Source organism: Streptomyces sp. NPDC091209 (genome assembly GCF_044757755.1).
Lineage (GTDB): Bacteria > Actinomycetota > Actinomycetes > Streptomycetales > Streptomycetaceae > Streptomyces.
The window spans coordinates 396970-511391 of record NZ_JBIVVR010000007.1 but is presented as its reverse complement, the minus strand read 5'-3'; the positions used below and the strand labels follow the sequence as shown (position 1 = coordinate 511391).

Below are 114422 nucleotides of genomic sequence, written 5' to 3'. Positions count from 1 at the left end.
GCGGCGGGGCCTCGGAACGGCGCGGCGGGTGTCGGCGCCCGGCATGCTCAGCAGCTCGGCGAGCCGTTCCTCCTCCGCCAGGGCCTCCGCCGTGTGCCGCTCCGCTTCGTAGGACCGCTCCGCGGCCGTCGCCGCGTCGGCCGCGCGGGCCGCCGTCAGTTCGGCGCGGGACTCGGCGGACGCCGCCTCCCGTGCCTGGTCGGCGGCGCGCCGTGAGGCCTCGCGGGCGATGTCCCAGGCGGCGACGGCCGTCTTCTCGGCGTCGCTGGCGGCGAGGGCGGCACGGGCCGGGTCGGCGTCGGGGGCGCTGTCGTCGAGCCAGCCGGCCCGGACCGCCTCGGCGGTCTCCTGCTCGACCTCGGCCAGCCGCTGACGCAGATGACCGACCTCGCTGCGGGCGCGCTGCGCGGCGGTGGCGGCGGCCGTCGCGTCGGCGTGTGCCGTCTCGCCGACCTCCTGGAGTCCTGCGGACCGCTCCTCCTCCTCGTTGGCGAGGGACTCGGCGCCCTCGGCGGCCCGGTGCAGGGCGCGGACGAGGTCGACGGCGGCCCGGGCGCGGGCGGCGAGCGCGGGAGCGGCGTCCCGTTCGGCCTCGCGGATCGCGTCGGCGACGCGGGTGGAGCGGTCGGCGGCGGCACGGTGGCGCAGCACGGCCTCGGCGGCCTGCCAGGCGGCGTGCAGGGTGCGCGCGTCGGCGAGCTCGCGCTTCTGCGCGGCCGCCGACTTCTCCGCGCCGGCGAGGGCCAGCGAGGCGTGGCGGTAGGCGAGTTCGGCGGCGATCAGCGCGCTGCGCTCGCGGGCGCCCTCGGCGTGGGTGACGGCGTACGCGGCGGCGGTCACGCGCTGGGCGAGCTCACCGGCGCGCACGCGTTCGCGTACGCCCCGCGCGGACAGCCGGCGTGCCAGTGTCCTCGTCCGCCGCTCGGCGCTCGTGTGGATGTCGCGCGCGCGGGACCGTGTCCCGGCGGCGTCGACGATCCGGCCGAGCAGGTCCACGGAACCGGCGGTGAAGTCGCGCTCGGCGATGAGTTCGGCGCGGCGCCCCAGCTTGTTGCCGAAGCCGCCGACCAGGTCGGCGAGCCCGTCGGTGTCGCGGGTGTCGGTGACCGCGCGCAGCAGGAGATCGGTGAAGTCGGAGTCCTTCTTGACCGCGAAGAGACCGGCGGCCTCACCCTCGTCGGCGTTCATCTCCCGCTGGTAGCGGAAGAGTTCGGGGTCGAGGCCCAGGTCGCCGAGGTGTTCGTTCCAGCGGTCGTGGATCTCCTCCCAGTGCACCTCCAGGTGCGGGTAGGCCTTGCCCGCCTCGGTGATCGCGTCGCGGAAGCCCTTCATGGTGCGCCGCCGCCCCTGCGCCCCGGAGGCACCCTCGACCGGCGGCCGTACCGCGGTGGCCTCGGCGACGGGCAGGTTGTCCAGGCTGAGGCCCGGTCCCGGCCGGAACGAGTACCAGGCTTCGGCGAACTTCCGCGGGTCGTTGGAGACCTGCCGTCCACGCCACTCGCTCGCCTTGCCGACCACCACGCACTCACCGGTCAGTGTGTGCTGCCACTCCAGCGCGACGTGTCCGCAGTCGTCGGCGAGCAGGAACTTGCGCAGCACGCCGGAGCTGGCGCCGCCCAGGGTGTTGCGGTGGCCGGGGAGCATGACCGAGAAGATCAGCTTGAGCAGGACCGACTTGCCGCCGCCGTTCTCCAGGAAGAGCACGCCGGCGGGCGCGGGCCGGCGCGGCGGGCCGACGGGCTCCTCCTCGAAGAACTCCGCCTGGGTGGGCGCGGGGTCGGGCACGGGCTCGCCGACTCCGCGCAGGTCCAGCACGGTGTCGGCGTAGCGCGCACCGGCGGGCCCGATGGAGTAGAGGCGGACCCGGGACAGCTCGTACATGGCGGCGGACTCTCGTAGTCGTGTGGGGAGGTGAGGTCGTGGGGGGCCTGGTGACGGCCGGCGGACGTCAGGAGTGGAAGGGCAGTCCGGCTCCGGCCGCCAGCTCCAGATCGTCGGTGTCCTCGGCGGGCAGCAGCGTCGCCGTGCCGTCGGTCACCGGGACGATGCCCAGCTCCAGCAGTTCGGCCATGGCCGCGCTGCCCGCCATGTCACGGACCTGGAGCTGATAACGGGCCGTCGTCCGGTACGTCCCGCCGGAGTCGTCGCCGGTGCGCTGGAGGAAACCGGACTCGGTGAGGAAGGCGACGGCCTTGGCGATGATGCCCGTCGTCGAGCCGGCCAGTCTTCTCGCGTCCTTGGTGGCCCCGGTGGAGCTGCGCCGCGCCCAGATCCGCCAGGCCGCCTCCAGGCCGGGGGCGTCGGTCGCCGGGTCGGTGTTCTCGCCGGTCTCCTCGGCCCGCTCCTCCAGGCGCCGGCAGGCCTGTCGTACGAACGCGTCGACACCGTTGACCGAGACGCGCCCGATGTAGCCGTCGTCCGCGAGGTCCTCGGGGCGGGGGAAGGCCATGGCGGCCACGGCGAGGTGGGCGAGTCCGTGCAGGAACCGGTCGCCGGAGTCGGTCGAGGCGCGTCGCGCGTAGTCGCCCATGCGGACGGCGAAGACGGAGTCCTCGGCGGCGGTCACCGCCATCCCCGCGCGCGGGGACACCTCGAGGACGACCAGTCCGAGGCCGGCGGCGACCGCGTCGGCGAGCCGCGCGAACGGCGGGTCCTCGCGGTAGCGGCGCAGCAGCTCGGCGTATTCCTGGTCGCGCGCGGGCTGGAGCTTGGGCTGCAGGCCGAAGGCGACGAGCCGCGCCGCGTCGGCGGCGTCGGCAGGGGTGACGGGGGCGTTCGCCGGTGCGGCGGTGGCCTCCGGTTCGCTCCACTCGACGTGCTCGGTCACGGCTGGGACTCCTTGTGCGGAAGTACGGGGTTCGGACGTCCGAGGTTACGGACGCGGGTGTGGTCGGGTGCCCCGTGCGGGGTTCGCGGGCCGGTGGGGTGCGGCCTCCTCCCGAGCGGGCGGCCGCCGGGGCCGGACGCGGGGGTCCGGGGCGATCTGCGCCGCCCGGGCTCTCGTGGCGGACGGTTCATGCCCGGTCCGCCTTCATCCCGGCCGCGTCGAGCAGGGCCATGCCGACGATCAGATCGGCGCCGCCGAATTCCGGATCGTCCAGCTCGGTCCCGTCGTCCACGGCGAACAGCAGGCGCTCCTCGCCCTGCCGGTAGGCGGTGCCGACCGGCGGACTCGCGGCGTGCACGGCCAGCAGAGCCACCAGGTAGGGCAGCTCGGGATCGCGGCGGCGGGCCTCCGCGAGCAGCCCGGACAGCCGGCGCGGCGCGTCGGGGGGCAGATTCAGCAGTTCCTTGGCGGAGGCGAGCTGTTCGGCGCTGAACCGGCTGTCGTCCGGTGTCGCGATCAGGTCGGGCTCGGGCATCTCCGCCCCGAGGTGCTCGCGCTCCAGCGGCGGCGTCAGCAGGATGTCGACGAGGTCCCCGACGCGTACGGCGACGGGTGTGCGCAGGCCCGTCCCGCGCGCGAAGAAGGCGTCGGTGACGCGCAGCGCCCGCTCCACCGGCAGGGGCAGCACCGGCGCGACCAGATGGCCGTAGAGGTCGATCCCCGAGGTCGTCATGGGGGTACCGAAGGCCTGCCGGTCCTGCTCGGCGCGGAACAGCGGACCGGCCTCCAGGAGGCGGGACTGGAGCTGGGTGTGGCGGCGGATGCAGTCCTTGACTATGTCGACGAGCTCGGCGGCGCGCCGCTTCTGCTCGGGGTCCTCGGACTCGTCCCGGGCCTTGCGGATGTTGGTGAGGATCGCGTTCTCGTGGCGGTACCGGTCGGCGACGTGGTCCAGGGCCTCGGCGATCATGTCGGGCACGGCCTGGAGCCAGTCGACGGCCCGGACGTTGCGCCGGGTCGCGTCGAGGGCCTTGCGCAGCGTCTCCGCGTACTGCACGGTCCGGTAGCGCGCCTGCTCGGCGGCGAGCTGCGCGTCGGCCAGCCGGCCGCGGCTGATCAGGACCTCCAGCTTGACCTCGGCGGCGATCTGGGCGCTGGTGACGTCGGTGTCGAGGGCGCCGACGAGGACGTTGACGGCCTCGTCGGTCGTACGGAGGTAGACGCTGCCCCCGTAGCCCGGCACTTCCTCGATCAGCTTGAAGTCGTAGTCGCGGCGCACATAGGTGCCGTCGGGGGCGAAGGTGCCGTACACCGCCCGGAAACCCCGGTCGACGCTGCCGACGTTGATCAGGTTCTCCAGGACCCAGCGGGCCACGCGCTCGTGCTCGGCGACCGGGCGCCCGGGAGCCTGGGCGGCGATGCGCGGGATGAGCCTGGCCACTATCTGGTCGTGGTCGGCGCCTGTGTCGAAGTCCATGTTCAGTGTGACGAGATCGATGGCGGCGAGGGCGACCTCGGCCATGCCGTACACCGTGTACTCACCCGCGAGGTTCGCCTTGCGCACGTCCAGGTCGTGCAGCGGCGCGGTGCACGCGAGCGCGCGCAGCCGCCGTGCCAGGCCCTCGTCGGCGGCCGGGCCCGGCGCCGGGCGCGGCCCCGCGCTGAGCTGGTACGGAACGCTGTCCGTCGATGCAGGCGAAGTCACGGTGCACAGACTAGGTCCTCGGTCCGACAACGGTCGAAACGGCGCAGAAGCGACCGCGCTCCCCGCCCCGGCGACGAACCCGCCTCCCCGACCGGCCCCGCGCCCGTCCCCCAGCCCCCGCGAACCACCCCCGCCCAGCCGGTCCGCCCCCTGCCCCGGGCCCGCCGCGGCTGGGGCCCGGCCGCGGCGGACACCCGGCCAGAGAGCCCCGGGCACGGGGCCGGGCACGGCATGGCCGTGTCCCGCCGTCGAAGTCGAAGTCCCACCGCGCCGGCCGATCCCTCGGCACCCGACCCGCACCCGACCTGCGCCCGGCCCGGCAGCCCGCCCGGCCCGACCGGCCACTCGCACGCCGACCCGCATGACCGACGCCACACACGACCCCGCCCACCGGAAGCCGATCCGCCCCAGGCCCGACCACGACTCGGCTCGTCCCGCCGGGCAGAGCGCTCCCCGCGCCGGGACCCACCCCGGCTGATCCCGTAGCACGCAGCGCGGACCGGACGGGCGTCGTGTCAGCCGGTGCCCTGGGCCCCGTCGGCCACGCGGCGCGCGTAGACCTCGACGAGGCCCTTGCGGGAGTCGTCGAGGTAGCCCGCGAGGAGGCGCTCCGCGCCGTCGCGGTCGCCGGCCCGGAGGGTCTGGAGGATCTCGTGGTTGCGCACGAGGTAGGGCTCGTAGAGCCGCTGGGGGTCGTCCACCATGTGGAAGGCGAGACGCAGCTCCGCGAAGACGCTGCGCATCACCTCGTCGGTACGGGCGCTGCCGGCGAGCGCGACCAGCTCGCGGTGGAAGTGGATGTTGGCGGTCGACACTCCTTTCCAGTCACCTTCGCGGGCCGCCCGCTGCCCGTCGGAGACGGCCCTCGCGATCCCCTCCACGGCGTACGGCGGACTGCCGAGCCCGCGGACCACGGCGCACTCCACGAGGGACCGCGTGCGGTAGATGTCCTCTACGTCCTCGACGGTGAGGACGCGCACGAAGACCCCTCGATTGAGTTCGTGCACCAGCAGCCGCTCGTGCGTGAGCAGCCGGAACGCCTCCCGCAGCGTGTTCCGCGAGACACCGAGCGCGCCGCCGATGCTGTCCTCCGACAGCCGCGTCCCGGGCGGGAAGAAGCCCTCGGCGATCCGGCTCCTGAGGATGTCCGAGACCCGCTCGGCGGTGCTGGTGCGTCCCAACAGGGCGCGATCGTCGGCCAGTTCCGTCAGCTCTGCCATGCCCGGAATTCAACCGCAGATACAGGAACGAAACAACACGGGTATTGAGGGATCGTTCAACGATCCTCTACCTTGTCGGTCGAGGCGCTCCTGAAGCGTCCACGGCTTCCGCACGGCACGCACGGCACGGTTCAGTCCTCACGCACGCTCCGTCCCTCACTGCGAGGTGCCCATGAGCACGACCCCTCCCTCCCAGGCCCTGACCGCCGGCACGCCACCCGTCCCGGGTGAACCCACCGATCAGGAAGGCGCGTTCGGCTGGCTGCGCGCACTCGGCCCGCGGGGCCGGCGCGCCTTCGGCGGCGCGTTCGGCGGCTACGGCCTCGACTCGTACGACTACTTCACCCTGCCGCTGAGCATGGTCGCCCTCGCCGCGTACTTCGGCCTCGACAGCGGCCAGACCGGTCTGTTCACCACCGTCACCCTGGTCGTCTCCGCGGTCGGCGGCGCCGTCGCCGGTGTGGTCGCGGACCGGATCGGACGCGTGAAGGCCCTGATGATCACCGTGATCACCTACGCGGTGTTCACCGTGGCCTGCGGTTTCGCACCGAACTACGAGACGCTGCTGGTGTTCCGCGCGCTCCAGGGCCTCGGTTTCGGCGGCGAGTGGGCGGTCGGCGCGGTCCTGGTCGCCGAGTACGCGAGCCCCCGCAACCGGGGGCGTACCCTCGGCGCGGTCCAGAGCGCCTGGGCCGTCGGCTGGGGCCTGGCGGTGGTCGTCTACACGCTGGTCTTCCAGTACCTCGACGACGACATCGCCTGGCGTGTGATGTTCTGGACCGGCGCCCTGCCCGCGCTGCTCGTGGTCTGGGTCCGGCGCCAGGTGCAGGACGCCCCCGAGCCGGCCGCGGTCCGCGAGAAGAGCGCGGACAAGGGCTCGTTCACCGCGATCTTCCGGCCCGGCACGGCCGAGGTCCCGGGCCTGCTGCGCACCACGTTCTTCGCGGTCCTGCTCTCCACCGGTGTCCAGGGCGGCTACTACACGCTGGCCACCTGGGTTCCCACCTATCTGAAGACGGAGCGCGGACTGTCCGTCGTCGGCACCGGCGGCTATCTGGCGCTGCTCATCTCCGGAGCCTTCCTCGGCTACCTGACGGGCGGTCTCCTCACCGACAGACTGGGCCGCAAGCGCAACATCCTGCTCTTCGCGGTCCTCTCCGCGGCCTGCGTCCTCACGTACGCGAACATCCCGGCCGGCGCCAACACCCTTCTCCTGGTGCTCGGTTTCCCACTCGGCTTCTGCATGTCGGCGATCTTCAGCGGCTTCGGCTCGTTCCTCAGCGAGCTGTACCCGGCGGCGGTGCGGGGCACGGGACAGGGCTTCGCGTACAACACGGGGCGTGCCGTCGGCGCGGCCTTCCCCACGACGGTCGGCTTCCTGGCCGACAGCTGGGGCGTGGGCGGCGCGCTGGTCTTCGGCGCGATCGGCTACGCCCTCGCCGCCCTCGCCCTGCTCGGACTCCCCGAGACGCGTGGCGAGGAGCTCCGGTGAACGACACCGTCCAGGTCCGGCCGCCGGCCCTCACGGGGGACCGCTCGGCGGGCCTGCCGAAACCCCTCGGCCACGCGCACGCGTGGACCCCCGGGAGGGCCCGCCGCCGGTTCCGCTCGGGGCTGTCGGTTCCCACCGCCGGAATCGCCGCGGGACACGCGCAGGCGAACCTCATCTCGGTGCCCGCCGACTGGGCGTACGAGATGCTGCTGTTCTGCCAGCGCAACCCGAAGCCGTGTCCCGTCCTCGACGTCACCGACGCCGGTTCCTGGACCACTCCGCTCGCCGCGGGAGCGGACCTGCGCACCGACCTGCCGGGCTACCGGGTCTGGGAGCACGGCGCGCTGGTCGCCGAGCCCACGGACGTCGTCGCGTACTGGCGGTCCGACCTGGTGTCCTTCCTGATCGGGTGCAGCTTCACCTTCGAGTGGGCGCTGACCTCGGCGGGCGTCCCGATGCGCCACATCGAGCAGGGCCGCAACGTCTCGATGTACGTGACGGCCCGTCAGTGCCGCCCGGCGGGGCGGCTGCACGGCCCCATGGTCGTGTCGATGCGTCCGGTGCCGCCCGAGCACCTGAGCGCGGCGATCCGGGAGAGCAGTCTGCTGCCCGCCGTGCACGGCAGTCCGGTGCACTGCGGTGATCCGTCGGGTCTTGGCATCGAGGATCTCTCGCGCCCCGACTTCGGCGATCCGGTGATCGCGGCTCCGGACGACATCCCGGTGTTCTGGGCGTGCGGAGTGACGCCCCAGGCGGCCGTGATGGCGTCCCGGCCGCCGTTCGCGATCACCCACGCACCTGGACAGATGTTCCTCACGGACACCCGTGACGAGCAGTACCGAGTGGCCTGAAGAGGCCGGAGAAGGAGACACGGCGGCTCATGACCCCTATCGATCTCAACGCCGACCTCGGCGAGGGCTTCGGCCGCTGGCGGCTGACCGACGACGAAGGGCTGCTGTCCGTGGTGACCAGCGCCAATGTGGCCTGTGGTTTCCACGCCGGGGACGCGGTCACCATGCGGCGGGTGTGTGAGCTGGCGGCGGAGCGGGGCGTGCGGATCGGCGCCCAGGTCTCCTACCGCGACCTGGCGGGCTTCGGGCGGCGCGCGATGGACGTGCCGCCCGGCGAGCTGGCGGCCGAGGTGGCCTACCAGATCGGCGCCCTGGAGGTCTTCGCGCGCGCGGCCGGCTCGCGGGTGGCGTACGTGAAGCCGCACGGCGCGCTCTACAACCGCGTCGTGCACGACGAGGAGCAGGCGGCGGCGGTCGTCGACGGTGTCGTGCTCGCGGGCGCCGACCTTCCCGTGCTCGGTCTGCCGTCCTCGCGCTTCCTGAAGATCGCCGAGCGGGCCGGACTGCCCGTCGTCACCGAGGCGTTCGCGGACCGCGCGTACACCGAGGAGGGCACTCTGGTACCGCGCACCCAGGAAGGCGCGGTGATCACGGAGGCCGACGCCGTCGTGGAACGTTCGCTGGGCCTGGCCCGCTTCGGGGCGGTCACCTCCCTGTCCGGGGAGCGCGTTCCGGTCCGCGCGCGCTCCCTGTGCCTGCACGGGGACACACCGGGCGCGGTCGAACTGGCCCGCCGGGTGCGCGCCCGGCTGGCGTCCTCCGGCGTGCGCGTGGAGGCGTTCGCATGAGGACCCGGCCCGCCGGCGGCGGTACGGCCCCGGTGCCCGTCGACGACAGTGCGGACCCGGTGTCTCTCGGCGACAGTACGGCCCCAATGTCTCTCGGCGACGGCATGAAGGTCCTGCCCGTCGGCGACCGGGCGCTGCTCGTCGAGGTCTCCTCGGGGGAAGCGGCCCAGGCCCTGCACGCCGAGTTGGTGCGGCGCCGCGCGGAGGGCTCGCTGTCCGTGCGGGAGATCGTCCCGGCGGCCCGCACGGTGCTTCTCGACGGTCTGGACGACCCCGCGCGGCTCGCGGAACGGCTGCCCGGCTGGGAGATCCCCCGGCCGGACGCGCGCGCGGACGACGCCGTCGAGATCCCGGTACGGTACGACGGTCCCGATCTGGCGGATGTGGCGGCCCTCTGGGGGGTGGGGGTGCGCGACGTGCCGGAAATCCACGCGGCGGCCGAATTCCGCGTCGCCTTCTGCGGGTTCGCTCCCGGCTTCGGCTACCTCACGGGACTGCCCGCGCGGTACGACGTGCCGCGACGGGCGACCCCGCGTACGGCGGTGCCCGCGGGGTCCGTCGCCCTCGCGGGCCCGTACACGGGTGTGTACCCGCGCAGTTCGCCGGGCGGCTGGCAGTTGATCGGCACGACGGAGACGGTGCTGTGGGACCACGCGCGCGTACCGGCCGCACTGCTGGCACCCGGCGCGCGGGTCCGCTTCGTACCGGTGGGGCGCACATGAGCGACCGGGCCTTCGCGGTGGTGCGGGCCGGGGCCCTGACCACCGTCCAGGACCAGGGGCGGCCGGGTCACGCGCATCTCGGCGTACCGCGCTCCGGGGCTCTCGACACGCCCGCGGCGGCGCTGGCGAACCGGCTGGTCGCCAACCCCGACGGGGCCGCCGTGCTGGAGACGACACTCAACGGCTGTTCCCTGCGCCCCCGTTCGGCGGTCGTGGTGGCGGTCACCGGTGCGCCCTGCCCGGTGACGGTGGACGGCCGCCCCGCCGCCTGGGGAGCTCCCGTGCGGGTGCCCGGCGGGGCGCTGCTGGACGTCGGTTCCGCGCGCGCGGGGCTGCGCAGTTATGTGGCGGTCTCCGGTGGCGTGGCGGTCGACCCGGTGCTCGGCAGCCGCTCGACCGACCTTCTCTCGGGGCTCGGTCCGCCGCCTCTCACGGACGGCGCGGTGCTCCCCCTGGGGAACCCCGGCGCCCTCCACGCGCGCGTGGACGTCGTTCCGCACCGCGCCCCGCCCGCCGAACTGGTCCTGCGGGTGACCCTCGGCCCACGGGACGACTGGTTCACGGAACCTGCCGTACGGACGTTCACGACCCGCTCCTACCGGGTCTCGGCGGCGAGCAACCGCATCGGCCTGCGCACGGAAGGGCCCTCCCTGGAGAGGGCCGTCTCCGGCGAACTCCCCAGTGAGGGCATGGTGCTGGGCGCCGTCCAGGTGCCGCCCGACGGCACCCCGGTCGTCTTCCTCGCCGATCATCCGACCACCGGCGGGTACCCGGTGATCGCGGTCGTGCGTCCCGGCGACCTCCCGGCGGCCGCTCAGGCGGTCCCGGGAACCCCGGTGCGCTTCGTGGCCGTACTCCGCCGCTGAGCCCGCCGGAGGTCCGTACGCCTGCGGGCGGGACGCCGGGTCCGCGCACACCCGGCGTCTCCCGCGCGCTTCGGCCCACCCCTCATGCCACGTCCGGCCGTTCGGACACGGACAGGGCCGCCAGGGCGGACGCGACGGCGTGCGAGGCGCTCAGGTCGAGCCGGGCGCTGGTGCCCCGGGCCCGGTGGCGCACCTCGGACGCGGCCAGGGTGAGCAGCTGCGGCAGCAGGTCCGTGCAGCGCCGGGCCACCCAACCCGTTCCCGCCGTAGCCAGCCACAGCAGGCTCGCCGAGCGCGTCGGCGCGGGGAATTCGGGCTCGCCCGAGGGAGTGGTCCCGGTGGCGACGCCCTCCTCGGTGAGCAGAGCGTGGAAGCGCAGGGCGAGCTGACGGTGCCCCAGCTCCCCCGGGTGCAGCCGGTCGGCGCTCCACACGGCGCGGTCCTTCAGCCACTCCTCCTCGGCGGCGTGCAGATGCATCGCGTCATACCGCTTCGAGAGCGCGTGCACGACCGCGTTGACCGCGTGCTGACGCCGGGCCAGCGGGCGGGCCAGGGCTCCGGGCAGCCCGAGCATCGAGCCGGGGTCCGGGAGACAGGCGGTCATCACGACCGTGTCCCGCGCGCGGAACGCCGCGTACACCTTGTCGAGCCGTTCGGCCACCGAGTGGATGTCGAAGGTGTACCGCAGGGTGTCGTTGACGCCGATCACGACGGAGACGATGTCGGGCTCCAGGGCGAGCGCCGCCGGGGTCTGCCGTTCGAGCACGTCCCGTGTCTGCGCCCCGCTGACCGCGAGGTTGGTGAACCGCACGGGCGCGTCCGCCGGGGCGAGCCCCGGGGCGAGCAGTTCGGCCCACCCCCGCCACCGGTCCCCCACCGGGTCGCCCACGCCTTCCGTGAGCGAGTCACCGAGGGCGACGAACCGAACCGGTCTCATGCCACGCCCTCCTGGAGGCGCGGCCGGGTCCCGGCCACCGCGTCGTGCGCGGCGAGGAAGCCCGTCACCGCGGCGTCCCAGCCGAAGCACTCGGCACGCGCGCGTGCGGCCTCCCTGCGCTCGCTCTCGGTGCGGCCGAGCAGCAGTCGAACCGCGTCCGCGAAGGAGTCACCGCTGTCGGCCGCGGTGGCTCCGGCGGAGCCGACGATCTCCGGCAGTGCGGAGAGCGAGCTGGCCACCACGGGGGTGCCGCAGGCCATCGCCTCCAGCGCGGCGAGCCCGAAGGTCTCCGCGGGCCCGGGCGCCAGGCACACGTCCGCGGAGGCCTGGAGCGATCCGAGCAGGGTGCGGTCGGCGACGTGCCCGAGGAACGTGACGGGCAGCCTCCGCTCCCTGGCCCGCTGTTCGAGCCGGGCCCTGAGCGGTCCGTCCCCGGCGATCACGAGCACGGCCCGCTCGCCGCGCCGCAGCAGCGCCTCCAGCGCGTCGAGTGCCGTACCGGGACGCTTCTCGACCGAGAGGCGGGAGCACATCACGAGCAGGACCTGGTCCGCGCGCGCGTGGCGGGCACGCAGTGCCGGGTCCCGCAGCTCGGGGTGCCGGCTCACCAGGTCGACGCCCAGGGGGGCGCGTACGACGTTGCGGGCGCCGATGCGCACGAACTCGCGCTCGGCGAACTCCGTGGTGCACACCACCCGCGAGTAGGTGTGCGCGGTACGGACGTTGAGGGCGTCGGCGGTCCGCCGGGCCATCCCCTCGGACAGTCCCCAGGTCCGCAGCACCCCGTCGGCGGTCTCGTGGGAGACCATCACCGCGGGCACCCGGGCGCGCCGCGCCCAGACTCCGGTCCAGCGCAGGGTGGTGCGGTCGGAGACCTCGAGGCGGTCGGGGGCGAGCGACTCCAGGAGCCGGGCCACCCGCCGCTTGTCCGTGAGGACGCGATAGCCGCCGGTCCCGGGCAGCAGCGGGCCTGGCAGCGTGATCACCCGCCCCTGCTCGGTGTCGCGGTCGCTCCAGCGCTCTCCCGGTATGACGAGCACCGGTTCGTGGCCGGCCGCCAGATAACCGGCGCCCAGCTCCCGCAGCGCGGTGCGCAGGCCCCCGGAGGAGGGGGCGACGAAGTTGGCCAGCCGTACGATGCGCAGACTCATGCCGCCACCAGCTTCCGTGCGGAGAGCACATCCTCGTAGTGGCCTATGAGCTGGTCGCCCACGGCGGCCCAGGTGCGGCCCTCGACCATGGCGTGCCCGGCGGCGCCGTAGGCCGCCCGCAGCGCGGGATCGGCGGCCAGTGTGCGCACCGCGTCCCGTACGGCGTCGGCGTCGCGGGGCGGGACCAGCAGCCCGGTGCGCCCGTGGTCGACCAGGTCGAGCGGTCCGCCGGCGGCGGGCGCGACCACGGGAACCCCGCTGGCCATGGCCTCCTGCACGGTCTGGCAGAAGGTCTCGAAGGGGCCGGTGTGCGCGAAGACGTCCAGCGAGGCGAAGATCCGGGCGAGTTCGTCGCCGGTGCGCCGGCCGAGGAAGACCGCGCCGGGGAGCGCGCCGCGCAGGGTGGCCTCGCTGGGTCCGTCGCCGACCACGACGACGCGGACGCCCTCCATCTCACAGACCCCGGAGAGCAGTTCGACGTGCTTCTCGGGGGCGAGCCGGCCGACGTACCCGACGATCAGCTCGCCGTTCGGCGCCAGTTCGCGGCGCAGGGCCTCGTCCCGGTGGTCGGGGCGGAAGCGGATGGTGTCGACACCGCGCGCCCAGAGCCGTACCCGGGGCACGCCGTGCGTCTCCAGGTCGTGCAGGGCCGCGCTGGACGGGGCGAGTGTCCGGTCGGCCGCGGCGTGCACGGAACGGATGCGCCGCCAGGCGGTGGCCTCGCCCGCGCTGATGTACGTACGGGCGTATCCGGCGAGGTCGGTCTGGTAGACGGCCACGGCGGGGATGCCGAGCCGGGAGGCGGCCGCCATGCCGCGGACGCCGAGGATGAAGGGGCTGGCCAGGTGGACCATGTCGGCACGGTGTTCGGTGATGGCCGCGGCGACGCGTCGGCTGGGGAGGGCGACGCGGACCTGGGGATAGCCCGGGAGCGGAATGGACGGCACCCGGACGACCGGGCACGGCGCGAGAGCGTCGGGCCCGCTCCTGGTGAATGCGCCGCCCTGTTCGGGGGAGGCCGAGAGCTTGGGGGAGGTGGCCGGGGCGACGACAAGAGGAGCGTGACCGCGATCGACGAGGTGCCGGGCGGTCTGGAGCGCGCAGTGGGCCACGCCGTTCACATCGGGGGGAAAGGATTCGGTCACGATGACGACTCGCATACGGGTGTTCTCGCCGCACTGGACGTGGCCGCGTCAACGTGGATCTATGCGAACGATGAACGTCCCGTGAGCGTTGCGCACCGCACCCGTCCAGGTCAGTCCCCGTCCACACGTTTCTGACTCCCGGGTCACCGAACGTTCATACGGCCGGCATGTCGGGCCCGATCCTGCTCCGCACCGCTGTCTGGACTTCGGCCTCCTCGGCCGGATCCGCCGCCAGCCGGCGGAGCTGATCCACTACGCGCGCGTCACCGGTCTCGGCGTGCCGGGCGGCGATCTCGCGGGTGGTCTCCTCGCAGTCCCACAGGCACTCGACGGCGAAGCCGGCGGGGAAGGAGGGATCGGTGACGGCCAGGGCGCCGGCAGCGCGCTGACGCAGATGCGAGGACGCGGTCTCCCGGTAGATGTGCCGCAGCACGGGGGCGGCGCAGGCGATGCCGAGCCGTCCGGTGCCGTCGACGAGGGTCCACAGGGTCGGCGCGTCGGGGCCCTCGCCCCGTACCGCCTCGCGCAGCGCGGCCAGGACGAGATCGCGGTCCTGTACGCCGCCCCGGCAGGCGAGCATGCGGCCGGCGGCGGCGCCGAGGGCGTCGGGCCGGTGCGCCCAGCCGCGCGCCCGGTCGACGGCGGCGACGCCGCGCATCCGTTCGAAGGCGTCGACGGCGGCCTCGGCGACGGTCGTCGAGGCCGCCGCGACGGCCGCTTCGATCAGGTCGAGGGCGTCCGGATCGTCGCCGTCGGCCAGATAGCGCAGGGCTGTGCAGCGGGCGCCCTCGGTGCCGTTGCGCGCGGCCTCGACGATCTCGGGACGGTCGTCGGGCCCGGCGACCGCGGTCAGACAGCGGGCCGCCGGGACGTACAGCGCGGCTCCGCGGTCCAGGCCCTGCTGGGCCCACTCGAAGACGGCGCTCACGCTCCACCCGGGACGGGGCCCGGACGGTCGCATCTGGCGCTGCCAGCGGTCGAAGGACCCGGCTTCCTGGGCGGCACGGACGCGGGTGGCGACGGACGCGCGGGAATCGTCGGCCCACAGCCGCCACGGCCGTGGCTCGAAAGCGTCGCGCACGACGGCGGCGAGGGCGGCCTCGCCCTCCGGATCGGCCGGGAACCGGGCGAGCACGGGGGCGGCGAGGGCGCGCAGGCCCGCGTCGTCGTCGCGCAGGGCCAACTCGTCGAGGGCCCAGGCCCAGTTGGAACCGAGGGCCGCGTACCTGCGCAGCAGCGCGAGCGCGTCCCGCCTGCCGTAGGAGGCGAGGTGTCCGAGAACGGCGAGGGCGAGCCCCGTGCGTGACTCGCAGTCGTCGAGGACGTCCTCGGCGTCGAAGAGGTGCCGCTCGATCTCGTCGAGCTCACCGCTCAGATCGAGATAGAGACGGGCGTAGTACAGGGAGCGGTTCTCCACCTGCCAGTCGTGGCGGGGGTCCCTCAGAACACAGTGGTTCAGTGCCGCGAGCGCTTCGGCCCGCGGTGCGGTGAGCGCGTGCAGCGTGCCGTCGCCGCGGCCCCTCTGGAGCAGGCCGAGCAGGGTTCCGCTGGGCGCTATGACCGGATCGAACATGGGAAACAGCCTCACATCAAGCGTCGACGCAACCGGGATCCTGCATTACCTGGCCGCGTGACAACACGTCGGGGCGCCCGCCGTCTCTTGCTTGCTGTAGACCATCTTCCTCTGCCTCTCGTCGGTGGCCCATGCGGGCCGCGTCACGGCCCGCGCGGTGCGGCAACTTCTGCCCAGCCATCGCGTCCGTGAATCACGTCGACATGATGACTCGGCGGTTCTTCCTGCCGCGACCGTATTTCCGGCGGCCCCGTTCCGCCTCCCATTTTTCTTGCTTCTCGCCTGGTCAGAGCGTTCGGGCTAGGAGGTGCCGAACAATTCGAGCAGGTCCGTCTTGACGAACATGCGCGCCGTGTCGACGGCCGAGGGGGTGCCCGCGGCCGGATCGGCGCCGGCGGCCAGGAGGACCCGGATGACGGCCTCCTCGCCCTTGAAGACGGCTCCGGCGAGAGGGGTCTGGCCCCGGTCGTTGACGCGGTCGGCCTCCGCGCCGCGCTCCAGCAGGGCGCGGACCGCCTCCGCGTGACCGTGGTAGGCGGCGAGCATCACGAGCGAGTCGCCGCGGTCGTTGGTGAGGTCGGCCGGAACACCCGCGTCGACATACGCGACGAGTGTCCCCGTCTCGCCGCGTCGCGCCAGATCGAAGATCTTGGTCGCGAGCTCCACGACCTCGGGGTCGGGGGCTTCGCTCATCGGCCGGACCGCCTCTCACTGCAACCGTTCGGGTGAATCGACAGGGTACTGGCTCCGGCGGCACATGACAGGCATCGGCCGCGGCAAAGATCACAAAGGGCGCATCGGACGCAACGGACCAGCTCAGGCGGGTCAAGACAGCTCCACCGCGCGGGTGAAATCAGCGCTATTTCACCCAGTTGCACCTTTTATCGTATGGATACATGCTGTGATCCTGGAACAACTCATGGTGACCGTCCCCACGAACCAGGAGAGCTCAAATGATTCTGTCCATGTCAGGCGTCGTCCTTCTCGGCATCATCGTCTTCCTCTTCTTCAAGAAGGACGGGCTGAAGGCGTCGCACGCGATGGTGGCCGCGCTCTTCGGCTTCTACCTCGCGAGCACGGCCATCGCACCGAGCATCAAGGCCGGCGGGGAGAGCCTGGCCGGCCTCCTCGGCGGGATCAAGTTCTGACGACATCCCCCACCTCGTACGCACCTTCAGGAGACAGCAGTGGCTCGGCGCCCTCTCCCCCGCATCCTCAGCAACGGCAGCGCACAGATCGCCAGGAGCCGGGAGCTGGCCCGGACGGCAGCCGACAGCGCCACCGACGTCCTCCATCCACTGATCACGGTCACCCGTGGACTGCGCCGGCTGGCAGCGGCCGGACGGCGCAAGTGGGCCGCCACCCCCAAGGACCGGCGCGGGCCGCTGCTGTTCCTGGTGGCCTCGGTCATCCTGATCGTGGCCCTGGTGCCGTACGGACCGCTGCTCGCCGTCATCACCCTGATGGCGGCGGCGGCATGGACCGGTCGCGAGCGCACCCCACCGCCCGCGACCGGACCCGACGAGGCACAGACCGGACGGCTGCAGTCCCTCTACGAGGCGCTCGTCCCGTACTTCTCCACGGCCGACGACCCCGCTCCCCTGTACGCCCACGGCGGCGACTGGGAGAAGGCCTTCGCGTCGTACGAGTTCGACGACGACGGCCGGATCTGCCATCTGCTCATCCACTACCCGGCGTACTTCACCGATGGTGAGCCGGACTCCCGCGCCCGTATCGAACAGCTCCTGCACGCCAAGTCGGGCCGCGGCCGTGAGTACCACTTCGACTGGGACGAGGAGGGCAACGAACTCACCGTCACGGTCCTCCCGCCCCTGCCGACCGACATCGCCGCCCAGCGCTTCGTGACCGCGCCCGGCGAGACGGTCCTCGGCTTCACCGATCCGGCCGACGTCCAGCGCACGCTCCCCCTCACCCACGGAGAGGAACGGCGCGACGTCCCGCCGGTCGTCTGGCGCACCGGCGGCCGTTCCACCGAGCCGCACCTGCTGATCACGGGCGAACCGGGCACCGGCACGACCACCCTCCTGCGCTCCATCGCGCTGCAGTCCCTCCAGTACGGCGATGTCGTCATCGTCGACGGGGGCGGCACCGGGGAGTACGCGTGCCTGACCGGGCGGGACGGCGTACTGGCCGTCGAGTGCGCGGTGGCCGGGGCGCTCGGCAGTCTGGAGTGGGCGGCGCACGAGACGGAGCGGCGGCTGATCGCCGCGAACCGGGCCCGTCAGGCGGGACACCCCGCCCCCGACGACATCAAGAACCCGCTGTGGATCCTGCTGGACCGGCCGAGCGCGCTCGGCCATCTGGCCGCCGCGGACGGACGCAAGGACCCGCAGACGCTGCTCCAGATTCCGCTGCGGCACGGCCGTGCGGCGGGCGTCACGGTCGTGATCGCGGAGCACTTCGAGAACCTCGACTTCCTCAGCGACGCGGTACGCCAGCACACCCGCGCGCGCGTGGTGCTCGGCGCCGCCTCGGCCACCCAGCTCGAATCGATCCTGGGCGCGCCCCCGCACACCACCCCGACCCGCGACGTCCCGCCCGGCCGCGGCTACGCCCGGCTGGGCGCGGGGCCCGTCCTGCGCCTCCAGGTCCCGGCCACACCGGACCCCTACGACGACGCGACGAGCGAGACCCACCGTCGTGCGGTGCTCGACCTCCTCCCGGAGCGGACCACGCCCGGAGACGAGGAACAGGTGCCGGTGCCCGCGGAGGCCGCCGGAGTCGCGGTGGCTGAGGGGTAGGACACCCCCCGCCTTCGCGCGGACGGTGGTGCGGGCCGGCAACCCAGGTGGGTTTCCGGCCCGCACCGCTGTCCGTACGGGGCCCGGCCCTCCGCCGTCCGTACGGCGACCGACCCCCGGCGTCCGCGCGGCGTCCGGACCTCCGCCGTCCGTACGGCGACCGACCCTCCGCCGTCCGTACGGCGACCGACCCCCGGCGTCCGTACGGCGTCCGAGCCTCCGGCGTCCGCGTGGCGTCCGGACCTCCGCCGTCCGTACGGCGCCCGGCCCTCCGCCGTCCGCGCGGCGCCCGGACCCCCGGCGTCCGCGCGGCGCCCGGACCCCCGGCGTCCGCGCGGCGCCCGGACCCCCGGCGTCCGCGCGGCGTCCGGACCCCCGCCGTCCGTACGGCGCCCGGACCCCCGGCGTGCGTCCCACGCCGGTTCCCGCGCCTGTGCGCCCGGGTCTCTGGCGCCGTCCGGCTACGCCACGAACGTGCGCGGACCCTCGTCCCCGCCGGTCGCGCCCGTCTCCACCAGCCGAGCGGCCGCGGCCAGCCGTGCCGCCGCCTCGTCCGCGACCGCGCCGCCCACGGTGAACGGCAGCCGCACGTACCCCTCGAAGGCGCCGTCCACCCCGAAGCGGGGCCCCGAGGGCACCCGCACACCCACACGTTCGCCGACCTCGGCCAGCCGCGACCCGGACAGACCGCCCGTGCGCACCCACAGGGTGAGGCCGCCGCGTGGCACCGAGAACTCCCACCGGGGCAGTTCCCTGCGCACGGCCGCGACGAGGGCGTCACGGTTCTCGCGGGCCTGGTCGCGCCGGATGTCGACCGCCTGCTCCCAGCCCCCCGTGCTGAGCAGCCAGTTCACGGCGAGCTGTTCCAGCACCGGTGTGCCGAGGTCGGCGTACGCGCGCGCGGCGACCAGGCTGCGGATGACGTCCGGCGCGGCCCGCACCCAGCCGATCCGCATGCCCGCCCAGAAGGCCTTGCTCGCCGAGCCCACCGTGATCACGGTCGAGCCGGCCGGGTCGAAGCCGCACACGGGACGCGGCATCTCCAGACCGTCGTCGAGGTGCAGCTCGCTCATCGTCTCGTCGACCACGAGAACCGTGCCCGCCGAGCGCGCCGCGTCCACGAGCCCGCGCCGCTGGTCCTCGCCGGCGAGTGCTCCGGTGGGGTTGTGGAAGTCGGCGACGACGTACGCGAGGCGGGGAGCCGCGTCGCGCAGGACCTGGCGCCAGCGGTCCATGTCCCAGCCGGCGAGCCCCTCGGCCATGGCCACGGGCACCAGCCGGGCACCGGCCTCGCGCATCAGCTGGAGGATGTTGGCGTAGGAGGGCGACTCGACGGCGATGCGCTCGCCGCGGCCCGCGAAGAGATGGCAGATCGCGTCGATCGCGCCCATCGCTCCGGTGGTCACCATGATCTGCTCGGGCATGGTCGGGATACCGCGCGCCGTGTACCGCTCGGCGAGCATCGCGCGGAGCGCGGGCAGCCCGGCCGGATAGTCGCCGTGCGTGTGCGCGTACGGCGGCAGTTCCTCCAGGGCGCCCTGGACACTGCGGGTCAGCCACGGCTCGGGCGCCGGCAGCGCGGCACAGCCGAGGTCGATCATCGAACCGAGGGTCTCGGGAGGCAGCGGTTCCAGACCGCGCGCGGGCAGCGGATTCCCGGCGGGGACCGCGGTCCAGCTGCCCGCTCCGCGGCGCGACTCCAGGAAGCCCTCCGCGCGCAGCGCCTCGTAGGCCGCGGCCACGGTCGTACGGCTGACGGACAGGGCCAGCGCCAGTTCCCGCTCGGCGGGCAGCCGCGCTGCGACCGGCACCCGCCCTTCGAGCACGAGCAGCCGCACGCCGTCGGCGAGCGCGCGGTACGCGGGCGGACGCCGGGTCCCCGGGCCCGCGGGCCGCTCCTGCTGGGAGTTGAGGAGCCGGGCGAGCTGCGCGGCCCCTACCGCCGAAGTCCACTGCGCCATGATTCCAGTCCACCTTCCCCGAATTGGCCATGGATGAAGCAAGTTCCCCCGCCACAGAGTGTCATGTGCCAGGCCACTACCACCACTGGGGGACATCTCATGGCCACACGCTCCGAGTCCGCACCTGCCGAGGATCCCGGACGCGGGCGGCTTCCCCGCCGCCTCGTCCAGCTCTACGCGGGCCTGGCCCTGTACGGCGCGAGTTCGGCGCTCCTGGTGGAAGCGGGGCTCGGGCTGGAGCCGTGGAACGTGCTGCACCAGGGCCTCGCCGAGCTGACCGGCCTGACGATCGGCGTGGTGTCGATCATCGTGGGCGCGGCGGTGCTGCTCCTCTGGATCCCGCTGCGCCAGCGGCCGGGCCTCGGCACCGTCTCCAACGTCTTCGTGGTGGGCCTCGCCATGGACGGCACGCTCGCGCTGGTCCCGGACGTCCACGCCCTGGCCGTACGGATCCCGCTGATGGTGGCGGGGATCGTGCTGAACGGCGTGGCGACGGGCCTGTACATCTCCGCCCGCTTCGGCCCGGGCCCCCGCGACGGTCTGATGACCGGACTGAACCGCCGCACGGGCCGCTCGGTCCGTCTGGTGCGGACCGTTCTCGAAGTGGCCGTGGTCGCGACCGGTTTCGCGCTCGGCGGCACGGTCGGCGTGGGCACGGTGCTGTACGCCGCCGCCATCGGCCCCCTCGCCCAGCTCTTCCTGCGCGTGTTCGCCGCCCGTCCGGCACCGGTCGGCAGCGCCGTTGTCGCCACAGGTCAACCGGAGCGCGCCATACTGCCCGGGTGAGCACGCGTACTCGTCACCCGTACCTCGACCACCCCGGCCCGATCCCCTTCGCGCACCGCGGCGGGTCGGCGGACGGTCTGGAGAACACCCTGACCCAGTTCCGGCGGGCGGTGAACGCCGGATACCGCTACATCGAGACCGATGTGCACGCCACCGCGGACGGCAGGCTGGCCGCCTTCCACGACGCGACCCTCGACCGGGTCACGGACGGGGCGGGCCGGATCGCGGACCTCCCGTGGGCCGACGTGCGCCAAGCGCGCGTGGCGGGCAAGGAGCCGGTCCCGCTCTTCGAGGAACTCCTCGAAGAGCTCCCCGAGGTCCGCTGGAACGTCGACGTCAAGGCCGAACCCGCGCTCGTCCCGCTGCTCGACCTGATCGGCCGCACCGACGCCTGGGACCGTGTGTGCGTCGGTTCGTTCTCCGAGGCGCGCGTGACCCGTGCCCAGCATCTGGCCGGGCCGCGTCTGGCGACCTCGTTCGGCACGCGAGGGGTGCTCAACCTGCGGCTGCGCTCGTGGGGCGTACCGGCCGCGGTGCGCCGCTCCGCCATCGCGGCCCAGGTGCCCGAGACGCAGTCGGGCGTCCCGGTGGTCGACCGTCGCTTCGTACGGGCCGCCCACGCGCGCGGGCTCCAGGTGCACGTGTGGACCGTGAACGAATCGGAACGCATGCACCGGCTCCTGGACCTGGGAGTCGATGGCATCATGACCGATCACATCGACACGCTGCGCAAGGTCCTGGAAGACCGGGGCACCTGGTTCTGAGCCTCCTCGCGCGGTCCTTCACGGAAAGGCGAGGGCACGGGTGAGCACGGACACCGTGCGGGCGGGGGCGGCCGAGGAGGCCGTCGAGCGCCGGCGAGAACAACACGGCTGGTACTTCTACGACTGGGCCTGCTCCGTCTATTCGACGAGCGTCCTGACCGTGTTCCTCGGCCCCTATCTGACAGCGGTGGCCAAGCACGCGGCGGACGCGGACGGGTTCGTCCATCCGCTGGGAGTACCGGTCCGCGCCGGCTCCTTCTTCGCGTACGCGGTCTCCGCGTCGGTCATCCTGTCGATCTTCGTGATGCCGATGGCGGGCGCCGCCGCAGACCGTACGGGCCGCAAGAAGCCGCTGCTCGCGGCGGCGGCCTATCTGGGCGCCGCCGCCACCACGGGCATGTTCTTCCTGGACGGCGACCGCTATCTGCTGGGCGGACTGCTGCTGATCGTCGCGAACGCCTCGCTGGCCGTGTCGATGGTCCTGTACAACTCCTACCTGCCGCAGATCGCCCCGCCCGACGAGCGCGACGCGGTCTCCTCCCGGGGCTGGGCCTTCGGGTACGCGGCGGGCTCGCTGGTCCTGGTCGCGAACCTGATCCTGTTCACGGCCCACGACAGTTTCGGCGTCTCCGAGTCGACGGCCGTGCGGATCTGTCTGGCCTCGGCGGGTGTCTGGTGGGGCGCGTTCACCCTCGTACCGCTGGCGCGACTGCGCGACCGCCCCACACCCTCCGCCGGACGGACGTCCGGCAACGGATGGCGTCAGCTCGCGGCCACGGTGCGCGACATGCGCGGCCAGCCGCTCACGCTCTCCTTCCTGCTCGCCTACCTCATCTACAACGACGGCATCCAGACGGTCATCTCGCAGGCCTCCGTCTACGGCTCCGAGGAGCTGGGCCTCAGCCAGTCGACCCTGATCGTGGCCGTACTCCTGGTCCAGGTGCTCGCGGTCGGGGGCGCACTGGGCATGGGCCGGCTGGCCCGCACGTACGGCGCGAAACGCACCATCCTCGGCTCGCTCGTCGCCTGGACGTTCACCCTCGCCGCCGGATACTTCCTGCCCGCGGGCGCGCCCGTGTGGTTCTTCGTCCTCGCGTCGGGCATCGGACTGGTCCTGGGCGGCAGCCAGGCGCTGTCGCGCTCCCTGTTCTCGCACCTCGTGCCGAGCGGCAAGGAGGCCGAGTACTTCTCGGCGTACGAGATGAGCGACCGCGGAATGAGCTGGCTGGGCCCGCTGCTGTTCGGGTTGACCTACCAGCTGACGGGAAGTTATAGGGACGCGATCATCTCGCTCGTGGCCTTCTTCGCCATCGGCTTCGTCCTGCTCGCGCGGGTCCCGGTGCGGCAGGCGGTGCGCGACGCGGGCAATCCCGTACCCGACAGGATTTAGCGTCGGGAGCCAAAGAGCGGTAGTGTACGCGTTTGGCCTGCCTGGCGTACCGTTACTGCGCGTCAATGATACTGAAGCGTTGGGTGACATCTGATGCCAGATGTGACAAAGCGGGCGACGGTGGGTACAACAAGGGGCGGCTACGACGGCGACGCATGACCCACAACGGGAATCTTTACCGCCGACCGGACGTTGACCGGATGACGACGACAGCGACACCTGTCCTGTGGGCGACAAGCCCGGGAGGCACGATTCATGAGTGAGCGAGCTCTTCGCGGCACGCGCCTTGTAGTGACCAGCTACGAGACGGACCGCGGCATCGACCTGGCCCCGCGCCAGGCGGTGGAGTACGCATGCGAGAAGGGACATCGTTTTGAGATGCCCTTCTCGGTGGAGGCCGAAATTCCGGCGGAGTGGGAGTGCAAGGTCTGCGGGGCCCAGGCACTTCTCGTGGACGGCGACGGCCCTGAGGAAAAGAAGGCCAAGCCCGCGCGTACGCACTGGGACATGCTGATGGAGCGGCGCACTCGCGAGGAGCTCGAAGAGGTCCTCGAGGAGCGCCTGGCGGTCCTGCGCTCCGGCGCGATGAACATCGCGGTGCATCCGCGGGACAGCCGCAAGTCCGCCTGACCCCTGCGGGGGTCGAGCGGCATACACCGCACGACGAGACCGCGGGCACCGTACGCCAGGTACGGGGCCCGCGGTCTCGTGCGTTCCGGTGCATCCGCGTTCCGGTGAATGCGGGAGCGCAGTTTCCCGTACGCCACCGGAGTCCCGTTTCTCCTACGCCGGCCGGGCCCCTTCGCCGCCAGCGGTTCGGCGACTGGGCGACTCGGCGGCAAGCGGTTCGGCGTGGCGGGGTGCGGAAGGGGGTTCAGCGGGACGCGAAAGGTCCGGCGGAACCGGTGCTCGTACGTGGACCGGTGGCCCCGGTGTCCGGGGCCGCCGGGGCCGCCGCGATGGCTAGCCGTTCAGGGGCGGATAGTGGCCGCCGGGCTCGCGCGGCTCCTCGTCCCTGATGACCTCGCCCTGGACCACCTTGCCGTCGGGGCGGTGGATACGGGCCTGCTGGTAGGCGTCGCCGACCGTACCGGGCGCGGCCAGTCGCATCTTGCGCTCGAAGGCGCGCTGCCCGTAGCGGCTGAGGCCCTTCTGGACCGGCGGGACGAGCAGGAGCAGGCCGATCGCGTCGGAGATCAGACCCGGGATCATCAGGAGCAGGCCACCGAGCATCGTCAGGCCGTTGCCCCGGCCGTCCTCGCTCGTGGGCGTGACACCGCTCTGCGCCTGCTGCAGCGTCTGGCTGAGGTTCCGGAAGGCGCGGCGGCCGGCCCGCTTGATGACCACGGCGCCGAGCACGAACCCGGCGAGCAGCAGCAGGAACACCGTGAAGCCGCTCGTGGCCCGCGCGACGAGTGTCAGCAGCCAGATCTCCAGCACCAGCCACACCGCGACACCGAGCGGCAGGAAGGTGCGCAGCCGCGAGCGCCGCGGGCGGGCGGGGTGAGTGGGGGTCGGAACGCCTGTCGTCATGCTCCCAGTGTGCCTGGGCGCGCCTCAGTACGGGATAAGCGGATGATCAATCCCTGCCGCCGTCGCCCGGGGGGCCGGACGACGCGACCGCTCGCCCCGCCAGAGGCTGCTTCCCCGCCCGGACGAGGCTTCCCGGCCCGGGGGGGGCGGGCGGGGCTGTGCCGCCGGACCAATGGACGGCTCCGGGCCCCGCGCGGGCGACAGGACGGGCCTGTGAACCGCTCAGGGCGCCGGACGGCGAGCCGGTCCGGCGCCGGGCACCAGGAACCGCCCGTGAGCCGGGCCCGGTGTCAGGACTGCTTGCGACGGGCCGTGATCTTGCCGACCCGCTCGCTCACACCCCACGTGGTGACGCGCCACAGCGCCTCCACGAGGATGTCGCGGCTCATCTTGGAGTCGCCCAGCTCGCGTTCGACGAAGGTGATCGGGACCTCGACGACGTGGTAGCCGGCCTTCACCGCGCGGCGGGCCAGGTCGACCTGGAAGCAGTAGCCCTGGGAGGCGACCTCACCGAGGCCGAGACCTTCGAGGGTCTCGCGGCGGAAGGCCCGGTAGCCGCCCGTCACGTCCCGGATCGGCACGTCGAGCAGGACGCGGGAGTAGAGGCTGCCGCCGCGCGAGATGAACTCGCGGGACTTGGGCCAGTTCACCACCCGGCCGCCCGGTACCCAGCGCGAGCCGAGCACGAGGTCGGCGCCCTTGAGCGCGGTCAGCAGGCGGGGAAGTTCCTCCGGCTGGTGCGAGCCGTCGGCGTCCATCTCGACGAGCACGCCGTAGCCGTGCTCCAGACCCCAGCGGAACCCCGCGAGGTAGGCGGCGCCGAGCCCTTCCTTGCCCTTGCGGTGCAAGACCTGGACGTTCTCGTCCTCGGCCGCCAGCTCGTCGGCGAGCTTGCCCGTGCCGTCGGGGCTGTTGTCGTCCGCCACCAGAACGTGCGCCTCGGGCACGGCGGATCGCACCCGGCCGACGATCTTCTTGATGTTCTCCGCCTCGTTATAGGTCGGAATGATCACCAAGGCCGTACCGAGCGGGCCGAACTGCCTCCCCTGGGCTTTCGCCGCGAGGGTCCCGTCGCCGTCGTTCACTGCTGCCCCTTCGTGTCCATACGCAGGGGTCCACCATAGTGCGCCCACCCTGCGCCGCTGCGTCGCAGGGTGCTTACGGGGGTGTCGATTCGCCAAGAGACGGGTAAGAGCGGACGCGCCGAGGCGGACATCGCGTCCTGCGGATCGGGGCCCGGCGCCCTTCGGGCCGACCAGGGACCCGCTGGCTGCGGGTCGACCGAAAGCCGTTGTCTACTGAACGTCCGGGCCCCACCCGGGTCGCACCTGCCGACTTGTCGGAACGTTCCCTCGCCTCGCGGCGCCGGCGCTGGGCCTGGCTCCCAGTGGCGGTGCGCCGGTGCGGCACACCACCCCTGACCCAGCGGCGCTGCGAGGCCGCGCGGAAGTTCCCCGGTCGGCCGTCCGGTGGTGGACCCGGCCGAACCTACCCGCCCCCTGCGGCTGGCTGTCAACACCGGCTTGATCTGCGCCTATTCCGACAAAGCCCTGGTCAGCGCCGAGGACGCGCAGGTCGAGCAACGGGGTGCCGGGCCCTGAAGGCGACCCCGGCAGCCCGGGACATCACTCGTTAGGCCGTACGAATACCGTCCGGCCGCCGACCACGGTGCGCAGGCAGACGGGCAGGTCGTTGCCCGGGGTCAGGTCGGGCAGTCCGGGGGTGCCGGAGCGGGGGTCGGTGGACCAGCGCGCGACCCGGTCGTCGGGCGCCTGCACGACGAGGTGGCCGGTGCGCCACACGGCGTAGTCCGCGGGCGCGCCCGGCACCAGGATGCCCGCGTCGTCCCGTCCGACGGCCCGCCAGCCGCCCCGCGTATGGGCCGTGAAGGCGGCGCGCACGGACACCCGGTGCTCGGGCGTCCGGTGGAAGGCGGCGGCCCGCACGGTGCCCCACGGGTCGAGCGGGGTGACGGGGCTGTCGGAGCCGAACGCCAGCGGCACTCCGGCGCGCAGCAGGGCCGCGAACGGGTTGAGCGTACGGGCCCGCCCGGCGCCCAGCCGCTGGGCGTACATGCCGTCCTCGCCGCCCCACAGGGCGTCGAAGGCGGGCTGTACGGAGGCGGTGAGGCCGAACTCGGCGAAGCCCGCGACGGTCTCCGGGGTGAGCATCTCGGCGTGCTCGACGCGGTGCCGGGCGGCGCGCACGCGGGCCAGGCCGACCTTCTCGGCGGCGGCGCGGACGCCCTCGACCACGGAGGCCACCGCGGCGTCCCCGATGGCGTGGAAGCCCGCCTGGAGGCCCGCCTCGGTGCAGGCGACCACATGCGCGGCGACGGCGTCGGCGTCGAGGTGGACGACGCCGGTGTGATCGGCGTCGAGGTACGGCTCGTGCAGGCAGGCGGTGTGCGAGCCGAGGGAGCCGTCGACGAAGAGGTCGCCGGCCGCGCCGAGGGCGCCGAGGGCGAGGGCCTTCTCGACATCACGGTCGGCCCAGTAGCCGACGACCCTCGGTCCGGGCTCCTCGGCGGCGAGCCGCAGCAGGCCGGTGAAGTCGTCCTCGGAGGAGATCTCGGGGCCCGCGCACTCGTGCACGGAGCCGATGCCGAGCGAGGCGGCGTGGGCGAGCGCGGCCCGCTGGGCGGCGGTGCGCTGCTCGCCGCCGATCGCGCCGAGGGCAGCGGCGCGCACGGCGTGGTGGGCGTCGCGGGTCAGCGGGCCGTCGGGCGCGTACCCGGCCCGCTCGGTGACGCCGGGAACCAGGTCCAGCAGGGCACTGGTGGCCACCGCGGAGTGCACGTCGATGCGGGAGAGGTAGAGCGGGCGTCCGCCGGTCGCCCGATCGAGTTCGGCGCGGGCCGGGGGGCGGCCGCCGGGCCAGCGGGCCGCGTCCCAGCCGTGGCCGAGCAGGACCCGGTCGGCGGGACGGGCGGCGGCGAAATCACGTACGAGGGCGAGGGCCGCGTCCAGGGACGGCGCGTCGGACAGGTCGAGGCCGGTGAGCGCGAGCCCGGTGGCGGTCGTGTGCACATGTGCGTCGGTGAACGCCGGGGTGACCAGGGCCCCTTCGAGGTCCACGACCTCGTCGACCCCGTCGGCGAAGGCGTCGGCGGCTCCTTCCGAGCCGACCCAGGCCACTTGGCCCCGTTCCACGACCATGGCGGTGGCGAAGGGGTCGGCGGGGCTGTGGACTTCTCCACCGCGCAGCAGCACGGTGTCCGACGGGGCGGTGCTCTCACTCATGGGGACAGTCTCGCCTCTCCCGTCGGCCGCCCGCCGCCCGGGTGGGCACGGCGCGGCCGAGCGGGCGAATCCCCCGGCCGTCCGGCCGAACCCGCGAGCCGCCCGGACGGTCCCGCGAGTTCGCGCGGCGGGGCTGTTCGGCTGCGCGGGCAAATACCAGGGATCGCGCGGTGGGCCTGTGCGACCGCCCTCACCGACCGGGACCGCGGCGCGAGCGCGGCCGGTCTCATCGGCGGCACCGGAGGTTCCCCCGACACCGCCCGCACGGCCTGCCTCGCCGCGCCGACGGACCTGCGCGGTCACCGGAACAGGCCCCTGCAGCCGCCGTCGCGGGCGTGCCGGCGTCATCACACGGACAGGCCTGCGTGATCGCGGACCGCCCGGGCTCGCCGAGCGCCGCTCGGAGGGTCCGTGTGTGCCCCGCGCAGCTTGTCCTGGCTCGCGCGGACAGGTTCCGTGCCGTCGGCGGACGACAGTGCTCGGTCGCGCGGGCCGGCCTGCCCGGCCGTTCCGACGCCTGTGCCCCGGCGGCCTGGACCTGGCGCCCGGCCCGACGGGCAGCCGGGCCGGGCGGTCAGATGCGGGGCGGGCGGGATTCGTAGGGTGTCGACAGCACGACCGTGGTCCGCGTCGACACGCCCGCGAGCGCTCGCAACCGCCCGAGGAGTTCCTCGAGTTCGTGCGGGGTGGAGACACGCACCTTGAGAATGTAGTTCTCGTCGCCCGCGACACTGTGGCAGGCCTCGATCTCCGGGACGCCCGCCAGGCGTTCGGCGATGTCGTCGGGGGCGCTGGGGTCGAACGGTTTCACCGAGATGAAGGCGGTCAGGGGCAGCCCGATGGCCTCGGGGTCCACGACCGCGGCATAGCCCCGGATGACCCCGCGCTGTTCCAGCCGGCGCACCCGCTGGTGCACGGCGGACGTGGACAGGCCCGTGGCCTTGCCCAGGTCGGTGTAACTCATCCGCCCGTCTGCGACGAGCAGCTGCACGATCTGTCGGTCCAGCTCCTCCATGGCGCAAGAACCTACAGGGCCGTTGATCCCCTGGGATACCTCAGCGGTGCAGGTCATACCCGCTTTGTGATGTGGCTTAGAGTCTGTCGCGCGCCACCCGGCGGAGAAATTCCACCGGGCCAGGCACCTGCGGGCGGCATGTGACGAACGACACATGGATGCAACCGGGTCCGTGATGTTCACGTGATTACCGCAGAGACGGGACGGGAAGTGCTTGCTGTGGTCGAGGTCGCAGCGCCTTGTCGGCCCACCCGAGGGGGAGAATCCCATGCAGAGTCTTAAGCGCCCTGGTCGTACCGCACCCAGGCGGCAGCAGGCCGTTCTCGAGTCCGAGCCGGAGGGTGTCGAATCCGACGCCCTGGACGGCGACGAGTTCGACGCGTACGACACCTTCGAGATGTACCGGGTGATCTGCCCGGACTGCGCGCAGCCGATCGCGCTGCTGGCGGACGAGGAGATCCTGCCGGAGCACGCGCTGTGCGCCTCCCCGTGGAACCCGTTCGGGCTCACGGTCTGCTCGGGCACCGGCCGCACGGCCGACGACGCACGGCCCGCGGACGAGACCGCGGAACTCCAGGAGCAGGACACGGCCCTGCTGTTGACGCTCCCTCAGGGCCTCGACTGGCGGACGCAGCCGTTCTCCCACGTGGGCGGGCCGGGCTCGCGCCCCCTGCGCGTTCCCGAGATGCGGCGCGCCGCCTGACCGGTCGCTGCGCCCAGCGAGCGACGCCCGGTTCATCCCCGTAGCTGCCCTGCACCATGGCCGGCAGACCGCCGTGGTGCAGGACCAGTGTGTCCGGGGCCGGGTCCGGGGGAACCCGGCCACCTCACCGAAGTACGCCTGGCGGTAGGCGAGGCGCGGCGTGACGATCGCGCTGCCGCAGGACGGCGTACGGCGGCCGTCGGGCGCGTCAAATCTCCCGGAAGCCCGGGCAGTTGACGTCGTCCGGAGGGGCACGCCCCCCGACGGCGGATGTGGCGGTACGTCAGATGCGGGGCGCGGGCCGGACAACGCGCTCTCGCGCCGATCCCGCAGGGGTCCCGTCGCGAACGCACGCCCGATTCCGCGGGCGGGTGACCTGCCCGCCCGCCCGAGCGTTGCCCCGGTATGAGCCCCACACCTGCCGCGACCGGGCGCCGGCGCCGGATCATCGTCCCGGCTCCGGCGGAATCGGTTCTCTGGGCACCCCCGCCACCGCCACCCCCGCCGGTCCAGGATCCGCCCATCTACCGCGCCCTGATGCGCACCTGGGCCGACCGCGGCCGTGCGCTGCCGGGGCACCACGACCCCGAGTGGGTACGTCTCGCGGCTCCCTCGGTGATGTACGGGTACGGGCAGTTCGGCGCGCTCACGGAACCGCGGGGGGAGCCACGCTTCGTCCCGGCCCGGGAACCGCGCGGCGAGGGGCGGTTCGCCGCGTCCCGGGATCCGCGCAACGAGTTCGGCGTGAGTGCCGACCCCGGGGGCGAGTTCGGCGCGCGCCGGGACCCGCGCGCCGACCTCAGCGCGCCTCGGGACCCACGAGGTGGCGCGCGATGACCATGCGCTGGATCTGATTGGTGCCCTCGACGATCTGGAGCACCTTCGCCTCGCGCAGGTACCGCTCGGCCGGGAAGTCGGCGGTGTACCCGTACCCGCCCAGGACCTGGACGGCGTCCGTGGTGACCTTCATCGCGCCGTCCGTGCACAGCAGCTTCGCCATGGCCGCCTGCCGGGAGAAAGGCCGGCCGACGTCGCGCAGCCGTGCCGCGGCCAGGCAGAGCGCGCGGCCGGCCTCGATCCGGGTGGCCATGTCGGCGAGCATGAAGCGCAGCCCCTGGAAGTCCGCGATCCGCCGCCCGAACTGGCGCCGCCCGGTGGCGTACCCGACAGCCTCGTCCAGCGCGGCCTGGGCCACACCGGTCGCGCAGGCCGCGATCCCGAGACGCCCGGAGTCGAGCGCCGACAGGGCGATCGCGAAGCCCTGGCCCTCGTCGCCCAGGCGCCGGCCGTCGGCGACCCGCACCCCGTCGAAGTGGACCTGGGCGGTCGGTGAACCCTTCATGCCCATCTTCCGCTCGGGCGGCGAAGCGCTCAGCCCCTCGGCGTCACCGGGCACCAGGAAGGCCGTGATGCCGCGCGAGCCCTCGCCGCCGGTGCGCGCGAACACGGTGTAGAAGTCGGCCACTCCGCCGTGCGTGGTCCACGCCTTGGTGCCGGTGATCACCCAGTCGTCCCCCTGCCGCACCGCCTTCGTCCGCAGCGAGGCGGCGTCGGAGCCCGAGGCCGGCTCGGAGAGGCAGTACGCGCCCAGGAGGCCGCCGCCGAGCATCGCGGGCAGTCGCCCGGCCCGCTGCTCCTCGGTGCCGTAGTTCGCGAGGGCGTGGCAGGCCAGGGTGTGGACACTGACGCCGAGGCCCACGGTGAGGCGGACCATCGCGAGCTCTTCGAGGACCTGGAGGTAGACCTCGTACGGCTGGCCACCGCCACCGAGGCCGGAGTCGTACGGCAGTCCGAGCAGTCCGGACTCCGAGAGCAGGCGGAAGACCTCGCGCGGAAAGTGCCCGGCGTCCTCCTCCTCGGCCGCCGTGGGGGCGATCTCGCGCCGTGCGATGTCGCGGACGAGCGCGATCAGATCCCGGGCCTCGTCCGTGGGCAGTTGACGGTCCACCGGCTGCGGGGCGCGATCGGGCACGGCGACGCTCCTCCCTGTTCGGGCACATCGGCGAAGCGGCACCCGGGTGGGGTGGCGCCGCCGGGTCTCACCTGGCCCCGCCGATGCTCCCGGTCCGGATCACGGAAGCCGCCGACCGACGGCCGTGGCGCCGCGAGTATGCCCGAACGGAGGCACACTCCCACCGGACGACGACCATCTGTCGGCGGGGCGGAGCGTTGGTCCGAACCATTGACAGAGTGGTCTAGTCCTCATACTGTTCCCTCAGTTGTCCCGCCGGGCGGCGGGCGGAGCCGCGTAGGAGGGGTCGAGTTCCTCGACGGCGCGCATCGTGCCTCCGAGCATCTTCACCAGCAGTTCGCGCATCGTGTCGCGCGGCAGCGCCGGGTGACCGATCCAGTCGAGGGTGGCCCCCTCCACACTGTGCAGCCAGCCGAGCAGGGCCATGCGTGGCAGCGGCCCTATCCTGCCCCTGCCGTACGCCCCTTCGGCGATGGTCGCGACGATGGCGTCGCGCACACCCTCGCGTATCGCCTGCACTTCGGTGTCGAAACCCACGCCACCGGTGATGATCGTCCGGTAGGCGGCCTGATTGTGCTCGGCATAGCGGAGATAGCCGTCGATCGTGCGCTGGACCCGCTCCACCGGAGGCAGTTCCAGACCGTCGGCGGCCCGGGAGACCAGATCCGCGACCGAGTCCTCGACGATGGCGAGGTAGTAGCCACGCTTGGACTTGAAGTAGTAGTAGATCAGCCCCTTGGCCACATGCGCCTGCCGTGCGATGTCATCCATCGACAGTGCGTCGTACGACGTGTCGGCGAACAACTTCCGCCCGATGGCGATGAGTTCGGCGCGGCGCGCCAGTGAGCGGTCGGTGCCACGCGCCCGCGGGCGGTCGACGTCACGCTGTTGACTCTTATTCAATTTCGGCCCTGGTCTCCAACTGCCGGCGGAACATGCGCAGTATGACAGAACCATGTCGGCCGCTCATTCGGGCGCGATAGGCAGCCCGGTCGTTCCGGTCACCGGGGACGGACGGCGGCGGCCTTCCGCCGGGTGGCGGGCTCCTGATGGACCACCGGGGATCCCGGGGGGCGCATCGCGCGTCCCGGGCGGACGGCCGCGGGTCCTCCGCGGAGTGCCGCGGCTTTCCCGCCGGGCGCGGGGGCCCGGGCGCCCTGCCGTTTCAGAGCAGACCGAGCTGGGTCACCAGCATCGCCACGACCACCACGAAGGTCCAGCCCAGGACGTTTTCGAGGATCTTCGGGCCGTCGTCCTCGGGACCGCCGGTACGGGCGCCGAGGCGGGGGGCGGTGGCGGAGCTCGCGGTCATGGCATCTCGCTGACGTAGTGGTGCGGTGGCGTCCCCCGCCTTCCGTCGGCTCCCCACCGACCCGACCACCTTGCCACCGGAGCCGCTTTCACCGGTAGAGACCTGGGTCACGTCCGCGCCTCGACCGGCCTCGGATCCCGCTGGATTCCACTCGGCGGGCACCGCGTGTGGGTCTCGTCACACGTCGGCGGGCGACCGGCCGACCGGCCCCCGATGAGCGCGTTCCGGACGGGCGGGCGGCCCCCACCGCTCGGGGGCCGCCTCTCGGATCACCGGATGCCCACCGCCGCGAGTGCCTTGCGCTGCCGCGCCGAGGGATGCGCCGGGAAGTACAGGTAGCAGACCCCGCCGGTTCCGGAGACGACCTTCCCGGAGGCGTTGTAGCGCTTGGTCCGCAGCCAGATGTTCTCCCACTCGGAGCGCTTGTAGACCCGGCGCACCGCGTCGTCGCCGGGCGACGCCGGGTCGTTGGCGATCACGTCGCCGTCCGCGGTGAACCCTATGATCGTCATGAGGTGCCCCGAGGTGCCGTAACCCGCGCCCGTCAGCTCGGTCTTGAGGAACGACTGGGACGTTATGGCCGGGATGCCCGCGGCGATCAGCGTCTCCAGGTCGGTGAGCGAGCCGAGCCGGGTCACCACGCCCTGGAGGTCCTTGTAGGTCGAGGCGTAGGCGGCGTTGAAGGGCCAGTTGCCGCAGCCCGTGTACTGGTAGTCATAGGTGGAGCGGGCCGCGAGACACACCTGCGGGTCGGTGTACGCCGGGTCGACCCAGGCGAGCTGCTCCGCGGTGGGCCTGCGTCCCCAGTACTCGATGATCATCTGCGAGGACGTGGGGCTGCACCAGGCCTCGCCGCCGTTGTCGTACTCGGGGTACTGGCCGGCGTGGATCTCCTGCGAGTAGCGCGGAACCTTCAACTCCTGGGCGAGACCCGGGGTCGAGGCCGGGACGGTGAACCGGTCCGGGATGTCGGAGCCCATCGCGCCGAGCCGCCACACGGTGGGCGTGATCCTGGCGCCCGGGGTGCGGTAGAGGGTCAGGCGCAGCCGGTACGAGACGAGGCGCAGGCCGGAAGCGGCGTCGTCGATGGAGAAGGTGTCCGTCCAGATCGTGCTGCGGCCGTCGGTCTGGTCGTCCACGGAGGTGCGCCTGATGTCCTGGTCGCCGGAGGCCCAGCGGCCCATCACGTACCAGGGGGTGTCCGTGCCGTCGGAGTACGTTCCGGTCAGCTCGACCTGGAGCCAGGTGCCGGCCGGGGTGTGCGCGTTCCAGGAGGCGACGGCCTCCGTGGCGGGGACGGCGAGCCGGTGGACCGGCGAGGTCCAGGTCGCGTACTCCCAGGTGGCGGTCCTGCCGGTGTGCGGGTCGGTGTAGTCGGTGGTGCCGGCCGGTGCGGTGATCACCAGGCCGGGGCGCGCGCCCCGCACGGCCCGTGTGCCGTGCGCGCCGCCGGAGCGCCAGTCGCTGTACGAGGTCCAGGCGCGGTTGTCGACAAGTCCGCCGGGCGCCCTGGTCCGGCGGGCCGGGGCGGCGGCGGCCGACGTGCCCGCGGCCCCCACCGCCGCCGCGGCGACCGCGGCTGCCAGGACGATTCTGCGGGACGGCTGTTCGGCTCTGCTCATGGGTGGAGAACCCCCAGGTGTCCGGAACGGGCGGGCCCAATGCTCGGTTGTGCGCCAACTATGGACGCCCCGGGCCGACTTCTGCCAGCACTTCGGCCTGTGCCACGCCCACCAATATTGGTCGGGACCACTGGCATGACCTGGGACACCTCGGCCCCGGCGGGTGCCGGGGCCGAGGCGCACGGATGATCCGGGCTCAGGCGGACGGATGATCAGATGAGGTCCATGGCGGCGACCTCGTCGGGGCGGCCGTAGCTGACGGGCCCCTGGAAACGGCGGCGTGCGGTGGCGAACCACCACACCGTCGCGACGACCAGAACCACGGCCAGCGCGATCGCGGCATAGTTGAAGTTGTCCCCGGTGATCGGGGAGAACTGGGGCAGCATGAAGAGCACGCTGCTGGCGAGGATCCAGACCACGGCCACCCAGCCGACGGGCTTGCTCCAGCGGCCCAGGTTCCAGGGACCGGGCTGGAACTCGTCGCCGAGCCGCAGCCGCAGGAAGATCGGCACGGCGTAGGCCAGGAAGAGTCCGACGACGTTGACGCTGACGATGGCGGTGAACGCGGTGTGCGACCACCAGGCCGGCAGGACGAGGGCCAGGGAGCAGGCGACGGCCAGCCAGACGGCCTTGACGGGCGTACGGGTGCGCGGCGAGACGGAGTGCCACCAGCGGGAGCCGGGCATCGCGCCGTCCCGGGAGAAGGCGAAGATCTGCCGGGTGTTGCTGGTCAGGTTGGCCAGCCCGCAGAAGAGCATGGACCCGATCACGATGAGCAGAATGAACTTCGCCATGCCCATGCCAAGCCCGTCGATGAGAATCTGGACGGGCGGCGCCGAGGACTGGGCGACGCGGTCATAATCATGAATGCTGTACACCAGGGCAAGCATCAGGATGAGCCCGGTGATCGCCGAATAGCCGATCGAACGGGTGATCCCCTTCGGTGCGTTGACCGTGGCCCGCACCGTCTCCTCGGACATGTGGAAGCTGCCGTCGAAGCCGGTGAAGGTCCAGCTGGTGACGAGCAGACCGAGCATCCCTCCGTAAATCCCGTTCGTGAAACCGGTGTTGTTCGCGAAATGCGTGACGAACGAGGCCGACTGGTGATCGTCGGGCATCACGATGAGTGTGCTCACGATCACTACGAGCCCGATCAGCAGCCACCACACGGAGATCCGGTTGAGCAGGGCGACCAATTGGACGGTGTAGGTATTGGCCAACCCCTGGAGCACGATGATCAGCGCCGTGATCAGGACCGTCTGCTCGGCGGTCGGCTGGTACGAGTGCCACTGCAGGGCGACGAACGCCTGGATGAAGGTGGCGGCCGCGTATCCGGTGGCGGCCGTGCCGCCCACCTGACCCACGAAATTCAGCCACCCCGTGTACCAGGACCAGGCACCCTTGTGGCGCTTGGCGAGCTTGCCGGCGGAGAAATAGAGCGCCCCGCTGGTCGGATAGGCGGAGGCGACCTCCGCCATCGCGGCGCCGATGAAGAGCACCATCACGGAGACGCCGATCCAGCCGAACACGAGAACGCGCGGCCCGCCGGCATTCATGCCGAATCCGAAGGAGGAGAAAATACCCGAAATGATGTTGATGATGGTGAAGGAGATCGCGAAATTGTCGAACGCCTGGAATCGGCGGGTGAGTTTTCGCGGATATCCCATCGCGTGAAGCGTCGCGTCGTCGTCGAAGGCGACGGAATCCTTTCCGGCGCCGGTTCTCTGGCGTGGGGGCGATATCCGTTCTGACACAACTGACCTTTCTGTCGGGGTGGTTCAGGACGTCGGGGAGGGGGACGGGCGGTCAGCCGGCCCCCGGCACGGGGAGCCCGCAGGCGCGGCGGGCGCGGGAGAGCTGCTCCTCGGGTTCTCCGAACACGCTCCACGGCATGCGGCAGGCGTAGGGCCCCATGGCCATCAGGACCGCGCGCGCCTCGAACTCGCGCTGCGCCATGAACAGCGCGTGTGCCAGATACGCCAGGTCGAGCACGGGCGTGAAGCGGTATCCGGACGCCTCCGGCAGCCAGTTCTGGTAGATCGCGAGCGCCGTGGAACGCCACTGCGGCTGCTCCCAGGTGCGGTCGACCAGCAGTTGCGTGGGGTTGTAGCTCTCCACCAGGGCCACCAGCGGCAGCAGCCGCAGCGACGAGGAGGCGGGGGCGCGCTGGCTCAGGAAGGCGGCGACGTCCCAGGCGGCGTTCACGGAACCGCCGTAGCGCGTGAAGAAGAAGGCCAGGAACCGGTGATGACCCTCACGGTTCCACGGGTCGAGGCGGAGGATGTGCGAGAACAGCCGCCAGGGGCCGGGCGGCTGGGTCAGCAGCCCCTGCGGCGCGGGGTCACGCAGGTCGTGCAGCCGGGCCATGGACAGCCGGGCGACCCAGGGTGTGGGATCGGCCCGGTCCATCACCGCGGCCCGGTCGCAGGCCGTCAGCGCTATGCGTTCCAGGGCCTCGGCCCGGTCGTCCTTGGCGTCGGCCGCGCGTAACGCCCGTAGCACGGCCACGCGGGCCCACATCAGCGCGGCCTCGGGGGTCTGCTCCTCGGCCAGCCAGCGTTCGGCGAGGTCGGAGTCGGCGGCCTCGGAGGCGAGGACCAGGGAGCGGTGGGCCCGTAATCCGAAGTCGGCGCGGGTCTCCGACAGGGCTTCGTCGGCGCTCAGATAGCGGCCGGCCCGGACATCCGTGCAGACGCTCGCGAGTCTGCGGTCGTCGGCCGCCGGATGCCACACATACTGCCCCTCGAATAAGCCCGCGGCCATCTTCCCCTGTCCATCCCCATACGATGTCTCGCCGTTGCGCAACAGGAACCCTACTCAGCAACCCGGAGTACCGGAACGCCCTATCTGAAATACCTGGTTCCGCGGGGTCGGGAACTTTTGGAGCGGGCCCTCAAACTTCTTGAGGATTGTTCAATGAATGGTTCAATGCGGCACTACCCTGAACCCATGGATCCGCTGTCGACGGCGCCTCGATAGAATGTTCCCCAGGACTATGCCCACCTCGCACCTCACCCCGGGAAGCCCCATTCACGACCTCGTCGCGCGGCTGCGTCGACTGCCGCCCTCCTGCGGCCCCGTCCGGCTGATCGGCGTGGACGGCCACGCGGGTTCCGGGAAGACCACGTTCACCGGGGAGTTGGCGACGGCCCTGGGCGGCGCACCCGTACTGCACCTCGACGACATCGCCACCCACGAGGAGCTGTTCGACTGGACCGGGCGCCTGCTGGACCGGGTGATCGAGCCGTTCGGGCGCGGCGAGACGGCACGCTACGCCCCGTACGACTGGACCGCCCGGGAGTTCGGACCGGTCCGCGAGCTGCCGGCCGCGCCCGTGGTCCTGCTGGAGGGCGTCGGCGCGGGACGCCGCGCGCTGCGCCCGCGGCTCGCGCGACTCCTGTGGATGGAGTTGCCGCACGAGGAGGCCTGGGCGCGGGGGCGGCGACGGGACGGTGAGGCGCAGAGCGGCTTCTGGGCCGCGTGGGTCCGCGCAGAGCGCCGGCACTTCGCCGAGGACCCCACGCGACCCTTCGCGGACCAAGTGGTGCGGCAGTGCCCTGAGGGATACGAGGTGCTGCCGGGGCCCGTTGAGACGTCTGGACCGGACCATTTCCTCACTCACCGTGATGGACCACCCGCAGCGTGCTGAACTTGTGAAGACCCACTCCGGGGAAGTTGCCTCAGTCCCTCAACTCTGCTTGACCAGGGGGCCGTACAGGTCTTACGTTCTGAAGGAGCGGCCTTCGGGAGCCGCCCCGCAGTCGCGAAGCCCCCGGTTGTTCCCCCGTGATCGGGGGCTTCGTTCTGCCCAGACCCTCTCTTTCCGGACGCCGCCCGGCGTGATTCGCTCACCCTGGGTCACCGATGTGAGTGCGCCCCATCTGCTCCCACCTCGTGGAACGGGGTGTGCGGCACCCTTCGGCAGGCCCATGAACCGCAGGTACGATGCCTCTCGGCGCGACCTTCGGACGGCCGCACTGCCGCACCGCTTCAACTCCCGTCCGCGGCACAGTCGTTCGACCAGAGCTGCCGACGGGCACCGGCCCGGCGGCAAGGGGGGTGTCCTGATCCGCGAGGCACTCCCCGACCATCGGGGGCACGGTTTGTGGGGGACGTGATGGACTTCGGCACGCAGGGCCCCGAGGCCCCGGCCGACCTCGCCTGGCTGCGGGGTGTGGACGCTTACACGATGGGCGCCTACCCGCAGGCGGAGGAGGAGTTCCGCGCCGCGGTCCGGATGGACCCCGGAATGGCGGACGGCTGGCTCGGACTGCACGCGCTACGGGTGGACACGACGACCGCGCTGCTGCGGATGTTCCGGCACCGGGACCGCTTCGGCGAACAGCGCTCCCGCCACCGGCGCACCCTCAACTCCTGGTACTGGCTGGGCTGGTGGGTTCAGCCGGTGCTGGAGAGCCCGCGCGACCTGCTGCTCGCGCACGCCTCGCACTGGCTCGACGGACGTCATGTCCCCGAGCTGGACCGGGCGTTGGCCGGCCTGCCGCCGGTCGACGCGGACCACCAGGTGCGGTTCCTGCACGCGTGCCGCGCCTATCTGGTCAAGGACTGGGAGCAGTTGGTCCGGCACACCGATCCGCTGATCAACGATCCCATGCTCGGCATAGAGGCCGGACTGTTCGGTGGCATGGCGCGGGTCCGGCTGGAGATGTACGGGCAGGCCGAGCCGCTGCTGTCGTCCGCGCTGATGCGCTGCCGCAGCGAGCAGCCGCAGCGCAAGGAGCTGCGGTACTGGCTGGCCCGCGCCCACGAGGGCACCGGACGGTCCGCCGCGGCGCTGCCCCTGTACCGGGCGGTGCACCGGGTCGACCCCTCCTTCATGGACACCTCGGCGCGGCTCGCGGCCATCTCCGAGGGGGACGGGTACGACGACGCCGCCGCCGATCTCGCGGCGATCACGCTGTCCGGGATCGGACAGGACGTACTGGAGAGCCCGGACGGCATGGATCCGCTGTTCGGCTCCGAGGGGCGCGACCTGCGGCTCCCGGAGCCCGATCCGTCGCCGCCCGGTGGACTGCCGGCCCAGACCGACGGTTTCCGGGAGAAGGCGATGGTGCCGGTGCAGCCGATGCCCGCGGGACCGACGGACCCCGCCTTACTGGAGGAGGCGCTCGCCGAACTGGAGCGCATGGTGGGCCTGGAGCCCGTGAAGCGACAGGTCAAGGCGTTGTCGGCACAGCTGAACATGGCCAGGCTGCGCACCGGGCAGGGCCTCCCGGTGCAGCCGCCGAAACGGCACTTCGTCTTCTCCGGCCCCTCCGGCACCGGCAAGACCACGGTGGCCCGCATTCTCGGCCGGGTCTTCTACGCGCTCGGGCTGCTCGGCGGCGACCATCTGGTCGAGGCCCAGCGAGCCGACCTGGTCGGCGAGTATCTCGGCCAGACCGCAGTGAAGGCCAACGAGCTGATCGACTCGGCGATCGGCGGGGTCCTGTTCGTGGACGAGGCGTACTCGCTGTCCAACTCCGGCTACGGCAAGGGCGACGCGTACGGCGACGAAGCCCTTCAGGTCCTGCTGAAGCGGGCCGAGGACAACCGCGACCACCTGGTCGTCATCCTCGCCGGATACCCCGAGGGCATGGACCGCCTGCTCGCCGCGAACCCCGGCCTCTCCTCCCGCTTCACCAGCCGCGTGGACTTCCCCTCGTACCGCCCCCTCGAACTGACCTCCATCGGTGAGGTGCTGGCCGCCGAGAACGGCGACATCTGGGACGAGGAGGCGCTGGACGAGCTCCGTTCGATCGCCGGGCACGTGGTCGACCAGGGCTGGATCGACGAACTCGGCAACGGCCGCTTCCTGCGCACCCTGTACGAGAAGAGCTGCGCGTACCGGGATCTGCGGCTGTCGGGATACCCCGGCACTCCGTCGCGCGACGACCTCTCCACCTTGCGGCTGCCCGACCTCATGCAGGCCTACGGGGAAGTCCTGTCGGGACGCGGCCCGCAGGATCCGTCGGCGATGTGAGAAGGCCCCGGTCCCGCCGGAGCCGTACGACCGCCACGGGGTCGCACGGCCGCCGGGAAACCGGGGCCCACGCTCAAGGTCAGCTCGCCAGCGCCTCCTCGGGGGCCTGGCTGGGGCGCGGCTCCGCGACCCGTACCGGCGCGACGTTGCGGTGCGCCGGGTCCCGTACCTCGCCGACCAGCAGCTCCAGTACGTCCTCAAGGGTCACGAGGCCGAGAACCTTGCCGGAGGCGTCGGCGACCTGGGCCAGGTGGGTGGCCGCGCGGCGCATCACGGTCAGGGCGTCGTCCAGGGGGAGTTCGGACCGCAGGGTGGTCATCGGGCGCCACATCTGCTGCGGGACCGCACGCTCGGACTCCTCCAGGTCGAGGACGTCCTTCACATGGAGATAGCAGCCCATGAAGGCGCCGTTCTCCGCGACCACCGGGAACCGGGAGTACCCGGTGCGCGCGGTGAGCGCGACGACCTGGCCCGGGGTGACCGAGGGGTCCACGGTGACCAGTGAGCCGCTGTCGAGCAGGACGTCGGTGACCGGGCGGGAGCCGAGCTCCAGGGCGTCCTCGAGGCGCTCCTGTTCCTCGGGGTCGAGAAGACCCGCCTGTCCGGAGTCCTCGACCAGCCGGTTGAGCTGTTCGCTCGTGAAGACGGCCTCGACCTCGTCCTTCGGCTCGACCCGGAACAGCCTGAGGATCAGCGCCGCGCAGGCGCCGAGGCCCACCGTGACCGGCCGGCACACCCGGGCGAAGGCGACCAGTCCGGGGCTGAGCCACAGGGCCGTCTTCTCGGGCGCGGCCATCGCCAGGTTCTTCGGGACCATCTCGCCGATGACGAGGTGGAAGAAGACGACGAAGGCGAGCGCGATCACGTAGCCGAGGGGGTGGATCACCGAGTCCGGCAGCCGGACCGCCGCGAAGAGCGGCTCCAGCAGACGGGCGACGGTGGGCTCGGCGACGGCGCCGAGCGTCAGGGAGCACATGGTGATGCCGAACTGGGCCGCCGCCATCATCTGCGGAAGGCGCTCCAGGCCGTACAGGACCTGCCGGGAGCGCGCGGTGCCCAGCGGTTCGATCTGGCTGCGCCGTACGGACACGAGAGCGAACTCGGCGCCGACGAAGAAGCCGTTGGCGAGCACCAGCAGGCCCGCGAACAGGAGTTGGAGCGTGCTCATCGGACGGCCTCCGGTGCGAGCGCGGTCCGCACCAGGCGGACCCGTTCGGCGCGGTAGTGCCCGACCTGTCGCACGACGAGGCGCCAGCCCGGGAGCTCGGCCTTGTCACCGGGGGCCGGGATCCTGCCGAGCAGGTCGGCGACGAGGCCCGCCACGGTCTCGTACGGCCCCTCGGGCACGTCGAGGCCTATGCGCTGCAGGATGTCCACCCGGCAACTGCCGTCGGCGTCCCAGGCGGGCCTGCCGTCCTCGGGAGGAGCGGCCGCGAGCTCGGGCGGTTCGCCCAGCACGTCGTCGTGCTCGTCGCGGACCTCGCCGACGAGTTCCTCGACGATGTCCTCCAGGGTGACCACGCCGGCCGTGCCGCCGTACTCGTCGACGACGACGGCGATCGGCTGTTCATTGCGCAGCCGCTCCAGGAGCGGCTGCACGGGCAGCGTCTCCGGGACGAGCAGCGGGACCTGGGCGATCCGGCCGACGGGGGTGCGCAGCCGGTCGCGCGAGGGGATCGCGAGGGCGTCCTTGAGGTGCACCATGCCGACGATCTCGTCGATCCGCTCCCGGTAGACCGGGAAGCGGGACAGGCCGGTGGCACGGGTGAGGTTGACGACGTCCTCGGCGGTGGCCGACGACTGGAGGGCGCTGACCTTCACCCGCGGCGTCATGACGTGCTGCGCGGTGAGGTCGGCCAGCGACATGGTGCGGACGAAGAGGTCCGCGGTGTCCTGTTCCAGGGCGCCCGCGCGGGCCGAGTGGCGCGCGAGGGAGACGAGTTCGCCGGGGGTGCGGGCGGAGGCCAGCTCCTCGGCGGGCTCCACGCCCAGGGCGCGGACGAGCCGGTTGGCGACCGTGTTGAGCGCGGCGATCACCGGGCGGAAGAGACGGGAGAAGACGTGCTGCGGACCGGCGACGAAGCGGGCCACCTGGAGCGGCTTGGACACCGCCCAGTTCTTGGGCACGAGTTCGCCGATCACCATCTGCACGGCCGAGGCCAGCAGCATGCCGGTCACCACGGCGGCGCCGGACACCGCGCCCTCGGGCAGTCCGACCGCCCTGAACGGGCCGTCCAGCAGCCGGGCGAGGGCGGGTTCGGCGAGCATGCCGACCACGAGCGAGGTGATGGTGATGCCGAGCTGGGTGCCGGAGAGCTGGAAGGACAGCTCCTTGAGCGAGTCGACGACCGTGGCGGCGCGCTTGTCGCCGTCGGCGGCGGCCTTCTCGGCGTCGGGGCGCTCGACGGTGACGAGGCCGAACTCCGCGGCCACGAAGAAGCCGTTGGCGAGAATCAGCAGGAACGCCGCGCCAAGGAGCAACAGGGGGATGGTCATGCCGCCGCCTCGCTATGTCGGAAGGGGGCGGCGCAGGTACTACAGGACGATCCGTCCATCGCTGGAGGGAGTCACTCCTCGGGTAGCAGGGGGCCTCTGAGGGCCGGAGCACATCGGAGGCGGAGGCGCGATGAAAACGCCTCCGCCAACAGATTAATCAAGACATGGGCTCTCAGGGCAGAGTGGAGGGCCGAGAGTCAGCCCTGATGTTCGCCGCGGTGCCCGTCGGGCTCGCGGATGCCGCGGGCCGAGGCGAGGGCGCGCAGGGTGCGGGCGTCCTCGATGGCGCGCTGTTTGGCGATGCCCGGCTGGATGCCGAGGGCCGGCAGGCTGGTGCCGTCGCTGAGGTCGAGGAACACCCAGGGATCGCCGGGACGCAGGTTGACCTGCACGATCTCCGCCCAGTCCAGGTGCCGACGGCTCGCGATGTTGACGACGGTGACACCGCTCTCGTCGGCGACGACCTTGGGCCGGGAGAGCAGGACGAGCACGCCGAACAGGAGCGCCGCGGTGAAGATGAAGCTGAGCTTCTCCCCCGGGCCGAGTTGCTCCAGAAGCATCGCGACCGTGGTGATGACCACAAGGATCGAGGCGCCAGCGGTGAGCAGCACGGCCCGGGTGCGGGCCGGGCGGAAGGTTACGGGAAGAGAGGGAAGGTCCGACATGTCCGTGGGTCCCGTCAGAGCCGGCAGGCGTGGATGGCCGTGGTGAGGATGGCCCGCGCGCCGAGCGCGTACAGGTCGTCCATGATCCGCTGGGCCTCCTTGGAGGGGACCATGGCGCGGACGGCGACCCAGCCCTCGTTGTGCAGCGGCGAGATGGTCGGCGACTCCAGGCCGGGAGTGAGCGCGACGGCCTTCTCCAGGTGCTCGGCGCGGCAGTCGTAGTCCATCATCACGTACGTCCGGGCGACCAGGACGCCCTGGAGCCGGCGCAGGAACTGCTGCACCTTGGGCTCGGCGTCCTCGGTGCGGTCGGCTCCGACACGGCGGATGACGATCGCCTCGGACTTCATGATGGGGTCGCCGAAGATCTCCAGGCCGGCGTTGCGCAGCGAGGTGCCGGTCTCGACGACGTCCGCGATGACCTCGGCGACGCCGAGTTCGATGGCGGTCTCGACGGCGCCGTCGAGGTGCACGACGGAGGCGTCGATGCCGTGGTCGGCGAGGTGCTTGGCGACGATGCCCTCGTAGGAGGTGGCGACCGTCGTGCCGTTCAGGTCCGCGATGCCGTTCGCGGTGCCCGGCTTGGCGGCGAAGCGGAAGGTGGAGCGGGCGAAGCCGAGCGGGAGGATCTCCTCGGCGTTGGCCCCGGAGTCGATCAGGAGGTCGCGGCCGGTGATGCCGATGTCGAGGCGGCCGGAGGAGACGTAGATCGCGATGTCACGGGGGCGGAGGTAGAAGAACTCGACCTCGTTGTTCGGGTCGACGATCCGCAGCTCCTTGGACTCCCGGCGCTGCTGGTAGCCGGCCTCATGCAGCATGTCCGCCGCAGGTCCTGAGAGGGAACCCTTGTTCGGGACGGCGATGCGCAGCATGAGGTCGGCTTCCTTTGCTCGATGTTGTTCAGGAGGTGGCTGGGACAGGCGGACGTGCTCGGTGGGGGCGGTGCGGAGACCGGCCCCTACAGATGCGCGTACACGTCGTCGAGGGAGATCCCGCGCGCGACCATCATCACCTGGACGTGGTAGAGCAGCTGCGAGATTTCCTCGGCGGCGGCGTCCTTGCTTTCGTACTCGGCGGCCATCCAGACCTCTGCGGCCTCTTCGACGACCTTCTTGCCGATGGCATGAACGCCCTTGCCGACCAGCTCGGCGGTGCGCGAAGTGGTGGGATCGCCCGTGGCGGCCTTGTGCTGGAGCTCGGTGAAGAGCTCCTCGAACGTCTTATTGGACATGGTGGTCCTCAGCCTACGCGCTCGATGCCGTACCTCAGTGCCAGGGTTCGGATACTGAGCGGAGGGTGGCCGCCGTCGCCACGGCGGCCGTCACCGCCTCGTGCCCCTTGTCCTCGTTGGAGCCCTCGATGCCCGCGCGGTCCAGGGCCTGCTCCTCGGTGTCACAGGTGAGCACACCGAAGCCGATCGGGACACCGGTGTCGATGGAGACCTGGGTGAGGCCCTGCGTGACGCCCTGGCACACATACTCGAAGTGGGGCGTTCCGCCGCGGATGACGACGCCGAGCGCGACGATCGCGTCGTAGCCGCGGCCCGCCAGGACCTTGGCGGCGACCGGCAGCTCGAAGCTTCCCGGGACCCGCAGCAGGGTCGGCTCGTCGATTCCCAGCTCGTGCAGGGCGCGCAGCGCTCCGTCGACGAGACCGTCCATCACCTTGTCGTGCCACTGTGCCGCGATGACCGCGACCCGCAGGTCGCCGCAGTTGCGTACGGACAGTTCGGGTGCACCCTTGCCGCTCACGTCTCTCCTTCAGTCCCGCTGTGCTGTGTTGCCGATAGCGCTTGTGCTGCCGGTACCGCTGTGAAGCCAGTACTGCTGTGTTGCCGGTGGTGCTGTGTTGCCGGTGGTTCCGGTCGTGCGGTGTCACTGGCTCCCGCAGGCCGACACGGTGGTCGCGTCGAGCCAGGGCAGGTCGTGGCCCATCCGGTCCCGCTTGGTCCGCAGGTAGCGCAGGTTGTGCTCGCCCGCCTGCACGGGCATCGGCTCGCGCCCGGAGACCCGCAGGCCGTGCCGGACGAGCGCGTCGGTCTTGTCGGGGTTGTTGGTCAGCAGACGCAGGCTGCGGACGCCGAGGTCCTCCAGGATCCGCGCGCTCGCGCCGTAGTCCCGGGCGTCGGCGGGCAGGCCGAGTTCGAGGTTGGCGTCGAGGGTGTCCCGGCCGCGTTCCTGGAGTTCGTACGCGCGGAGCTTGGAGAGGAGCCCGATACCGCGCCCCTCGTGGCCGCGCAGGTAGACGACGATGCCGCGGCCCTCGGCCTGGATGCGTTCCATGGACGTCTGGAGCTGGGGGCCGCAGTCGCAGCGCTCCGAGTGGAAGACGTCGCCGGTGAGGCACTCGGAGTGGACGCGGACGACGACGTCCTCGCCGTCGCCGATCTCGCCGTGGACGAGGGCGACGTGCTCGACCCCGTCGGCCGTGGAGCGGTAGCCGTACGCGGTGAACTCGCCGAAGGCGGTGGGGAGATGGACCTCGGCCTCGCGGCGGACGGTGGGTGCGGCGGGGGCCGCGCCGGTCCCGGCCGTTGCCGTGCGTTCGGCGGAGCGGCGGTAGGCGATCAGGTCCTCGATGGAGATGATCGTCAGGCCGTGCTTGCGGGCGAAGGGGATCAGCTCGGGCAGCCGGAGCATCCGGCCGTCCTCGCCGGCGATCTCGACGATCGCTCCGGCCGGGCGCAGTCCGGCGAGCCGGGCCAGGTCGACGGCGGCCTCGGTGTGGCCGTTGCGGGCCAGGACGCCGCCGGGCCGGGCGCGGAGCGGGAAGATGTGGCCGGGGCGCACGAAGTCGTCGGCTCCCGAGACGCCGTCCGCGAGGAGGCGCAGGGTGGCGGCGCGGTCGGCCGCCGAGATGCCGGTGCTCACGCCGTGCGCGGCGGACGCGTCGACCGACACCGTGAACGCGGTCTTCATCGACTCGGTGTTGTCGTCGACCATCTGCGGAAGGCGCAGCCGGTCGAGTTCGTCGCCCTCCATGGGGGCGCAGATCAGCCCGCGGCACTCGCTCATCATGAACGCGACGATCTCGGGGGTCGCCATCTCGGCGGCGACGACGAGGTCTCCCTCGTTCTCCCGGTCCTCGTCGTCGACGACCACGATGGGACGGCCCGCCGCGATGTCGGCGATGGCCTGCTCGACGGGGTCGAGCGCGAAGTCCGAGGCATCTTGATCGTGCCCGGTGCTGTACCAAACCGGCGCCGTTGTCATGCCGGGGCTCCTTCCAGGACGGGCTGCCCGGCCTCACGGGAGCGCAGCCACCAGTCGCGCAGGCCCCACAGGACGAGCGCGCCGTACAGGACGTAGACGAAACCGGAGAAGGCGTAGCCGTTGGCGAAGTTGAGCGGGACACCCACCACGTCGACCAGCAGCCAGGCGAACCAGAACTCGACCATGCCGCGGGCCTGCGCGTACATGGCGACGATCGTGCCGACGAAGATGTAGGCGTCCGGCCAGGGGTCCCAGGACAGCGTCGGGTACGCCTGGAACAGGGCGCTGACCGCGAGGGTGCCCACGGCGGCGGCGCCCACCATGTACGCGCGCTCGCGCCAGGTGGCGAACCGCACGGAGATACGCCCGTCCTTGCCCTCGCCGCGGTTCCACTGCCACCAGCCCCACAGGGCGACGACGATGACGACGACCTGCTTGCCGGCGCTGCCGGTGAGGTGGCCGAAGAAGGCCATGAAGAGGACGACGCCGGAGAGGAGCTGGACGGGCCAGCTCCACAGGGAGCGCCGCCAGCCGAGCGCGAGGGCGATCAGACCGATCACGTTGCCGATCATGTCCGACCACAGGATGTGCTGGTCGAGGAGGACGAAGGCCTCGGAGTTCAGCCAGTTCACTGCCCGGCCCCCTGGACACGGGGCGGACCGGCGGGCTGCTCGCCCCGGGCGCCGAGCAGTCGCTCGACGTACTTGGCGATGACGTCGACCTCGAGGTTGACCGGATCGCCGGGCTGCTTGCGGCCCAGCGTGGTCAGGTCGAGGGTGGTGGGGATGAGGCTGACGGTGAAGTAGTCCGGGCCGGCGTCGACGACGGTCAGGCTGATGCCGTCGACCGTGATGGAGCCCTTCTCGACCACATAGCGCGAAAGGTCGGCGGGCAGCGAGATCTTGACGATCTCCCAGTTGTCGGACGGCTTGCGCTCGATGACCGCGCCGGTGCCGTCGACGTGTCCCTGCACGATGTGGCCGCCGAGGCGCTCACCCACGGCCATCGGCCGCTCCAGGTTGACGCGGGAGCCCACGGTGAGGGCGCCGAGGCTGGAACGGTTCAGGGTCTCGGCCATGACGTCGGCCGTGAACTCGTCGCCCTCGTGCTCGACCACGGTGAGACAGACTCCGTTGACGGCGATGGAGTCGCCGTGCTGCGCGCCCTGCGTGACGACGGGGCCACGCAGCCGGAAACGCGAGGCGTCGTCGAGCATCTCGACGGCGGTGACCTCACCCAGCTCTTCGACGATTCCGGTGAACACTTCCCGGGTCCTCCTGCCTCATAGGGCACGGACTCCGGGGCTGTCGATGACGACAGAATGAGCGGACCGCGGCACACCGGGAGCGACGCCGAAAGGGCACTCGTCCCGTAGGACGAGAAGCGACAAACGGCAGCGCGCACGAATGCCCGCCCGCCGCGCACTGCCTCCCATCCGGACTTTAACCGTCGGTCCAGGAATTTCACCTGGTCAACCGGCCGCTGGAAGCGACCGGGTCGCGGACTATAACCGCCGGTTCGGAATTACACCGACCCCGGAGTGCGCTGCTTCTGGTACAGGGCCAGTGTGCCACGCCCGGCCGTCGGCCATGCGTCGACAGCCCTGTGGGGTGGCTCACAGCCGATCGGCATGGACTTCCGCACGAGGGTTTCGCCGGTCAACCTCCGTGGCGTCGCGGGGCTTTGAGCCGTAGCACACGACGTCAAAATTGGTCCATACCTATTGACGCTCTGGTCTAGTCCTCTTAGTGTCCTCGATCAAGGCTGCGTGATCATTCATCGCCGGTCCCCCATGATCGACCCGGCGGCGGTGACGAAGGCCCTTGCCCCGCCGTCGGGTCCCCCAGCCGGCACCTGCGGACCCCGGGCACCCGCGCCGTCCGCGGGCGCCCGGGCTCTGCCACGCTGGAGGCGTGACGACGAGCCTGGCCGACGAGTTCGAGACGTACCGCCCACGCCTGTTCGGGCTCGCGTACCGGATGCTCGGTTCCGCAGCCGACGCCGAGGACACCGTTCAGGACGCCTATCTCCGCTTCAGCGGCGCCGACCGCGCGGAGGTCGAGCAGCCCGGGGCCTGGCTCGCCAAGGTCGTCACCAACCTCTGCCTCAACCGGCTGACCTCGGCCCGCGCACGGCGGGAGCGGTACGTGGGGCCCTGGCTGCCCGAACCGGTCGTCACCGCGGACGGCGCCCTCGGCCCCCTGGAGTCGGCGGAGCAGCGCGACGCCGTGTCCCTCGCCCTACTGGTCCTCCTGGAGCGGCTCACCCCGACCGAACGGGCCGTCTACGTGCTGCGGGAGGCCTTCGCGTACGGCCACCGGGAGATCGCCGACGTCCTGGAACTGACCGAGCCCAACTCCCGTCAGTTGTACCGGCGGGCGGTACGACGGATCGCCGCGCCGAAGGCCCGCTTCGAGGCCCCTCCCGAGCAACAGACGCGGCTCGTCACCTCGTTCCTCTCCGCTGCACGCGAGGGCGATCTGGCCGGTCTGGAGCGGCTGTTCGCGGCGGAGGTCGTCTGGTGGTCCGACGGCGGCGGCAAGGTCTCCGCGGCGCTGCGGCCCGTAGCGGGGCGCGAGAAGGTGCTGCGCTTCCTGGCCGGTGTCCTCGGCCGGGCCTCGGCGGACGGCGTCGGCCTGTCGATGACCGAGGTCAACGGCCGCGCAGGGCTGATCGTCCGCGGGCCCGAGGGCGCCGACGGGGTCGCCGGTGTCAGCGGCGTCATCGGCGTTGTCGCCTTCGAAGCCCGCGACGGTGTGTTCACGGAAGTGCGGGTGGTCATGAACCCCGACAAACTGGAGTTCGTGGGGCGTCAGCTGGCGCAGGCCCGGAACCCGGGGTGAGCGGAAGCGGCGAGAGCCGATGGGCCGGACGCCCCGCCGGACTCCGCTGTCGCTGGTTCCGCCCGTGCCGCCCGTGCCACCCGCGCGGGGTCCGTGGCCGGCTGTGCCGCGCACCCAGGGCCCGCGGCGTCCGGCAGAACCGGTCTGCGGTCATGGCTGCGCGCCGGTTGCGGTCATGGCTGCGCGCCGGTTGCGATCGTGGCCCCGCGCCGGTTGTTGTCACATCCGCGCGGGCTGTCCGGTCTCAGTCGGTGAAGGGCGCTCCACCCTGGAGTGTCCGGCGTCGAAAGGGCTGAACGAACATGACCACGATCCTGGTGACCGGCGGCACCGGAACCCTCGGCCGGCTCGTCACCGAGCGGCTGCGGGCGGACGGCCACGAGGTGCGGGTGCTCAGCCGGCACGCGCAGCCGTACGCCGTCGATCTGCGCGAGGGCGGGAGCGGTCTGGAGGCGGCCGTCAGGGGGTGGACGCGATCGTGCACTGCGCGACCTCTCCCCGCGGAGGTGACGAGGAGGCGGCGGCGCAGCTGATCGAGGCCGCGCGCCGGGCGGCCGTCCCGCATCTGGTCTACATCTCGATCGTCGGCGTCGACAGGGTCCCGTTCGGCTACTACAAGACCAAGTGGGCCGTGGAGAAGCTGATCGAGGAGTCCGGGCTCGGCTGGACGATCCTGCGCACCACCCAGTTCCACAATCTCGTCGCCCAGGTCCTCGGCGGACTCGCCAGGCTGCCCGTGCTGCTCCTGCCCGCCGGGGTCTCGGACCAGCCGATCGAGGTCGCCGAGGTCGCCGAACGGCTGGCCGGGCTGGCGGCCGGGGCACCCGAGGGGCGGGTCGAGGACATGGGCGGGCCCGAGGTGCGCACGTTCCGTTCGCTGGCCAAGGCCCACCTGCGCGCCACCGGGAAGCGCCGCCCGCTGCTGGACGTACCTCTGGCGGGCAAGGCCTACCGGGCGTTCCGGGCCGGACACCACCTCACGCCGGAGCATGCCGTGGGGAAGGGAACGTTCGAGGACTTCGTCAACTACCCGGCGTAGAGCGCCGGGCTTGCGCAACGGGCACCACTGGCGGTGGTGCTGCGTTCGCGTCCGGTCCCGCCCCGCTGACGCGGTGGTGGGACGGGGGCCGTTGACTGGGCCCCGCTTCGCCACAACTCCCACGCCCTGGCGCGGATGTTGCGGGAGCCGTTCCGGTCTGCGTGATCAACGAATCCGCAGGACCGGCACGCGAACCAGGCTTGTGAGACGCGGTTCGCCTTGTCGATGTGGCCGCATTCGGCGCAGGTGCGGGAGGTGTACGCCGGATCGACGTACACCACCGGCACCCCCGCCCTGCGGGCCTTGTACGCGATGAACTGCCCGAGCTGGGCAAAGCTCCAGCTGGAGTGGGTGGCCCGTTGGGGCTTGCGAAGCCGTACCCTCTCGCGGATGCCCGTCAGGTCTTCCAGGGCGATTCCGCGACCGGTGCGTTCCGCCTCGGCCACCACATGTTTCGCGATCTTGTGGTTGATGTCCTTCGCCCGCCGTGACTCCTTGCGCCGCCGCTTCTTCGACCGGCGCTTGGACGACGGGGTGTTCTTGCGTTGCAACTTGGCGCGCAGCGTGCGTTCACGCAGCCGTCCCCGGTTCAGGGCGTGCCCGGCCATGATCTCGCCGTCGGAGGGGGTGGCGATGTTCACGACGCCCAGGTCGACGCCGAGGAAGTCATGCGGATCGGTGTTCGGCAGCGCTTCCGGAACCTCGCAGGTCGCGTTCAGGAACCACATGCCGTCGCGGTACAGCAGATCCGACTCACCCTTGCGGTACAGGGCGAGGGTGGCCAGCCGCTCCGGTGCGGCGGTGAACGCCACATCCTTCATCCGCCCCGACAGCGTCCAGACCGACACCGTGCATTCAGCCATCTGCCAGGACAGCATCCGGTCGTCATAGGGCTGCGCGCCCTGCGGCCGGAACGCGATCGGCTTCTCCGTGGCCTCGCGGTAGCGCTTCGAGCCCGGCCTGCACAGATTCCCGGCCCGCAGGTTCGCCTTGAGGGTGGCGTACGCGTCACAAGTCTTCTTGATCACATGCTGGGCGGCCTGCGCACCCAGGTTCCACCGCTCCTTGACCTGGACATAGGTGTGCTCGCGCAGCGCGAAGTTCCGCTTCACGCCCTTCTCGAACGCCACCCCGCTCACCCAGGTCGCGGCCTCGTTGCACGCACGCAAAGTCGCCTCCAACGCCGCCGCCTGCCCAGGCGTCGGCAGCAGCCTCACCTGCACCGTCAGCTTCACGATCACCCAACGTACACACACGTACGACCACCCACTGCGCGTTCACTTTCAACGGCCCGACCGGGTGAACACGTCTCCGAGCGCACCACCCTCCCCTGCTTGGCCGGAGACGACACCCGGCCACTCCGCGGCCGAACACCCGACAGCGATACCGCGGCGCTCCGCGCCGCGCCCACAAGGATGCGATCCCTCCTGGGGCTGAAGCCCTCGGGTTCCTCGCAAGAACAGGCTGAAGGCACGATCCGCGAACGCACGCTGACCTCGGTGGGCCCCGCGCCCTCGGCGCCGGTCTCCCGCACACCGGCTGCGGCAGGAATCCCCACGCCGCCGGGCCCGGGAGCTACCGCGACGACGGCGGAGCGAACAGTTCGTCCTGGGCGCCGTCGCGTGCGGTCAACAGGGCGCCGCGCAGCACCGCGCCTCCGCCCAGCGTGCTCGCGCGCACCTCGGTCGGGAGCGGCGACATCCGGACGAGCCGCTGTTCGACCCGTGTGGCGAGCGCGGCGCCGCCCGCCCGGCCGACCTCGCCGCCGAGGACCACGCAGCCGGGGTCCAGTACGGCGATGACGGAGGCCGCCCCGATGGCGAGGCGGTCGGCGAGGGCGTCGAGGAAGCCGTCGGCCGCCGGGGAACCGGGGGCCGCGACCGCCTGTCTCACCAGCGCCGCGGCATGCGGTTCGTGGGCGTCCGGTTCCGCGGACACGCCGTGCTCCGCCGCCAGCGCCGCGACCGCCGCCGACCCGGCCAGCGAGTGGAAGCCGCCCTCGCAGTCGGTCGCCGAGGGAAGCGTCGTGGTGCCGGGCACCGGCAGGAAGCCGATCTCCCCGGTGCCTCCCGAGGCGCCGCGGCGCAGGGCGCCGTCGAGGACCACGGCGGCGCCGGTGCCATGACCGAGCCACAGCAGGACGAAGGTGTCGCGGTCGCGGGCGACGCCGTCGCGCTGTTCGGCGAGGGCGGCGAGGTTGGTCTCGTTCTCGATGAGGACGCGGGCCTCGGGGAGCCGTTCCTGGAGGGCCGCGGCCAGCCGCCGGTGCCACGCGGGCAGGCCGGAGGAGTCGCGGAGTTCGCCGGTGTCGGGGTCGATCAGGCCGGGCGCGCCGATGCCGACGGTGTGCAGCCTGCCCCACCCCCGGACGAGTTCGCGCGCAGGCGTCGCGCCGAGGGACCCGGCCTCCTTGGCCACTCGTTCGACCAGTGCGACCGCCTGCTCCACCGCGGGTACGGTCCCGGTGTCCCCGCCGATCGGCACGGACGCCTCGGCCAGGACGTGACCGACCAGGTCGGAGACGACGACGGAGACTCCCTCCGTACGGACGTCCAGCGCGGCCAGGTGGGCGCGGTCCGCGACGATCCCGTAGACCCGGGCGTTCGGGCCGCGGCGCTGCTCCCCCGATTCCCCGACGACCCTGACGAGTCCCGAGGCCGTGAGGCGTTCGACGAGGTCGGCGACGGTCGGCCGGGACAGTCCGGTGAGCTGCTTCAACCGCCCTGCCGTCAAGGGGCCTTCCTGCTGCAACAGCCGCAGGGCGAGCCGGTCGTTGATGGCCCGTGCGGTGCTCGGAGATGCGGGCATGCCGGAAATCCTCCCAGATCGGCGGGGCCGCCCGGCGAGCGGGCGGCGAGCGGTCATCTATCTATCAGGCAGGGTTCCTGATAGTTTACGGCGGCGGAATGGGGAACCATCACCCGGGGAGGGGCTGGAGCATGAGTGAAGTGGTCTACGACCAGCGCGAGGTCAAGCGCGCCCGGTACGCCGTGGCGGCCGTCTTCGCCGTGCACGGAGCCGTCACCGGGTCCTTCGCGACCCGCGTGCCGTGGATCCAGGACCATGCGTCGGTCAGCGCGGGGCAGCTCGGTTTCGCCCTCGCGTTCACCGCGCTGGGCGCCTCCTGCTCCATGCCGCTGGCCGGCCGGATCACCCACCGCTTCGGCAGCCGTACGGCGCTGCGCGGACTCATGGCCCTGTGGACACTGGCGCTGATCCTGCCGTCCCTCGCGCCGAACCTGCTCACCCTGTGCCTCGCGATGTTCGTCTACGGCGCCACGGCGGGGATGGCGGACGTCGCCATGAACGCGCTGGGTGTCGAGGTCGAGAACCGGCTCGACAAGTCGATCATGTCCGGGCTGCACGGCATGTGGAGCGCCGGCGCCCTGACCGGCGCGGCGGCCGGCACGCTCGCCGCGCAGCTCGGCTCGGACGCGCGCCTGCACCACGCCCTGGCCGCGGCGACCCTCACGCTCGTCGGTCTCGCCGCCTGCCGCTGGGTGCTCGATCTGCAGCCCACCGAGGGCGAGGAGCCGCCGCCGCGCTTCGCGCTGCCGCCCCGGTCGGCGCTGCTGATCGGCACGATCGGCTTCTGCGCGGTCTTCGCCGAGGGCGCGAGCCTGGACTGGTCGGCGGTCTATCTGCGCGACCGGCTGGACACCTCGGCCGGTCTCGCCGCGGCCTCGACCACCGGCTTCATGCTGACCATGGCGGTGGCCCGGCTCGTCGGCGACTCGGTGGTGAACCGGTTCGGCGCGGTACGGACCGTGCGGGCGGGCGGTGTGCTGGCCGTGCTCGGCGGTCTGCTGATCGTCGTCGCGGACGATCCGGCGGTGGCGATGGGCGGCTTCGCGCTGCTCGGTCTCGGGATCGCGGTCGTCGTCCCGCTCTGCTTCGCGGCGGCCGGGCGCAGCGGCCCGAACCCCAGTCAGGCCATCGCGGGCGTCGCGACCATCACGTACACCTCGGGTCTGATCGCGCCGAGCCTGATCGGGTCGGTGGCGCAGGCGACGAACCTGATGGTGTCGTTCGGGCTGGTCACGGTCCTGGCGTTCGGGCTCACCGTGCTCGCGGGCGTGCTGCGGGCCGGGGACCGCAGCCGTCCGAAGGTCAGTCCTCCGAGCGCAGCAGTTCCCGACCCACGGCCCTGAACCGGTCGCTCCACGGGGTCGGGCGCAGCGTCCCGGCGTCGAGCCGGACGAGCACCCGGGTTCCGTGCGCGTAGGTGACCGCGCCGTCGAGGGAGCAGAAGCGGAAGCCGTACGTGAGTCCGGTGTTCCCGAGCCGCTCCAGCCAGAGGTGGACGGCGTACGCGCCGGGGCGGTTCACCGGGACCTCGTAGGTGATCCGCAGTTCCTTGACGGCGTTGCACGAATCGCCCGCCGCCTCCCAGTCGCCCTCGAAGCCGAAGCCGCTCTCGTTCCACAGCGCGGCCCAGGCACGCTCGACCATGACCGGGTAGCGGCCGTTGTGCAGCAGTCCGAGCGCGTCGAGGTCGTCGAAGTGGACCATGACGGGCAGGAGCCGTCCGTACGGGAGGGCGGGGGCGACGGGGGCTTCGGCGGTCACGGGCGGGACTCCTGAGACGTACGGCGTGCGGATGGGGCGGCCTGGCTGAAAACGATGCCCCCATCCTAAGCAAACGCTCAGGAGTCCGGTCCTGGCGGGATCAGCCCGCGATCGAGTCGAGCTGCTCGGCGGCCGGCCGCAGTGCCCACAGATCGCCTCCGGGCGGCGCTTCGAGCTTCGACACGGCGGCCCGCGCGGCCGGGTCGCCGGCATCGGCCGCCGCGTGCACCACGTCACTCGCGGCGAAGCGGTGGAACTCGAGCTCGGGATGGTTCCACGGCTCGGCGCCCGTCGCGGCGGGCAGCAGGTAGTCGACCGCCTTGAACAGGCTCTGGCCGTCCGGCCCTCGATACTTCCAGAGGTCCACGCCGACGTGCCGGCCGATGGCCGCGAGCCGGGTGTAGGCGACCAGGTCGAAGGTCGAGTAGTGCCAGCTTCGGGTACGGGCCAGCTCCTGGGGCTGACTTCCGTCGGCGGCGATCTGCGGGTCGACCCGCAGGGCGCCCGCGGCGAGCACGGTCCGCCGGGCGAGGTCCTTGTCGCCGGTCGCGTACGCGAGGGCGGCGAGTTGCAGGTCGTAGAAGGTGCCGTGGTTGTTCCGGGCGGCGCCCTCCTCCTTGCCGAAGGCGCTGTCCGTCAGCCAGTCGCGGAAGCCCGTGTTCCAGTCGAGCATCGCGGAACGGTCGCGCCGGGACCAGCCGGGGGCGCCGGTGTCCGGGACGGCGATCGCGTCGAGGACGCTCGTGTAGGACTGCGAGAAGTCGATGATGCCGATGGCCCGGCCGTCGTACTTGCAGGGGATGAACTGGCCGTGGTCGAGGTTCGGGTTCATCCTCGTGGCCGGGTCCAGGAACCAGATGCGCAGGACCAGGGAGGCCTTCTCGGCGTACTGCTTCCTGCCGGTGTAGTACCAGGCGAGCGCGAGATCGTACGTCGAGTCGAAGACCTTCTCGACGTCCTGGCGGTCGGTGCCGGTGTCCACCTCGGGGTTGCGCTGTCCGTCACGCTGGACGTACGGGCAGCCCCAGGGGTTGTCCGCGGTGGCGGGGCGCGAGGGCCACCAGTACGGAGCCTGGCTCAGGTAGTCGTGAACATCGCCGCCGGGGGCGGGTTTCGGCTTGTCGACGACCGTCCAGGGGCCCTGGTCCAGCCAGTTGTCGGCGCGAGCCGTCAACTCCCGCAGCGAGAAGGCGAGTCGGCGGTCACCGTGGTCCAGGCGGATACGGGTCCGCCGGAGCCGTCCGCCGTCGAGAACCACGGTCCCCGGGATTCCGGGAGCGGCGTGAGCGGACGCCGGGAGGGTGGCGACGGACGGGGTACGAGGGGGCGCGGCGGCGGCCCGCGATGCCGTACCGGCGGACGCCGAGGGGACGACTACGGACGCGAGCGCGACGGTGGCCGCCGCGATCAGCAGGCCCAGTCCGGATCGTGCACTCACAGAACACTCCGATCAGACATATGAACGATGTTCACGAGTGGGGCCGTGCGAGCGTAGAGGCCGCTGCCCGACCACGACAATGGTCCGGACAGATTCACGTACAGAAAAAGGAATCCTCACCATGGACCTCGGGGTGCGCTGGAAACTGCACGGCGACGGGCGGACACCCGCCCCCGGAGCGGTCGTCCGCCCCGACGAACGCCTCTCCTGGCCCCGGACCTTCGGGCTCGGCGCCCAGCACGTGGTGGCCATGTTCGGGGCATCCTTCGTCGCACCCGTCCTGATGGGACTCGACCCCAATCTCGCGATCATGATGTCCGGGGTCGCGACGGTCATCTTCCTGCTCGCCACCCGCGGCCGGGTGCCCAGCTACCTCGGCTGCTCGCTGTCCTTCGTGGGCGTCGCCGCCGTGATCCGCGCGCAGGGCGGGACCAGCGCGACGGTGACCGGCGCGTGCTTCGTCGTCGGCGTCGTGCTGTTCCTTGTGGGGCTCGCCGTCCAGCGGTTCGGGGCGCGGATCATCCATGCCGCGATGCCGCCGATCGTGACCGGCGCGGTCGTCATGCTGATCGGCTTCAACCTGGCGCCGGTGACCGCGTCCACCTACTGGCCGCAGGACCAGTGGACGGCCCTGCTCACCATGCTGGTCACCGGCGCGGCCGTCGTGTGCCTGCGCGGCTTCTGGTCACGCATCGCGATCTTCCTCGGGCTGGTCTTCGGCTACGTCGTCTCCTGGGCCTTCGACCGGATCTTCGGCCGCGTCCACTCGGTGGACGCGAGCGGCAAGGTCACCGACCACTGGCGCCTGAACCTCTCCGACGTGGAGAACGCCGACTGGATCGGGCTGCCGTCCTTCCACGGACCCACGTTCCAGTGGTCGGCGATCCTCGTCGCGCTGCCGGTGGTCATCGCGCTGGTCGCCGAGAACGCCGGGCACGTCAAGGCCGTCGGCGAGATGACCGGCGACCCGCTGGACGACGAGCTCGGCACCGCGATCTCCGCGGACGGCGCCGCCTCCATGCTCTCCACCGCCGTCGGAGGCCCGCCCAACACCACGTACTCCGAGAACATCGGCGTGATGGCCGCGACCCGGGTCTACTCCACGGCCGCCTACTGGGCCGCCGCCGGCTTCGCGCTGCTCTTCGGCCTGTGCCCCAAGTTCGGCGCGGTGGTCGCGGCGATCCCGGGCGGTGTCCTCGGCGGCATCACGGTCATCCTGTACGGCATGATCGGGCTGCTCGGCGCCCAGATCTGGCTCAACGCCGGGGTGGACCTGCGCAATCCGCTGAACCTGGTGCCGGCCGCCGCGGGCATCATCATCGGCATCGGCGGAGTCACCCTGAAGTTCACCGACAACTTCTCGCTGAACGGCATCGCGCTCGGCACCATCGTCGTGATCACCGGCTACCACGCGCTGCGGGCGATGGCCCCGCCCCACCTCAAGCAGGACCCCCTGCTCGACTCGGGAACGTCGTCGTACGACGATCCCGGGGATCAGCGCGCCAGCTCATAGGCGTACTGCGCCGAGAAGGTCCCGGCCGCGCCCCGGCAGCCGTCCGACTCCCCCGGCGGCTTCACCCACAGATAGGCGTCGATCCCGGCCTCCCCGGTGCTCAGGGTCGGCGCCTCCCCGATCCTGCGGCCCGGCGGATCGCACCACGCGCCCCCGGCGGCGGCGCCGTTGCCGTTGCGGCTGGTGTCGATGACGGCGCCGAGACCCGCGGGCCCGCCCAGCGCGGAGAGCACCCGCCGGGCGTAGGCGATCTCGTCGCTCGTCCGGTTGAAGTTGGAGACGTTCGTGAAGATGCCGTCGGAGGAGGCGGGTGAGGCCGCGCCCGCCCGGCGGAGCAGCGCGGCCTGATCGGCGGCCGGGTTCCAGTCGGAGTTGCCCGCGTCGTAGTAGACCCGGGCCCGGGGGTTCGCCGCCTTCAGGACGCGTCCCGCGCGGGCCAGGGAGGCGAAGCGGTCGGCCCGCCCGCCCTCGGTGAGACAGTCGGACTGGGCGATCGCGTCGGGCTCCAGGACGACGACGACCTCGCCGGAGCCGAGCCCCGCCGCGATCCCGTCGATCCAGCCGTCGTACGCGGCGAGGTCGGGCGCCCCGCCCTCCGAGGCGCCGCCGCAGTCGCGCTGCGGGATGGCGTACGGCACGAGGACGGGAACCCGGCCCTGCGCGGCCGCGGCCGACGTCACGGCCCTGACCCGGGCGGTGACGGTGGCCGGCGTGAAGTCCGCGAACCACACGGCGGCCGGGCGGTCGGCGATCCGGGACGCGATGACCGCGCGTCGGGCGTCACCGGGGTGGGCGTCGACCCAGTCACGTACCTGGGAGTCGGGATGGCGGTAGAGGCGGGCGGGGGCGGCCGCGGTCCGTGACGTCCGCGCGCTCGGCGAGGGGTGGGGGGCCGACTTCGGTTTCGGGGAGGCCGGGCCCGAGGGGGACGGCGCGGCCGAGGCGGGCGACGCCGGCCCTCCGGGCGACGGGCCGAGGTCGGGCGAGGGGGTCACCGGCGGTTTCGCGTCCTTCGCCGGGTGCCCGTCGTCGAGTGCGGACACCACCCCTGTCGCGGCGCCGACCGCCACCACGACCGAGGCCACGGCGACCATGACGCCGCGCGCGGCGGACCGGCCCCGCTCGGTGCCGCGCTGGACCGGCCGCTGGGCGCGTAAGCCTGACACGTGCTGTTCCCCCCACTCCCGCCACGGCCGCGTTCCCCCGTTCTGGGGAAGCCTTCGGCCCGGCGGCACGTCGGCCACCCTAGGACTGGGACGCTTCCCCCATGGCGCAGTCGGCACAGTTCACGACTCCCGTTGACACGGTCGTCTCCCGTATGCGCGCCCTGGACGCGAGGCTCCCCGGGCGCGACGGTCTCGCGGTCTTCAACCGCGTCTACCTCACCGTCACCGAGGAGTTCGACCGGCACCTGGACGCCGGGGTCTTCGCGGACCACCGGGCCGCGATGACGCTGGACGTGCGGTTCGCGGAGCGCTATCTGGCGGTGGCCGAGGAGGGCCGGGCGCCCGCCTGCTGGCGGCCGCTGCTGCGCTTCCGCCGCCATCCGGGGGTACGCCCCCTGCAGTTCGCGCTCGCGGGCATCAACGCGCACATCGGACACGATCTGGCGCTCGCCGTGGTGGACACCTGTCGTACGCTCGCCTGCGAACCGGCCGACCTGGAGGACGAGTTCGACCGGGTGGGCGATCTCCTCGTCTCGCTGGAGGAGCACATCCGCGAAGAGCTGATGCCGGGCCCCGACCTGCTCCAGATCGCCGATCCGCTCACCCATCTGCTCGGCTCCTGGAGTCTGGAGCGGGCGCGCGAGGCCACCTGGGCGGCGGCGCGGGCCCTGTGGGCGCTGCGCGGACTCCCGGACCTGGCCGAGGAGTTCGGCGAGCGCCTCGACGCCGCGGTGGGCCTGGCCGGCCGGATGCTGCTCACCCCGCTGCCGGACTGATCCGGCCACGCGGCGCGGGGCTCGCCGGAACCCCGGGCGGATCACTGTACGTTGAACGGCCGGTACACCCTGATGCGAAGGAGTACACAGGTATGACGACGCGACTCGGCCTCACCCTCCCGCAGATGAAGCAGTACGACCTCGGGCGGGACGTGCCCGACGTGGCCCGCGCCGCCGAGGCCATCGGGTACGAGAGCCTGTGGGTCTTCGAGCGGGCCCTGTTCCCCGACCCCCCGACGCAGGGGCTCTACGGCATCGAGGGACTGCCCTGGCCGGAGTCGTACCGCGGTGTCGCCGACCCCCTGGTCACCCTGACCCTCGCGGCCGCGGCAACCGAGCGCGCCGAGCTCGGGACCAGTGTCCTGGTGGCCCCGCTGCACGTGCCGTTCCAGCTCGCCAAGGCCCTCGCCTCGCTCGACGCGGCGAGCGGCGGCCGTGTCGTGGCGGGCCTCGGCACGGGCTGGTCGCTCGACGAGTACGCGGCGGCCTCCCCGTGGCCCTTCGAGGAGCGCGGCCAGGTCCTCGACGAGGTGATCGAGGTGTGCCGCGCGGTCTGGGGTCCCGACCCGGTGGTCCACGACGGCAGGCTCACCAAGATCGCGTCGGCCGCGGTCGGCCCCAAGCCCGCCCGGCCGATCCCGATCCTGCTGGCCGCCAACACCGGGAAGGCGCGGCGCCGGCTCGTCGACCACGCCGACGGGTGGATGCCGATCGGCATGGGCGTCGAACAACTGGCCGCGCAGTGGACCCAGTTGCAGGACCTGGCAGCCGAGCGCGGGCGCACCGAGCCGCTGCGCACGGTGTTGCGGACCAACCCGCAGTACACGGCGAAGGGGTACGAGGGCGCGAACCGCCAGCCCTTCCAGGGCAGCGTCGACCAGATCGTCGAGGACCTGGTCGCCCACGCCGAGCTGGGCCTCGGCGAGATCTTCCTCGACCTGCAGAGTTCGGTGCGGGACGCCCAGGAACTGAAGGACGTGGCCGCCGAGGTGTACGAGGCGGCGCGGGCGGCCGGGGTCTGACCGCCCGCCGCGCGCCCCGCGAGGAAGGATCAGTCCTCGGGCAGTTCCACCGGCGCGATCTCGTCGTAGACGTCGCCGGGCCCGGGGTTGGTCGGGTCGGTCGTCCCGCCGAGCTGGTGCATGACGCCCCAGACCGCGTTCAGCGCGGTCTGGACGGCGCCCTCGGCCCAGCCGGCCGTCCAGGAGATGTCGTCGCCGGCGAGGAAGATGCCCCGCTTGTCCTCGGGCAGCGACTCCTGCATGAAGTGGGTGAACAGGCGGCGCTGGTAGCGGTAGTGACCCGGCAGGTTGGCCTTGAACGCGCCCATGAAGTAGGGCTCGTTCTCCCAGGACACGGTCACCGGGTTGCCGATGATGTGCTTCCTGATGTCGACCTTCGGATAGATCTCGCCGAGCGACTTCAGCATGACCTCCATCCGCTCGCTCGCGGACAGCGGCAGCCACTTCAGGCTGTCGTCGCACCACGTGTAGGAGAGGCAGATGACGGCGGGCTTGTCCGGGCCCTCGTCCAGGAGGTAAGTGCCGCGCGTCATACGGTCGGTGAGCGTCATCGACATGACGTCCCGCCCCGTCTCCTCGTCCTTGTCCAGCCAGAACGGCCGGTCGACGGGCACGAAGAGCTTGCTCGACTCCATGTAGTGCGTGCGCTCGATCGCGGTCCAGTGGTCGATCGGGAAGAGCGAGTCGTCGCAGGCGACCTTGGAGAGCAGCATCCAGGACTGGGCGGTGAAGATCGCCGCCTTGTAGGTGCGGATGTCACCGTTCGCATCCGTCACCGTGATGCCGTTGCCCGCGGTGCGGTTCAGCCGGGTCACGGCCGGGCGCGGGGTTCCGTCGTGCAGCGTCGACAGCGAGGTGCCGTACGCCCAGTGGACGATCTTCTCGGGCTCGCGCTCCCACAGACGCAGCGGGAGCTGCTGGGAGCCGCCGACGATGCCGCGGTGGTGGTCGTCGGCCTCGGTGTAGACGACGCGCAGGATCTCCAGGATGGAGTTCGGGAAGTCGGTGTCCCAGCCGCCGGTGCCGAAGCCGACCTGGCCGAAGATCTCCCGGTGCCGGAAGGACTTGAAGGACTCCGAGTCGCAGAGGAAGCCGTAGAAGGTCTGGTTGTCGAGCTTCTCGACGAGCTTCGACCAGATCTCCCGGATGCGCGGAACGTCGCGCTCCCGCATGGCCTGGTTCATGTCGGAGAAGTCGGCGCCGTCCTCCAGGCAGGCGTTCCAGGCGTTCATGACGTCGCGGTAGACCTGCGGCAGGTCGTCGACGGAGGTCGCGTAGTGCGACTCGCCCTTGAGGTCGACGACCGTCGAAGGCGTGGACTCGGCAAGGGGGTTGGGGAACGGGCGGGTCTGAAGGCCGACCAGGTCGATGTAGTGCTGGAGGGCGGTGGAGGAGGGCGGGAAGCGCATCGCGCCCATCTCGGCGGTCAGCGAGGGGTCGCAGCCCTCGAAGCCGACCGTGCGCAGCCGGCCGCCGATCTCGTCGGCCTCGTACACGACGGGCTTGAGGCCCATCTTCATGAGCTCGTACGCGGCCACGATGCCGGAGAGTCCGCCGCCGATGACCGCGACCTCGGTGCCGTGCTCGGTCGCGGGTATCTGCCCGAGGCCCGCGGGGTGCGCGAGGAAGTCGTCGTAGGCGTAGGGGAAGTCCGGGCCGAACATGGTGATCGGCGGCTGCTGCACGTCGGCGTGCTGGACGGCGGTGGGCACGGTGGACGTCATGGGGTACGGACTCCTTGCGCGAAGACTGGTGAGAGGAAGGCTGGTTGGACCCGGCAGGTGGTCAGACGAGGGACCCGTAGAGGCCGGGGCGGCGGTCCTTCAGATACGGGTTCGTCTCGCGCGAGGCCGCGAGGAGGACGGGATCGGCGTCCGCCAGGACCAGTTCCTCGCCTCGGCCCGCACGGGCCCGGACGATGCCGTCGGGCGAGGCCAGCGAGGACAGTCCGACGAACTCGAACTCCCCTTCAGGACCGGTGCGGTTGACGTAGGCGACGTACATCTGGTTCTCGAAGGCGCGCACCGGGACGACGGATTCGGCGACGAACTGGAACGGGTGCATCTGCGCGGTCGGCACGAGCAGCAGGTCGGTGCCGGCCAGGGCGTGCGCGCGGACGTTCTCCGGGAACTCGACGTCGTAGCAGATCATGAGGCCGACCCGGAGGCCGTTCAGTTCGGCCTGGACGACGGTCTGCTCGCCGGGCGTGAAGTGGTCGCGCTCGAAGCAGCCGAAGAGGTGGGTCTTGCGGTAGTTCGCGAGCCGGGTGCCGTCGGCGGAGATCAGCTGCACGGAGTTGAAGACGTTCGCTCCGCCGTCGGCCGGGGAGCCTTCGCCGTGGCCCGCTTCGCGCTCGGGGTAGCCGTAGGCGACGGCCACGCCGTGCCGGGTGGCGATCTCGGCCACCGCGTCGGCGGAATCGCCGTCGGCGGGCTCCGCGAGGCGCGCGATGTCGTCACCGATGGCGTAGCCGGTCAGGAACATCTCCGGGGTCACGATCAGCCCGGCGCCCGCCGCGGCGGCACGGCCCGCGGCCTCGTCGAGCACCTTGAGGTTCTCGACGATCGAGCCGGGGCGGCCGGAGCTCTGGAGCAGGGCTGTGCGCATGCGGGTTCTCCACCGGTACGAGGGGGGTTCGGGGGGCCAGTTAGACGGTACGGTCGGCCGGCTCGACGGGACAAGAAGGACCCGTTGCGCGCCACCGAACGATTCATTGCGTGCGCCCCGCCCCCGGCGGCGATTCGTTGCGCACCTCGCCGCGGGTCCCCGTCACGGCCCCGCTCCCCTGGAGACGCAGGTCACAGGCGGGTTCCGCGCCCTGGGACGGAGCGGCCGCCCCGCTCCGGCCCGCCGGACGGTCCGGCCCCCGCATCGAGCTCCCGGCGATCCGCCCCCGGGCGGTCCGACCCCGCATCCAGCCCTCCGGGCGGACGCTCACAGCTCGCGCAGCCGCTCCACGATCTCGCGCAGGAGTTCCGGGTCGGCCGCCGGGCCGCCGTGCGGCGGCCGGTACGGCTCGTCGATGCGCAGCAGACCGGCCTCGGCCAGGTCGCCGAGCAGGACGCGTACGACGGTCAGCGGCAGGTCGGCGTCCGCGGCGAGCTCGACGACGGGCCGGGGGCCGCGGCGGGCCAGGTCGAGCAGGGCCGCCGCCGCATGATCGACACCGGGCTGCCCGGCGTGCGTCTCCAGGACCGTGACCTGCGACATCAGATCGATGACGTGCCGGTCAGAGGGCCGGGTCCGGCCCCCGGTGACGGTGTAGGGCCGGACCATCGGCCCGGTCTCGTCCTCGTACCAGTGGTCATCGGTCACGGGCGGATCAGTGGCCCGTGGGGTCAGCCGCCGAACGTACGGCGGCGGCCATGTGGCGGCCGACGCGGCGGACGAGCAGTTCCATCTCGTGGGCGAGCTGTCCGACGTCCGTCTGGACCTCGCTGAGCACGGCCAGCCGGCTTCCGTCGCCCGCCGGGGTGATGAAGAGGTAGGCGTCGTCGAGCATCACCATGGTCTGGCGCACCCCGCCCGCGGCGAAGCGCTCGCCCGCCGAACGGGCGAGGCTGTGGAAGCCGGAGCAGACCGCGGCGAGGTGTTCGATGTCCCCTCGGCGCATGCCGTCCGAGGAGCTCAGCGGCAGACCGTCGGCGGTGAGGAGCACGGCCTGGCGGACGTGGTGGGTCCTGGCCACGAGGTCGTCGAGCAGCCACCCGAGATCGGTGCCGGGCCGTTCGGTGTCGTCCGCCGGCTCGGAGGCGTCAGCCGCCGGTTCCGGGTGCCGGGCCTCGAAGGTCTGGGCGGGGTGCTCTGGGAGCTGGTCAGGGCGCATCGTCGGCGTCCGTCCCTTCCTCGGTGTCGGTTCGCTGCGCGGGACCGGGCTGCGCGGAGCGGGACCCGCTGGTGCCCGGCTGCGTGGGCAGGCCCTTGCGGCCGCGGTCGAGGCCGCGCTGGAAAGCCCCGAAGACGGCACGCATCTCCTCCGCAGTGACCTCGCGCTCCGGCGTCTCGTCGGGTACCGGTCCCGCGGTGCGCAGCTCGGGGGCGAGGGCCCGCTGGCGGACGCGGGTGGGCAGCTCGGGCGGGTCCGGAACCGAGGTGTCCTGCGTCGCGACGCCGGCCTCCCGCTCACGCCGGGTCTTCCGCTGCTCCGGGAGGACCACGGTGCCCGTCCGGGAGGGCAGCGCCACCGGGCCCGGGTCCGCTCCTGTCGCCGGGCGCGCGGATTCCACCGGTTCGAGAACCGCCTCCGGCAGCAGCACCACCGCCGTCGTACCGCCGTACGGTGAGCGGCACAGCGTGACCTTGATGCCGTGCCGGGCGGCGAGCCGCCCCACCACGTACAGCCCGAGCCGGTCGTGCCGCGTGGGGTCGAAGTCGTCCGGCGTGGTGAGGGTGCGCTGGGCCTCCTCGATCTGTTCGGGCGCGAGACCGAGGCCGCGGTCGTCGATCTCCAGGACGAATCCGCTGCCGGCCCGCCCGGTGCGCAGGGTGACCTGGGTGCGCGGCGGTGAGAACACGGTGGCGTTCTCGACGAGTTCGGCGATCAGGTGGACGACGTCGGCCACGGCGTCCGCGGCGACGCCCACCTCGGGCATCGGGGGGACCACCACACGTGTGTACTGCTCGATCTCGCTCACCGCGGAGGACACCACCTCGGCGACCGGCACCGGCCGTCGCCAACGGCGGCCCGGGGCCGAGCCGGAGAGGATGATCAGACTCTCCGCGTGGCGCCGCATGCGCGTGGTGAGGTGATCGATGCGGAACAGGTCGTCCAGGACGTCCGGGTCGTCGGTGCGCCGCTCCAGCGTGTCGACGAGTTTGAGCTGACGGTGGACGAGCGCCTGGTTGCGGCGGGCGATGTTCAGGAGGACCGCGAACAGCCCGCGGCGCAGGGTGGCCTGCTTGACGGCGGCCTCGACGGCGGCGAGACGGGCGGTGTTGAAGGAGCGGCCGACCTGGCCGATCTCGTCGGCCACCGCCTCCACGTCGGCCAGCGGCGGCGCCTCGGCGGCGGCGTCGACCTCCTCGCCCGCGCTCAACCGCTCCATGACGTGCGGAAGCTGACGGTTGGTCAGCAGATCCGCGGCGTCCCGCAGCGACTCCAGTCGGCGCGAGATGCGTCGTGCGCCGCGCACCGCGAACCACAGGGACAGGCCCACGGCGGCCAGTCCGAGAACGCCGACGATGGCGGCCTTGGCCAGCTCCTGGTAGGCGAACGTCCGTCCGCGCGCCGCGGAGTTGAGCGCCGACCGGGTGCACAGCCGCATGTACTGCTTGACGGCCCGGTCGGTGGTGGTGCGCCAGGAGCCGGCCGCGACGGCCTCGCCCGCACGCCGCGCACCCGCCCGGAGCAGGGCGTCCTCGTCCCGGGTCAGTTCCTTGTGGAGGTCCTCGCGCTGGAAGTCCTCGAAGAGGGTGCGCGAGTCCGCCGGGAGGTCGGGCACATAGGTCCGCTCGAAGACCCTGCGGTCCTCGATGGCCGCGGTGAGGGTGTCGTACTGCCGGTCGGTGAGCGTTCCGGCGGCCCGTGCCCCGGCGACGAGCGCGTCCTCGCGGGACACGAACTCCCGCACCCGCACCAGCTCGACGACGACCTGGGCCTCGCGGGCGAGTTGACCCGCCTGGAGCGCCGTGAGCGCGGACTCGACGTCGAAGCCCGGTTCCACCAGGGCGCCGTATTCGGCCACGGCCCGGTCCCAGGTGACGGAGCGGGACAGCACCCGCCCGCGCAGCCGCTCCAGTCCGTCGGCGGAGTGGAGCATGGTGTCGAGCACCTGCCGCTGATGGCCGGTGAGCCGGCTCCGGTCCCCGTTCCGGACCGCCGTGCGCAGCGCGGTCACGGCGCGGTCGGTGCGACGCTCCTGGGCCAGCAGGTCGGTGCCCGCCCTCGTCCCGTTCGGTGCGCCCAAGTACGCGGCGGCCAGGCGCCGTTCGATCTGGATCTGGCCGATCGCCGTGTCCACCGGGGTGCCGAAGGTGTTGTAGACACCCTGGAGGCGGACGAGCGCGCGCAGTTCGCCGGTGACGGACACCATGGCGAAACTCCACAGGGTCATGAGGGCGATCACCGGAGCGATCGAGAGGGCCACGATCCGCGAACGGACCGTGGACGGACGACCGAAGGGCCAGCGCATGGTCTCCCCAGGACGACGGGACGGTCGGGTGGCCGGGTGACGGTTGGTAACCCATCGGGTGTTACTCGCGGGTAGCGATCGCGGCTCAAAACTAGTGGATGGCGAGCCCGGACCGCAATGGTCCGGACTGACCCGCCGTTCAACTCTTACGGCACGCCACCTCCCGGCCCTTCTCGTCATTCCCCGGGCACGGCGAAGACGGTGACGACCGCCGCGTGGTCGGAGGGCCAGTCGTTGCCCATGACGTCCGGCCAGGGCCGCGGGGTGCCGCTGACCAGGGTGCGGGAGTCGAGAACGGTCAGGCCACGGTGCAGGACGAAGTCGATCCGGTCCTGCGGTTCCGGGCGCCCGCTGCCGTCCTCGTGGTCGGCGTGGACGGGCGACCAGGTGTGTCCGGGTTCCCGTACCGGGTCGGGGTGGGCCTCGCGGTAGGAGTCGCGCAGGCCCGCCTCCTCGGCGGCCCGCGTCACCGGCCAGGCGACATCCGGCCAGTCCAGGTGCGAGGGCACGTTGAAGTCGCCGGTCAGGACGACCGGAACGGACGCCTCGGAGGTGTCGGCGATCCGCCGCAGGATCTCCCGCATCCGGGCGAGCCGCCCGCTCTCGTGCGCGATGAGTTCGGCCGCCGGAAGTCCGTCGAAGCGGGCCTCGTACGGGCCGTACGGCGCGCAGTCGAGGTGGACGCTCCAGACGTCCACGCGCTGCCCGCCGTCCAGTTCGATCCGGACGCCGGTCCCCCCGTAGAAACCGACGTCCGGATCGCCGAGCCCGGCGACGATCGGGTGGCGGCTGATGACGCCGAGGTTGTCGCCCGCCCGGTGGTGGTGCCAGCCCAGGGCCTCGGCGAGTTCCCGGGCCGCGTTCCCGTACGTCTCCTGGAGGCCGACCACGTCCGCGCCCGTCTCGGCGATGACCTTGAGCTGCTTCTCGCGGTACCCGTCGACCTTGGTGCCGCCGAACCAGAGGTTCCAGCTCATGACCCGCAGCTCGCCCGGGGCGACCATCGCGCGCAGCAGGGCCGGGGACACGCCCTCCAGGCTGCCGAGCACGGTGCGGCCGGCCGCGGGTGCGATCGGCGCGAGCGAGGGCACCGCGAGGACGGCGCAGCCCGCCGACTCGGCCGAAGTGACACCGGTCTGGGTGTCCTCGACGGCGACGCAGGCGGCGGGGTCGACGCCGAGTGCGCGGCAGGCGGCGAGATAGGGATCGGGGGCGGGCTTGGTGCGCTCGGTGTCGTCGGCGGTGACGGAGACGGCGAAGCGTTCGGCGCCGAGCGCCGCCAGGACGGTGTCGGCGACCGCGCGCGGGGAGGCGGTCACCAGGGCGGTCGGCACGCCTTCGCGGGCGAGCGCGTCGAGCAGTTCCCGCGCCCCGGGGCGGGGCACGATGCCCGTGCGGACCCGGTCCGCGAACTGCTGGTGCAGCTCTGCGGCGATCTCCTCCCCCGGTGCGCCGGTGACCCCGGCCAGCCAGGCGGCCGTGTACTCGACGGGCCGCCCGAGCACCTGCGGCTGGTCGGCCCCCGTCAGCGCGTGCCCGAACCCGTCGGCCACCTGCTCCACCGCCTCCCACCACAGCCGCTCGGTGTCCACGAGCGTGCCGTCCATGTCGAACAGGACGGCCTGGAGGGGGAGTCGGGCGGTGGTGCGGTGGGTCACGATGATCTCTTTCTTCGGTGGGGGGCTCAGGGACTGGTGGGGAGTGCAGGGGGATTGGTTCGGGCCGCGGAGTGATCAGGGGCGGATGTGGGCGCCCTCCAGGGAGCGGGAGTCAGCGGGCGGTGCGGGGCCGGGGGATCCGCGTAGCCGCCCTGGCTCCGCACCCTGGGCCGTACGGTGCGGAACTGCACGGCCGAGCACCCTTGGCCGTACGATGCCGACCCGACAGAGCGCCGGGTACAGCGCCGGGACACCCGCTGTGCGAACGCGCCGCACCGCGAGGTGCAGGCCGGCCCGTTGCCCTGCCGGGCGGGCCGGGGTCCCGGCGCCGCGCGGAGTCGGCGTCCAGTTCCAGGCGTTGTACCGCGTCCGGTGCCACGCGGGGCAGTACGACGCCCGGTGCCACGCGGGGCAGTACGACGTCCGGTGCCAGAGGACGTACGACGGCCGGTGCCGGACGGTGGACAGCGTCCGGTGCCGCGCCTGACCTGTTCGGTCGTCGCGCTGGCCCGGCATCGACGTCCGCTCGTACGGCTGCGGCTGCGACCGCGACCGCCGGGTCCGCCGCCCACTCCGTGGGCCGCGCCGCCCTCCCCCGCCAGGACCTCTGCCGGTCCGCACGGGCCCTGTTCCGGCTGTCGCGTCCGGCGCGGTCCCTGGAGCCCCGCCCCCGGGCGGGGCGGGATACCCGGCGACCTCGGGCGGGCGCGCGCTACCGGGCGCCTCAGCTCGTGCGCTCGGCGACCAGGACCGGACGGTCCGGGAGGGTGACGGTCGCGGCGGCGCCCGAGGTGAGCGTCGCGGCCTCGTGCGTGGGCAGGTCGGCCTTGACCTCGGTGCCGTCGGCGAGCCGCACGGTCACCCGGGTGGCAGCGCCGAGGAACGCGGTGGCCACGACCCGCGCGTCTCCCGTGTCGTCGGCGCTCACCCGGACCGCCTCCGGCCGCACCAGCACATCCACCTCGCGCGCCGCAGGCGCGTCCCCGTCCACCGGCAGCCGCCGGCCGAGGACGTCGACCCTGTCGCCGTCGAGGGTCCCCGGGATCCGGCTCATCGTGCCCACGAACTCGGCGACGAAGGCGGTGGCGGGGCGCCCGTACAACTCGGCGGGCGACGCGCACTGTTCGAGCCGGCCGGCCCGCATCACCGCGACCCGGTCCGCCATGGACAACGCCTCTTCCTGGTCGTGGGTCACGAACAGGGTGGTGATGCCGAGTTCGAGCTGGAGCCGGCGGATCTCCTCACGCAGCGAGAGCCGCACCTTGGCGTCCAGCGCGGACAGCGGCTCGTCGAGCAGCAGGACGCGGGGCCGCAGGGCGAGCGCGCGGGCCAGCGCGACGCGCTGCTGCTGGCCGCCGGAGAGCTGGTGCGGGTACCGCTCGGCCTTGTCCCCGAGGCCCACCAGGTCGAGCAACTCGGCCGCGCGGGAACGTCGTTCGGCCGTACGCACCTTGCGCATCCGCAGTCCGAAGGCCACGTTGTCGAGGGCGCTCAGATGCGGGAAGAGGCTGTACGACTGGAAGACCATCCCCGCGTCGCGGCGGTGTGCCGGAACCCGGGTGATGTCCTCGCCGTCGACCAACACTTCACCGGAATCGGGATGTTCGAAGCCGGCGAGCATGCGCAGCGCGGTGGTCTTGCCGCAGCCGGAGGGGCCGAGCAGGGCGAGCAGTTCACCGGGCCGGACGGTGAGGTCCAGGCCGTCGAGAGCGACGGTCGGACCGAACTCCCGCCGGAGCCGCCGGAATTCGACGGTGGCGGCCTTGTCGAGCGTGGCGACGGTCATGGTTCATCCCCGGGAGGCGGAAGCGGTACGGGAGCGGCCGCCGAAGACGGCGAGCGCGAGGAGCAGTGCCCAGGTGAGGAACAGGCTGAGCACGGAGACGGCGACGGACATCTGGGCCTGCGAGCCGCCGACGTTGTAGATCCACACGGCGAACGGCTGGTAGCCGAGCAGGCGCGCGACGGTGAACTCGCCGAGCACCAGGGCCAGGGTGAGGAAGGAGGCGTTGAGCAGGGCGCCGCGCAGGTTGGGCAGCACCGCGCGCACGAGAGCCTGCGGCCGGCTCGCGCCGCAGCTGCGGGCCGCCTCGACGAGGGTGCGCACGTCGACGGCGCGCAGTCCCGCGTCCAGGGCCCGGTACACGAACGGCAGCGCCATCACGACGTACGCGAGGACGAGGACGATCGGGAAGCCGGGGTCCTGGATCGTCACGAACGTCTCGAACAGCGGGGTGCGCGACAAATACTCGGGACCCCACTTCAGGACGGTGGCGATACCGGCGACGAACGCGATCGGCGGCACGACCAGCGGCAGGGAGCACACCACCTCGACGACCGGCCGCAGTTTCGGCGAGCCGAGCCGCAGCGCGACCGTGGCGGGCACCATCAGGAGCAGCACCACGACGATGGTCGCGGCGGCGAGTTCCAGCGAGAGCAGCAGGCTGGAGACGAATCCGTCGGCGGACACGATCTGGGTGTAGGCGTCGAAGGTGACGCCCTGCCCCGGCACATCGACCGTGAAGATCACGGACGCGGCCATGGGCACCAGGAAGTACAGCGCGGCGAGGGCGAGGACCGCCCAGCGCCACAGGTTCAGGCGAGCCATCGCGCGCTCCGTCGTTGCAGGGGCAGGTACACGGCCATGACCAGGCCCGCGATGAGGACCATGTCGAGGCTGAGGGCGAGCGCCACGTTCTCCTGGCCGACCAGCACGTTGCCGGAGATGGCGTCGGCGATCTGCAGGGTGACGAGCGGCACCGCGCTGCCCACCATGGCGGCGGCGGTGGCGTACGCGGCGAAGGCGCTGCCGAACAGGAGCACGAGTCCGCCGAGGAGCGAGGGCGCGAGGACGGGCAGCCCCACGTGCCGCCAGTACTGGACGGAGGTCGCGCCGTTGTTCTGCGCCGCCTCCCGCCACTGGGAGCGCAGGCCGTCCAGGGCGGGCGTGATGGTGAGGACCATGAGCGGGATCAGGAAGTACAGGTAGACGACGACCAGGCCCCAGAAGCTGTAGAGGTTCCAGCCCTTGTCGGTGAGGCTCAAGTGCCGTGTCAGGACGCCGGAGTTGCCGAGGGTGGCGACGAAGGCGAAGGCCAGCGGGACGCCGCCGAAGTTGGCGAGGACCCCGGAGGCGGTGAGCACGGCCTCGCGCAGCGCGCGGAAGCGGGAGGTGACCACGGCCTGGGCGAGCGGCAGTCCGAGGACGGTCGCGAGGGCCGCCGAGACGGCGGACAGCTTGACGCTGCCGATCAGGGCGGTCAGGTACGCGCCCTGGAACGAACCGGTCAGGTTGGCCGTGGTGTACGAACTGGCGCCGGTGGTCTGGTTCTTGACGGTGAAGGCGCCGTTGAGCATGGCGATCGCGGGGACGCCGAAGGAGATCGCCACGAAGACGAGCAGCGGGAGGACGGCGAGCGGGCCGGTGGCGCGGCGGCGCCGCCGCTGCCGGTGGGCAGCGGCGGGCGCCACGTCGGCCGGGGCCTCGGTGAGAGCGGTGGTCATCCGGAGACGGCCTTGCCCCAGCCCTGGCCGAGCACGGTCTTGGCCTTGCTCTGCTGGTCCTCGGTCGGGAAGCTCGGGGTGCCGGTGACGGCGGGGAGCTTGGCTGCGGCGGCCTTGTCGAGCGTGCCGGCCTTCTCCATCGCGGGCATCAGGACCGGGCGGGCATAGCCCTTGAGCCAGAGGTTCTGGCCCTCGGCGCTGTAGAGGTACTCCTGCCACAGGCGCGCGGCCGCCGGGTGCGGGGCGTCCTTGTTGACGGCCTGGGAGTAGTACTGGGCGTACTGGCCGTCGGAGGGGATGGCGACCTTCCAGTCGACGCCCTTGGACTTGAACTCGTCGGCGTACCCGGCGTTCAGGTAGTCCCAGTCGATGCTGATGGGCGTCTCGCCCTTCTCGACCGTGGCCGGGGTGGACTCGACGGGCGTGTAGTTGCCGTTCTTCTTCAGCTTGGCGAAGAAGTCGAGGCCGGGCTGGATGTCGTCGAAGGAACCGCCGTTCGCCAGCGAGGCCGCGTACACACCGCCGAAGGCCGAACCGGACTTGGTGGGGTTGCCGTTGAGCGCGACCTGGCCCTTGTACTGCGGCTTGAGCAGGTCCTTGAAGGTCGTCGGGCACTCCTTGACCTTCTTGGCGTCGCAGCCGATCGAGATGTAGCCGCCGTAGTCGTTGAACCAGCGGCCGGCCGCGTCCTTCTGCCCCTCGGGGAGGTCGCCGAAGGCGGTCACCTTGTACGGGGCGAGCAGCCCCTGCTGGGCGGCGCTCAGCGCGAAGGAGCTGCCGAGGTCGAGGACGTCGGGGGCACGGTCCTGGCCCTTGCGTGAGGTGACGGCGTTGATCTCGTCCTGGCTGGTGCCGTCCGGGCTCTCGACGTCGATCTTGATCCCGTACTTCTTGGTGAAGCCGTCGATGAGGGCGCCGTAGTTGGCCCAGTCGCGGGGAAGGGCGATCGCGTGCAGCGTGCCCTCCTTCTTCGCGGCCTTGACCAGGGCGTCGAGACCGCCGAAGTCGGCGGCGGAGGTCGCGGTGGCCGCGCTCTTGCCGTCGGCGGTGGTCGCCTTGTCGTCGGGAGCGGCGCCGCAGGCGCTCAGGGTGAGGGCTGCGGCGACGGCGAGGCCGCCGGTGAGGAGGGCGGTCCTCGGCAGGAACACGGTCACGGTCTCTCCAGGGTGACGCACGAGGGTGGGGTGGGACGGAGAACTTGTCTGAACAAGTTGGCCCCAGTAGGCCCGCCGATGGTGTCTTGTTCGTAAACTTTGGTGAAACCGTGACCCCCTATTCCCTGCACAATCCCGGCGGACGCTGATCACGGTCCGATGTCGATTAGGCTGATCAGGCTGTACACAGTGACCTGATCAGAGGGGAAGAATGGCGGCGCGACACGAGGAGATCGCCGAGGAGCTGCGGCGGGCGATCGACCGCGAGGAGTACACCGTGGGCAGTCTGCTGCCGGCGGAGACCGACCTCGCGGCCCAGTACGGCGTCTCGCGCGGAACGGTCCGCCAGGCCGTCGCGGCCCTGACCGCCGAGGGGCTCATCGGGTCGCGCCAGGGCGCCCGCCGGGTGGTCCTCGCGGGCCGCCGCAGCCAGAGCTTCGCCGAACTGCGCAGCTTCGCCCAGTGGGCGCGCGCGATGGGACGCGAGGCGACCGGGCACGTGGTGTCGCAGGAGTACCGCCCGGCGACGGCGGAGGACGCCGTCCGTCTCCAACTCCGTGAGAAGACAGCGGTGTTGCACGTACTGCGGGTGCGCGGCCTGGACGGCGAACCGGTCCTGCTGGAGCGCACGGTGTACGCGGAATGGATCTCCCCCGCCGTGGCCGCGATCGAGCCCGGGTGCCCCTCCGTCACCCAGCGGCTCTTCGAGGACACCGGTCTGGTCTTCGCGTACGGCGAGCACGTCATCGACGCCGTCGCTGCGGGCGCCCAGGACGCCGACCTCCTCGGAGTCCGCCGCACCAGCCCCCTGCTGCGCGTCCGCCGGGTCACCACCACCCGCGAAGGCCGCCCGGTGGAGTGGTCCGACGACCGCTACCGCTCGGACGCCGTGAGCTTCAGCGTCCACAACTCCATCGGCAACAACGCCCTGGCGAGGAAGACGGCGGAGTAGCGCCCCGCCAGGGGCGCGGGGGACTGCTCGCCCAGCCACGAACCACCCGCACCCGCGCAGGGAGGTACCTCCATCCCGGTGGGCGCACCGGCACTTATGGAGGGAGGCGCCGACTACGTGGGTGACCCCGAGGAAAACCTCCGCAACAGCGGCGACAGCACCAGCACGGACTTCGTCCGCTCCACGAACGGCTCCCCCGCGATCCGTTCGAGCACCCGCTCGAAGTGCCGCATGTCCGAGGCGAAGACCTGCACCACCGCGTCCGCCTCCCCGGTGACGGTGGAGGCGGCCACGACTTCCTGATAGCGCTCCAGACCGCGCTGGATGGTCTCCGGCGAGGTGTTCCGCCGGCAGTAGATCTCGACGAAGCCCTCCGTCTCCCAGCCGAGCGCCGCCGGGTCCACCCGCACGGTGAACCCGGTGATGGCCCCGGTGGCCCGCAGCCGGTCGACCCGCCGCTTCACGGCGGGCGCGGACAGGCCGACCAGTTGCCCGATGTCCGCGTAGGAGCGACGGGCGTCCTCGGCGAGGGCGTGCACGATGCGTTCGTCGAGATCGTTCAGCACTGCGGGTGGTTCACTTTTCTGCGAGGGGTTCTAGGGTTGCTCGGCGACGGGTTCCGCGGTCGCCATCCGGGACCGGCGGTAGCCGTAACTGAAGTAGAACACGAGCCCGACGGCCATCCAGACGCCGAAGACGACCCAGGTGACGGCGGAGAGACTGGCCATCATCCACACGCACAGCAGGAAGCCGATCGCGGGCAGCACCGGCGCGAGCGGAACCCGGAAAGTGCGGCGCATGGCCGGGCGCGTCCGGCGCAGCACGACCACGGCGACATTGACCAGCGCGAAGGCGAAGAGCGTGCCGATGCTGGTGGCGTCGGCGAGCTGGCCGAGCGGGATCGCGGCGGCGAGGACACCGCAGAACAGCGAGACGATCACCGTGTTGGCGCGGGGCGTGCCGGTCTTCGGGTGGACCTTGGCGAAGACCTTGGGCACCAGGCCGTCCCGGCCCATCGCGAACAGGATGCGGGTCTGGCCGTAGAGCACGGTCAGCACGACACTCGCGATGGCGATGACCGCGCAGGCCGCCAGCAGCGTGCCCCAGAAGGTCTGCCCGGTGACGTCCTTCATGATCTCGGCGAGCGCGGCCTCCGAGTCGTTGAACTGCCGCCAGGGCCTCGCGCCGACGGCGACGGCGGCGACGAGGACGTACAGGGCGGTCACGATGACCAGCGACAGCATGATCGCGCGCGGCAGGTCGCGCTGCGGGTCCTTGGCCTCCTCGCCGGCGGTGGAGGCGGCGTCGAAGCCGATGTAGGAGAAGAACAGGGTGGCGCCGGCGGCGCTGACGCCCGCCATGCCGAGGGGCATGAAGTGGTCGTAGTTGCCGGAGCGGAAGCCCTGGACGCCGATCGCGCAGAACAGCACCAGCGCGGCGATCTTCACGGCGACCATGATGGTGTTGGCACGCGCGGACTCCCGCGCGCCGCCGAGCAGGAACGCCATCGCGAGCATCACCACGATGAGCGCGGGCAGGTTGAAGATGCCCCCGTCACCGGGCGGTGCGGACAGCGCGTCCGGAATGGTGACGCCGATGGTGCCGTCGAGCAGTTCGTTCAGGTACTCGCCCCAGCCGACCGCGACGGCCGCGACCGAGACGCCGTACTCCAGGACCAGGCACCAGCCGCAGATCCAGGCGATGAGCTCGCCCATCGTTGCGTACGCGTACGAGTACGAGGATCCGGCTACCGGGATGGTGCCGGCCAGCTCGGCGTAGGAGAGGGCGGAGAAGAGCGCCGTGAGACCGGCGATCACGAAGGACAGGGTGACCGCGGGCCCGGCCTTGGGGACGGCCTGCCCGAGGACGACGAAGATGCCGGTACCGAGCGTGGCACCGATGCTGATCATGGTGAGCTGCCACAGGCCGAGGGAGCGACGCAGTGAGCCCCCTTCGCCCTGGCCACCCTCCGCGACCAGGCGTTCCACGGGCTTGCGGCGCATGAGCCGCGCGCCGAGCCCCGGGGACGGTGGGGCGGACTTGGGTCGGGACTGCGGGGGTGCGCCTTGGTCGAGCACGCGCTGGCTCCTTCGTCGCTGCCGGTCGAAAAGGGCGGGGACCGGCGGCACCCCTGACAGGAGGGACCCACCGAGCGGGGTCCCCGCCACGCCTGTGTACAGCGCTTGACCCTATGAGTCCGGGCTTCACGGGCGTAATGCAGCAACCTTGCGCATCTCCGCAAGATCGTTGCGTTCATCGCATCCCGGCGCATGTTCGTTGCGCGGGGCCGTTCGATGGTTGCGCGAGGCTCCTTTCCAGCGCGGGACGAGGCCTGGAGACAGCCGAGTTGACGAGGCGTCAGCTCTCGTCCGGCTCCCCCGCCACAGCCCTGTTCCCCTCCCGGGAGGGGAACACGCGTACGGCCCCCGCTCCCGCGGAGGGGAACAGGGGCCGTACGGGGAACAGGGGCGGGTCAGCTCCAGCTGGCGTGCAGCGGCTGACCCTCGGCGTAGCCGGCCGCGCTCTGGATGCCGACGATCGCGTTCTCGGCGAACTCCTCCAGGGAGTTGGCGCCCGCGTAGGTGCAGGAGGAGCGGACGCCCGCGATGATCGAGTCGATCAGGTCCTCGACGCCCGGACGGGACGGGTCGAGGAACATCCGCGAGGTGGAGATGCCCTCCTCGAACAGCGCCTTGCGGGCCCGGTCGTACGCGGACTCCTCGCTGGTGCGGTTCTTCACGGCCCGCGCGGACGCCATGCCGAAGGACTCCTTGTACAGGCGTCCGTTGGCGTCCTGCTGGAGGTCGCCGGGGGACTCGTACGTGCCGGCGAACCAGGAGCCGATCATGACGTTGGACGCGCCGGCGGCCAGCGCCATCGCGACGTCGCGGGGGTGGCGGACACCGCCGTCGGCCCACACGTGCTTGCCGTACTTCTTGGCCTCGGCCGCGCACTCCAGGACCGCGGAGAACTGCGGCCGGCCGACGCCGGTCATCATGCGGGTGGTGCACATGGCGCCGGGGCCGACGCCGACCTTGATGATGTCGGCGCCCGCGTCGATCAGGTCCTTGACGCCCTCGGCGGCGACGATGTTGCCCGCCACGATCGGCACCTGGGGGTCGAGGGCGCGGACCGTCCGGACGGCGCTGATCATCGACTCCTGGTGACCGTGCGCCGTGTCGATGACGAGCGTGTCGACGCCCGCGTCCAGGAGCTGCTTGGCCTTGCCCGCCACATCGCCGTTGATGCCGACGGCGGCGGCGATGCGCAGACGGCCGCGCGCGTCGGTGGCCGGTGTGTACAGGGTCGCGCGCAGTGCGCCCTTGCGGGTGAGGATGCCGGCCAGCTTGCCGTCCGCGTCCACGGCGGGGGCGTAACGGCGGTTGGCGCCGTCGAGCCGGTTGAACGCCTCGCGGGGCTCGATGTCGGCGTCGAGGAGCAGCAGGTCCTTGGACATGACCTCGGAGAGCTGGGTGAAGCGGTCCACGCCGGAGAGGTCGGCGTCGGTGACCACACCGATAGGACGGCTGTTCTCGTCCACGACGACGCCCGCGTTGTGCGCGCGCTTGGGCAGCAGCGCCAGCGCGTCGGCGACGGTCTGGTGGGGCTCGAGGCGGATCGGGGTGTCGAGCACCAGATGGCGTCCCTTGACCCAGGAGACGACCTCGGTGATGACGTCGATCGGGATGTCCTGCGGAATGACGACAAGGCCCCCGCGGCGGGCGACGGTCTCGGCCATCCGGCGGCCGGCGATCGCCGTCATGTTGGCGACGACGAGCGGGATGGTGGTGCCCGTGCCGTCGGGGGAGCTGAGGTCCACGCCCTGACGCGAGCCGACCGCGGAGCGGCTGGGCACCATGAAGACGTCGTCGTACGTCAGGTCGTACGGGGGCTGGATGTCGTTGAGGAAACGCACGTGCTGCACATCCCAGTCGATCAGAGGTGGCCCCCGGACAGGTCAGCCAGGGGGAAGAGCACGTACCTCATTGTCCCATGACAGCCCGCACGCGGTCCCCGGACGGATCATCCAGGCTGGTCAGGGGGCAATTGGTCGGATCCTCCAAGGCTGAGGACGACCGACAGCGCGGCGTCGAACTGCTGGTAGTGGCCGGCTGCCGACTCCAGTACCTCCTGGGCGGTCTCCCACTCGTCGGGCCGCGCCCTCGCGTAGGGGCGCCAGCCGGTCACCACGAGCAGCCTGCCCGGACTGGCCGGTCCCCAGTCGGGGTCGCCCAGGACGTCGGCGAGCGCGTCCCAGTTCCGCCCGAACCACTCCGGCAGGTCCAGGGAGCGGACACAGCGCGCCATGAAGGCGGCCTTGTCGATCACCCCGGTGAGGTCGAGCTCGGTGACCTGCCACCCGGCGGAGCGGCACACCTGGGCGAGCGGACCGTGCGTCATCTCAGCACCGCCTTGAACGAGTTGTAGTGATCGTCGGTGTAGTAGATCTCGCCGCGCTGCCCGGTCACGATGCGGCGGGCCCCGCGGTCGCGCTCGCCCGGGGTCCGCACCGTGTACTCGTGGTAGTAACCCCTGGCGCGTCCCGGCAGTTCCCGCTCGAAGTTGCCGAAGACGGCGCCGTCCTTGGCGTACGGGAAGGGGCCGCCCCGGTCGATGAGGACGAGTGTGGCCCGCGCTTCGGCGGGGAGCGCGGCCGCGGGGACCGTCGGCAGGCCGCCGGCCCGGTCCGGGACCGGCGTGGCACGGCTGGCGGCGGTGGCCGCCGCGTCGCCCGAGGCGGCGGTGCCCGTCGCCGAGCAGCCCGTCAGCAGGACCGTCAGACAGACCAGCAGTCCGGCGAACAGGCGGCCCGCGGACGCGCGAGGGGACGGCCGCAGCAGCATGACGTCGATGCTGCCACGGCCGTCCCCTCGCGGCGCGCGCTGGGTGGCGCCCTCAGGGCCCGTCCGGGTCCGCCCGGTTCAGGGCCGGACGCGGGGGCGGTCCCGCCGTCATGAGGGCGTCCGCGGCCGAGGTGTCCGTCACCAGGCTGGTGACGAGCCCGGACCGCAGCACCGCGTCGATGGCGGCCGCCTTGCGCTGCCCGCCCGCTATGGCGACGACCTCGGGGATACGGCGCAGCCGGTCGGCCTCGACCGTGATGCAGCGCTCGCCCAGGTCACGCCCGACCCGCCGGCCCTCGGCGTCGAAGAGGTGCGCGGACATCTCGGCGGCGACACCGAGGGACGCGTAGTGGGCGCGCTCCTCGTCGCTGAGCATGTCGTGCACCGTGGAGATGCCCGGCTCCCAGGAGCCGATGGAGACGCAGGCGACCGTGACCTTGTCGAAGTACTCGAAGGCGCGGGCGATGCCCGTCTGGTTGCGCAGCGCCGCCGCGGTGGCCGCGTCGGGCAGCAGCATCGGCGCGTAGATGGGGTGGGCGTCGCCGCCCGACACCTGCGCGGCACGCCGGACGGCCTCGACGGAGCCGCGCTCGGCGGTCCCGGCGTCGTACACGCCCGTCAGCTGCACCACGGTGCACGGCGGGAGCCGGTCGAGGGCCGCCGCCATGTGGATCGTGGAGCGGCCCCAGGCGAGGCCGAGCACATCGCCCTCGTTGACGAGCTCGCCGAGCAGGTCGGCGGCCACCTCCCCGAGGTTCTCCGGGTCGGGCGACTCCTCGGCCTCGGCCGGGGACTCGACGACCACGGCATGCCGCAGGCCGTAGCGGGCACGCAGCGCGTCCGAGCGCTCCGCGTCCAGCTCGGCGGGGACGCGGATCTCGATCCTCACGAGATCCCGTTCGAGAGCGGTCTCCAGGACCCGGGCCACCTTGAAGCGGCTGACGCCGAACTCCTCGGCGATCTGGATCTTGGATTTGCCCTCGAGGTAGAAGCGGCGGGCCATGGCCGCCGCCTGGACCAGCTCAGCGGGTCCCATCCGCATGGCTGACCGGCCCGCCGACATACCCGACACGGCGATCTCCTCACTCTGTTCACACTCTGGATTCGCCGTTCATCCTTGCAGATCCGGCGCACTTGATCCGCCCTGATGGACGGCGTTCACGTTCCCTTGGTTCAGTGGTCGCACGCCCACGATGCATGGGCCGTCGCCTCCTGTGCCTGGGTGCGCAGTGCACGTACCGCCTGCGCCGGGTCGGCCGCCCCGTACACCGCCGAACCGGCGACGAACACGTCGGCGCCCGCCTCCGCGCACCGCTCGATCGTCGACGCCGAGACACCGCCGTCGACCTGGAGCCACAGTTCCAGGCCGTGCTTGCTGATCAACTCGCGCGTGCGGCGGATCTTGGGGAGCATGATGTCAAGAAAAGACTGGCCCCCGAATCCGGGCTCGACGGTCATGATCAGCAGCATGTCGAGCTCGGGCAGCAGGTCCTCGTACGGCTCGATGGGGGTCGCGGGCTTGAGCGCCATCGAGGCGCGGGCGCCCTTGGCCCGGATCTCGCGGGCGAGCCGGACGGGCGCGGCGGCCGCCTCCACATGGAAGGTGACGGAGCCGGCACCGGCTTCCACGTACTGGGGCGCCCACCGATCGGCGTCCTCGATCATCAGATGGCAGTCCAGCGGAGTGTCCGTCGCACGGGCCAAAGACTCTACGACCGGCACCCCGAGCGTGAGGTTCGGTACGAAATGGTTGTCCATGACGTCGACATGGAGCCAGTCCGCGCCTTCCACCGCCTTTGCCTCCTCGGCAAGACGGGCGAAGTCGGCGGACAGGATGCTGGGGTTGATCTGCACGGCCATGCCCCAAGACTGCCATGCCCCGGGCCGGTTGCCCGCCTCGGTCCGGACCCGGGTTGTCCCGCGGAGGCCGTACGACGGTCCGCCGTGCCATGCCGGGCGGCCCAGCGGCGCCGCGTCCGGCCTCGGGGGTGGTCATGAAGCGGCTCGACTCCTGGAAGCGCGCGGCCATCGGAGTCGTGTGCGGACACCGCTCCAAGTGGCTGGTCCTGGTCCTGTGGCTGCTGGTGCTCGTCTTCGTGGCACCGCTCGGAGCGAAGCTCAGTGACGCCCAGGACAACGACGCCCAGTCCTGGCTGCCTGGCTCGGCCGAGTCCACCCAAGTTCTCGACATTTCGAACGAGTTCCGGCCCGAGCAGATCCCCGCGGTCGTCGTCTACGCCCGCCCGGACGGCCTGACACCCCAGGACCGGCGGCAGATCGCCGAGGACGTCCAGCAGGTGAAGGCGCTGCGGGAACACGGCATCCGGGGCGCCGAGACCCGGGGACCGGTCTTCGACCGGCCGACGGATCCGCGCGCGGCCCAGATCTACATCCCCATCACCATGAACGCCTCCGGATGGCAGCGGATCGGCCCCGCCGTCGACTCCATCCGGCACCAGGTGGGCAAGGGCGCCGACGGCCTCTCCGTGCACATCACCGGGCCCGGCGGTACCGCCGCGGACTCCTCCAACGCCTTCAAGGGCATCGACTCGACCCTGCTCTACGCCGCGATGACCGTCGTCGTCGTGATGCTGCTGATCACCTTCCGGAGCCCGACCCTGCTGTTCGTGCCGCTGCTCGGCGTGGTCGTCGCCCTGTTCACGGCCCAGGCCCTGATCTATCTGCTGGCCAAACACGCCGGTCTGACGGTGAACGGCCAGAGCGCGGGCATTCTCACCGTGCTCGTGTTCGGCGCGGGGACCGACTACGCGCTGCTGCTGGTCGCCCGCTACCGCGAGGAGCTGCGCCGCCACGAGGACCGCCACGAGGCGATGAAACTCGCCATGAACCGGGCCGGTCCTGCCATCCTCGCCTCCGGCGCGACGGTCGTCCTGAGCATGCTGGTGCTCCTGGTCGCCGAGATGAACTCGACGCGGGGTCTCGGCCCGGTCGCGGCGATCGGCGTGGGCGTCGGCCTGCTGACCATGCTCACGCTCTTCCCCGCCCTGCTGCTGGTCTTCGGGCGCTGGATCTTCTGGCCCGCCGTCCCGCACGTCGGCTCGGCCGATCCGACCAGGAGCGGCGTCTGGGCGCGCATGGGCCACCGGATCGCCCGCCGCCCCCGGACCACCTGGGTGGCCACGGCACTGGCGCTCGCGGTGCTGTCCCTGGGCCTGATCCAGCTCCGGGCCGCGGGCATCTCCAACGCCGACACCTTCACCGGGAAACCGGACTCGATCGTCGGCCAGCAGGTGTCGGCGCGCTACTTCCCGGCGGGCGCCGGGGATCCCCTGGTCATCGTGTCCAACACGGCCCAGGCCAGGGAGGTCGGCGTCACCGTGGCGGCGGACCCGGACGTGGTGCCGACGAGCATCGGCGTGCCACCGGGTACCGCGCCCGAGCACGGCGGCCGGGTGCTGTTCGAGGCGACCACCCGCGCCCCCGCCGACAGCGCGGCGGCCAAGGCCACGGTGGAGCGGGTGCGCAACGCCGTGCACGCCGTACCAGGCGCCGACGCGAAGGTGGGCGGTGGCACGGCTGCCCTGCTGGACATGAGGAACGCCCAGACGCACGACAACTACCTGGTCATCCCGCTCGTCCTGGTGGTGGTCCTGCTGGTCCTGAGCGTCCTGCTGCGCGCCCTGGTCGCTCCGCTCCTGCTGATCGCGACCGTGGTGCTGTCGCTGGCCACCGCCCTCGGCGTGAGCGCCCTGGCCTTCCGGCACCTCTTCGACTACGCGGGTGAGGACGTGGCCTTCCCGCTCTTCGTCTTCGTGTTCCTGGTGGCTCTCGGCATCGACTACAACATCTTCCTGACCACCCGTATCCGCGAGGAAGCCGTGCACCGGGGCACCCGTGCGGGCGTGGTGACGGGGCTCGCCACCACCGGGGCGGTGATCACCTCGGCCGGTCTGGTCCTCGCGGGCACGTTCGCGGCGCTCGGCACCCTGCCCATCGTGGGCTTCGCGGAGATCGGCTTCGCGGTGGCTCTCGGCGTGCTCCTGGACACCTTCGTGGTGCGCTCGGTGCTGGTCACCGCGCTCTTCCTCGACGTGGGCCCGAAGGTGTGGTGGCCCCACCGGCTCGCCCGCGACGACGGCGGCACCCCTCCCTCCGACACCACCGAGCCGCACGATTCCGGGAAACCGGCGGCACCCACCGTCTCCAGCGAACCCGGGACAACCGAGGGCCCCGAAGCATCCACGGCATCCGGGGAACCCGGAGGACCCGGACCATCCGGGGAAGCCGACGATTCCGGAACACCCGGCGAGTCGACGAACCCGACACCCCCGCCCGGCTGACGCAACGGACCCGCGCAGCGCGGGCAGCGCGGGCAGCGCGGGCAGCGCGGGCAGCGCGGGCAGCGCGGGCAGCGCGGGCAGCGCGGGCGAACAAGGCCGCTCGCCGCGGCCGCGGCGATTCCCCTCGGCTCGGCCGGGCAATGCCGGCCGGCCCGGCCGAGCAATTGCTGGGCAGCCCGGCTGCGCAACTGCCGCGCACCGCGGCGGGGCGAAGAAGGAGCCTGTGCGGGGGGTCAGCCGGTTCTGCGGATCAGGGCCAGGTACATCGCGTCCGTTCCGTGCAGGTGCGGCCACAGCTGTACGTCGGGGCCGTCCCCCAGGGCGGGCACGCCGGGCAGCAGTGGACGGGCGTCGAACAGTTCGGCGGAGCCGCCCTCGAAGTGCTTGAGCACGTCGTCGACGACCGCGCGGGTCTCGGCGAGGTGCGGCGAGCAGGTCGCGTACCCGACGACACCGCCGACCCGCACCGATTCGAGCGCCGTGCGCAGCAGTCCGCGCTGGAGCGGCGCGAAGCCTTCGAGGTCCTCGGGGCGACGCCGCCAGCGGGCCTCGGGACGACGGCGCAGCGCGCCCAGGCCCGTACAGGGCACGTCCATGAGCACCCGGTCGAAGGTGCCGGGCCGCCACGGCGGGCGGGTGCCGTCGGCGGCGATGACCTGGTAGGGGCCGGGGTTCCCGGCGAGCGCCTTGGCGACGAGCCCCGCCCGGTGCGGCAGCTTCTCGGAGGCGAGCAGCGTCGCACCCCGCTGGGCGGCGAGGCCCGCCAGCATCGCGGCCTTGCCGCCGGGTCCGGCGCAGCCGTCCAGCCAGGCCCGGTCGGGTCCGTCGAGCGGGGCGTTCGCGAGGGCGATCGCCACCAGCTGGCTGCCCTCGTCCTGGACGCCCGCACGGCCCTCGCGTACGGCGCCGATGGCGCCCGGCTCGCCGCCCTCGGTGAGCCGCACGGCATACGGCGACCAGCGCCCGGGAAGCGCCGAGTCCTCGTCGAGGGCGTCGAGGATCTCCTCGGAGGTGGAGCGTCCGGGCCGGGCGACGAGGGTCACCTCGGGCCGTTCGTTGTCGGCCTCCAGCAGGTCCTCGATGCCGGCCCGGCCGCCGCCCAGCGAGTCCCACAGCGCGGAGACGACCCAGCGCGGGTGCGAGTGCACGACGGCGAGATGGTCCTCGGGGTCCTGGTCGTAGGGCGGTGCGACCTGTTCCAGCCAGTCGTCGAGGTCCTGCCGGGCGACCTTGCGCAGCACGGCGTTCACGAACTTGGCCCGCCCGTCGCCGAGCACCACCCGGGCCAGCTCGACGGAGGCGGAGACGGCGGCGTGCGTCGGGATGCGGGTGCCGAGGAGCTGGTGGACACCGAGGCTGAGCACATCGAGGACCGGCGGGTCGACCTCCCGCAGCGGCCGGTCGACGCAGGCCGAGATGACGGCGTCGTACGTCCCCTGGCGGCGCAGTGTGCCGTACACCAGCTCGGTGGCGAGCGCGGCGTCCCGGGTGTCGAAGTCGCCCTTCTCCCGCGCCTTGCGCAGCAGCGGCGGCAGGACGAGGTTCGCGTACGCGTCCCGCTCGTCGACAGCCCGCAGCGCCTCGAAGGCGAGCATGCGGACCGGGTCCTTCTGGGGGCGGCGGTAGGGCTTGCCGGGCTTCTGCGGCCGACGGGGCTGCTCACTCACGAAAAAGGTGCTCCGGATCCAGGAAAAAGATGCGCTTATCAGCGTACGCCGCAGGGCCGACGTCGGACGCCGACCGCCGTCAGACAGCCGACGCCAGACGTCACACGGCCGACGTCGGACAGCCGACGTCAGACGCCTAGGCGCTCCCCGGAGGGAATCCGCACCCCGCGGGCCCAGTCCGCCGCGCGCATCGGCTTCTTGCCCTGGGCCTGCACCCACAGCAGCTCGACGGCGTAGGAACCGGTGCCCACGTACACGTTGTTCTTGGCGACGGACAGCTCGCCCGGGGCGAGGTCCGTACGGTCGGGCACCGTCGCGACCTGGATCAGCTTGAGGCGCTCGTCCCGGAAGACGGTCCAGGCACCGGGGGCGGGGGTGCAGCCGCGCACCATGCGGTCGACCCGGAGCGCCGGGGCGGCCCAGTCGATGTGGGCGTTCTCGACGGTGATCTTCGACGCCGTGCTGATGCCGTCGGCGGGCTGCGGTACGGCCTTGAGCGTGCCGTCCTCGATCCCGTCCATCGTCGCCGCGAGCAGTCCGGACCCGGCGAAGGCGAGCCGCGTCAGCAGGTCCCCGCTGGTGTCGGTGGGGCGGATCTCCTCGGTGACGGTCCCGTACACCGGTCCCGAGTCGAGGCCCTCCTCGATCAGGAAGGTGGTGGCGCCGGTGATCTCGTCACCGGCCATGATCGCGTGCTGGACGGGGGCGGCGCCGCGCCAGGCCGGCAGCAGCGAGAAGTGCAGGTTGACCCAGCCCTGGGCGGGGATGTCGAGGGCGACCCGGGGCAGCAGAGCCCCGTAGGCGACGACGGGACAGCAGTCCGGGCCGATCTCCCGCAGCCGGGCCAGGAACTCCTCGTCCCGGGGCTTCACGGGCTTGAGCACCTCGATCCCGGCCTCTTCCGCCCGCACGGCGACCGGACTCGCGACGAGCCGTCGCCCCCGTCCGGCCGGCGCGTCCGGCCGGGTCACGACGGCGGCCACCTCGTGCCGCCCGGAGGCGATCAGGGCGTCCAGGGCGGGAACGGCGACCTCGGGGGTACCTGCGAAGACGAGCTTCATGGGTGGCGGTTGGCCTCTCGGGCGGGAGCTCTTCCATCCCCCGCGCGCGTGCCGGTTCGGGCGGAGCGCGGGGCAGCGCACCAGTCTATGCCGCGCGCGGCCCAAGGGCTCGGGGGTTCTTCAGGGGCCATGTCCCCGGGCCCGCGCGGGCGGTGTGGTCCGCGCACAGACATGAGCGGTGCAGTCCATGCACAGGCATGAGCGGTGCATCGCACGCGCAGGCACGAGCGGTGCAGTCCATGCACAGGCATCAGCGGTGTTGCCCGCACCGCGCGGGCCATGCGGTCCGCTCATCGGCGGGTGGGGCGCGTCCACCGCACAACGGGGGGCGTACAGACGCGGACGCGCCCCGTGCATATGCCCTCGCGCCCCCGCAGCGTGACCACTCACCCGTCCACGCGTTGGTCAAGAAAGAGTTGACCACTGCGGGCCTCAGATACGCGGCCCGATCCTTTTCAACGCCGGTTCGAGAGGCTTGTTCATGGCCGACCACGCAACCCACGACGCCCAGGCTCGGGCCAGCCTGCACTTGCTGGTGCGGGACATCGAGCGGGTCCGCCGGCAGGTGGACGCACTGCGCACGCTCACCGCCCAGCTGGGCAACGTCTACCGCCCGCGCCGCTCCGGCCCCTCCACGGGCTTCGTCGTCTACGGGCGCGCTCCCGCCCCGACCGTCCGTCTCGCTCAGGAACTGCGGGACAGCGTCGAGACCCTGGTCACGGCCGCCGTGGACTTCGACCGCTCACTCGGCTTCTCATGGGACGCGGTGGGCTCGGCCCTCGGGGTCACCAAGCAGGCGGTGCACCGGCGTTACGGCGCGCGCCGCGCCGCCACCCAGGCAGCCGCCGAGGCGGAGCGCGCCACGGAGCCGGCCGAGACGCGCACGGTCGCCGTCAACACGGCTCTCCCCTCGGTGCCGACCGTCCCCGCAGCCCGCTCCATGCCGACCCAGCCGACGGCCGGCAGTCCCACCCTCCGCGACGAGGTCAGGCCCTCGGCCTTCCCGGGCCCACGCAACGGCTGACCCGACCCCTGACACGACCACTGCCTCCCGGCGCCAGGCCATCCGGGGGGCAGGCCTACGTCCACACCCCGCCCCCTCCACACCCCGGCCTCCGGCCCGTCCAGCTCCCAACTCCCCGCCGACTGTTCACGCCCAGGGCCGGCCACCGCTTTCACCCACGGCCCACGCCGACACCCGCACGTCACCCACTCCGCGACGCCCCCTCACACGACCGCACCGGATCCCCCGCCCGAACCGGATCTCTTCGGACCCACCGATGGCGGCCCCACCCGACGGCGGGCCTCCCGACGGCAGGCCTCACCCGATGTCAGGCGGATCGATCCGGATCCGTACGGGCTCGCCGCCACCGCGGGCCATCCGCGCCGCCTGCGCGCTCTTCAGCGCGGCCGCCAGCGCGGCACCGCTCCCGGGGGGTACCCGGATGAGCACCCTCTCCCCCGGCTCCCCGGGGGGCGGCCCACCGGGCCGCCGGGGCCGCCCGGCCTCGCCGGACGGCAGCGGTACCGGCCCCAACACCTCGGCGTCGCGCGGCAGTTCGGCGGCCGCGAGGAACCCGGCGAGCGCCTCCGGCGACCCGGACACCGCCGCCATCCGGGACACGGGCGGAAATCCCAGTTCGGCCCGCTCGGCGAGCTCACGCACGGCGTGCCCGACGGGATCCCACCGTACGAGCGCCTGAACGGGCCGCAGGGTCGGTTCGGCCACGACCACGACCGTGCCGCCCGCTCCCTGCGGACGGACCAGCGCGGCGGCCCCTGTCCACCGGCGCAACGCGTCCTCGCCGGCCCGCAGATCGGGTCGTCCGAGCATCGCCCAGCCGTCGAGCAGCAGGGCCGCCGCGTACCCGCCCTCGGCGACGGGTTCGGCCCCCGGGGTGCTCACCACCAGCGCGGGTGCCGCGGACACCGTGTCAAGCACCTGTTCCCGCCCGGACGTACGCACCGGCACGGCCGGGAACGCCCGGCCCAGTTCCTCGGCGGTCCGGCGGGCGCCGACGACCTGCGCCCGCAGCCGGAACCCGCCGCACTCCTGGCAGTGCCAGGCCGTCTCGTCCCGCCCGCACCACGCACAGCGCAAAGCCTGGGCGTCCTGCGCCTCCAGCGGCCCCGCGCAGTGCCGGCACCGCGCGGGTGCCCGGCACTGCGCACACGCCATCCGGGGCACATAGCCCCGCCGGGGAACCTGGACCAGCACGGGCCCCTGCCGCAGCCCCTCCCTGACGATCTGCCAGGCGAGCGTGGGCAGCCGGGCGGCCCGGGCGGCCTCGTCGCGCGCGAGATCGCCGTCCCCGACGGTCCGCACCAGGGGCGCGGCGGCGCGCACCTGTTCCCGGTCGGCGGCCAGCGGCAGCGCCCAGCCGCTCTCGACCAGTTGCGCCGCCTCCACCGTGCAGGTCCAACTCCCGAGCAGGAAACCGCACTTGTCACGCGAGGCGCGCAGTTCCAGCACCTCCCGGACGTGCGGGAAAGGAGCGTTGTCATCGCTGTGTCCGTCGTCGCCGTCGTCCCAGACGACGACAAGTCCCAGATTCCGTACGGGCGCGAACATGGCCGCCCGGGTGCCGACGACGGCCCGTACGGACCCCCGTCGTACGGAGAGCCAGTCGCGGTAGCGGCGCTCCGGTCCGGCGTCGGCGGTCAGCACGGCGTGCTGCCCCTCCCCCATCAGGGCCTTCAGAGCGGTGTCGACGCGGGCGGCGGGCCGCCCGGCCGGTACGACCACGAGCGCGCCGCGCCCGGAGGCGAGCGTCGCCTGCACCGCTCGGGCGATCTCCTCGGCCCACTCGGGACCGGGCAGCGCGGTCCACACGGCGCGCGGGGCACCGCCGGAGGCGAGCGAGGCGAGGAAGTCCGCTCCCCTCCCGTACCGCAGCCAGGTGCCGGGGTCGGGTGCGGTGGGCAGCGGCGGCGGGGCCGGTGACTCCCGTGCCTCGGCGCGGGCGTGCCGGGGCGGCACGGCAAGTTGCAGCACGTCGGCGAGCGATCCCGCGTACCGGTCGGCGACGGCGCGGGCGAGTCCCAGCAGTTCGGGCCCGAGGACGGGCTCGGGCGAGACGACCTGGGCGAGCGCGGCCAGCGGCCCGGAGTAGTCGGACTCGGCGACCCGCTCGACGAGGTATCCGTCGATCAGGCCGCCACCCTCGCGCCGTCCCTCCCGCACATTGCGTCCGCCCGCCCCGAACCGCACCCGCACCCGCACGCCCGGCTGGGCTGCCTCGTCCAGGTCCTCGGGCACGGCGTAGTCGAAGTAGCGGTCGAGGTGCAGCACGCCTTTGTCGACGAGCACCCGCGCGACCGGTAGTTCCTTCGCGAGCGCGGCGCCCCGCCAGGTCCGTGGCTTCGCCTTCGGCGCCTTGGCCTGGCGTACGGCCTCCCGGATCAGCGCAAGCTGCTCGGGCGGCGCGCCGTCGGCGCCGCCTGCGCCGTCCGCGCCCTCTGCCGGGTGCCCGTTCGCGCTGCTCACAGCAGTATTCCTACCAGACCGCACCGACAGCGCCGTCCGCCCGAGATCAGGGCGGCAGCGGATCGTGAACGCCCTCAGGGCGCCTTTGCCATGGACCGCTCGGCCATACCGGTCGGGGACCGGCAGCAGGATTCGAACCTGCGAGGGGCCATCCGCCCCAGAAGTATCCGCGGCCATCGCACCGGGCGGGACGACGTCGTTCCTCCCTGTCGGATCTCCCGAGATCCAGGCGGCAGCGGAACGTTGATCCAGATTCACCGCACGCCATGGGCGTACTCCACCGAAGTAACCGCGGCCATCGCACCGGGAGATCACCAGCGTACGAATCCCGGCCCGTCGGGACCACTCTTTTTCCCGCACAGCCGTGAGGCCCGGCACCCCGAGGGGTACCGGGCCTCACGGCTGTGACGAAGCGTTCGCGGACTACAGGCCCGCGGCCCTGCGCAGCGCGTCCACGCGGTCCGTCCGCTCCCACGTGAAGTCGGGGAGCTCCCGGCCGAAGTGGCCGTAGGCGGCGGTCTGGGCGTAGATCGGCCGGAGCAGGTCGAGGTCGCGGATGATGGCCGCCGGGCGGAGGTCGAAGACCTCCGAGATGGCGGTCTCGATCCGCTCGGCGTCGACCTTCTCGGTGCCGAAGGTCTCGACGAACAGACCGACCGGCTCGGCCTTGCCGATGGCGTAGGCGACCTGGACCTCGCAGCGCGAGGCGAGCCCCGCGGCCACGACGTTCTTCGCGACCCAGCGCATCGCGTAGGCGGCGGAGCGGTCGACCTTGGACGGGTCCTTGCCGGAGAAGGCGCCGCCGCCGTGGCGGGCCATGCCGCCGTACGTGTCGATGATGATCTTGCGGCCGGTGAGGCCGGCGTCGCCCATCGGGCCGCCGATCTCGAAGCGGCCGGTCGGGTTCACCAGCAGGCGGTAGCCCTCGGTCTCCAGCTTGATGCCGTCGTCGAGGAGGGCCTTCAGCTCCGGCTCCACGACGAACTCGCGGATGTCGGGAGCGAGCAGGGAGTCCAGGTCGATGTCCGAGGCGTGCTGCGAGGACACGACGACGGTGTCCAGACGGACCGCCTTGTCCCCGTCGTACTCGATGGTGACCTGGGTCTTGCCGTCGGGGCGCAGGTACGGGATGGTCCCGTTCTTGCGGACGTCGGACAGCCGGCGCGAGAGCCGGTGCGCGAGGTGGATCGGGAGCGGCATCAGGTTCGGGGTCTCGTCCGTCGCGTACCCGAACATCAGGCCCTGGTCGCCGGCGCCCTGCCTGTCCAGCTCGTCCTCGTCACCCTCGACCCGGGACTCGTAAGCCGTGTCGACACCCTGCGCGATGTCCGGGGACTGGGAACCGATCGACACCGACACGCCACAGGACGCTCCGTCGAAGCCCTTCTTCGACGAGTCGTAGCCGATCTCCAGGATCTTGTCGCGGACCAGCTGGGCGATCGGCGCGTACGCCTTGGTCGTGACCTCTCCGGCCACGTGCACCAGGCCGGTGGTGATGAGCGTCTCCACGGCGACCCGGGACGTCGGGTCCTCACGCAGAAGCGCGTCGAGAATGGTGTCGCTGATCTGGTCAGCGATCTTGTCGGGGTGACCCTCGGTCACGGACTCCGAGGTGAACAGGCGACGGGACACAACGCTCCCTGTGGTTGCAGCGGCTGCTGGCTGATCATTGGTGGACGGGACGGGGGCTGCGCCCGGCGTCGTCCGAGAACAGTTTATCGGTCGCGCTCTGCCGCGGGACCCCTGTCTCGCCTCTCGAAACCCCTGTGACCTGCGGCACGGGCATTCTGCGCCATCGTCGTAGGTCTTCGCCAGGGTCGCCACGCCCGATTTTGCGGCCTTTGGGGTGACAGATGTGATGAGTGAGCTTTCACACCAGTCGCCGTGTCACCAGGTCCCACACGGTCTCGGCCAGTGCTTCCTTGGGGCCGTGGGGCACCGGGGTCTCACTGCCGTCGGCCCCGAGCACCACCGCCTCGTTCTCCTCGGAACCGAAGGTCTTGCGCTCCCCCACCTCGTTCACCACGAGGAGATCGCACCCCTTGCGCTCCAGTTTCGTCCGTCCGTTGGCGAGGACGTCGTCCGTTTCCGCGGCGAATCCGACCACCACCTGGCCGGGGCGGCCCCGGTCGGCGGAGATCTCCGCCAGGATGTCCGGATTGCGGACCAGGACGATCGGCTCCGGTTCCTGGCCGTCCTTCTTCTTGATCTTCCCGGACGCGTACGCCTGGGGGCGGAAGTCCGCCACGGCGGCCGCCATCACCACCGCGTCGGCGTCCGGGGCCGCCTTCAGCACGGCCTCCCGCATCTGCACGGCGGTGCCGACCTGGACCACGTCGACCCCGGCCGGGTCCGCGAGACCGGTGTTCGCCGCGATCAGCGTGACCCGGGCGCCGCGCGCCGCGGCGGTGCGGGCGAGCGCGTACCCCTGCTTGCCGGAGGAGCGGTTGCCGAGGAAGCGGACGGGGTCGAGGGGCTCACGGGTGCCGCCCGCGCTGACGACCACATGGCGGCCGGCGAGATCCGGCTCGGTGACCCCGCGGGCGAGCACACGGCGGCAGACCTCGAAGATCTCCCCCGGTTCCGGCAGCCGCCCCTTGCCGGTGTCGACGCCGGTCAGGCGCCCCACGGAGGGCTCGATGACCACGGCACCGCGCCGCCGCAGGGTCGCCACGTTCTCCTGGGTCGCCGGGTGCTCCCACATCTCGGTGTGCATGGCGGGCGCGAAGACGACCGGGCAGCGGGCGGTGAGCAGGGTGTTGGTGAGGAGGTCGTCGGCCAGTCCGTGGGCGGCCTTGGCGAGCATGTCGGCGGTCGCGGGGGCGACCACCACGAGGTCGGCGTGCTGCCCGATGCGGACGTGCGGGACCTCGTGGACGTCCGACCAGACCTCGGTGGAGACGGGGTGGCCCGAGAGCGCGGACCAGGTGGCGGCGCCGACGAAGTGCAGCGCGGACGCGGTGGGTACGACCCGCACGTCGTGGCCCGACTCCGTCAGTCGTCGCAGCAGTTCACAGGCCTTGTACGCGGCGATGCCACCGCTGACCCCCAGAACGACCTTCGGCTTGTCCACCGTCTCTCCCCGGGCTCGGAAACGTACGACTCCATGACACACCACAGGCCCGGCAGTCGCGCCGCCGGGCCTGGGATGAGCAAATGAACGACTACTGAGCGGGGCCTTCGACGGCCTCGGAGGTCAGCAGACCCGCGTTGATCTCGCGCAGGGCGATCGACAGCGGCTTCTCGTGGACGTGGGTGTCCACAAGCGGACCGACGTACTCGAGGAGGCCCTCGCCGAGCTGCGAGTAGTACGCGTTGATCTGGCGGGCACGCTTGGCCGCGTAGATCACCAGGCTGTACTTCGAGTCGGTGGCCTCGAGGAGCTCGTCGATCGGAGGGTTGATGATGCCCTCGGGAGCAGTGATGGAAGAGGACACGCTCTGCCTTCCGAAAGGTGGAAATTGACCTGAAAGATCAAACAACTTCCACCAAGGCTAGCAGCTCACGCGCCACGTCCTCGACGGAGGTGTTGACCAGGGTGATGTCGAACTCCGGCTCGGCCGCCAGTTCGATCTTCGCCGCGTCCAGACGTCGCTCGATCACCTCGGGGGGTTCGGTGCCGCGTCCGGTGAGCCTGCGGACCAGTTCCTCCCAGGAGGGCGGGGCCAGGAACACGAGGAGCGCGTCCTCCATGGACTCGCGGACCTGCCGGGCACCCTGGAGATCGATCTCCAGAAGCAGCGGCGCACCCGACTCCAGGTGCTCCAGGACGGCGGCGCGCGGAGTGCCGTAGCGGTTGCCGGCGAATTCGGCCCACTCCAGGAGCTCGCCGTTGGCGATCAGCTTGTCCATCTCGTCGTCGGAGACGAAGAAGTAGTGGACACCGTGCTTCTCACCGGGGCGCGGCTTGCGGGTCGTCGCCGACACCGAGAGCCAGACCTCGGGGTGTTCCTTGCGCATATGAGCGACGACCGTGCTCTTGCCGACCCCTGAGGGGCCGGAGAGCACGGTCAGCCGCGGACGTTCACTCATGCAGCGATTATTCCAGCAATCCCGGGGTGTCCAGGACTCAGGCGCCGGAACCGCCGAACTCGCGCTCCAAAGAGGCGATCTGGTTCGAGCCGAGACCGCGAACGCGGCGGCTCTCGGAGATCCCGAGTCGCTCCATGATCTGCTTGGCGCGGACCTTGCCCACGCCCGGCAGGGACTCCAGGAGAGCGGAGACCTTCATCTTGCCGACGACGTCGTTCTCCTGGCCCTGCTTGATGACCTCGTGAAGCGAGGCGCCGGAGTGCTTGAGTCGATTCTTGACCTCGGCCCGCTCCCGGCGAGCCGCGGCGGCCTTTTCGAGCGCGGCTGCGCGCTGTTCAGGGGTAAGGGGCGGAAGAGCCACGCCTACGTCACCTCGGATGTCGAACTGTCGGATACGGACCGGTGAGGAACCTAGTCGCCCCACACCTGGGGGCTACGAGCAACACGGTTGCCCGATGTCCTCCAGCGCCCTTGAGGCCGCGGGAGGTGCCCCACTCGACGGAGACTAGCGGGCAAGTGCGCCGGAGTCAGCGAGAACAGAGGAAAAGTCCTGGTCAGCCTCCCTGAGGCCCGACATTTCCGACATACCTCCCCGGATTTGAGAATGTATTCAGACTCGGGGCGCTCGCGCGACACCCGTGGGAGGACTGTCGAACGGCTGTCGGAGGGCTCAGGCGGCCGCCACGGCCGCCCTGATCTCCTCCGCGAACCCCTCCGCCGACTCGCGCAGGGCCAGCGCGTCGGGACCGTGACGCAGAACACCCCGGCTCACGTTCGGGACGACGTTGCGCACGGCGGACCCGAAGACGCCCGCCAGGTCGGCCGCGGTCGCTCCCTGGGCTCCGATGCCCGGCGCGAGGAGCGGGCCGTTGATGTCCAGGTCGTACGAGGAGAGATCGCCCAGCGTGGCGCCGACGACCGCCCCGAAGGAGCCGAGGGGCCGCTCGTCCGCGTTCTCTGCGGCCAGGTGCCCGAGCATCGTCGCTCCGACGGTGCGTCCGTCCGCGCGGACGGCGTGCTGCACCTCGCCGCCCTCCGGGTTGGAGGTGAGCGCGAGGACGAAGAGACCCGCACCGCTCTCGCGGGCCAGCTCCACGGCGGGCTTCAGCGAGCCGTAGCCCAGGTAGGGCGACACGGTCAGCGCGTCCGAGAAGAGGGGCGCGTCCTTGCGCAGGAAGGTCTCGGCGTACGCGGCCATGGTCGAGCCGATGTCGCCGCGCTTGGCGTCCATCACGACCAGCGCCCCGGCCGCCCGCGCCTGTTCGACCGACTTCTCCAGGACGGCGATCCCGCGCGACCCGAAGCGCTCGAAGAACGCGCTCTGCGGCTTGAGGACGGCCACCCGTTCGGCGAGCGCCTCGACGACCGTGCGGCTGAAGCGCTCCAGGCCCGCGATGTCGTCGCCGAGCCCCCAGTCGGCGAGCAGGGACGCGTGCGGGTCGATGCCCACGCACAGGGGCCCGCGCTCGTCCATGGCGCGGCGAAGGCGCGCGCCGAAGGGTTCCAGGCTCATACGGACTTCCTCACGTCGGCGCCGACCGCGTCGGCGAGGGTGGCGTACGGGCTCGTCCGCAGGCGGGCGGCGAGCCCCTTGTGGATGGCGCGGCCCCAGAAGGGGCCCTCGTAGATGAAGGCGCTGTAGCCCTGGACCAGGGTGGCGCCGGCCAGGATGCGCTGCCAGGCGTCCTCGGCGTTCTCGATGCCGCCCACGCCCACCAGGGTGACGCGGTCGCCCACGCGCGCGTAGAGGCGGCGGAGCACCTCCAGGGAGCGTGCCTTGAGCGGCGCGCCCGAGAGGCCTCCGGTCTCCTTCACCAGGGAGGGGTCGGACGTCAGACCGAGCCCCTCGCGCGCGATGGTGGTGTTCGTGGCGATGATCCCGTCGAGGCCGAGTTCGACGGCGAGATCGGCGACCGCGTCGACGTCCTCGTCGGCGAGGTCGGGCGCGATCTTGACGAGGAGCGGGACGCGCCGGCCGGTGACAGCGCGGTCGGCGGCCTCGCGGACGGCGCTGAGCAGCGGGCGCAGCGCCTCGGTGGCCTGGAGGTTGCGCAGGCCGGGGGTGTTCGGGGACGACACGTTCACGACGAGGTAGTCGGCGTGCCGGGCGAGCCGCTCGGTCGACTTCACGTAGTCGCCGACGGCCTCCGCCTCGGGGACGGCCTTGGTCTTGCCGATGTTGACGCCCACGACGGCCCTGAAGACGGGCGTACGGGCCGCCAGGCGCTCGGAGACGGCCGCGGAGCCCTCGTTGTTGAAGCCCATGCGGTTGATCAGCGCGCGGTCCGGCACGAGGCGGAACAGCCGCTTCTTCGGGTTGCCCGGCTGTGGCTCCCCGGTGACCGTGCCGATCTCGATGTGGTCGAAGCCGAGCATCGACATCCCGTCGATGGCCACGGCGTTCTTGTCGAAGCCCGCCGCGAGCCCGAAGGGGCCGTGCATGCGCAGCCCGAGCGCCTCGGTGCGCAGCTCCTTGTAGCGGGGCGCGAGCACGGCGGCGACGAAGGTCCGCAGGACGGGGACGCGGGCGACGACGCGGATCCAGCGGAAGGCCAGGTGGTGGGCCTGCTCCGGGTCCATCCGCTTGAAGACGAGGTTGAAGAAGAACTTGTACATGATCATGTCCTCGAAAAAAGCCCGGTGAGGGGCGCCTCTTGAAGGGGCAAGGGGCCTCATGAAGAGGGGGACACCGTTTCCGGTGTCCCCCTCAGGTCCGCTAGTCGCGCGCCGCCGTCAGATGCTCGGCGTGTTCCTGGAGCGAGCGCACGCCCACGTCGCCGTGGTTGAGCGCGTCGATGCCCTGGACGGCGGCGGCGAGCGCCTGCACCGTCGTCAGGCACGGGACCGAGCGGGCCACGGCCGCCGTGCGGATCTCGTAGCCGTCGAGGCGGCCGCCGGTGCCGTACGGCGTGTTGACGATGAGGTCGACCTCGCCGTCGTGGATGAGCTGGACGATGGTCTTCTCGCCGTTCGGGCCCTCGCCCTCGCTCTGCTTGCGCACGACCGTGGCGTTGATGCCGTTGCGCTTGAGCACCTCGGCCGTGCCGGAGGTGGCCATCAGCTCGAAGCCGTGGGCGACGAGTTCGCGCGCCGGGAAGATCATCGAGCGCTTGTCGCGGTTGGCGACCGAGATGAAGGCGCGGCCCTTGGTGGGCAGCGGGCCGTAGGCGCCGGCCTGCGACTTGGCGTACGCCGTCCCGAACGCCGAGTCGATGCCCATGACCTCGCCGGTGGAGCGCATCTCCGGACCGAGCACCGTGTCGACGCCGCGTCCGTGGATGTCGCGGAAGCGCGACCACGGCATGACGGCCTCCTTGACGGAGATCGGCGCGTCGAGCGGCAGCGTGCCGCCGTCGCCGTTCGCCGGGAGCAGGCCCTCGGCCCGCAGCTCCGCGACGGTCGCGCCCAGCGAGATGCGGGCGGCGGCCTTAGCGAGCGGCACCGCGGTCGCCTTCGAGGTGAAGGGGACGGTGCGCGAGGCGCGCGGGTTGGCTTCGAGGACGTAGAGGATGTCGCCGGCCATCGCGAACTGGATGTTGATCAGACCGCGGACGCCGACGCCCTTGGCGATGGCCTCCGTCGAGGCGCGCAGCCGCTTGATGTCGAACCCGCCGAGGGTGATCGGCGGGAGCGCGCACGCCGAGTCGCCGGAGTGGATGCCGGCCTCCTCGATGTGCTCCATGACGCCGCCGAGGTAGAGCTCCTCGCCGTCGTAGAGCGCGTCGACGTCGATCTCGATCGCGTCGTCGAGGAACCGGTCGACCAGGACCGGCCGGGAGGGGCTGATCTCGGTCGACTCGGCGATGTACGAGGACAGCCGCGTCTCGTCGTAGACGATCTCCATGCCGCGTCCGCCGAGGACGTACGAGGGCCGGACGAGGACGGGGTAGCCGATCTCGTCGGCGATGGCCTTGGCCTCGGTGAAGGTGGTGGCGGTGCCGTGCTTGGGAGCCGGCAGGCCCGCCTCCGCGAGGACCCGCCCGAAGGCTCCGCGGTCCTCGGCGGCGTGGATCGCCTCGGGCGGGGTGCCCACGATCGGTACGCCGTTGTCCTTGAGCGCCTGTGCCAGGCCGAGCGGGGTCTGGCCGCCGAGCTGCACGATCACACCGGCGATCGGACCGGCCAGCGACTCCGCGTGCACGATCTCCAGCACGTCCTCGAGCGTCAGCGGCTCGAAGTACAGGCGGTCGGAGGTGTCGTAGTCCGTGGAGACGGTCTCGGGGTTGCAGTTGACCATCACGGTCTCGTAGCCCGCGTCGCTGAGCGCGAAGGAGGCGTGGACGCAGGAGTAGTCGAACTCGATGCCCTGGCCGATGCGGTTCGGGCCGGAGCCCAGGATGATCACGGCGGGCTTCTCGCGCCGCGCGACCTCGGTCTCCTCGTCGTAGGAGGAGTAGAAGTACGGCGTGTTGGCGGCGAACTCGGCGGCGCAGGTGTCGACCGTCTTGTAGACCGGGCGTACGCCCAGCGCGTGCCGCACCTCGCGGACGACGTCCTCGCGCAGCCCGCGGATCTCGGCGATCTGGGCGTCGGAGAAGCCGTGCCGCTTGGCCTCGGCGAGCAGCTCGGGGTCGAGCTTGGCGGCGGCGGCCAGATCGTCCGCGATCTCCTTGATCAGGAAGAGCTGGTCGACGAACCACGGGTCGATCTTCGTGAACTCGAAGACCTCTTCCTGCGTGGCGCCCGCGCGGATGGCCTGCATGACGGTGTTGATGCGGCCGTCGGTGGGCCGGACGGCCTCGCGCAGCAGCTCGTCCTTGGCACCGGGTTCACCCACGAAGGTGAACTGGCTGCCCTTCTTCTCCAGCGAGCGCAGCGCCTTCTGCAGCGCCTCGGTGAAGTTGCGGCCGATCGCCATGGCCTCGCCGACCGACTTCATGGTGGTCGTGAGGGTGGAGTCGGCGGACGGGAACTTCTCGAAGGCGAAGCGCGGGGCCTTCACGACGACGTAGTCGAGGGTCGGCTCGAAGGACGCCGGGGTCTTCTCGGTGATGTCGTTCGGGATCTCGTCGAGCGTGTAGCCGACGGCCAGCTTGGCCGCGATCTTGGCGATCGGGAAGCCGGTCGCCTTGGAGGCCAGCGCCGAGGACCGCGAGACGCGCGGGTTCATCTCGATGACGATGATGCGGCCGTCGTCGGGGTTGACGGCGAACTGGATGTTGCAGCCGCCGGTGTCGACGCCGACCTCGCGGATGATCGCGATGCCGATGTCGCGCAGCCGCTGGTACTCGCGGTCGGTCAGCGTCATGGCCGGGGCGACGGTGATCGAGTCACCGGTGTGGACGCCCATCGGGTCGAAGTTCTCGATGGAGCAGACGACCACGACGTTGTCGTTCTTGTCGCGCATCAGCTCCAGCTCGTACTCCTTCCAGCCGAGGATGGACTCCTCCAGGAGCACCTCGGTGGTCGGGGAGAGCGTCAGGCCCTGGCCGGCGATGCGGCGCAGCTCCTCCTCGTCGTGCGCGAAGCCGGAGCCGGCGCCGCCCATGGTGAAGGAGGGCCGGACGACGACGGGGTAGCCGCCGAGCGTGTCGACGCCGTTGATGACGTCGTCCATGGTGTGGCAGATGACGGACCGGGCGGACTCGCCGTGGCCGATCTTCTGGCGCACGGCCTCGACGACGCCCTTGAAGAGGTCGCGGTCCTCGCCCTTGTTGATGGCCTCGATGTTGGCGCCGATGAGCTCGACGCCGTACTTCTCCAGCACCCCCTGCTCGTGCATGGAGATCGCGGTGTTGAGGGCCGTCTGGCCGCCGAGCGTCGGCAGCAGGACGTCGGGGCGCTCCTTGGCGATGATCTTCTCGACGAACTCGGGGGTGATCGGCTCGACGTAGGTGGCGTCGGCGATCTCCGGGTCGGTCATGATCGTCGCCGGGTTGGAGTTGACGAGGATGACCCGCAGGCCCTCGGCGCGCAGGACGCGGCACGCCTGGGTGCCGGAGTAGTCGAACTCGGCGGCCTGGCCGATGACGATCGGGCCGGAGCCGATGACCAGGACGGACTGGATATCGGTGCGCTTAGGCACGCTGGCCCTCCATCAAAGATACGAAGCGGTCGAACAGGTAGGCGGCGTCGTGCGGTCCTGCTGCCGCTTCGGGGTGGTACTGGACGCTGAAGGCCGGCTGGTCGAGCAGGTGGAGGCCCTCCACCACGTTGTCGTTGAGGCAGACATGGGAGACCTCGGCGCGGCCGTAGGGGGTCTCGGAGATCTCGTCGAGCGGGGCGTCGACGGCGAAGCCGTGGTTGTGCGCGGTGACCTCGACCTTGCCGGTCGTACGGTCCTGCACGGGCTGGTTGATGCCGCGGTGGCCGTACTTCAGCTTGTACGTGCCGAAGCCGAGGGCGCGGCCGAGGATCTGGTTGCCGAAGCAGATGCCGAAGAGCGGGGTCTTGCGGGCGAGGACTTCCCGCATGACCGCCACGGGACCGTCGGCGGTGGCCGGGTCGCCCGGGCCGTTGGAGAAGAACACGCCGTCCGGGTTCACGGCGTAGATGTCCTCGGCGGTGGCCGTGGCGGGCAGCACGTGCACCTCGATGCCGCGTTCGGCCATCCGGTGCGGGGTCATGCCCTTGATGCCGAGGTCGACGGCGGCGACGGTGAACTTCTTCTCACCGATCGCGGGGACGATGTACGTCTCCTTGGTGGCGACCTCGGCGGCGAGGTTCGCGCCCTTCATCTCGGGCACCTGGCGCACCTCGGCGAGCATGGTGCCCGCGTCGGGCAGCGCGTTGCCGGAGAAGATGCCGACGCGCATGGCGCCGCGCTCGCGAAGATGCCGGGTGAGGGCGCGGGTGTCGATGCCGCTGATGCCGACGACGCCCTGGCTCCGCAGTTCCTCGTCCAGGGAGCGCCGGGATCGCCAGTTGGAGGGCACGCGCGCGGGGTCGCGGACGACGTATCCGGAGACCCAGATCCGCCCCGACTCCGGGTCCTCGTCGTTGACGCCGGTGTTGCCGACGTGCGGGGCGGTCATCACGACGACCTGGCGGTGGTACGACGGGTCGGTGAGGGTCTCCTGGTAGCCGGTCATGCCGGTGGAGAACACCGCTTCGCCGAAGGTCTCCCCCACGGCCCCGTAGGCGCGGCCGCGGAAGACCCGGCCGTCCTCCAGGACGAGTACGGCGGGAAGCGCCTTTTCCCTCTGCGAGGCGTTCCCCTGAGTGGAGGTCGTCATCGTGCGCCTTCCGTTTCCGTCTTGTTGATCATGTCGTTCAGGGTGTCGGCCCATTCGTTGTGCTCGGCCGCGCGGTCCGAGCGGAAACCGGAGTCGAGGAGCCTGTCGCCGTGCGCCCAGGTGACGACGAGGAGTCCGCCCTCGGTGAGGACCTTGCCCGCGATGCCCTTGTCGAGCCGGGCCTCGCGCAGTTGCGAGGCCGGGATGAAGAAGTCGTCCGCTCCGGGGCGTACGACGTCCAGTCCCGCGTCCGTCAGGGTGAGCTCGGCCCGGCTGCGGGTGCCCAGGCCGTGCGCCACGATGCGGTCGAGCCACTGCCCGGCGGTGGTGGAGCCGTGGTAGCGGCCGCTCATGCTCAGTTTCACCGGGCCGGGGTCTTCCGGCGCGGCAGGCAGCTCGGGCAGGTCGCCCTGGAGGGTGCCGCGCCACTTCCAGCCCTCGCGCATCAGCCAGTAGACAAGCGCGATGAAGAGGGCGAGACCGACGAGCCAGCCGATCCGGGCGCTCCAGTCGGTCACTTCGGCCGACTTCTGTGCGGCGGCGATGGAGAGGAGAGGTGTCACGCGAGCTTCCCGTCGACGAGGGTGGCCTTGCCCCGCAGCCAGGTGTGGGTGACCCTGCCCGGCAGCTCACGGCCCTCGTAAGGGGTGTTGCGGCTGCGCGAGGCGAAGCCAGCGGGGTCCACCGTTCCACGGTATGCCGTGTCGACCAGCGTGAGGTTGGCGGGCTCGCCTGCCGAGACGGGACGTCCGTGGCCCGTGGCCCGGCCGATCGCGGCGGGCTTCACGGACATGCGGTCGGCGACGCCGGCCCAGTCGAGCAGTCCCGTCTCGACCATCGTCTGCTGGACCACGGACAGCGCGGTCTCAAGACCGACCATGCCCATGGCAGCGGCGGCCCACTCGCAGTCCTTGTCCTCGTGCGGGTGCGGCGCGTGGTCGGTCGCGACGATGTCGATCGTGCCGTCGGCGAGCGCCTCGCGCAGCGCCATGACGTCGCGCTCGGTGCGCAGCGGCGGGTTGACCTTGTAGACCGGGTTGTACGACCGCACCAGTTCGTCGGTGAGGAGCAGGTGGTGCGGGGTGACCTCGGCGGTGACGTCGATGCCGCGGGACTTGGCCCAGCGGACGATCTCGACGGACCCGGCGGTCGACAGGTGGCAGATGTGGACGCGGGAGCCGACGTGCTCGGCGAGCAGGACGTCGCGGGCGATGATCGACTCCTCGGCCACCGCGGGCCAGCCGCCGAGCCCGAGCTCCGCCGAGACGACGCCCTCGTTCATCTGGGCGCCCTCGGTGAGGCGGGGCTCCTGGGCGTGCTGGGCGACGACGCCGCCGAAGGCCTTCACGTACTCCAGCGCGCGGCGCATGATCACCGCGTCGTCGACGCACTTGCCGTCGTCGGAGAAGACCGTGACACCGGCCGCGGACTCGTGCATGGCGCCGAGCTCGGCGAGCTTCTTGCCCTCCAGGCCGACGGTGACGGCGCCGATCGGCTGGACGTCGCAGTAGCCGTGCTCCTGGCCGAGCCGGTAGACCTGCTCGACCACGCCGGCGGTGTCGGCGACCGGGAAGGTGTTGGCCATGGCGAACACGGCCGTGAAGCCGCCGCTCGCCGCCGCGCGCGTGCCGGTCAGCACGGTCTCGGAGTCCTCGCGGCCGGGTTCGCGCAGATGGGTGTGCAGGTCGACGAGGCCCGGCAGCAGCACCTTGCCGTCGGCCTCCACGACCTCCGCGCCCTCGGCGGACAGCCCGGTGCCGACGGCCTCGACGACCTCGCCGTCGATCAGGACGTCCTGCGGCTCGCCGCCGAGCACCCGCGCACCACGGATCAGGATCTTGCTCATGGTCTTACTTCTCCTCGTCCGCGGAAATGGTGTGCGCGGAGCGCTCGTTGGAAGGGTGGTGGTGGGAGACGGGCGGGCGGGTGTGGGTGACGGCGGGCTCGTTGCCGCCCAGGAGCAGGTACAGGACGGCCATGCGGATGGAGACACCGTTGGCGACCTGCTCGACGACGGTGCAGCGCTCGGAGTCGGCGACCTCGGCGGTGATCTCCATGCCGCGGACCATCGGGCCGGGGTGCATGACGATGGCGTGCTCCGGCATTTTCGCCATGCGCTCGCCGTCGAGCCCGTAGCGACGCGAGTACTCGCGCTCGGTCGGGAAGAACGCGGCGTTCATCCGCTCGCGCTGCACGCGCAGCATCATCACCGCGTCGGACTTGGAGAGGGTGCTGTCCAGGTCGTACGAGATCTCGCAGGGCCAGCTCTCCACGCCGACCGGCACCAGCGTGGGCGGCGCGACGAGGGTGACCTCGGCGCCGAGTGTGTGCAGCAGGTCGACGTTGGAGCGGGCGACGCGGCTGTGCAGGACGTCGCCGACGATCGTGATGCGCTTGCCGGCCAGGTCCTGGCCGATCCCGGCGTCCCGGCCGACCAGCCGGCGGCGCATGGTGAAGGCGTCGAGCAGGGCCTGCGTCGGGTGCTGGTGGGTGCCGTCACCGGCGTTGATGACGGCGGCGTCGATCCAGCCGGAGGTGGCGAGCCGGTAGGGGGCTCCGGAGGCGCCGTGCCGGATGACGACGGCGTCGACCCCCATGGCCTCCAGGGTCTGGGCGGTGTCCTTGAGGGACTCGCCCTTGGAGACGCTCGACCCCTTGGCGGTGAAGTTGATGACGTCCGCGGAGAGGCGCTTCTCGGCGGCCTCGAAGGAGATCCGGGTCCGGGTCGAGTCCTCGAAGAAGAGGTTGACGACGGTGCGGCCGCGCAGGGTCGGCAGCTTCTTGATCGGCCGGTCGGCGACCCGGGCCATCTCCTCGGCGGTGTCGAGGATCAGGACGGCGTCGTCGCGGGTGAGGTCGGCGGCCGAGATGAGATGACGCTGCATCTGTCAGGCTCCGTAAGGAAGTTCAGGGAGGATTCGGGCATGCGGGCGCGCGGGAGCGCACTCGGCGGCGGGGACCGGAGTGCTACTGGGGCTCGCCCGGGGAGGTCCGCTTGGCGCCGAGCAGCACGGTGTCGCGACCGTCCTCCTCGGCGAGCTGGACCTTGACCGTCTCCCGCAACGACGTGGGGAGGTTCTTGCCGACGTAGTCGGCGCGGATCGGCAGTTCGCGGTGGCCCCGGTCGACCAGGACGGCGAGCTGCACGGCGCGCGGCCGGCCGATGTCGTTCAGCGCGTCGAGCGCGGCGCGGATGGTGCGGCCGGAGAAGAGCACGTCGTCGACGAGGACGACGAGGCGGCCGTCGATGCCGTCACCGGGGATCTCGGTGCGGGCCAGCGCACGCGGCGGGTGCATGCGCAGGTCGTCGCGGTACATGGTGATGTCGAGGGAGCCGACCGGGATCTTGCGGTCGGTGATCTCCTGGAGCTTCTCGGCCAGTCTGCGGGCCAGGAACACACCCCGGGTCGGAATGCCGAGGAGGACCACGTCGTCGGCGCCCTTGGCGCGTTCGACGATCTCGTGGGCGATGCGGGTCAGCACCCGCGCGATGTCGGGCGCCTCGAGAACGGGCCGCGCATCGGCTTCGTACTGCTGCTGGTCGGGCTGGGTGTCCATAGGAAACGGACCTCCTTCTCCGCCTCACGGGACGGATCATTAAAGGACGTCGGAATTGCGCCATCAACGGTACCAGCCCGACAACGGACCTGATCACATCGCTTTGAGCCACACCCGGCGACACCCGTGCGGGAGCCGGTCGAAAATCCTTCGGCTTGACGGGGGAGAGTAACTCTGCGTAACCTCACAGTGAGTCACCAGCCGCGCGGCGGAGCCGCACGTTGATACAGCGTCCGGGGAGCTATATGTCCAGCGAATACGCCAAACAGCTCGGGGCCAAGCTCCGCGCCATCCGCACCCAGCAGGGCCTTTCCCTCCATGGTGTGGAGGAGAAGTCCCAGGGACGCTGGAAAGCGGTCGTGGTCGGTTCGTACGAGCGCGGCGACCGCGCCGTCACCGTACAGCGCCTCGCCGAACTGGCGGACTTCTACGGGGTTCCGGTCCAGGAGCTGCTGCCCGGGACCACGCCGGGCGGGGCCGCCGAGCCGCCGCCGAAGCTGGTCCTCGACCTTGAGCGGCTGGCGCACGTGCCGGCCGAGAAGGCGGGCCCCCTGCAGCGCTACGCGGCGACGATCCAGTCGCAGCGCGGCGACTACAACGGCAAGGTGCTGTCGATCCGCCAGGACGACCTGCGCACCCTCGCCGTCATCTACGACCAGTCCCCCTCGGTCCTGACCGAGCAGCTGATCAGCTGGGGTGTCCTGGACGCGGACGCGCGTCGCGCGGTCGCCCACGACGAGGGCTGATTCCCTGGGGACAGCTCAGCAGAAACGTGCCGCCGGGGTGGCCGGGACCTGATGGTTCCGGCCACCCCGGCGGCCGTCTGCGGGCCTCGGGAGCCTCAGGGGTACGGGAACGCCGGAGGGCCCGCAGCGATCACGCTGCGGGCCCTCCGGCGTTCCGTACGCCCCCTTGGGGCCGCACGGCTACGGCTGCCGGCCGGGCACGAGTGGCATCCTCCACCGTGATCGGCCGGACAGGTCCTAGTCCTCGTCGCGGCGGAGCGAGGACTTCAGGTCCTTCAGCCGGCCCAGCAGCCCGTTCACGAACGAGGGCGACTCGTCCGTGGAGAACTCCTTCGCCAGCTGGACCGCCTCGTCGAGCACCACGGCGTCCGGGGTCTCGTCGACCCAGATCAGCTCGTAGGCACCGAGGCGCAGGATGTTGCGGTCGACGACCGGCATCCTGTCCAGCGTCCAGCCGACGGCGTACTGCGCGATGAGCTCGTCGATCCGCCTCACCTTGGTGGCGTAGCCCTCGACCAGCTGCATCGTGTACTCGCTGACCGGCGGCTGCCGGGTGTCGGACCGGGAGTGCCGGATCCAGTCCGCGAGGACCGTCAGGACATCCACGCCGCGCTGGTCGCCCTCGAAGAGGATCTGGAAGGCGCGCTTGCGGGCCGTGTTGCGGGCAGCCACGGTTAGCTGTTCACCCGGCCGAGGTAGTCGCTGGTGCGGGTGTCGACCTTGATCTTCTCACCGGTGGTGATGAAGAGCGGGACCTGGATCTGGTGGCCGGTCTCCAGGGTGGCGGGCTTGGTGCCACCGGTGGAGCGGTCGCCCTGGACGCCAGGCTCGGTCTCCTGGATGACCAGCTCGACGGCGGCCGGCAGCTCGACGAAGAGCACCTCGCCCTCGTGCTGGGCGACGCTGGCCGTGAAGCCCTCGATGAGGAAGTTGGCAGCGTCGGCGACGGCCTTGCGGTCGACCATGAGCTGGTCGTACGTCTCCATGTCCATGAAGACGAAGTACTCGCCGTCCATGTACGAGAACTGCATGTCGCGCTTGTCGATCGTGGCCGTCTCGACCTTGACGCCGGCGTTGAACGTCTTGTCGACGACCTTGCCGGAGAGCACGTTCTTCAGCTTGGTGCGCACGAAGGCCGGGCCCTTGCCGGGCTTGACGTGCTGGAACTCGACGACGGACCAGAGCTGGCCTCCGTCGAGCTTGAGCACCAGGCCGTTCTTGAGGTCGTTCGTGGAAGCCACGGTTGCGGAATCTCCTGGACTGACGTGGACGACCACGGCGCACGCGCACAGCTCGAAAAGCTAGAGCGCGAGCAGCTCCTTGGTCGTAATGGTGAGTAGCTCGGGTCCGCCGTCCGCCTCAGGGCGTACGACGAGCGTGTCATCGATCCTGACACCGCCCCGGCCCGGAAGGTGGACCCCCGGTTCGACGGTGACCGGCACGCAAGCGTCCAGTTTACCCATGGCCGCGGGGGCAAGCTGCGGGTCCTCGTCGATTTCGAGCCCGACACCGTGTCCCGTCAGCGACGGAAGCCCTTCGGTATGGCCCCCGGAGTCCAGTACCTGACGGGCCGCGCGGTCCACGTCGCGGTAGGCGGCGCCGGGTACCAGCGCCTCCCGACCGGCGCGCTGGGCGGCGAAGACGAGGTCGTACAGCTCGATCTGCCAGTCGGCGGGCGAGGTGCCGATCACGAACGTACGACCGATCTCACATCGGTAGCCGCGGTAGGTCGCGCCGAGACAGACGGAGAGGAAGTCACCTTCCTCGACGCGCCGGTCGGTGGGCCGGTGGCCGCGCTGTCCCGAGTTCGGTCCGGTGCCGACCGAGGTCGCGAAGGCCGGCCCGTCCGCGCCGTGGTCGACGAGCCGGCGCTCCAGCTCCAGGGCGAGATGGCGTTCGGTGCGGCCGACGAGAATGGATTCGAGGAGTTCGCCGAGCGCCTGGTCGGCGATCTCGGCCCCGATCCGCAGACAGGAGATCTCCTCCTCGTCCTTGATCACTCGCAGCTGTTCCACCGCGCCGCCCAGGTCGGCCAGGCGCAGTCGCGGCGCCACCGAGCCGAGGGCGCGGTGCCGGGTCACGGTCAGGTGGTGTTCCTCGACCGCGAGGGACTCGGCACCCTGTCCTGCCGCCAGACCGGCGGCCGCGACGGCGGGATCACCGCCGGCGCGCGGCAGCACCCTTACGTTGAGCGCCTCGTCGGGGCGCCCTTCCACGGCCTCACCGGTCGGCGGACCGCCGCACAGCAGCACGTCCTCGTCGCTGCCGAGCAGGAGCACGGAGCCGTGCGGCGCCGCGCCCGCGAGATACCTCACATTGGCGGGGCGGGTCACCAGCGCGGTCGCGCTGCCGCCCGCCGTGCTGCGTTCCCTGAGCCGCTCTCTGCGGGTCGCGTACACCTCTGACATGAACCGAGCGTACGAGCGGTGGCCGGATGCCGCCGGTTCAGAGGGCCGGACGGGTAACCCGGCACCCGGACGGGCGGAAGCGGTGCCCGCTCACCACTGCGGCGGGCTGGCGATCGACCGTGCCAGGACGTCGTCCAGGACGCATGCCGTGGCCGCCACGTCGAGCTGCGAGTTGTCGATGATCGGGAGCCCGGAGCCGTACCAGCCGGCCATCCGGCCGTGGATACGGGCGACCTCCTCGTCACTGAGCCTGCGGTTCCCTGAGCGCTCGGCGTTGCGCTCCAGGACCACTTCCAGGCCCGGCAGGAGCACGACCGGCAGCAGCCCGGGGCCCACGTGGCGCTTCCAGCCGCCGAGTCCGACGACCGGGCGGTCCGGGAAGACGGCGTCGTCGAGGATGCACGAGATGCCGTTGGCCAGGAAGTTGCGGGCGGCGAAGCCGCAGGTGCGGCGGGCGAGACGATACTGCGCCTCGGAATGGTCGTTCCATCCCGACTGCGGGTCGGCGAAGCCCGAGCGCACCCATTCGCGTACGTCGTCGAGGCTGATGTGGGCCGTGGGCACCCGGCGGTGGTCCGCCCAGTACTTGGCGACGCTGGTCTTCCCGGCGCCCGCGGGGCCGATCAGCAGGACCGCGAGCGTGGTGGCCGCCGGATCGGGCGCGCCCGTGGCGAGCGGCGGGCTCGGCATGGCCACGGAAACGCCCGGAGGCAGCCGCACATGGCCGGTGGTGTCCGGCGGGACGGGAGGGTGCGGCGGTGGCTGCGCCGATGGGTACTGCGGAGGCTGCGGGGGCATCTGATGCGGCGGCAGGTGATGCTGCGGGGCCTGCGCGGGAGGGGCGCCGGGCGGCGCCGGCGCTCCCGCGAAGCCCGGAGCGGAACCCCGCTGCCCCGGGTACTGTCCGGCCGGCGACCATCCGGCGGCCGGTTCCTGCCCCGGCTGGTGGGGCGGCGGCAGCGGAGCCCCCACTGCGTGCTGCATCCGGTGCCACTCCGTCTCGTACAGGCGATGTGCGCTGGCGGACGGGACGCCGGTCCCGTCGCTACCGAACGGTACCTTCCCCGGCCGCCGTTGTGTGAACGGCCGGGGAGCGTGCGAAGTGCCCGTGAGGCAGAGGCAAAACGGGTTGAGCAGGGGTCCTTCGGACCATACGTCCGTGCGGGGCGCCGCCCGTTACTCGCCGACCTCGCCGTACGCGGCGAGCAGGACGGCCGGATCCGGGCCCTCCAGGACGGTCGGCTTGGCCAGCCCGTCGAGGACGATGAAGCGCAGCAGGTCGCCGCGGGACTTCTTGTCGACCTTCATGTTCTCCACGAGCTTGGGCCACTGGTCGTAGCGGTAGCTCAGCGGGAGGCCGACGGACTCCAGGATCGTGCGGTGGCGGTCGGCGGTCGCGTCGTCCAACCGGCCCGCGAGACGGCCGAGTTCGGCGGCGAAGTGCATGCCGACGGAGACCGCCGCGCCGTGCCGCCACTTGTAGCGCTCGTTCTTCTCGATGGCGTGGGCGAGCGTGTGGCCGTAGTTGAGGATCTCGCGCAGCCCCGACTCCTTGAGGTCGCCGGAGACGACCTCGGCCTTGACCTTGATGGAGCGTTCGATCAGCTCGGCGGTGTGCGGGCCCGCGGGCGTCCGGGCCGCCTCGGGGTCGGACTCGATGAGCTCCAGGATCACCGGGTCGGCGATGAAGCCGGCCTTGATGATCTCCGCGAGCCCGGAGACGTAGTCGTTGACCGGCAGCGAGTCGAGCGCCGCCAGATCGCAGAGCACACCCGCGGGCGGGTGGAAGGCGCCGACGAGGTTCTTGCCCTCGGCGGTGTTGATGCCGGTCTTGCCGCCGACCGCCGCGTCGACCATGGCGAGCACGGTGGTGGGGACGGCGATCCAGCGCACCCCGCGCAGCCAGGTCGCCGCCACGAAGCCGGCGAGGTCGGTGGTGGCACCCCCGCCGACACCGACGATGACGTCGGTGCGGGTGAAGCCGGACTGGCCCAGCGCCTTCCAGCAGTAGGCCGCGACCTCGGCGGTCTTGGCCTCCTCGGCGTTCGGCACCTGGATGGCGACGGTCTCGAAGCCCTGCTCCGCCAGGTCGGCGCGGAGCGCCTCGCCCGTTCCGTCGAGCGCCTCGGGATGGATCACGGCGACGCGCTTGGCCTTGCCGCCGATCAACCCGCCGAGCTCACCGAGGAGCTGACGGCCGATCAGGACCTCGTAGGGGTCGGTGCCCGCGCTGCCGCCGACCTGGACACGGGTCACTGCCTCGCTCATGCTTCCTTCAACTCCAGTGCGTCGAGGACCCCTTGGGCGACCTCTTCGGGGGTACGGCCGTCGGTCGCCACGACCGCGCGGGCGACTTCGGTGTACAGGTGGCGGCGCGCCTCCATCAGCTCGCGCCACTGCCGGCGCGGGTTGACGGCGAGCAGCGGCCGGGCCGCGTTCAGTCCGGTGCGCTGGACCGCCTCCTCGACGTCCATCGAGAGGTAGACGACCTGGTGCCCGGCGAGCAGCGCGCGGGTGTCCGCGTCGAGGATCGAACCTCCGCCCAGCGCCAGCACACCGTCGTGCCCGGCGAGCGCCTCGCGCACCGCCCGCTTCTCGATCGCGCGGAAGGCGGCTTCGCCGTCGTCGAGGAAGATGTCGGCGATGGTGCGGCCCTCGGCGGCCACGATGTCGTCGTCCGTGTCCCGGTAGCCGCAGCCGAGCCGCTCGGCCACGAGCGCGCCCACCGTGGACTTGCCGACCCCCATCGGGCCGACCAGGACGAGCCGTGGGGCGGTCACCGGATGACCAGGTTCTCGAGGTACGACCGGACGTTGCGACGGGTCTCGGTGACCGAGTCGCCGCCGAACTTCTCGGCCACCGCGTCCGCGAGGACGAGGGCGACCATGGCCTCGGCGACGATGCCCGCGGCGGGCACGGCGGAGACGTCGGAGCGCTGGTGGTGGGCCTTGGCGGCCTCGCCGGTCGCGACGTCGATGGTGGCCAGCGCGCGCGGCACGGTGGCGATCGGCTTCATCGCGGCGCGGACGCGCAGCAGTTCGCCGGTGGTCAGACCGCCCTCGGTGCCGCCGGCGCGGCCGGACGTCCGCTTGATGCCCTCGGGCGTGTTGATGATCTCGTCGTGGGCCTGGGAGCCGGGCACCCGGGCCAGTTCGAAGCCGTCGCCGATCTCGACGCCCTTGATCGCCTGGATGCCCATCAGGGCACCGGCGAGACGGGCGTCCAGCTTGCGGTCCCAGTGCACGTGCGAGCCGAGGCCGACGGGGACGCCGTACGCGAGCACCTCGACGACGCCGCCGAGCGTGTCGCCGTCCTTGTGGGCCTGGTCGACCTCCGCGACCATCGCCTTCGAGGCGTCGGCGTCCAGGCAGCGCAGCGGGTCGGCGTCGAGCTTGTCGACATCGGCGGGGGTGGGGTACACGCCCTGCGGGGCCTTCACGGAGCAGAGCTCGACGACGTGGGAGACGATCTCGATCCCGGCCGTCTCCTTGAGGTACGAACGGGCGACCGCGCCGAGCGCGACGCGGGCAGCGGTCTCACGGGCGGAGGCGCGCTCCAGGATCGGCCGGGCCTCGTCGAAACCGTACTTCTGCATGCCGGCGAGGTCGGCGTGGCCGGGCCGGGGGCGGGTCAGCGGGGCGTTGCGGGCCAGTTCGGCGAGGATCTCCGGGGCGACCGGGTCGGCCGCCATGACCTGCTCCCACTTGGGCCACTCGGTGTTGCCGACCATGACGGCCACCGGGGAGCCGAGGGTGAGACCGTGCCGGACGCCGCCGAGGAAGGTGACCTCGTCGCGCTCGAACTTCATCCGGGCGCCGCGTCCATAGCCCAGGCGCCGCCGGGCGAGGTGGTCCGCCACCATCTCCGTGGTGATCGGGACGCCGGCGGGAAGGCCCTCCAGCGTCGCGACAAGTGCGGGACCGTGGGACTCCCCCGCGGTCAGCCAGCGCAACCTGCTCAACGGTGCTCCTCATGCTCGCGCCCTGGTGCTGCTGCTGCGTACACGCGTCCTCGCGTACGGCGACGGCGCGACCGGGTGCGCGGCCCTGGCCCGCCGTCTCCGATCCTCCCACGTCCGGGGGCCGGAACCGGCCGCAGGTCCATCAGGCGGACGCACCCGGCCGGGTCGCACCGCCCCGCGTACGCCCCGGGAGGCGCCTGAGCGGGCCTGTCCCGGACCGTTCGGGCAGCCGGGGTCCCCCGGGCCTCCGGCTGTGTCACGAGGGACTCCACGCCGTGCCGGCCCACGTGCTCGCGGCCCCGGAGCGGTCGTCTACCGGGCGGCGAGGGCGTGTTCGCCGGCCGTGCGCATGGCGCCGAGCGGCGCGGGCGTCCGCCCGGTCATCTGCTCGACCTGGAGCACGGCCTGGTGAACGAGCAGATCGAGTCCGCCGACGACGGCTCCGCCGTACGCCGACCAGCGTGCCGCCAGGTCGGTCGGCCAGGGGTCGTACAGCACGTCGAAGAGGGTCGCGGGGCGTTCCGGGACGGCGGCGGCCAGCGCGTCCGTGGTCCCCGCCGGAGTCGTGGCGATCACCAGCGGAGCCCGCAGCGCCTGTTCGGCGTCGGCCCAGTCCTCGGTGCGCACCTCGATGTCGAGCCGCTCGCCCCACTGCCGCATCTCGGCGGCCCGCTCCTTGCTGCGGACGTACGCGACGACCTCGCCGGTACAGATCCGCGCGAGGGCGGCCAGCGCCGAGGAGGCGGTGGCGCCGGCCCCGAGGACGGCGGCCGAGTCGACCTGCTCGATCCCCCGCTCACGCAGCGCGGCGACCATCCCGGGAATGTCGGTGTTGTCGCCGACGCGCCGCCCGTCCTCGGTGAACACGACGGTGTTGACCGCCTCCACGGAGGCGGCCGTCGCGCTGATCCCGTCGAGCAGCGGCATGACCGCCCGCTTGAGCGGCATGGTCAGCGAGAGCCCGGCCCACTCCGGTCCGAGACCGTCGAAGAACCCGGGCAGTGCCTCCTCGTCGACCTCGAAGCGGTCGTACGACCAGTCCCCGAGGCCCAGCTCCCGGTACGCGGCACGGTGCAGCACCGGGGAGAGGGAGTGCGCGATCGGCGAGCCGAGCACCGCGGCCCGGCGGCCGTCAGTTTCCGGAGCTGGCATTGAACTTCTTCTTGAGTCTCTCGAATTCGGCGTTCGTCTTGGCGAATTCGGTATTGTTCTGGCCGTCGGTCGCCACGAAGTAGAGCCAGCCGTCGCTCGTCGGGGTGAACACCGCCCTGAACGCGTCGTCACCCGGATTTCCGATCGGACCGGGCGGCAGACCCGCGTGCGTGTACGTGTTGTACGGGTCCGGATTGCTGTTGATCTCGGACTCACTGATGTGAATCTTGCTCTGCCCCTTCAGGTAATTGAAGGTGGAGTCGAACTGCAGCTTCTGGTTGGTCTCGGTGTTGGAGGTCTTCAGCCGGTTGTAGACGACCTCGGCCATCTTGCGGTAGTCGTCGTGCGTCTTGCCCTCGGCCTGGACCAGGCTCGCGACCGTGACCACCTGCAAGGGATTGTCGAGGTGGAGTGTCTTCGCCTTCGCCACGACTCCCAGCGCGACGTATTTCTTGTTTGCCTGCGCCACCATGGCCTTCAGCACGGTCTCGGGCTTCATGCCCTTGGCGGCGGGATACGTCAGCGGGTAAAGGAATCCTTCCAGTGGATCCTTTATGTCCTTGTTGCTGTTCGCCCAGCTCGGGAGCCCCAGGCTCTTGTATTCCTTCTTCGCGACGCCGCTGGTGGTGCCCTTGGCGAGTCCGAGCTTCGCATCGATCGCCGCATACACCTGGGCATTACGGAAACCGGGAGGCACGGTCACGTTGTTCTGGCTCTTGGGATCGAGCAACAGCTCGACGGCGCTCGCGGCCGACATCCCCTTGCGCAGGAGATAAGCGCCCGCCTGAATCGACTTGCCCTTGGGATTCTCCTGCTGAGCGGAGACGAAGGCATCGACGCTCTTCACGACACCCAGCGCCTTGAGCTTCTGGCCGATTACGTAGCCACCCTCGCCCTTGGCGATCACCACGGGGACCTGTCCCGAACCGTCGCCCGCGAAGTCGGGAGCCGAGCCGAAACGATTCTGGTAGTAGTGGTAGCCGAAAACCCCGGCTCCGGCGAGAGCGCCTCCGAAGACCATGACGACCACCAGGCAGGCAAAGCCGCTGCGGCGCTTCTTCTTGCCCGTGCCGCCGCCCCCGCCCTTGCGGTCACCGCGGCCCCGGCCCTTCTTCGGGTCGTCATCGTCGTCGTCGTCGAAGTCGTCGTCATCGTCATCGCCACCGGCGAAGAAGGCGTGCTCGCCCTGGTCAGGTCCCGGGTCCCAGTCGGGCTCCGGTTCGGGTTCGGCGCGGCGGCGGGCGGGCGGCTCGGGCGGCGGATAGGCATCGGGGGTGCCGTAGAAGTCAGGCTGCTCACCCGTGTACTGGCCGGCGTAGGGGTCGGCGGGGTCGCCGCCGTAGGGCACCTGGGACTGCGCCCCGGTGTTCCCGCCGTCGGGGTACTGCTGCTGACCCTGATTGCCGTACTGCTGCTGACCCTGACCCGGATACTGCTGCTGACCTTGGTCGCCGTACTGCTGCTGGCCCTGACCGGGGTACTGCTGCTGACCCTGATTGCCGTACTGCTGCTGACCCTGACCGGGGTACTGCTGACCCTGACCGTTGAACTGCTGCTGACCCTGGTCGCC

At 71.9% G+C, this 114422-nt stretch carries 99 protein-coding genes, 2 pseudogenes and 1 riboswitch (1 of these 102 running past the window's edge); of the genes and pseudogenes, 25 read left to right on the top strand and 76 right to left on the bottom strand.

Annotated elements, in window-relative coordinates; translation table 11 throughout:
- The 4 genes from ACIQRL_RS23225 to ACIQRL_RS23210 all read right to left on the bottom strand — a co-directional run.
- Window positions 1-1881, bottom strand: the 5' portion of a protein-coding gene (locus ACIQRL_RS23225; RefSeq protein WP_401334383.1) for a hypothetical protein. Its footprint begins 2754 nt before the window's first position; the window shows 1881 of its 4635 coding nt (coding positions 1-1881); its start codon is at window positions 1879-1881; its stop codon lies off the left edge, out of view.
- Window positions 1882-1948: 67 nt separating this feature from the next.
- Complete coding sequence (locus ACIQRL_RS23220) at window positions 1949-2827, bottom strand: hypothetical protein (protein ID WP_401334380.1); 879 nt, start codon at window positions 2825-2827, stop codon at window positions 1949-1951.
- 187 nt (window positions 2828-3014) lie between these two features.
- A complete protein-coding gene (locus ACIQRL_RS23215; protein ID WP_401334377.1) occupies window positions 3015-4532 on the bottom strand; it encodes a hypothetical protein in 1518 nt (505 codons plus the stop codon).
- Window positions 4533-5047: 515 nt separating this feature from the next.
- Window positions 5048-5752 (bottom strand): GntR family transcriptional regulator, encoded by a 705-nt coding sequence (locus ACIQRL_RS23210; protein WP_401334375.1) that lies wholly within the window; start codon window positions 5750-5752, stop codon window positions 5048-5050.
- A 172-nt stretch (window positions 5753-5924) separates the two neighbouring features.
- Here ACIQRL_RS23210 and ACIQRL_RS23205 point away from each other — a divergent pair, with 172 nt between their 5' ends.
- From ACIQRL_RS23205 to ACIQRL_RS23185, 5 genes are all read left to right on the top strand, one after another.
- Complete coding sequence (locus ACIQRL_RS23205; RefSeq protein WP_401334372.1) at window positions 5925-7244, top strand: MFS transporter; 1320 nt, start codon at window positions 5925-5927, stop codon at window positions 7242-7244.
- A gap of 53 nt (window positions 7245-7297) precedes the next feature.
- Entirely contained in the window at window positions 7298-8095 is a 798-nt protein-coding gene (locus ACIQRL_RS23200; protein WP_401334495.1) for a putative hydro-lyase, read from the top strand.
- Between the two features lie 29 nt (window positions 8096-8124).
- Window positions 8125-8883, top strand: a complete 759-nt coding sequence (locus tag ACIQRL_RS23195; protein ID WP_401334370.1) for a LamB/YcsF family protein — start codon at window positions 8125-8127, stop codon at window positions 8881-8883.
- 104 nt (window positions 8884-8987) lie between these two features.
- Complete coding sequence (locus ACIQRL_RS23190) at window positions 8988-9605, top strand: allophanate hydrolase subunit 1 (protein ID WP_401334494.1); 618 nt, start codon at window positions 8988-8990, stop codon at window positions 9603-9605.
- Entirely contained in the window at window positions 9602-10471 is an 870-nt protein-coding gene (locus ACIQRL_RS23185; protein ID WP_401334367.1) for a biotin-dependent carboxyltransferase family protein, read from the top strand. The genes ACIQRL_RS23190 and ACIQRL_RS23185 overlap by 4 nt, the downstream gene beginning before the upstream one ends.
- 82 nt (window positions 10472-10553) lie before the next feature.
- On the opposite strand, the gene ACIQRL_RS23180 is transcribed toward ACIQRL_RS23185, so the two are convergent.
- From ACIQRL_RS23180 to ACIQRL_RS23160, 5 genes are all read right to left on the bottom strand, one after another.
- The gene (locus tag ACIQRL_RS23180) at window positions 10554-11408 is read right to left on the bottom strand and encodes an SGNH/GDSL hydrolase family protein (protein ID WP_401334366.1); all 855 of its coding nucleotides are present in this window, start codon (window positions 11406-11408) and stop codon (window positions 10554-10556) included.
- The gene (locus ACIQRL_RS23175) at window positions 11405-12559 is read right to left on the bottom strand and encodes a glycosyltransferase (RefSeq protein WP_401334363.1); all 1155 of its coding nucleotides are present in this window, start codon (window positions 12557-12559) and stop codon (window positions 11405-11407) included. The genes ACIQRL_RS23180 and ACIQRL_RS23175 overlap by 4 nt, the downstream gene beginning before the upstream one ends.
- Entirely contained in the window at window positions 12556-13719 is a 1164-nt protein-coding gene (locus ACIQRL_RS23170; RefSeq protein ID WP_401334360.1) for a glycosyltransferase family 4 protein, read from the bottom strand. The genes ACIQRL_RS23175 and ACIQRL_RS23170 overlap by 4 nt, the downstream gene beginning before the upstream one ends.
- 139 nt (window positions 13720-13858) lie before the next feature.
- Entirely contained in the window at window positions 13859-15277 is a 1419-nt protein-coding gene (locus ACIQRL_RS23165; protein ID WP_401334358.1) for a HEAT repeat domain-containing protein, read from the bottom strand.
- Between the two features lie 300 nt (window positions 15278-15577).
- Window positions 15578-15970 carry an ankyrin repeat domain-containing protein gene (locus ACIQRL_RS23160; protein ID WP_401334355.1) on the bottom strand — a complete coding sequence of 131 codons (393 nt, stop codon included), beginning with the start codon at window positions 15968-15970 and terminating at the stop codon, window positions 15578-15580.
- Window positions 15971-16230: 260 nt separating this feature from the next.
- Between ACIQRL_RS23160 and ACIQRL_RS23155 the strand changes: the two genes are divergently transcribed.
- Window positions 16231-16425, top strand: coding sequence for a hypothetical protein (locus tag ACIQRL_RS23155; protein WP_355839398.1), 195 nt, complete (start codon window positions 16231-16233; stop codon window positions 16423-16425).
- Between the two features lie 39 nt (window positions 16426-16464).
- Window positions 16465-18039, top strand: coding sequence for a hypothetical protein (locus ACIQRL_RS23150; protein WP_401334352.1), 1575 nt, complete (start codon window positions 16465-16467; stop codon window positions 18037-18039).
- A 461-nt stretch (window positions 18040-18500) separates the two neighbouring features.
- Here ACIQRL_RS23150 and ACIQRL_RS23145 read toward each other — a convergent pair whose 3' ends face one another.
- Window positions 18501-20000, bottom strand: a complete 1500-nt coding sequence (locus tag ACIQRL_RS23145) for a PLP-dependent aminotransferase family protein (RefSeq protein WP_401334350.1) — start codon at window positions 19998-20000, stop codon at window positions 18501-18503.
- A 99-nt stretch (window positions 20001-20099) separates the two neighbouring features.
- Between ACIQRL_RS23145 and ACIQRL_RS23140 the strand changes: the two genes are divergently transcribed.
- The 4 genes from ACIQRL_RS23140 to ACIQRL_RS23125 all read left to right on the top strand — a co-directional run bounded on the left by ACIQRL_RS23140 (window position 20100) and on the right by ACIQRL_RS23125 (window position 23570).
- Window positions 20100-20786 carry a YitT family protein gene (locus ACIQRL_RS23140; RefSeq protein ID WP_401334348.1) on the top strand — a complete coding sequence of 229 codons (687 nt, stop codon included), beginning with the start codon at window positions 20100-20102 and terminating at the stop codon, window positions 20784-20786.
- Window positions 20783-21550 carry a glycerophosphodiester phosphodiesterase gene (locus tag ACIQRL_RS23135; RefSeq protein ID WP_401334345.1) on the top strand — a complete coding sequence of 256 codons (768 nt, stop codon included), beginning with the start codon at window positions 20783-20785 and terminating at the stop codon, window positions 21548-21550. Before ACIQRL_RS23140 ends, ACIQRL_RS23135 begins: the two co-directional genes overlap by 4 nt.
- Before the next feature lie 40 nt (window positions 21551-21590).
- Window positions 21591-22940, top strand: coding sequence for an MFS transporter (locus ACIQRL_RS23130; RefSeq protein ID WP_401334342.1), 1350 nt, complete (start codon window positions 21591-21593; stop codon window positions 22938-22940).
- A gap of 255 nt (window positions 22941-23195) precedes the next feature.
- Window positions 23196-23570 carry an RNA polymerase-binding protein RbpA gene (locus tag ACIQRL_RS23125; RefSeq protein ID WP_081223278.1) on the top strand — a complete coding sequence of 125 codons (375 nt, stop codon included), beginning with the start codon at window positions 23196-23198 and terminating at the stop codon, window positions 23568-23570.
- A 333-nt stretch (window positions 23571-23903) separates the two neighbouring features.
- Here ACIQRL_RS23125 and fxsA read toward each other — a convergent pair whose 3' ends face one another.
- From fxsA to ACIQRL_RS23105, 4 genes are all read right to left on the bottom strand, one after another.
- Window positions 23904-24473: an FxsA family membrane protein gene (gene fxsA / locus ACIQRL_RS23120; RefSeq protein ID WP_401334339.1), complete on the bottom strand. Its 570-nt coding sequence runs from the start codon at window positions 24471-24473 to the stop codon at window positions 23904-23906.
- Between the two features lie 290 nt (window positions 24474-24763).
- Window positions 24764-25558 carry a polyprenol monophosphomannose synthase gene (locus ACIQRL_RS23115; protein ID WP_401334336.1) on the bottom strand — a complete coding sequence of 265 codons (795 nt, stop codon included), beginning with the start codon at window positions 25556-25558 and terminating at the stop codon, window positions 24764-24766.
- A gap of 540 nt (window positions 25559-26098) precedes the next feature.
- The gene (locus ACIQRL_RS23110) at window positions 26099-27715 is read right to left on the bottom strand and encodes an amidohydrolase (protein ID WP_401334333.1); all 1617 of its coding nucleotides are present in this window, start codon (window positions 27713-27715) and stop codon (window positions 26099-26101) included.
- A 574-nt stretch (window positions 27716-28289) separates the two neighbouring features.
- On the bottom strand, window positions 28290-28730 hold the full coding sequence (locus tag ACIQRL_RS23105; protein ID WP_261709262.1) for an Lrp/AsnC family transcriptional regulator: 441 nt from the start codon (window positions 28728-28730) through the stop codon (window positions 28290-28292).
- Window positions 28731-28998: 268 nt separating this feature from the next.
- Here ACIQRL_RS23105 and ACIQRL_RS23100 point away from each other — a divergent pair, with 268 nt between their 5' ends.
- Together ACIQRL_RS23100 and ACIQRL_RS23095 are read left to right on the top strand one after the other, a co-directional pair.
- Complete coding sequence (locus ACIQRL_RS23100) at window positions 28999-29433, top strand: hypothetical protein (RefSeq protein WP_401334329.1); 435 nt, start codon at window positions 28999-29001, stop codon at window positions 29431-29433.
- Window positions 29434-29838: 405 nt separating this feature from the next.
- The gene (locus tag ACIQRL_RS23095) at window positions 29839-30270 is read left to right on the top strand and encodes a hypothetical protein (protein ID WP_401334327.1); all 432 of its coding nucleotides are present in this window, start codon (window positions 29839-29841) and stop codon (window positions 30268-30270) included.
- Here ACIQRL_RS23095 and ACIQRL_RS23090 read toward each other — a convergent pair.
- The 6 genes from ACIQRL_RS23090 to ACIQRL_RS23065 form a co-directional block, all read right to left on the bottom strand.
- On the bottom strand, window positions 30233-31405 hold the full coding sequence (locus ACIQRL_RS23090; RefSeq protein ID WP_401334324.1) for an acyl-CoA dehydrogenase family protein: 1173 nt from the start codon (window positions 31403-31405) through the stop codon (window positions 30233-30235). The genes ACIQRL_RS23095 and ACIQRL_RS23090 overlap by 38 nt on opposite strands.
- 243 nt (window positions 31406-31648) lie before the next feature.
- Window positions 31649-32308, bottom strand: coding sequence for a TetR/AcrR family transcriptional regulator (locus ACIQRL_RS23085; RefSeq protein WP_401334321.1), 660 nt, complete (start codon window positions 32306-32308; stop codon window positions 31649-31651).
- A gap of 262 nt (window positions 32309-32570) precedes the next feature.
- Window positions 32571-32717, bottom strand: a complete 147-nt coding sequence (locus ACIQRL_RS23080) for an SCO1431 family membrane protein (RefSeq protein WP_401334318.1) — start codon at window positions 32715-32717, stop codon at window positions 32571-32573.
- Window positions 32718-32986: 269 nt separating this feature from the next.
- A complete protein-coding gene (locus tag ACIQRL_RS23075; protein ID WP_401334316.1) occupies window positions 32987-34339 on the bottom strand; it encodes a peptidase C39 family protein in 1353 nt (450 codons plus the stop codon).
- A gap of 212 nt (window positions 34340-34551) precedes the next feature.
- Window positions 34552-36093: an amino acid permease gene (locus ACIQRL_RS23070; RefSeq protein WP_401334313.1), complete on the bottom strand. Its 1542-nt coding sequence runs from the start codon at window positions 36091-36093 to the stop codon at window positions 34552-34554.
- 52 nt (window positions 36094-36145) lie between these two features.
- A complete protein-coding gene (locus tag ACIQRL_RS23065) occupies window positions 36146-37102 on the bottom strand; it encodes a hypothetical protein (protein WP_401334312.1) in 957 nt (318 codons plus the stop codon).
- Between the two features lie 232 nt (window positions 37103-37334).
- On the opposite strand from ACIQRL_RS23065, the gene ACIQRL_RS23060 reads away from it, so the two are divergent.
- Complete coding sequence (locus ACIQRL_RS23060) at window positions 37335-37988, top strand: uridine kinase (protein WP_401334310.1); 654 nt, start codon at window positions 37335-37337, stop codon at window positions 37986-37988.
- A gap of 468 nt (window positions 37989-38456) precedes the next feature.
- Complete coding sequence (locus ACIQRL_RS23055) at window positions 38457-40322, top strand: AAA family ATPase (protein WP_401334308.1); 1866 nt, start codon at window positions 38457-38459, stop codon at window positions 40320-40322.
- A gap of 79 nt (window positions 40323-40401) precedes the next feature.
- On the opposite strand, the gene ACIQRL_RS23050 is transcribed toward ACIQRL_RS23055, so the two are convergent.
- The 9 genes from ACIQRL_RS23050 to ACIQRL_RS23010 form a co-directional block, all read right to left on the bottom strand.
- Entirely contained in the window at window positions 40402-41490 is a 1089-nt protein-coding gene (locus tag ACIQRL_RS23050; protein ID WP_401334306.1) for a hemolysin family protein, read from the bottom strand.
- On the bottom strand, window positions 41487-42818 hold the full coding sequence (locus ACIQRL_RS23045) for a hemolysin family protein (RefSeq protein ID WP_401334303.1): 1332 nt from the start codon (window positions 42816-42818) through the stop codon (window positions 41487-41489). Before ACIQRL_RS23045 ends, ACIQRL_RS23050 begins: the two co-directional genes overlap by 4 nt.
- Window positions 42819-43015: 197 nt before the next feature.
- A complete protein-coding gene (locus ACIQRL_RS23040; protein ID WP_401334301.1) occupies window positions 43016-43483 on the bottom strand; it encodes a PH domain-containing protein in 468 nt (155 codons plus the stop codon).
- Between the two features lie 14 nt (window positions 43484-43497).
- Window positions 43498-44355 carry an ATP phosphoribosyltransferase gene (gene hisG, locus ACIQRL_RS23035; protein ID WP_401334298.1) on the bottom strand — a complete coding sequence of 286 codons (858 nt, stop codon included), beginning with the start codon at window positions 44353-44355 and terminating at the stop codon, window positions 43498-43500.
- An 86-nt stretch (window positions 44356-44441) separates the two neighbouring features.
- Entirely contained in the window at window positions 44442-44714 is a 273-nt protein-coding gene (locus ACIQRL_RS23030; protein WP_401334295.1) for a phosphoribosyl-ATP diphosphatase, read from the bottom strand.
- Window positions 44715-44748: 34 nt separating this feature from the next.
- Window positions 44749-45234: a 6,7-dimethyl-8-ribityllumazine synthase gene (gene ribH, locus ACIQRL_RS23025; RefSeq protein ID WP_328556700.1), complete on the bottom strand. Its 486-nt coding sequence runs from the start codon at window positions 45232-45234 to the stop codon at window positions 44749-44751.
- 123 nt (window positions 45235-45357) lie between these two features.
- Window positions 45358-46695 (bottom strand): bifunctional 3,4-dihydroxy-2-butanone-4-phosphate synthase/GTP cyclohydrolase II, encoded by a 1338-nt coding sequence (locus tag ACIQRL_RS23020; RefSeq protein ID WP_401334293.1) that lies wholly within the window; start codon window positions 46693-46695, stop codon window positions 45358-45360.
- A complete protein-coding gene (locus ACIQRL_RS23015; RefSeq protein WP_401334291.1) occupies window positions 46692-47327 on the bottom strand; it encodes a nicotinamide riboside transporter PnuC in 636 nt (211 codons plus the stop codon). The genes ACIQRL_RS23020 and ACIQRL_RS23015 overlap by 4 nt, the downstream gene beginning before the upstream one ends.
- Complete coding sequence (locus ACIQRL_RS23010) at window positions 47324-47959, bottom strand: riboflavin synthase (protein ID WP_401334288.1); 636 nt, start codon at window positions 47957-47959, stop codon at window positions 47324-47326. The genes ACIQRL_RS23015 and ACIQRL_RS23010 overlap by 4 nt, the downstream gene beginning before the upstream one ends.
- 153 nt (window positions 47960-48112) lie before the next feature.
- Window positions 48113-48243: riboswitch (FMN riboswitch) on the bottom strand.
- Window positions 48244-48608: 365 nt separating this feature from the next.
- On the opposite strand from ACIQRL_RS23010, the gene ACIQRL_RS23005 reads away from it, so the two are divergent.
- Both ACIQRL_RS23005 and ACIQRL_RS23000 read left to right on the top strand, forming a co-directional pair.
- Complete coding sequence (locus ACIQRL_RS23005; protein WP_401334285.1) at window positions 48609-49538, top strand: RNA polymerase sigma-70 factor; 930 nt, start codon at window positions 48609-48611, stop codon at window positions 49536-49538.
- Between the two features lie 302 nt (window positions 49539-49840).
- A pseudogene (locus ACIQRL_RS23000) lies at window positions 49841-50577 on the top strand (SDR family oxidoreductase).
- Here ACIQRL_RS23000 and ACIQRL_RS22995 read toward each other — a convergent pair.
- Both ACIQRL_RS22995 and ACIQRL_RS22990 read right to left on the bottom strand, forming a co-directional pair.
- Window positions 50565-51812, bottom strand: a complete 1248-nt coding sequence (locus ACIQRL_RS22995) for an RNA-guided endonuclease InsQ/TnpB family protein (protein WP_401334283.1) — start codon at window positions 51810-51812, stop codon at window positions 50565-50567. The pseudogene ACIQRL_RS23000 and the gene ACIQRL_RS22995 sit on opposite strands and share 13 nt — an antisense overlap.
- Before the next feature lie 340 nt (window positions 51813-52152).
- The gene (locus tag ACIQRL_RS22990; protein ID WP_401334281.1) at window positions 52153-53385 is read right to left on the bottom strand and encodes an ROK family transcriptional regulator; all 1233 of its coding nucleotides are present in this window, start codon (window positions 53383-53385) and stop codon (window positions 52153-52155) included.
- A gap of 131 nt (window positions 53386-53516) precedes the next feature.
- Here ACIQRL_RS22990 and ACIQRL_RS22985 point away from each other — a divergent pair, with 131 nt between their 5' ends.
- Complete coding sequence (locus ACIQRL_RS22985) at window positions 53517-54728, top strand: MFS transporter (RefSeq protein ID WP_401334278.1); 1212 nt, start codon at window positions 53517-53519, stop codon at window positions 54726-54728.
- Here ACIQRL_RS22985 and ACIQRL_RS22980 read toward each other — a convergent pair.
- Together ACIQRL_RS22980 and ACIQRL_RS22975 are read right to left on the bottom strand one after the other, a co-directional pair.
- Window positions 54688-55146, bottom strand: a complete 459-nt coding sequence (locus ACIQRL_RS22980; RefSeq protein WP_401334275.1) for an acyl-CoA thioesterase — start codon at window positions 55144-55146, stop codon at window positions 54688-54690. The genes ACIQRL_RS22985 and ACIQRL_RS22980 overlap by 41 nt on opposite strands.
- Window positions 55147-55246: 100 nt before the next feature.
- The gene (locus tag ACIQRL_RS22975; RefSeq protein WP_401334272.1) at window positions 55247-56584 is read right to left on the bottom strand and encodes an alginate lyase family protein; all 1338 of its coding nucleotides are present in this window, start codon (window positions 56582-56584) and stop codon (window positions 55247-55249) included.
- A gap of 121 nt (window positions 56585-56705) precedes the next feature.
- Between ACIQRL_RS22975 and ACIQRL_RS22970 the strand changes: the two genes are divergently transcribed.
- Entirely contained in the window at window positions 56706-58097 is a 1392-nt protein-coding gene (locus ACIQRL_RS22970) for a uracil-xanthine permease family protein (RefSeq protein WP_401334270.1), read from the top strand.
- On the opposite strand, the gene ACIQRL_RS22965 is transcribed toward ACIQRL_RS22970, so the two are convergent.
- Window positions 58079-59191: a glycoside hydrolase family 6 protein gene (locus ACIQRL_RS22965; RefSeq protein WP_401334491.1), complete on the bottom strand. Its 1113-nt coding sequence runs from the start codon at window positions 59189-59191 to the stop codon at window positions 58079-58081. The two genes, ACIQRL_RS22970 and ACIQRL_RS22965, sit on opposite strands and share 19 nt — an antisense overlap.
- Window positions 59192-59364: 173 nt before the next feature.
- Here ACIQRL_RS22965 and ACIQRL_RS22960 point away from each other — a divergent pair, with 173 nt between their 5' ends.
- Complete coding sequence (locus tag ACIQRL_RS22960; protein WP_401334267.1) at window positions 59365-60039, top strand: DUF5995 family protein; 675 nt, start codon at window positions 59365-59367, stop codon at window positions 60037-60039.
- 92 nt (window positions 60040-60131) lie between these two features.
- Window positions 60132-61061, top strand: a complete 930-nt coding sequence (locus tag ACIQRL_RS22955; protein WP_401334264.1) for an LLM class F420-dependent oxidoreductase — start codon at window positions 60132-60134, stop codon at window positions 61059-61061.
- 29 nt (window positions 61062-61090) lie between these two features.
- Here the strand turns inward: ACIQRL_RS22955 and ACIQRL_RS22950 are convergent, their stop codons facing one another.
- The 10 genes from ACIQRL_RS22950 to ACIQRL_RS22905 form a co-directional block, all read right to left on the bottom strand.
- Window positions 61091-62785, bottom strand: a complete 1695-nt coding sequence (locus tag ACIQRL_RS22950) for a flavin monoamine oxidase family protein (RefSeq protein ID WP_401334261.1) — start codon at window positions 62783-62785, stop codon at window positions 61091-61093.
- A 61-nt stretch (window positions 62786-62846) separates the two neighbouring features.
- Window positions 62847-63668 (bottom strand): carbon-nitrogen hydrolase family protein, encoded by an 822-nt coding sequence (locus ACIQRL_RS22945; protein ID WP_401334258.1) that lies wholly within the window; start codon window positions 63666-63668, stop codon window positions 62847-62849.
- Between the two features lie 327 nt (window positions 63669-63995).
- Window positions 63996-64376, bottom strand: a complete 381-nt coding sequence (locus ACIQRL_RS22940; protein ID WP_401334256.1) for a DUF742 domain-containing protein — start codon at window positions 64374-64376, stop codon at window positions 63996-63998.
- A gap of 7 nt (window positions 64377-64383) precedes the next feature.
- The gene (locus ACIQRL_RS22935; protein ID WP_401334254.1) at window positions 64384-64887 is read right to left on the bottom strand and encodes a roadblock/LC7 domain-containing protein; all 504 of its coding nucleotides are present in this window, start codon (window positions 64885-64887) and stop codon (window positions 64384-64386) included.
- Window positions 64877-67192, bottom strand: a complete 2316-nt coding sequence (locus tag ACIQRL_RS22930) for a nitrate- and nitrite sensing domain-containing protein (protein WP_401334251.1) — start codon at window positions 67190-67192, stop codon at window positions 64877-64879. The genes ACIQRL_RS22935 and ACIQRL_RS22930 overlap by 11 nt, the downstream gene beginning before the upstream one ends.
- 176 nt (window positions 67193-67368) lie before the next feature.
- Window positions 67369-68850, bottom strand: a complete 1482-nt coding sequence (locus ACIQRL_RS22925; RefSeq protein ID WP_401334249.1) for an HAD-IA family hydrolase — start codon at window positions 68848-68850, stop codon at window positions 67369-67371.
- Between the two features lie 724 nt (window positions 68851-69574).
- Complete coding sequence (locus ACIQRL_RS22920; protein WP_401334246.1) at window positions 69575-70636, bottom strand: ABC transporter ATP-binding protein; 1062 nt, start codon at window positions 70634-70636, stop codon at window positions 69575-69577.
- 3 nt (window positions 70637-70639) lie between these two features.
- A complete protein-coding gene (locus ACIQRL_RS22915) occupies window positions 70640-71458 on the bottom strand; it encodes an ABC transporter permease (RefSeq protein WP_401334244.1) in 819 nt (272 codons plus the stop codon).
- Window positions 71446-72354: an ABC transporter permease gene (locus ACIQRL_RS22910; protein WP_401334243.1), complete on the bottom strand. Its 909-nt coding sequence runs from the start codon at window positions 72352-72354 to the stop codon at window positions 71446-71448. Before ACIQRL_RS22910 ends, ACIQRL_RS22915 begins: the two co-directional genes overlap by 13 nt.
- Complete coding sequence (locus tag ACIQRL_RS22905) at window positions 72351-73508, bottom strand: ABC transporter substrate-binding protein (protein WP_401334240.1); 1158 nt, start codon at window positions 73506-73508, stop codon at window positions 72351-72353. The genes ACIQRL_RS22910 and ACIQRL_RS22905 overlap by 4 nt, the downstream gene beginning before the upstream one ends.
- A 211-nt stretch (window positions 73509-73719) precedes the next feature.
- Between ACIQRL_RS22905 and ACIQRL_RS22900 the strand changes: the two genes are divergently transcribed.
- Complete coding sequence (locus ACIQRL_RS22900) at window positions 73720-74460, top strand: GntR family transcriptional regulator (RefSeq protein WP_401334238.1); 741 nt, start codon at window positions 73720-73722, stop codon at window positions 74458-74460.
- A 113-nt stretch (window positions 74461-74573) separates the two neighbouring features.
- On the opposite strand, the gene ACIQRL_RS22895 is transcribed toward ACIQRL_RS22900, so the two are convergent.
- From ACIQRL_RS22895 to rpe, 7 genes are all read right to left on the bottom strand, one after another.
- Window positions 74574-75026 (bottom strand): Lrp/AsnC family transcriptional regulator, encoded by a 453-nt coding sequence (locus ACIQRL_RS22895; RefSeq protein WP_015661832.1) that lies wholly within the window; start codon window positions 75024-75026, stop codon window positions 74574-74576.
- 30 nt (window positions 75027-75056) lie between these two features.
- The gene (locus ACIQRL_RS22890; protein WP_401334236.1) at window positions 75057-76538 is read right to left on the bottom strand and encodes an amino acid permease; all 1482 of its coding nucleotides are present in this window, start codon (window positions 76536-76538) and stop codon (window positions 75057-75059) included.
- Between the two features lie 395 nt (window positions 76539-76933).
- Window positions 76934-78376, bottom strand: a complete 1443-nt coding sequence (locus ACIQRL_RS22885; RefSeq protein WP_401334489.1) for a GuaB1 family IMP dehydrogenase-related protein — start codon at window positions 78374-78376, stop codon at window positions 76934-76936.
- 107 nt (window positions 78377-78483) lie between these two features.
- Window positions 78484-78861: a barstar family protein gene (locus ACIQRL_RS22880; RefSeq protein ID WP_401334234.1), complete on the bottom strand. Its 378-nt coding sequence runs from the start codon at window positions 78859-78861 to the stop codon at window positions 78484-78486.
- Window positions 78858-79304, bottom strand: coding sequence for a ribonuclease domain-containing protein (locus tag ACIQRL_RS22875; protein WP_401334232.1), 447 nt, complete (start codon window positions 79302-79304; stop codon window positions 78858-78860). The genes ACIQRL_RS22880 and ACIQRL_RS22875 overlap by 4 nt, the downstream gene beginning before the upstream one ends.
- Window positions 79305-79356: 52 nt before the next feature.
- Window positions 79357-80367, bottom strand: a complete 1011-nt coding sequence (locus tag ACIQRL_RS22870; RefSeq protein WP_401334487.1) for a sugar-binding transcriptional regulator — start codon at window positions 80365-80367, stop codon at window positions 79357-79359.
- A gap of 110 nt (window positions 80368-80477) precedes the next feature.
- Window positions 80478-81164, bottom strand: a complete 687-nt coding sequence (rpe, locus tag ACIQRL_RS22865) for a ribulose-phosphate 3-epimerase (protein ID WP_401334229.1) — start codon at window positions 81162-81164, stop codon at window positions 80478-80480.
- Between the two features lie 134 nt (window positions 81165-81298).
- Between rpe and ACIQRL_RS22860 the strand changes: the two are divergent.
- Window positions 81299-83488: pseudogene (locus ACIQRL_RS22860) on the top strand (MMPL family transporter); the annotation flags it as partial.
- Window positions 83489-83838: 350 nt separating this feature from the next.
- On the opposite strand, the gene ACIQRL_RS22855 reads toward ACIQRL_RS22860, so the two are convergent.
- Both ACIQRL_RS22855 and fmt read right to left on the bottom strand, forming a co-directional pair.
- Window positions 83839-85272 carry an RsmB/NOP family class I SAM-dependent RNA methyltransferase gene (locus ACIQRL_RS22855; RefSeq protein ID WP_401334227.1) on the bottom strand — a complete coding sequence of 478 codons (1434 nt, stop codon included), beginning with the start codon at window positions 85270-85272 and terminating at the stop codon, window positions 83839-83841.
- Window positions 85273-85400: 128 nt separating this feature from the next.
- Window positions 85401-86333 carry a methionyl-tRNA formyltransferase gene (fmt, locus tag ACIQRL_RS22850; protein WP_401334224.1) on the bottom strand — a complete coding sequence of 311 codons (933 nt, stop codon included), beginning with the start codon at window positions 86331-86333 and terminating at the stop codon, window positions 85401-85403.
- A gap of 481 nt (window positions 86334-86814) precedes the next feature.
- Between fmt and ACIQRL_RS22845 the strand changes: the two genes are divergently transcribed.
- Complete coding sequence (locus tag ACIQRL_RS22845; RefSeq protein WP_401334221.1) at window positions 86815-87357, top strand: hypothetical protein; 543 nt, start codon at window positions 86815-86817, stop codon at window positions 87355-87357.
- 297 nt (window positions 87358-87654) lie between these two features.
- Here ACIQRL_RS22845 and ACIQRL_RS22840 read toward each other — a convergent pair whose 3' ends face one another.
- The 14 genes from ACIQRL_RS22840 to pyrR all read right to left on the bottom strand — a co-directional run bounded on the left by ACIQRL_RS22840 (window position 87655) and on the right by pyrR (window position 104585).
- A complete protein-coding gene (locus ACIQRL_RS22840) occupies window positions 87655-89820 on the bottom strand; it encodes a primosomal protein N' (protein WP_401334219.1) in 2166 nt (721 codons plus the stop codon).
- Between the two features lie 423 nt (window positions 89821-90243).
- A complete protein-coding gene (metK, locus tag ACIQRL_RS22835) occupies window positions 90244-91452 on the bottom strand; it encodes a methionine adenosyltransferase (protein ID WP_401334216.1) in 1209 nt (402 codons plus the stop codon).
- Window positions 91453-91690: 238 nt separating this feature from the next.
- Complete coding sequence (coaBC, locus tag ACIQRL_RS22830) at window positions 91691-92893, bottom strand: bifunctional phosphopantothenoylcysteine decarboxylase/phosphopantothenate--cysteine ligase CoaBC (protein WP_401334213.1); 1203 nt, start codon at window positions 92891-92893, stop codon at window positions 91691-91693.
- A gap of 91 nt (window positions 92894-92984) precedes the next feature.
- Complete coding sequence (rpoZ, locus tag ACIQRL_RS22825; protein WP_003982715.1) at window positions 92985-93257, bottom strand: DNA-directed RNA polymerase subunit omega; 273 nt, start codon at window positions 93255-93257, stop codon at window positions 92985-92987.
- 37 nt (window positions 93258-93294) lie between these two features.
- Window positions 93295-93852, bottom strand: coding sequence for a guanylate kinase (gene gmk, locus ACIQRL_RS22820; RefSeq protein WP_401334210.1), 558 nt, complete (start codon window positions 93850-93852; stop codon window positions 93295-93297).
- 37 nt (window positions 93853-93889) lie between these two features.
- Window positions 93890-94213, bottom strand: a complete 324-nt coding sequence (locus ACIQRL_RS22815; protein ID WP_081223334.1) for an integration host factor — start codon at window positions 94211-94213, stop codon at window positions 93890-93892.
- A gap of 309 nt (window positions 94214-94522) precedes the next feature.
- Entirely contained in the window at window positions 94523-95365 is an 843-nt protein-coding gene (pyrF, locus tag ACIQRL_RS22810) for an orotidine-5'-phosphate decarboxylase (protein WP_401334207.1), read from the bottom strand.
- Window positions 95362-96468 (bottom strand): quinone-dependent dihydroorotate dehydrogenase, encoded by a 1107-nt coding sequence (locus ACIQRL_RS22805; RefSeq protein WP_401334484.1) that lies wholly within the window; start codon window positions 96466-96468, stop codon window positions 95362-95364. The genes pyrF and ACIQRL_RS22805 overlap by 4 nt, the downstream gene beginning before the upstream one ends.
- Window positions 96469-96568: 100 nt before the next feature.
- Window positions 96569-99877, bottom strand: coding sequence for a carbamoyl-phosphate synthase large subunit (gene carB / locus ACIQRL_RS22800; protein WP_401334204.1), 3309 nt, complete (start codon window positions 99875-99877; stop codon window positions 96569-96571).
- Window positions 99870-101027 (bottom strand): glutamine-hydrolyzing carbamoyl-phosphate synthase small subunit, encoded by a 1158-nt coding sequence (carA, locus tag ACIQRL_RS22795; RefSeq protein ID WP_401334201.1) that lies wholly within the window; start codon window positions 101025-101027, stop codon window positions 99870-99872. The genes carB and carA overlap by 8 nt, the downstream gene beginning before the upstream one ends.
- Complete coding sequence (locus ACIQRL_RS22790; RefSeq protein WP_401334199.1) at window positions 101024-101590, bottom strand: hypothetical protein; 567 nt, start codon at window positions 101588-101590, stop codon at window positions 101024-101026. The genes carA and ACIQRL_RS22790 overlap by 4 nt, the downstream gene beginning before the upstream one ends.
- Entirely contained in the window at window positions 101587-102873 is a 1287-nt protein-coding gene (locus ACIQRL_RS22785) for a dihydroorotase (RefSeq protein WP_328667016.1), read from the bottom strand. Before ACIQRL_RS22785 ends, ACIQRL_RS22790 begins: the two co-directional genes overlap by 4 nt.
- A 4-nt stretch (window positions 102874-102877) precedes the next feature.
- Window positions 102878-103912: an aspartate carbamoyltransferase catalytic subunit gene (locus tag ACIQRL_RS22780; RefSeq protein WP_401334196.1), complete on the bottom strand. Its 1035-nt coding sequence runs from the start codon at window positions 103910-103912 to the stop codon at window positions 102878-102880.
- Window positions 103913-103994: 82 nt separating this feature from the next.
- Window positions 103995-104585: a bifunctional pyr operon transcriptional regulator/uracil phosphoribosyltransferase PyrR gene (gene pyrR, locus ACIQRL_RS22775; protein WP_401334193.1), complete on the bottom strand. Its 591-nt coding sequence runs from the start codon at window positions 104583-104585 to the stop codon at window positions 103995-103997.
- Window positions 104586-104830: 245 nt separating this feature from the next.
- Between pyrR and bldD the strand changes: the two genes are divergently transcribed.
- On the top strand, window positions 104831-105331 hold the full coding sequence (gene bldD / locus ACIQRL_RS22770; RefSeq protein ID WP_037621142.1) for a transcriptional regulator BldD: 501 nt from the start codon (window positions 104831-104833) through the stop codon (window positions 105329-105331).
- Between the two features lie 237 nt (window positions 105332-105568).
- Here bldD and nusB read toward each other — a convergent pair whose 3' ends face one another.
- The 9 genes from nusB to mltG form a co-directional block, all read right to left on the bottom strand.
- Window positions 105569-106003 carry a transcription antitermination factor NusB gene (nusB, locus tag ACIQRL_RS22765; protein ID WP_401334189.1) on the bottom strand — a complete coding sequence of 145 codons (435 nt, stop codon included), beginning with the start codon at window positions 106001-106003 and terminating at the stop codon, window positions 105569-105571.
- A gap of 2 nt (window positions 106004-106005) precedes the next feature.
- Window positions 106006-106572, bottom strand: a complete 567-nt coding sequence (efp, locus tag ACIQRL_RS22760) for an elongation factor P (RefSeq protein WP_261702763.1) — start codon at window positions 106570-106572, stop codon at window positions 106006-106008.
- Window positions 106573-106632: 60 nt separating this feature from the next.
- Window positions 106633-107739, bottom strand: a complete 1107-nt coding sequence (locus ACIQRL_RS22755) for an aminopeptidase P family protein (RefSeq protein WP_401334187.1) — start codon at window positions 107737-107739, stop codon at window positions 106633-106635.
- A 90-nt stretch (window positions 107740-107829) separates the two neighbouring features.
- Entirely contained in the window at window positions 107830-108723 is an 894-nt protein-coding gene (locus ACIQRL_RS22750; protein ID WP_401334184.1) for a Pro-rich N-terminal domain-containing protein, read from the bottom strand.
- 192 nt (window positions 108724-108915) lie between these two features.
- Window positions 108916-110007, bottom strand: a complete 1092-nt coding sequence (aroB, locus tag ACIQRL_RS22745; RefSeq protein ID WP_401334181.1) for a 3-dehydroquinate synthase — start codon at window positions 110005-110007, stop codon at window positions 108916-108918.
- Window positions 110004-110486 carry a shikimate kinase gene (locus tag ACIQRL_RS22740; RefSeq protein ID WP_401334482.1) on the bottom strand — a complete coding sequence of 161 codons (483 nt, stop codon included), beginning with the start codon at window positions 110484-110486 and terminating at the stop codon, window positions 110004-110006. Before ACIQRL_RS22740 ends, aroB begins: the two co-directional genes overlap by 4 nt.
- 29 nt (window positions 110487-110515) lie before the next feature.
- On the bottom strand, window positions 110516-111700 hold the full coding sequence (aroC, locus tag ACIQRL_RS22735) for a chorismate synthase (RefSeq protein WP_401334179.1): 1185 nt from the start codon (window positions 111698-111700) through the stop codon (window positions 110516-110518).
- Window positions 111701-112012: 312 nt separating this feature from the next.
- On the bottom strand, window positions 112013-112852 hold the full coding sequence (locus tag ACIQRL_RS22730; protein ID WP_401334176.1) for a shikimate dehydrogenase: 840 nt from the start codon (window positions 112850-112852) through the stop codon (window positions 112013-112015).
- Window positions 112833-114422 (bottom strand): endolytic transglycosylase MltG (mltG, locus tag ACIQRL_RS22725; protein ID WP_401334174.1); only part of this gene is annotated, 1590 nt, incomplete at its 5' end. The genes mltG and ACIQRL_RS22730, both read right to left, overlap by 20 nt.

What these genes read in the sequence shown, in the direction of transcription:
- ACIQRL_RS23065 (WP_401334312.1), bottom strand. Translation starts at nt 37,102, where the DNA reads ATGGCCGCGGGCTTATTCGAGGGGCAGTATGTGTGGCATCCGGCGGCC.
- ACIQRL_RS23205 (WP_401334372.1), top strand. Translation starts at nt 5,925, where the DNA reads ATGAGCACGACCCCTCCCTCCCAGGCCCTGACCGCCGGCACGCCACCC.
- ACIQRL_RS23125 (WP_081223278.1), top strand. Translation starts at nt 23,196, where the DNA reads ATGAGTGAGCGAGCTCTTCGCGGCACGCGCCTTGTAGTGACCAGCTAC.
- ACIQRL_RS22935 (WP_401334254.1), bottom strand. Translation starts at nt 64,887, where the DNA reads ATGCGCCCTGACCAGCTCCCAGAGCACCCCGCCCAGACCTTCGAGGCC.
- ACIQRL_RS23190 (WP_401334494.1), top strand. Translation starts at nt 8,988, where the DNA reads ATGAAGGTCCTGCCCGTCGGCGACCGGGCGCTGCTCGTCGAGGTCTCC.
- ACIQRL_RS22990 (WP_401334281.1), bottom strand. Translation starts at nt 53,385, where the DNA reads ATGCCCGCATCTCCGAGCACCGCACGGGCCATCAACGACCGGCTCGCC.
- pyrR (WP_401334193.1), bottom strand. Translation starts at nt 104,585, where the DNA reads ATGGACACCCAGCCCGACCAGCAGCAGTACGAAGCCGATGCGCGGCCC.
- ACIQRL_RS22740 (WP_401334482.1), bottom strand. Translation starts at nt 110,486, where the DNA reads ATGGGGGTCGGCAAGTCCACGGTGGGCGCGCTCGTGGCCGAGCGGCTC.
- fxsA (WP_401334339.1), bottom strand. Translation starts at nt 24,473, where the DNA reads ATGACGACAGGCGTTCCGACCCCCACTCACCCCGCCCGCCCGCGGCGC.
- ACIQRL_RS22915 (WP_401334244.1), bottom strand. Translation starts at nt 71,458, where the DNA reads ATGGCTCGCCTGAACCTGTGGCGCTGGGCGGTCCTCGCCCTCGCCGCG.
- ACIQRL_RS23045 (WP_401334303.1), bottom strand. Translation starts at nt 42,818, where the DNA reads ATGACCATCCCCCTGTTGCTCCTTGGCGCGGCGTTCCTGCTGATTCTC.
- ACIQRL_RS22880 (WP_401334234.1), bottom strand. Translation starts at nt 78,861, where the DNA reads ATGACGCACGGTCCGCTCGCCCAGGTGTGCCGCTCCGCCGGGTGGCAG.
- ACIQRL_RS22805 (WP_401334484.1), bottom strand. Translation starts at nt 96,468, where the DNA reads ATGTACAAGTTCTTCTTCAACCTCGTCTTCAAGCGGATGGACCCGGAG.
- ACIQRL_RS22780 (WP_401334196.1), bottom strand. Translation starts at nt 103,912, where the DNA reads ATGCAGCGTCATCTCATCTCGGCCGCCGACCTCACCCGCGACGACGCC.
- ACIQRL_RS22945 (WP_401334258.1), bottom strand. Translation starts at nt 63,668, where the DNA reads ATGCGCACAGCCCTGCTCCAGAGCTCCGGCCGCCCCGGCTCGATCGTC.
- hisG (WP_401334298.1), bottom strand. Translation starts at nt 44,355, where the DNA reads ATGCTGCGCATCGCCGTCCCGAACAAGGGTTCCCTCTCAGGACCTGCG.
- ACIQRL_RS22955 (WP_401334264.1), top strand. Translation starts at nt 60,132, where the DNA reads ATGACGACGCGACTCGGCCTCACCCTCCCGCAGATGAAGCAGTACGAC.
- ACIQRL_RS22870 (WP_401334487.1), bottom strand. Translation starts at nt 80,367, where the DNA reads ATGTCGGCGGGCCGGTCAGCCATGCGGATGGGACCCGCTGAGCTGGTC.
- ACIQRL_RS23160 (WP_401334355.1), bottom strand. Translation starts at nt 15,970, where the DNA reads ATGAGCGAAGCCCCCGACCCCGAGGTCGTGGAGCTCGCGACCAAGATC.
- ACIQRL_RS23180 (WP_401334366.1), bottom strand. Translation starts at nt 11,408, where the DNA reads ATGAGACCGGTTCGGTTCGTCGCCCTCGGTGACTCGCTCACGGAAGGC.
- ACIQRL_RS23105 (WP_261709262.1), bottom strand. Translation starts at nt 28,730, where the DNA reads ATGGAGGAGCTGGACCGACAGATCGTGCAGCTGCTCGTCGCAGACGGG.
- ACIQRL_RS22785 (WP_328667016.1), bottom strand. Translation starts at nt 102,873, where the DNA reads ATGAGCAAGATCCTGATCCGTGGTGCGCGGGTGCTCGGCGGCGAGCCG.
- ACIQRL_RS22730 (WP_401334176.1), bottom strand. Translation starts at nt 112,852, where the DNA reads ATGCCAGCTCCGGAAACTGACGGCCGCCGGGCCGCGGTGCTCGGCTCG.
- ACIQRL_RS23210 (WP_401334375.1), bottom strand. Translation starts at nt 5,752, where the DNA reads ATGGCAGAGCTGACGGAACTGGCCGACGATCGCGCCCTGTTGGGACGC.
- ACIQRL_RS22755 (WP_401334187.1), bottom strand. Translation starts at nt 107,739, where the DNA reads ATGTCAGAGGTGTACGCGACCCGCAGAGAGCGGCTCAGGGAACGCAGC.
- ACIQRL_RS22960 (WP_401334267.1), top strand. Translation starts at nt 59,365, where the DNA reads ATGGCGCAGTCGGCACAGTTCACGACTCCCGTTGACACGGTCGTCTCC.
- bldD (WP_037621142.1), top strand. Translation starts at nt 104,831, where the DNA reads ATGTCCAGCGAATACGCCAAACAGCTCGGGGCCAAGCTCCGCGCCATC.
- ACIQRL_RS22875 (WP_401334232.1), bottom strand. Translation starts at nt 79,304, where the DNA reads ATGCTGCTGCGGCCGTCCCCTCGCGCGTCCGCGGGCCGCCTGTTCGCC.
- ACIQRL_RS23050 (WP_401334306.1), bottom strand. Translation starts at nt 41,490, where the DNA reads ATGAGCACGCTCCAACTCCTGTTCGCGGGCCTGCTGGTGCTCGCCAAC.
- pyrF (WP_401334207.1), bottom strand. Translation starts at nt 95,365, where the DNA reads ATGAGCCTGGAACCCTTCGGCGCGCGCCTTCGCCGCGCCATGGACGAG.
- ACIQRL_RS22930 (WP_401334251.1), bottom strand. Translation starts at nt 67,192, where the DNA reads ATGCGCTGGCCCTTCGGTCGTCCGTCCACGGTCCGTTCGCGGATCGTG.
- ACIQRL_RS22900 (WP_401334238.1), top strand. Translation starts at nt 73,720, where the DNA reads ATGGCGGCGCGACACGAGGAGATCGCCGAGGAGCTGCGGCGGGCGATC.
- ACIQRL_RS22910 (WP_401334243.1), bottom strand. Translation starts at nt 72,354, where the DNA reads ATGACCACCGCTCTCACCGAGGCCCCGGCCGACGTGGCGCCCGCCGCT.
- ACIQRL_RS23075 (WP_401334316.1), bottom strand. Translation starts at nt 34,339, where the DNA reads ATGAGCAGAGCCGAACAGCCGTCCCGCAGAATCGTCCTGGCAGCCGCG.
- ACIQRL_RS23055 (WP_401334308.1), top strand. Translation starts at nt 38,457, where the DNA reads ATGGACTTCGGCACGCAGGGCCCCGAGGCCCCGGCCGACCTCGCCTGG.
- ACIQRL_RS22845 (WP_401334221.1), top strand. Translation starts at nt 86,815, where the DNA reads ATGGCCGACCACGCAACCCACGACGCCCAGGCTCGGGCCAGCCTGCAC.
- ACIQRL_RS23060 (WP_401334310.1), top strand. Translation starts at nt 37,335, where the DNA reads ATGCCCACCTCGCACCTCACCCCGGGAAGCCCCATTCACGACCTCGTC.
- ACIQRL_RS23145 (WP_401334350.1), bottom strand. Translation starts at nt 20,000, where the DNA reads ATGGCGCAGTGGACTTCGGCGGTAGGGGCCGCGCAGCTCGCCCGGCTC.
- ACIQRL_RS22920 (WP_401334246.1), bottom strand. Translation starts at nt 70,636, where the DNA reads ATGACCGTCGCCACGCTCGACAAGGCCGCCACCGTCGAATTCCGGCGG.
- ACIQRL_RS22750 (WP_401334184.1), bottom strand. Translation starts at nt 108,723, where the DNA reads ATGCAGCACGCAGTGGGGGCTCCGCTGCCGCCGCCCCACCAGCCGGGG.
- ACIQRL_RS22970 (WP_401334270.1), top strand. Translation starts at nt 56,706, where the DNA reads ATGGACCTCGGGGTGCGCTGGAAACTGCACGGCGACGGGCGGACACCC.
- ACIQRL_RS23155 (WP_355839398.1), top strand. Translation starts at nt 16,231, where the DNA reads ATGATTCTGTCCATGTCAGGCGTCGTCCTTCTCGGCATCATCGTCTTC.
- ACIQRL_RS23020 (WP_401334293.1), bottom strand. Translation starts at nt 46,695, where the DNA reads ATGACAACGGCGCCGGTTTGGTACAGCACCGGGCACGATCAAGATGCC.
- ACIQRL_RS22965 (WP_401334491.1), bottom strand. Translation starts at nt 59,191, where the DNA reads ATGGTCGCCGTGGCCTCGGTCGTGGTGGCGGTCGGCGCCGCGACAGGG.
- fmt (WP_401334224.1), bottom strand. Translation starts at nt 86,333, where the DNA reads ATGAAGCTCGTCTTCGCAGGTACCCCCGAGGTCGCCGTTCCCGCCCTG.
- ACIQRL_RS23185 (WP_401334367.1), top strand. Translation starts at nt 9,602, where the DNA reads ATGAGCGACCGGGCCTTCGCGGTGGTGCGGGCCGGGGCCCTGACCACC.
- ACIQRL_RS22950 (WP_401334261.1), bottom strand. Translation starts at nt 62,785, where the DNA reads ATGACGTCCACCGTGCCCACCGCCGTCCAGCACGCCGACGTGCAGCAG.
- ACIQRL_RS23175 (WP_401334363.1), bottom strand. Translation starts at nt 12,559, where the DNA reads ATGAGTCTGCGCATCGTACGGCTGGCCAACTTCGTCGCCCCCTCCTCC.
- aroB (WP_401334181.1), bottom strand. Translation starts at nt 110,007, where the DNA reads ATGAGCGAGGCAGTGACCCGTGTCCAGGTCGGCGGCAGCGCGGGCACC.
- ACIQRL_RS23140 (WP_401334348.1), top strand. Translation starts at nt 20,100, where the DNA reads ATGGCCACACGCTCCGAGTCCGCACCTGCCGAGGATCCCGGACGCGGG.
- ACIQRL_RS22985 (WP_401334278.1), top strand. Translation starts at nt 53,517, where the DNA reads ATGAGTGAAGTGGTCTACGACCAGCGCGAGGTCAAGCGCGCCCGGTAC.
- ACIQRL_RS23095 (WP_401334327.1), top strand. Translation starts at nt 29,839, where the DNA reads ATGAGCCCCACACCTGCCGCGACCGGGCGCCGGCGCCGGATCATCGTC.
- gmk (WP_401334210.1), bottom strand. Translation starts at nt 93,852, where the DNA reads ATGAGTGAACGTCCGCGGCTGACCGTGCTCTCCGGCCCCTCAGGGGTC.
- ACIQRL_RS23195 (WP_401334370.1), top strand. Translation starts at nt 8,125, where the DNA reads ATGACCCCTATCGATCTCAACGCCGACCTCGGCGAGGGCTTCGGCCGC.
- ACIQRL_RS23170 (WP_401334360.1), bottom strand. Translation starts at nt 13,719, where the DNA reads ATGCGAGTCGTCATCGTGACCGAATCCTTTCCCCCCGATGTGAACGGC.
- ACIQRL_RS23165 (WP_401334358.1), bottom strand. Translation starts at nt 15,277, where the DNA reads ATGTTCGATCCGGTCATAGCGCCCAGCGGAACCCTGCTCGGCCTGCTC.
- ACIQRL_RS23110 (WP_401334333.1), bottom strand. Translation starts at nt 27,715, where the DNA reads ATGAGTGAGAGCACCGCCCCGTCGGACACCGTGCTGCTGCGCGGTGGA.
- rpe (WP_401334229.1), bottom strand. Translation starts at nt 81,164, where the DNA reads ATGGCCGTGCAGATCAACCCCAGCATCCTGTCCGCCGACTTCGCCCGT.
- ACIQRL_RS23040 (WP_401334301.1), bottom strand. Translation starts at nt 43,483, where the DNA reads ATGTCGGACCTTCCCTCTCTTCCCGTAACCTTCCGCCCGGCCCGCACC.
- carA (WP_401334201.1), bottom strand. Translation starts at nt 101,027, where the DNA reads ATGACGACCTCCACTCAGGGGAACGCCTCGCAGAGGGAAAAGGCGCTT.
- ACIQRL_RS23080 (WP_401334318.1), bottom strand. Translation starts at nt 32,717, where the DNA reads ATGACCGCGAGCTCCGCCACCGCCCCCCGCCTCGGCGCCCGTACCGGC.
- ACIQRL_RS23100 (WP_401334329.1), top strand. Translation starts at nt 28,999, where the DNA reads ATGCAGAGTCTTAAGCGCCCTGGTCGTACCGCACCCAGGCGGCAGCAG.
- ACIQRL_RS23030 (WP_401334295.1), bottom strand. Translation starts at nt 44,714, where the DNA reads ATGTCCAATAAGACGTTCGAGGAGCTCTTCACCGAGCTCCAGCACAAG.